Source organism: Streptococcus sp. oral taxon 071 str. 73H25AP (genome assembly GCF_000146755.1).
GTDB lineage: Bacteria > Bacillota > Bacilli > Lactobacillales > Streptococcaceae > Streptococcus > Streptococcus oralis_T.
In genome coordinates this window covers 1799415-1914757 of record NZ_GL397254.1, presented here as the reverse complement: position 1 = coordinate 1914757, position 115343 = coordinate 1799415, and the positions used below count along the sequence as shown (strand labels likewise).

108 protein-coding genes, 1 other RNA gene, 2 pseudogenes and 1 CRISPR repeat array (1 of these 112 only partly in view) are annotated in these 115343 nt (G+C 41.6%); of the genes and pseudogenes, 27 read left to right on the top strand and 84 right to left on the bottom strand.

The window, feature by feature from the left end; all coding sequences use genetic code 11:
* The 4 genes in view from cas9 to csn2 are tightly spaced (each overlapping or abutting the next) and all read left to right on the top strand, a layout consistent with a single transcriptional unit that may run on beyond the window.
* Nucleotides 1-3395: the 3' portion of a type II CRISPR RNA-guided endonuclease Cas9 gene (gene cas9, locus HMPREF9189_RS11450; RefSeq protein WP_001051464.1), read on the top strand. 868 nt of this gene lie to the left of the window's left edge; only the last 3395 of its 4263 coding nucleotides appear in the window; the start codon falls outside the window, past its left edge; it ends in the stop codon at nt 3393-3395.
* Complete coding sequence (cas1, locus tag HMPREF9189_RS11445; protein ID WP_000539862.1) at nt 3395-4261, top strand: type II CRISPR-associated endonuclease Cas1; 867 nt, start codon at nt 3395-3397, stop codon at nt 4259-4261. The genes cas9 and cas1 overlap by 1 nt, the downstream gene beginning before the upstream one ends.
* Nucleotides 4258-4602, top strand: coding sequence for a CRISPR-associated endonuclease Cas2 (gene cas2 / locus HMPREF9189_RS11440; protein WP_002876413.1), 345 nt, complete (start codon nt 4258-4260; stop codon nt 4600-4602). The genes cas1 and cas2 overlap by 4 nt, the downstream gene beginning before the upstream one ends.
* Nucleotides 4592-5254, top strand: coding sequence for a type II-A CRISPR-associated protein Csn2 (gene csn2 / locus HMPREF9189_RS11435; protein WP_000700137.1), 663 nt, complete (start codon nt 4592-4594; stop codon nt 5252-5254). Before cas2 ends, csn2 begins: the two co-directional genes overlap by 11 nt.
* A gap of 89 nt (nt 5255-5343) precedes the next feature.
* A CRISPR array of direct repeats spans nt 5344-7030; the repeat unit is 36 nt; unit sequence GTTTTAGAGCTGTGTTGTTTCGAATGGTTCCAAAAC.
* Between the two features lie 41 nt (nt 7031-7071).
* On the opposite strand, the gene HMPREF9189_RS11430 is transcribed toward csn2, so the two are convergent.
* The 6 genes from HMPREF9189_RS11430 to pbp1b form a co-directional block, all read right to left on the bottom strand.
* Nucleotides 7072-7752: a rhomboid family intramembrane serine protease gene (locus HMPREF9189_RS11430; RefSeq protein WP_000658472.1), complete on the bottom strand. Its 681-nt coding sequence runs from the start codon at nt 7750-7752 to the stop codon at nt 7072-7074.
* Complete coding sequence (locus HMPREF9189_RS11425; RefSeq protein WP_000834341.1) at nt 7736-8275, bottom strand: 5-formyltetrahydrofolate cyclo-ligase; 540 nt, start codon at nt 8273-8275, stop codon at nt 7736-7738. Before HMPREF9189_RS11425 ends, HMPREF9189_RS11430 begins: the two co-directional genes overlap by 17 nt.
* An 11-nt stretch (nt 8276-8286) precedes the next feature.
* Entirely contained in the window at nt 8287-9417 is a 1131-nt protein-coding gene (locus tag HMPREF9189_RS11420) for an N-acetyldiaminopimelate deacetylase (RefSeq protein WP_000886117.1), read from the bottom strand.
* 68 nt (nt 9418-9485) lie between these two features.
* A complete protein-coding gene (gene dapD, locus HMPREF9189_RS11415) occupies nt 9486-10184 on the bottom strand; it encodes a 2,3,4,5-tetrahydropyridine-2,6-dicarboxylate N-acetyltransferase (protein ID WP_000127446.1) in 699 nt (232 codons plus the stop codon).
* 84 nt (nt 10185-10268) lie between these two features.
* Nucleotides 10269-11180, bottom strand: coding sequence for a DMT family transporter (locus HMPREF9189_RS11410; RefSeq protein WP_009755499.1), 912 nt, complete (start codon nt 11178-11180; stop codon nt 10269-10271).
* An 80-nt stretch (nt 11181-11260) separates the two neighbouring features.
* Nucleotides 11261-13762, bottom strand: coding sequence for a penicillin-binding protein PBP1B (gene pbp1b / locus HMPREF9189_RS11405; protein WP_000664431.1), 2502 nt, complete (start codon nt 13760-13762; stop codon nt 11261-11263).
* A gap of 140 nt (nt 13763-13902) precedes the next feature.
* Between pbp1b and tyrS the strand changes: the two genes are divergently transcribed.
* Nucleotides 13903-15159: a tyrosine--tRNA ligase gene (gene tyrS, locus HMPREF9189_RS11400; RefSeq protein WP_000546905.1), complete on the top strand. Its 1257-nt coding sequence runs from the start codon at nt 13903-13905 to the stop codon at nt 15157-15159.
* Between the two features lie 77 nt (nt 15160-15236).
* Here the strand turns inward: tyrS and HMPREF9189_RS11395 are convergent, their stop codons facing one another.
* Entirely contained in the window at nt 15237-17297 is a 2061-nt protein-coding gene (locus HMPREF9189_RS11395) for a heavy metal translocating P-type ATPase (protein ID WP_000008763.1), read from the bottom strand.
* Between the two features lies 1 nt (nt 17298).
* The gene (locus tag HMPREF9189_RS11390; protein WP_000910912.1) at nt 17299-17577 is read right to left on the bottom strand and encodes a DUF6110 family protein; all 279 of its coding nucleotides are present in this window, start codon (nt 17575-17577) and stop codon (nt 17299-17301) included.
* Between the two features lie 151 nt (nt 17578-17728).
* On the opposite strand from HMPREF9189_RS11390, the gene HMPREF9189_RS11385 reads away from it, so the two are divergent.
* Entirely contained in the window at nt 17729-18577 is an 849-nt protein-coding gene (locus HMPREF9189_RS11385; RefSeq protein ID WP_001095502.1) for a putative RNA methyltransferase, read from the top strand.
* A gap of 111 nt (nt 18578-18688) precedes the next feature.
* Here the strand turns inward: HMPREF9189_RS11385 and HMPREF9189_RS12615 are convergent, their stop codons facing one another.
* The 3 genes from HMPREF9189_RS12615 to malQ all read right to left on the bottom strand — a co-directional run bounded on the left by HMPREF9189_RS12615 (nt 18689) and on the right by malQ (nt 22947).
* A complete protein-coding gene (locus tag HMPREF9189_RS12615) occupies nt 18689-18895 on the bottom strand; it encodes a hypothetical protein (protein WP_009013759.1) in 207 nt (68 codons plus the stop codon).
* 251 nt (nt 18896-19146) lie between these two features.
* A complete protein-coding gene (gene glgP, locus HMPREF9189_RS11375; RefSeq protein ID WP_000937155.1) occupies nt 19147-21405 on the bottom strand; it encodes a glycogen/starch/alpha-glucan family phosphorylase in 2259 nt (752 codons plus the stop codon).
* Between the two features lie 24 nt (nt 21406-21429).
* Complete coding sequence (gene malQ, locus HMPREF9189_RS11370; RefSeq protein WP_000747313.1) at nt 21430-22947, bottom strand: 4-alpha-glucanotransferase; 1518 nt, start codon at nt 22945-22947, stop codon at nt 21430-21432.
* 474 nt (nt 22948-23421) lie between these two features.
* On the opposite strand from malQ, the gene HMPREF9189_RS11365 reads away from it, so the two are divergent.
* The 5 genes from HMPREF9189_RS11365 (at nt 23422) to HMPREF9189_RS11345 (ending at nt 29007) form a co-directional block, all read left to right on the top strand.
* The gene (locus tag HMPREF9189_RS11365) at nt 23422-24690 is read left to right on the top strand and encodes an extracellular solute-binding protein (RefSeq protein WP_000095459.1); all 1269 of its coding nucleotides are present in this window, start codon (nt 23422-23424) and stop codon (nt 24688-24690) included.
* Between the two features lie 124 nt (nt 24691-24814).
* Nucleotides 24815-26107 (top strand): sugar ABC transporter permease, encoded by a 1293-nt coding sequence (locus HMPREF9189_RS11360; protein WP_000414947.1) that lies wholly within the window; start codon nt 24815-24817, stop codon nt 26105-26107.
* A gap of 1 nt (nt 26108) precedes the next feature.
* Complete coding sequence (locus tag HMPREF9189_RS11355; RefSeq protein ID WP_001065640.1) at nt 26109-26951, top strand: sugar ABC transporter permease; 843 nt, start codon at nt 26109-26111, stop codon at nt 26949-26951.
* Nucleotides 26952-27210: 259 nt separating this feature from the next.
* A complete protein-coding gene (locus tag HMPREF9189_RS11350; protein ID WP_000938234.1) occupies nt 27211-28011 on the top strand; it encodes a DUF1189 domain-containing protein in 801 nt (266 codons plus the stop codon).
* Between the two features lie 9 nt (nt 28012-28020).
* Nucleotides 28021-29007, top strand: a complete 987-nt coding sequence (locus tag HMPREF9189_RS11345) for a LacI family DNA-binding transcriptional regulator (protein ID WP_001145418.1) — start codon at nt 28021-28023, stop codon at nt 29005-29007.
* Between the two features lie 33 nt (nt 29008-29040).
* Here HMPREF9189_RS11345 and HMPREF9189_RS11340 read toward each other — a convergent pair whose 3' ends face one another.
* The 11 genes from HMPREF9189_RS11340 to hisS all read right to left on the bottom strand — a co-directional run bounded on the left by HMPREF9189_RS11340 (nt 29041) and on the right by hisS (nt 37213).
* Nucleotides 29041-29982, bottom strand: coding sequence for a YitT family protein (locus HMPREF9189_RS11340; protein ID WP_000806299.1), 942 nt, complete (start codon nt 29980-29982; stop codon nt 29041-29043).
* Entirely contained in the window at nt 29960-31723 is a 1764-nt protein-coding gene (aspS, locus tag HMPREF9189_RS11335; protein ID WP_000830918.1) for an aspartate--tRNA ligase, read from the bottom strand. The genes HMPREF9189_RS11340 and aspS overlap by 23 nt, the downstream gene beginning before the upstream one ends.
* A 151-nt stretch (nt 31724-31874) precedes the next feature.
* Entirely contained in the window at nt 31875-32093 is a 219-nt protein-coding gene (locus HMPREF9189_RS11330; protein ID WP_000832176.1) for a hypothetical protein, read from the bottom strand.
* 17 nt (nt 32094-32110) lie between these two features.
* Nucleotides 32111-32752, bottom strand: coding sequence for a CPBP family intramembrane glutamic endopeptidase (locus HMPREF9189_RS11325; RefSeq protein WP_001050638.1), 642 nt, complete (start codon nt 32750-32752; stop codon nt 32111-32113).
* Nucleotides 32753-32761: 9 nt separating this feature from the next.
* Nucleotides 32762-33460 (bottom strand): ABC transporter permease, encoded by a 699-nt coding sequence (locus HMPREF9189_RS11320; protein WP_000488849.1) that lies wholly within the window; start codon nt 33458-33460, stop codon nt 32762-32764.
* Complete coding sequence (locus tag HMPREF9189_RS11315; RefSeq protein ID WP_000621670.1) at nt 33453-34277, bottom strand: ABC transporter ATP-binding protein; 825 nt, start codon at nt 34275-34277, stop codon at nt 33453-33455. Before HMPREF9189_RS11315 ends, HMPREF9189_RS11320 begins: the two co-directional genes overlap by 8 nt.
* Before the next feature lie 10 nt (nt 34278-34287).
* Nucleotides 34288-35022 (bottom strand): DUF3169 family protein, encoded by a 735-nt coding sequence (locus HMPREF9189_RS11310; protein WP_000730200.1) that lies wholly within the window; start codon nt 35020-35022, stop codon nt 34288-34290.
* Between the two features lie 13 nt (nt 35023-35035).
* Nucleotides 35036-35386, bottom strand: a complete 351-nt coding sequence (locus HMPREF9189_RS11305; RefSeq protein WP_000713857.1) for a PspC domain-containing protein — start codon at nt 35384-35386, stop codon at nt 35036-35038.
* Nucleotides 35387-35388: 2 nt separating this feature from the next.
* Entirely contained in the window at nt 35389-35586 is a 198-nt protein-coding gene (locus HMPREF9189_RS11300; protein WP_001046135.1) for a hypothetical protein, read from the bottom strand.
* The gene (locus tag HMPREF9189_RS0102315) at nt 35583-35789 is read right to left on the bottom strand and encodes a helix-turn-helix transcriptional regulator (RefSeq protein ID WP_000916948.1); all 207 of its coding nucleotides are present in this window, start codon (nt 35787-35789) and stop codon (nt 35583-35585) included. Before HMPREF9189_RS0102315 ends, HMPREF9189_RS11300 begins: the two co-directional genes overlap by 4 nt.
* 143 nt (nt 35790-35932) lie before the next feature.
* Nucleotides 35933-37213, bottom strand: coding sequence for a histidine--tRNA ligase (gene hisS, locus HMPREF9189_RS11295; protein WP_000775896.1), 1281 nt, complete (start codon nt 37211-37213; stop codon nt 35933-35935).
* A 167-nt stretch (nt 37214-37380) separates the two neighbouring features.
* On the opposite strand from hisS, the gene HMPREF9189_RS11290 reads away from it, so the two are divergent.
* Entirely contained in the window at nt 37381-37722 is a 342-nt protein-coding gene (locus tag HMPREF9189_RS11290; RefSeq protein ID WP_001204052.1) for a metal-sulfur cluster assembly factor, read from the top strand.
* A gap of 211 nt (nt 37723-37933) precedes the next feature.
* Here HMPREF9189_RS11290 and ilvD read toward each other — a convergent pair whose 3' ends face one another.
* A complete protein-coding gene (ilvD, locus tag HMPREF9189_RS11285; RefSeq protein ID WP_000137345.1) occupies nt 37934-39637 on the bottom strand; it encodes a dihydroxy-acid dehydratase in 1704 nt (567 codons plus the stop codon).
* Between the two features lie 220 nt (nt 39638-39857).
* On the opposite strand from ilvD, the gene rpmF reads away from it, so the two are divergent.
* From rpmF to HMPREF9189_RS11270, 3 genes are all read left to right on the top strand, one after another.
* Nucleotides 39858-40040: a 50S ribosomal protein L32 gene (gene rpmF / locus HMPREF9189_RS11280; RefSeq protein WP_000290417.1), complete on the top strand. Its 183-nt coding sequence runs from the start codon at nt 39858-39860 to the stop codon at nt 40038-40040.
* Nucleotides 40041-40055: 15 nt separating this feature from the next.
* Nucleotides 40056-40205 carry a 50S ribosomal protein L33 gene (rpmG, locus tag HMPREF9189_RS11275; RefSeq protein ID WP_001265622.1) on the top strand — a complete coding sequence of 50 codons (150 nt, stop codon included), beginning with the start codon at nt 40056-40058 and terminating at the stop codon, nt 40203-40205.
* A 78-nt stretch (nt 40206-40283) separates the two neighbouring features.
* Entirely contained in the window at nt 40284-40802 is a 519-nt protein-coding gene (locus HMPREF9189_RS11270; RefSeq protein ID WP_000145157.1) for an HXXEE domain-containing protein, read from the top strand.
* A gap of 133 nt (nt 40803-40935) precedes the next feature.
* On the opposite strand, the gene rpsD is transcribed toward HMPREF9189_RS11270, so the two are convergent.
* The 7 genes from rpsD to HMPREF9189_RS11235 form a co-directional block, all read right to left on the bottom strand.
* Complete coding sequence (gene rpsD, locus HMPREF9189_RS11265) at nt 40936-41547, bottom strand: 30S ribosomal protein S4 (protein ID WP_000092756.1); 612 nt, start codon at nt 41545-41547, stop codon at nt 40936-40938.
* A gap of 202 nt (nt 41548-41749) precedes the next feature.
* Nucleotides 41750-42784, bottom strand: coding sequence for a cell wall metabolism sensor histidine kinase WalK (locus tag HMPREF9189_RS11260; protein WP_000769394.1), 1035 nt, complete (start codon nt 42782-42784; stop codon nt 41750-41752).
* Nucleotides 42781-43479, bottom strand: coding sequence for a response regulator transcription factor (locus HMPREF9189_RS11255; protein ID WP_000751230.1), 699 nt, complete (start codon nt 43477-43479; stop codon nt 42781-42783). Before HMPREF9189_RS11255 ends, HMPREF9189_RS11260 begins: the two co-directional genes overlap by 4 nt.
* 80 nt (nt 43480-43559) lie before the next feature.
* Nucleotides 43560-45647 (bottom strand): SSURE domain-containing protein, encoded by a 2088-nt coding sequence (locus HMPREF9189_RS11250; protein WP_000671343.1) that lies wholly within the window; start codon nt 45645-45647, stop codon nt 43560-43562.
* A 156-nt stretch (nt 45648-45803) separates the two neighbouring features.
* On the bottom strand, nt 45804-46469 hold the full coding sequence (locus HMPREF9189_RS11245; RefSeq protein ID WP_001283889.1) for a TrkA family potassium uptake protein: 666 nt from the start codon (nt 46467-46469) through the stop codon (nt 45804-45806).
* A 13-nt stretch (nt 46470-46482) separates the two neighbouring features.
* Nucleotides 46483-47862 (bottom strand): TrkH family potassium uptake protein, encoded by a 1380-nt coding sequence (locus tag HMPREF9189_RS11240; protein WP_000897937.1) that lies wholly within the window; start codon nt 47860-47862, stop codon nt 46483-46485.
* Nucleotides 47863-47895: 33 nt separating this feature from the next.
* Nucleotides 47896-48660, bottom strand: coding sequence for a nucleoside phosphorylase (locus tag HMPREF9189_RS11235; RefSeq protein WP_000615017.1), 765 nt, complete (start codon nt 48658-48660; stop codon nt 47896-47898).
* 260 nt (nt 48661-48920) lie between these two features.
* On the opposite strand from HMPREF9189_RS11235, the pseudogene HMPREF9189_RS12360 reads away from it, so the two are divergent.
* A pseudogene (locus HMPREF9189_RS12360) lies at nt 48921-49055 on the top strand (MerR family transcriptional regulator); the annotation flags it as partial.
* A 373-nt stretch (nt 49056-49428) separates the two neighbouring features.
* Here HMPREF9189_RS12360 and HMPREF9189_RS11230 read toward each other — a convergent pair.
* The 6 genes from HMPREF9189_RS11230 to HMPREF9189_RS11205 all read right to left on the bottom strand — a co-directional run bounded on the left by HMPREF9189_RS11230 (nt 49429) and on the right by HMPREF9189_RS11205 (nt 58077).
* Nucleotides 49429-52560 (bottom strand): type I restriction endonuclease subunit R, encoded by a 3132-nt coding sequence (locus tag HMPREF9189_RS11230; RefSeq protein WP_000004572.1) that lies wholly within the window; start codon nt 52558-52560, stop codon nt 49429-49431.
* Nucleotides 52561-52562: 2 nt separating this feature from the next.
* The gene (locus HMPREF9189_RS11225; RefSeq protein WP_001140623.1) at nt 52563-53669 is read right to left on the bottom strand and encodes an AAA family ATPase; all 1107 of its coding nucleotides are present in this window, start codon (nt 53667-53669) and stop codon (nt 52563-52565) included.
* A gap of 26 nt (nt 53670-53695) precedes the next feature.
* Complete coding sequence (locus HMPREF9189_RS11220; RefSeq protein WP_033587813.1) at nt 53696-54256, bottom strand: restriction endonuclease subunit S; 561 nt, start codon at nt 54254-54256, stop codon at nt 53696-53698.
* A gap of 74 nt (nt 54257-54330) precedes the next feature.
* A complete protein-coding gene (locus HMPREF9189_RS11215) occupies nt 54331-55527 on the bottom strand; it encodes a restriction endonuclease subunit S (RefSeq protein WP_009755491.1) in 1197 nt (398 codons plus the stop codon).
* A complete protein-coding gene (locus HMPREF9189_RS11210) occupies nt 55527-56531 on the bottom strand; it encodes a virulence RhuM family protein (RefSeq protein ID WP_001262594.1) in 1005 nt (334 codons plus the stop codon). The genes HMPREF9189_RS11215 and HMPREF9189_RS11210 overlap by 1 nt, the downstream gene beginning before the upstream one ends.
* Nucleotides 56521-58077, bottom strand: coding sequence for a type I restriction-modification system subunit M (locus HMPREF9189_RS11205; RefSeq protein ID WP_000003722.1), 1557 nt, complete (start codon nt 58075-58077; stop codon nt 56521-56523). Before HMPREF9189_RS11205 ends, HMPREF9189_RS11210 begins: the two co-directional genes overlap by 11 nt.
* A gap of 342 nt (nt 58078-58419) precedes the next feature.
* Between HMPREF9189_RS11205 and HMPREF9189_RS0102305 the strand changes: the two genes are divergently transcribed.
* Nucleotides 58420-58737 (top strand): hypothetical protein, encoded by a 318-nt coding sequence (locus HMPREF9189_RS0102305; protein ID WP_000502762.1) that lies wholly within the window; start codon nt 58420-58422, stop codon nt 58735-58737.
* Nucleotides 58738-58984: 247 nt separating this feature from the next.
* Here HMPREF9189_RS0102305 and HMPREF9189_RS11200 read toward each other — a convergent pair whose 3' ends face one another.
* Together HMPREF9189_RS11200 and HMPREF9189_RS11195 are read right to left on the bottom strand one after the other, a co-directional pair.
* Nucleotides 58985-60220, bottom strand: coding sequence for a carbohydrate-binding domain-containing protein (locus HMPREF9189_RS11200; protein ID WP_000837418.1), 1236 nt, complete (start codon nt 60218-60220; stop codon nt 58985-58987).
* Between the two features lie 273 nt (nt 60221-60493).
* Nucleotides 60494-61057 (bottom strand): sugar O-acetyltransferase, encoded by a 564-nt coding sequence (locus tag HMPREF9189_RS11195; protein WP_000200251.1) that lies wholly within the window; start codon nt 61055-61057, stop codon nt 60494-60496.
* A gap of 177 nt (nt 61058-61234) precedes the next feature.
* On the opposite strand from HMPREF9189_RS11195, the gene HMPREF9189_RS11190 reads away from it, so the two are divergent.
* Genes HMPREF9189_RS11190 through HMPREF9189_RS11180 form a run of 3 tightly spaced genes read left to right on the top strand, consistent with a single transcriptional unit; the run spans nt 61235 to nt 63502 of the window.
* The gene (locus HMPREF9189_RS11190; protein WP_000468865.1) at nt 61235-61540 is read left to right on the top strand and encodes a rhodanese-like domain-containing protein; all 306 of its coding nucleotides are present in this window, start codon (nt 61235-61237) and stop codon (nt 61538-61540) included.
* A gap of 20 nt (nt 61541-61560) precedes the next feature.
* Nucleotides 61561-63216: an FAD-dependent oxidoreductase gene (locus HMPREF9189_RS11185; protein ID WP_000691455.1), complete on the top strand. Its 1656-nt coding sequence runs from the start codon at nt 61561-61563 to the stop codon at nt 63214-63216.
* Nucleotides 63206-63502: a rhodanese-like domain-containing protein gene (locus HMPREF9189_RS11180; protein ID WP_000450174.1), complete on the top strand. Its 297-nt coding sequence runs from the start codon at nt 63206-63208 to the stop codon at nt 63500-63502. The genes HMPREF9189_RS11185 and HMPREF9189_RS11180 overlap by 11 nt, the downstream gene beginning before the upstream one ends.
* 305 nt (nt 63503-63807) lie before the next feature.
* On the opposite strand, the gene HMPREF9189_RS11175 is transcribed toward HMPREF9189_RS11180, so the two are convergent.
* The gene (locus HMPREF9189_RS11175; protein ID WP_000185161.1) at nt 63808-64065 is read right to left on the bottom strand and encodes a metal-sensitive transcriptional regulator; all 258 of its coding nucleotides are present in this window, start codon (nt 64063-64065) and stop codon (nt 63808-63810) included.
* Between the two features lie 147 nt (nt 64066-64212).
* Here HMPREF9189_RS11175 and HMPREF9189_RS11170 point away from each other — a divergent pair, with 147 nt between their 5' ends.
* The 3 genes from HMPREF9189_RS11170 to HMPREF9189_RS11160 are packed head-to-tail and all read left to right on the top strand — an operon-like array spanning nt 64213 to nt 66750.
* Entirely contained in the window at nt 64213-64833 is a 621-nt protein-coding gene (locus tag HMPREF9189_RS11170; protein ID WP_001084936.1) for a GTP pyrophosphokinase family protein, read from the top strand.
* Nucleotides 64834-64842: 9 nt separating this feature from the next.
* Complete coding sequence (locus HMPREF9189_RS11165) at nt 64843-65517, top strand: response regulator transcription factor (protein ID WP_000698156.1); 675 nt, start codon at nt 64843-64845, stop codon at nt 65515-65517.
* The gene (locus tag HMPREF9189_RS11160) at nt 65518-66750 is read left to right on the top strand and encodes a sensor histidine kinase KdpD (protein WP_000488862.1); all 1233 of its coding nucleotides are present in this window, start codon (nt 65518-65520) and stop codon (nt 66748-66750) included.
* A gap of 121 nt (nt 66751-66871) precedes the next feature.
* Here HMPREF9189_RS11160 and HMPREF9189_RS11155 read toward each other — a convergent pair whose 3' ends face one another.
* The 9 genes from HMPREF9189_RS11155 to HMPREF9189_RS11115 all read right to left on the bottom strand — a co-directional run bounded on the left by HMPREF9189_RS11155 (nt 66872) and on the right by HMPREF9189_RS11115 (nt 75719).
* Complete coding sequence (locus tag HMPREF9189_RS11155) at nt 66872-67726, bottom strand: VOC family protein (RefSeq protein ID WP_000220456.1); 855 nt, start codon at nt 67724-67726, stop codon at nt 66872-66874.
* A 110-nt stretch (nt 67727-67836) separates the two neighbouring features.
* The gene (locus HMPREF9189_RS11150; protein ID WP_000649413.1) at nt 67837-68874 is read right to left on the bottom strand and encodes an aldose epimerase family protein; all 1038 of its coding nucleotides are present in this window, start codon (nt 68872-68874) and stop codon (nt 67837-67839) included.
* A gap of 146 nt (nt 68875-69020) precedes the next feature.
* A complete protein-coding gene (gene lacD / locus HMPREF9189_RS11145) occupies nt 69021-70016 on the bottom strand; it encodes a tagatose-bisphosphate aldolase (RefSeq protein WP_025168542.1) in 996 nt (331 codons plus the stop codon).
* A gap of 10 nt (nt 70017-70026) precedes the next feature.
* Nucleotides 70027-71193 carry an SIS domain-containing protein gene (locus HMPREF9189_RS11140; RefSeq protein WP_000936013.1) on the bottom strand — a complete coding sequence of 389 codons (1167 nt, stop codon included), beginning with the start codon at nt 71191-71193 and terminating at the stop codon, nt 70027-70029.
* Nucleotides 71194-71310: 117 nt separating this feature from the next.
* Entirely contained in the window at nt 71311-71715 is a 405-nt protein-coding gene (locus HMPREF9189_RS11135) for a PTS sugar transporter subunit IIA (RefSeq protein WP_000045702.1), read from the bottom strand.
* A 3-nt stretch (nt 71716-71718) separates the two neighbouring features.
* Entirely contained in the window at nt 71719-72540 is an 822-nt protein-coding gene (locus tag HMPREF9189_RS11130) for a PTS system mannose/fructose/sorbose family transporter subunit IID (protein ID WP_000185284.1), read from the bottom strand.
* Nucleotides 72527-73432 (bottom strand): PTS mannose/fructose/sorbose/N-acetylgalactosamine transporter subunit IIC, encoded by a 906-nt coding sequence (locus HMPREF9189_RS11125; protein ID WP_000616992.1) that lies wholly within the window; start codon nt 73430-73432, stop codon nt 72527-72529. The genes HMPREF9189_RS11130 and HMPREF9189_RS11125 overlap by 14 nt, the downstream gene beginning before the upstream one ends.
* Before the next feature lie 26 nt (nt 73433-73458).
* Entirely contained in the window at nt 73459-73935 is a 477-nt protein-coding gene (locus tag HMPREF9189_RS11120) for a PTS system mannose/fructose/N-acetylgalactosamine-transporter subunit IIB (protein ID WP_000156968.1), read from the bottom strand.
* Nucleotides 73932-75719: a beta-galactosidase family protein gene (locus tag HMPREF9189_RS11115; protein WP_000196624.1), complete on the bottom strand. Its 1788-nt coding sequence runs from the start codon at nt 75717-75719 to the stop codon at nt 73932-73934. The genes HMPREF9189_RS11120 and HMPREF9189_RS11115 overlap by 4 nt, the downstream gene beginning before the upstream one ends.
* Nucleotides 75720-76041: 322 nt before the next feature.
* Between HMPREF9189_RS11115 and HMPREF9189_RS11110 the strand changes: the two genes are divergently transcribed.
* Together HMPREF9189_RS11110 and strH are read left to right on the top strand one after the other, a co-directional pair.
* Entirely contained in the window at nt 76042-76758 is a 717-nt protein-coding gene (locus tag HMPREF9189_RS11110) for a GntR family transcriptional regulator (RefSeq protein WP_001007185.1), read from the top strand.
* 294 nt (nt 76759-77052) lie between these two features.
* A complete protein-coding gene (gene strH / locus HMPREF9189_RS11105) occupies nt 77053-81084 on the top strand; it encodes an LPXTG-anchored beta-N-acetylhexosaminidase StrH (protein ID WP_000764176.1) in 4032 nt (1343 codons plus the stop codon).
* Between the two features lie 57 nt (nt 81085-81141).
* On the opposite strand, the gene purB is transcribed toward strH, so the two are convergent.
* The 26 genes and pseudogenes from purB to HMPREF9189_RS10985 form a co-directional block, all read right to left on the bottom strand.
* Nucleotides 81142-82440, bottom strand: coding sequence for an adenylosuccinate lyase (purB, locus tag HMPREF9189_RS11100; protein WP_000572899.1), 1299 nt, complete (start codon nt 82438-82440; stop codon nt 81142-81144).
* A 68-nt stretch (nt 82441-82508) separates the two neighbouring features.
* Nucleotides 82509-83084, bottom strand: a complete 576-nt coding sequence (locus HMPREF9189_RS11095; protein WP_001292086.1) for a hypothetical protein — start codon at nt 83082-83084, stop codon at nt 82509-82511.
* A gap of 1 nt (nt 83085) precedes the next feature.
* Nucleotides 83086-84015 carry a hypothetical protein gene (locus HMPREF9189_RS11090; RefSeq protein ID WP_000451751.1) on the bottom strand — a complete coding sequence of 310 codons (930 nt, stop codon included), beginning with the start codon at nt 84013-84015 and terminating at the stop codon, nt 83086-83088.
* 82 nt (nt 84016-84097) lie between these two features.
* Nucleotides 84098-84325, bottom strand: coding sequence for a hypothetical protein (locus HMPREF9189_RS11085; RefSeq protein ID WP_000590470.1), 228 nt, complete (start codon nt 84323-84325; stop codon nt 84098-84100).
* 9 nt (nt 84326-84334) lie between these two features.
* A complete protein-coding gene (gene purK / locus HMPREF9189_RS11080; RefSeq protein ID WP_000099049.1) occupies nt 84335-85426 on the bottom strand; it encodes a 5-(carboxyamino)imidazole ribonucleotide synthase in 1092 nt (363 codons plus the stop codon).
* Complete coding sequence (gene purE / locus HMPREF9189_RS11075) at nt 85413-85904, bottom strand: 5-(carboxyamino)imidazole ribonucleotide mutase (RefSeq protein WP_000165788.1); 492 nt, start codon at nt 85902-85904, stop codon at nt 85413-85415. The genes purK and purE overlap by 14 nt, the downstream gene beginning before the upstream one ends.
* A 34-nt stretch (nt 85905-85938) precedes the next feature.
* Nucleotides 85939-86052: pseudogene (locus HMPREF9189_RS12645) on the bottom strand (phosphoribosylaminoimidazole carboxylase); the annotation flags it as partial.
* A gap of 264 nt (nt 86053-86316) precedes the next feature.
* Nucleotides 86317-87582: a phosphoribosylamine--glycine ligase gene (purD, locus tag HMPREF9189_RS11070; RefSeq protein ID WP_000772233.1), complete on the bottom strand. Its 1266-nt coding sequence runs from the start codon at nt 87580-87582 to the stop codon at nt 86317-86319.
* A 121-nt stretch (nt 87583-87703) separates the two neighbouring features.
* Nucleotides 87704-89251 (bottom strand): bifunctional phosphoribosylaminoimidazolecarboxamide formyltransferase/IMP cyclohydrolase, encoded by a 1548-nt coding sequence (gene purH / locus HMPREF9189_RS11065; RefSeq protein WP_000166531.1) that lies wholly within the window; start codon nt 89249-89251, stop codon nt 87704-87706.
* A 15-nt stretch (nt 89252-89266) separates the two neighbouring features.
* Nucleotides 89267-89812 (bottom strand): phosphoribosylglycinamide formyltransferase, encoded by a 546-nt coding sequence (purN, locus tag HMPREF9189_RS11060; protein WP_000717477.1) that lies wholly within the window; start codon nt 89810-89812, stop codon nt 89267-89269.
* Nucleotides 89809-90831, bottom strand: coding sequence for a phosphoribosylformylglycinamidine cyclo-ligase (purM, locus tag HMPREF9189_RS11055; RefSeq protein ID WP_000182564.1), 1023 nt, complete (start codon nt 90829-90831; stop codon nt 89809-89811). Before purM ends, purN begins: the two co-directional genes overlap by 4 nt.
* Before the next feature lie 44 nt (nt 90832-90875).
* Nucleotides 90876-92318 (bottom strand): amidophosphoribosyltransferase, encoded by a 1443-nt coding sequence (gene purF / locus HMPREF9189_RS11050; protein ID WP_000220654.1) that lies wholly within the window; start codon nt 92316-92318, stop codon nt 90876-90878.
* Between the two features lie 12 nt (nt 92319-92330).
* On the bottom strand, nt 92331-96056 hold the full coding sequence (locus tag HMPREF9189_RS11045; RefSeq protein ID WP_000361221.1) for a phosphoribosylformylglycinamidine synthase: 3726 nt from the start codon (nt 96054-96056) through the stop codon (nt 92331-92333).
* Nucleotides 96057-96122: 66 nt separating this feature from the next.
* Complete coding sequence (purC, locus tag HMPREF9189_RS11040; RefSeq protein ID WP_000043308.1) at nt 96123-96830, bottom strand: phosphoribosylaminoimidazolesuccinocarboxamide synthase; 708 nt, start codon at nt 96828-96830, stop codon at nt 96123-96125.
* A 169-nt stretch (nt 96831-96999) separates the two neighbouring features.
* The gene (gene comB, locus HMPREF9189_RS11035) at nt 97000-98349 is read right to left on the bottom strand and encodes a competence pheromone export protein ComB (RefSeq protein WP_000801573.1); all 1350 of its coding nucleotides are present in this window, start codon (nt 98347-98349) and stop codon (nt 97000-97002) included.
* 12 nt (nt 98350-98361) lie between these two features.
* Entirely contained in the window at nt 98362-100515 is a 2154-nt protein-coding gene (gene comA / locus HMPREF9189_RS11030; protein WP_000668251.1) for a peptide cleavage/export ABC transporter ComA, read from the bottom strand.
* A gap of 164 nt (nt 100516-100679) precedes the next feature.
* Entirely contained in the window at nt 100680-100874 is a 195-nt protein-coding gene (locus HMPREF9189_RS12610; protein ID WP_001080064.1) for a hypothetical protein, read from the bottom strand.
* Between the two features lies 1 nt (nt 100875).
* Nucleotides 100876-101085, bottom strand: a complete 210-nt coding sequence (locus HMPREF9189_RS12605) for a bacteriocin immunity protein (RefSeq protein ID WP_083771810.1) — start codon at nt 101083-101085, stop codon at nt 100876-100878.
* 24 nt (nt 101086-101109) lie between these two features.
* Entirely contained in the window at nt 101110-101298 is a 189-nt protein-coding gene (locus tag HMPREF9189_RS11020; RefSeq protein WP_000714128.1) for a hypothetical protein, read from the bottom strand.
* Nucleotides 101299-101378: 80 nt separating this feature from the next.
* The gene (locus tag HMPREF9189_RS11015; protein WP_009755479.1) at nt 101379-101594 is read right to left on the bottom strand and encodes a hypothetical protein; all 216 of its coding nucleotides are present in this window, start codon (nt 101592-101594) and stop codon (nt 101379-101381) included.
* A gap of 3 nt (nt 101595-101597) precedes the next feature.
* Entirely contained in the window at nt 101598-101780 is a 183-nt protein-coding gene (locus tag HMPREF9189_RS11010; RefSeq protein WP_000808857.1) for a Blp family class II bacteriocin, read from the bottom strand.
* Between the two features lie 24 nt (nt 101781-101804).
* On the bottom strand, nt 101805-101996 hold the full coding sequence (locus tag HMPREF9189_RS11005) for a class IIb bacteriocin, lactobin A/cerein 7B family (RefSeq protein ID WP_000180821.1): 192 nt from the start codon (nt 101994-101996) through the stop codon (nt 101805-101807).
* Nucleotides 101997-102440: 444 nt separating this feature from the next.
* Complete coding sequence (locus HMPREF9189_RS11000; protein ID WP_000136450.1) at nt 102441-102677, bottom strand: acyl carrier protein; 237 nt, start codon at nt 102675-102677, stop codon at nt 102441-102443.
* A 3-nt stretch (nt 102678-102680) separates the two neighbouring features.
* Entirely contained in the window at nt 102681-103673 is a 993-nt protein-coding gene (gene plsX / locus HMPREF9189_RS10995) for a phosphate acyltransferase PlsX (RefSeq protein WP_000717421.1), read from the bottom strand.
* On the bottom strand, nt 103670-104440 hold the full coding sequence (gene recO, locus HMPREF9189_RS10990) for a DNA repair protein RecO (protein WP_000616133.1): 771 nt from the start codon (nt 104438-104440) through the stop codon (nt 103670-103672). Before recO ends, plsX begins: the two co-directional genes overlap by 4 nt.
* Nucleotides 104437-105606 carry a pyridoxal phosphate-dependent aminotransferase gene (locus HMPREF9189_RS10985; protein WP_001054633.1) on the bottom strand — a complete coding sequence of 390 codons (1170 nt, stop codon included), beginning with the start codon at nt 105604-105606 and terminating at the stop codon, nt 104437-104439. The genes recO and HMPREF9189_RS10985 overlap by 4 nt, the downstream gene beginning before the upstream one ends.
* 148 nt (nt 105607-105754) lie before the next feature.
* Here HMPREF9189_RS10985 and HMPREF9189_RS10980 point away from each other — a divergent pair, with 148 nt between their 5' ends.
* Nucleotides 105755-106765, top strand: coding sequence for a YeiH family protein (locus HMPREF9189_RS10980; RefSeq protein WP_000009130.1), 1011 nt, complete (start codon nt 105755-105757; stop codon nt 106763-106765).
* A 28-nt stretch (nt 106766-106793) separates the two neighbouring features.
* On the opposite strand, the gene HMPREF9189_RS10975 is transcribed toward HMPREF9189_RS10980, so the two are convergent.
* The 8 genes from HMPREF9189_RS10975 to tadA all read right to left on the bottom strand — a co-directional run bounded on the left by HMPREF9189_RS10975 (nt 106794) and on the right by tadA (nt 112113).
* Nucleotides 106794-107231: a CoA-binding protein gene (locus HMPREF9189_RS10975; RefSeq protein ID WP_000076476.1), complete on the bottom strand. Its 438-nt coding sequence runs from the start codon at nt 107229-107231 to the stop codon at nt 106794-106796.
* Nucleotides 107232-107350: 119 nt separating this feature from the next.
* Complete coding sequence (locus HMPREF9189_RS10970) at nt 107351-108319, bottom strand: ribose-phosphate diphosphokinase (protein ID WP_000010182.1); 969 nt, start codon at nt 108317-108319, stop codon at nt 107351-107353.
* Between the two features lie 214 nt (nt 108320-108533).
* A complete protein-coding gene (locus HMPREF9189_RS10965) occupies nt 108534-109028 on the bottom strand; it encodes a carbonic anhydrase (RefSeq protein WP_025168540.1) in 495 nt (164 codons plus the stop codon).
* A 72-nt stretch (nt 109029-109100) separates the two neighbouring features.
* The gene (gene radA, locus HMPREF9189_RS10960; RefSeq protein WP_176601965.1) at nt 109101-110465 is read right to left on the bottom strand and encodes a DNA repair protein RadA; all 1365 of its coding nucleotides are present in this window, start codon (nt 110463-110465) and stop codon (nt 109101-109103) included.
* Between the two features lie 10 nt (nt 110466-110475).
* On the bottom strand, nt 110476-111015 hold the full coding sequence (locus tag HMPREF9189_RS10955) for a histidine phosphatase family protein (protein ID WP_000691248.1): 540 nt from the start codon (nt 111013-111015) through the stop codon (nt 110476-110478).
* A 1-nt stretch (nt 111016) separates the two neighbouring features.
* A complete protein-coding gene (locus HMPREF9189_RS10950) occupies nt 111017-111460 on the bottom strand; it encodes a dUTP diphosphatase (RefSeq protein ID WP_000701988.1) in 444 nt (147 codons plus the stop codon).
* 58 nt (nt 111461-111518) lie between these two features.
* Nucleotides 111519-111613, bottom strand: an RNA gene (ffs, locus tag HMPREF9189_RS12165) — signal recognition particle sRNA small type.
* A 32-nt stretch (nt 111614-111645) separates the two neighbouring features.
* Complete coding sequence (gene tadA, locus HMPREF9189_RS10945) at nt 111646-112113, bottom strand: tRNA adenosine(34) deaminase TadA (RefSeq protein WP_000386761.1); 468 nt, start codon at nt 112111-112113, stop codon at nt 111646-111648.
* 265 nt (nt 112114-112378) lie between these two features.
* On the opposite strand from tadA, the gene HMPREF9189_RS10940 reads away from it, so the two are divergent.
* Entirely contained in the window at nt 112379-112924 is a 546-nt protein-coding gene (locus tag HMPREF9189_RS10940; protein WP_009755477.1) for a hypothetical protein, read from the top strand.
* Nucleotides 112925-113404: 480 nt separating this feature from the next.
* Here the strand turns inward: HMPREF9189_RS10940 and HMPREF9189_RS10935 are convergent, their stop codons facing one another.
* Together HMPREF9189_RS10935 and comW are read right to left on the bottom strand one after the other, a co-directional pair.
* A complete protein-coding gene (locus HMPREF9189_RS10935) occupies nt 113405-114691 on the bottom strand; it encodes an adenylosuccinate synthase (protein WP_000205046.1) in 1287 nt (428 codons plus the stop codon).
* 242 nt (nt 114692-114933) lie between these two features.
* On the bottom strand, nt 114934-115170 hold the full coding sequence (gene comW / locus HMPREF9189_RS12470) for a sigma(X)-activator ComW (RefSeq protein WP_000939506.1): 237 nt from the start codon (nt 115168-115170) through the stop codon (nt 114934-114936).
* Between the last annotated feature and the right edge of the window lie 173 nt (nt 115171-115343).

The following is a 115343-nucleotide window of genomic DNA, read 5'->3' as shown; positions in this document are numbered from 1 at the left end:
TTGGTGCATTAGAAGAAGACTTTTCCGATGTATTTGCTAAACTAAAAATTTTACGTGATACGATACTCCTATCTAGTATGCTAACCTACACTGGAGCAACTCATGCTCGCTTTTCTGCTACTATGGTCGAGCGATACGAGGAACACCGTAAAGATTTGCAACGTTTCAAATCTTTTGTCAAACAAAATCTATCTGAACAAGATTATTTAGATATTTTTGGCAGAAAAACACCAACTGGATTTGATGTAGATAAAGAAACAAAGGGATATGTTGGATATATATCTAATAAGATGGTATTAACTAATCCACAGAAACAAAAAACAATACAACAAAATTTTTATGACTATATCAGTGGGAAAATAACTGGTATTGAAGGGGCAGAATGTTTTCTTAATAAAATATCAGATGGAACATTTTTAAGAAAACTCCGTACAACTGATAATGGAGCAATTCCTAATCAAATTCACGCTTATGAACTAGAAAAGATTATAGAAAGACAAGGAAGAGATTATCCTTTTCTACTAGAAAACAAAGATAAATTACTATCTATCTTGACATTTAAAATCCCTTATTATGTTGGTCCTCTGGCAAAAGGAAATAATAGTAGATTTGCTTGGATTAAACGAACGACTAGCCAAGATGTTTTAGATGATAATGATGAAGATACTAGAAATGGTAAAATACGTCCTTGGAACTATCATAAACTGATAAATATGGATGAAACTAGAGATGCATTCATCATCAATCTAATAGGAAATGATATTATTCTCTTAAATGAAAAAGTTTTACCAAAACGTAGTTTAATCTATGAAGAAGTCATGCTCCAAAATGAATTAACTCGGGTCAAGTATAAAGACAAATATGGGAAAATTCACTTTTTCAATTCTGAGCTCCGACAAGAAATAATCAATAATTTATTTAAAACGAATAGTAAACGTGTTAGTTCTGCAATGCTCCTTTCTTACTTGGAGAATTTCACAAATTTACAAGCGGTTGAAATTGTTTCGGGTATTGAAAAAGGAAAATCTCTTAATTCTACTTTAAAAACATATAATGATTTAAAAACCATTTTTTCAGAAGAATTGCTAGATTCTGAAATCTATCAAAAAGAGTTAGAAGAGATTATCAAAGTTATTACCGTTTTTGATGATAAAAAATCTATTAAAAACTACCTTACAAAATATTTTGGGCATCTTGAATTTTTAAATGAAGAGAAAATTAATCAACTCTCGAAATTACGCTATACTGGCTGGGGACGTTATTCAGGTAAGTTATTATTAGGCATCCGAGACGAGGATACTGGTTTTAATTTAATGCAGTTCCTTCGAAATGATGATGAAAATCGTAATTTAACTCAGCTAATATCTGATACCACTTTATCCTTTGATTCTGCTATCAAAGCCATTCAATCTAAATCAACTGTTGAAGATGATGTATTTGAAGAAATTAAAAATTTGGCTGGTAGTCCAGCTATCAAACGAGGAATCTTGAATAGTATTAAAATTGTTGATGAGCTGGTTCAGATTATAGGATATCCACCCCAAAATATCATCATTGAAATGGCTCGTGAAAATATGACCACCGAAGAGGGGCAAAAAAAGGCAAAAACTCGTAAATCTAAATTAGAGTCTGCATTAAAAAATATTGAAGATAGTGTATTAGAAAGTGGAAAAGTTCCTCATTCAGATGAACAACTACAATCTGAAAAATTATATTTATATTATCTTCAAAATGGGAAGGACATGTATTCCTTAGATAAAACTGGAAGTCCTACTCCCTTATACCGAGACCAGCTAGATCAATACGAAGTCGACCATATTATCCCCTATAGTTTTTTACCAATTGATTCGATTGATAATAAAGTATTAACGCATAGGGAAAACAATCAAAGAAAGTTGAATAATATACCAGACAAAGAGACGGTTGCTAATATGAAACCTTTCTGGGAGAAATTATATAATGCCAAGCTAATTTCTCAAACGAAATATCAAAGATTAACTACTAGTGAACGAACTCCTGATGGTGTTCTGACCGAGAGCATGAAAGCTGGCTTTATTGAACGTCAATTAGTCGAAACACGACAAATTATAAAGCATGTTGCTCGCATACTAGACAATCGTTTTTCAGACACCAAAATCATTACTTTAAAATCTCAACTAGTTACCAATTTTAGAAACACCTTTCATATTGCCAAAATACGTGAATTGAATGATTATCACCATGCTCACGATGCTTATCTAGCTGTTGTTGTAGGACAAACTCTTCTTAAAGCCTATCCCAAATTAGCTCCTGAGTTAATATATGGCCACCATGCTCACTTTAATCGGCATGAGGAGAATAAAGCAACGTTAAGAAAGCATCTCTATTCTAACATCATGAGATTCTTTAATAATCCAGATTCCAAAGTTAGTAAAGATATTTGGGATTGTAATAGGGATTTGCCAATCGTAAAAGATGTCATCTACAACTCTCAAATCAACTTTGTCAAACGAACAATGATTAAAAAAGGAGCATTTTATAATCAAAATCCTGTTGGAAAATTGAATAAACAAATTGCTGCTAATAATCGCTATCCACTAAAAACAAAAGTTTCTTCTTTAGATACCTCCATATACGGAGGTTATGGACCAATGAATTCTGCCTTATCTATTATCATAATTGCAGAACGGTTTAATGAAAAGAAAGGTAAAATAGAAACTGTAAAAGAATTCCATGACATTTTTATAATTGATTATGAAAAATTTAATAATAATCCATTTCAATTCTTAAATAATGTTTCAGAAGAAGGTTTTCTTAAAAAGAATGATCTAAACCGTGTTCTAGCCTTCTATAGAATTTCAAAATATTCACTAATGCAGAAAATTGATGGAACAAGGATGCTATTTGAAAGCAAGTCAAACCTTCATAAAGTTACCCAATTTAAATTAACAAAAACTCAAAATGAATTATTTTTCCATATGAAGCGACTTTTGACTAAATCGAATTTGATGGATTTAAAATCTGAAAGCGCAATAAAGGAAAGCCAAAATTTTATACAGACTCATCAGAATGAGTTTGATAATATTGCGGATCGTTTATCAAATTATTCACAAAAAATGTTAGGTGAAACTAAGTCATTGCAAACTCTCATTAATGGATATAATGAAAGACCGATCAAACAAATTGACAATAACGAGGAGACAATTCGTTATTATTATGATAATTTTATAAAAATGTTTAGTTTTGTAAAGAGTGGTGCTCCAAAAGATATCATTAATTTCTTTAATGATAAATACACAGTACCAAGAATGCGTCCAAAGCCGGATAGAAAAATGCTTGATGCCACCCTCATCCACCAATCCATCACTGGTCTCTACGAGACTCGGATTGACTTGAGCAAACTAGGAGAAGACTAATGGGATGGAGAACCGTTGTTGTCAATACACACTCTAAGCTCTCCTACAAGAACAACCACTTGATTTTTAAAGATGCCTCTCGGACAGAGTTGATTCACCTGTCCGAGGTGGACATCCTACTTTTAGAGACGACGGATATCGTTCTCTCCACTATGCTGATTAAACGTTTGGTGGATGAAAATATTCTAGTCATCTTTTGTGATGATAAACGCTTGCCGACAGCATATTTAATGCCTTACTACGGTCGGCACGATTCCAGTTTACAACTCTCTCGCCAAATTACTTGGAGCGAGGAAGCTAAAGCACAAGTTTGGACCACCATTATTGCACAAAAAATTCTCAATCAAGCTTTTTATCTGGGGAGTTGTGGTTTTCTAGAAAAATCTCAGTCAGTCATCGATCTCTATCATGGGTTGGATTTATTTGATCCTAGCAACCGTGAGGGACACGCTGCTCGGATTTATTTTAACACCTTGTTTGGAAATGATTTTAGCCGTGAACAAGACAATGATGTCAATGCTGCCTTAGACTACGGCTACACCTTGATTTTGAGTATGTTTGCGCGTGAGATTGTCTTGTCTGGCTGTATGACCCAGTTTGGCTTGAAACATGCTAATCAGTTTAATCAATTCAACCTAGCCAGCGATATTATGGAGCCTTTCCGTCCGATTATTGACAGAATTGTCTATGAAAATCGAAACAGTTCTTTTATCAAAATCAAACGAGAGCTTTTTACTATTTTCTCAAATACCTTTCACTACAATGGTAAAGATATGTACCTGTCCAATATCGTCAGCGACTATACTAAGAAAGTCATCCAAGCTCTCAATCAACCCGAGAAAGGAGTTCCTGAGTTTAGGATATGAGTTATCGATATATGCGTATGATTTTAATGTTTGATATGCCAGTTGATACCGTAGAGGAACGCAAGGCCTATCGGAAATTTCGGAAGTTCCTCATAGATGAGGGTTTTATCATGCACCAATTCTCCATCTATAGCAAGCTCTTGCTCAACAACTCTGCTAATAACGCCATGATTGAGCGACTCAAGACTCATAACCCTAAGAAAGGAAACATTACTCTCTTAACCGTTACAGAAAAGCAGTTTTCTCGCATGATTTACTTAAATGGCGAGCGAAATACCAGCGTAGCAAACTCCGACGCACGCTTGGTCTTTCTAGGAGAGGAGCCTCGAGATGAAGATTAATTTCCCGCTATTAGATGAACCATTAACTATTGAAAATGCAACTTTTTTAGTGTTGGAAGACCAGTTTACCTTTTCAACTATCGTCAAGCAGTTCTACCAATATACTGATGATGGGGAGTTGAAGTTGTTTGATAGAAATCTAAAAGCACTGAAAGAGTCCGAGTTACTAGTGATAACGGATATCTTGGGCTATAATCTCAACTCGCCTGCCATGCTCAAGTTGATACATGCTGATTTAGAAAATCAACTCAATGACAAGCCCGAAGTCAAGTCCATGATTGAAAAGTTGGTTGCTACGATTACAGAATTACTGGCATTTGAGTGTTTGGAAAACGAGTTAGACCTAGAGTATGATGAAATTACCATTCTAGAGTTAATCGATGCACTTGGTGTCAAAGTCGAAACCCTGAGTGATACACCTTTTGAAAAGATGCTAGAAATTGTCCAGGTTTTTAAATATCTTTCTAAAAAGAAACTCCTTGTTTTCATCAATGCGATCGCCTATCTATCAAAGGATGAGTTGGTAAATCTGATAGAGTATATCCAACTCAATCAACTAAGGGTTTTATTTGTCGAACCTCGAAAAGTCTATGATTTTCCGCAGTATGTGATGGATCAAGACTATTTCTTGAACCCTGAAAATATGGTATAATAAGAGTAACAATTGGAACCTAACGAGCTGAAGTCTGGCTGGGACGAATGGCGCGATTACGAAATTTCGTGAGAAAAATTTTTCTACGAGGTTTTAGAGCTGTGTTGTTTCGAATGGTTCCAAAACACAGCTGAGACAGAGAGAACTGGTAAATCTGTTTTAGAGCTGTGTTGTTTCGAATGGTTCCAAAACTTCGGTTTTATACCAGTCATGACCATCGTTGTTTTAGAGCTGTGTTGTTTCGAATGGTTCCAAAACAAGGTCTTGCGTCTTAAACTTCATGCTCATGTTTTAGAGCTGTGTTGTTTCGAATGGTTCCAAAACTATAGTTGCAATCAAATAACCTTCCCTTATGTTTTAGAGCTGTGTTGTTTCGAATGGTTCCAAAACTGTAGGTTCAACAGTTGAACACCCTGCATTGTTTTAGAGCTGTGTTGTTTCGAATGGTTCCAAAACTACCCCAATGGTGATTATCCAAAAGAGGAGGTTTTAGAGCTGTGTTGTTTCGAATGGTTCCAAAACAGAATCTCTTTCAGTAATATTAATACCTGCGTTTTAGAGCTGTGTTGTTTCGAATGGTTCCAAAACTAACGAGATCAAATCACGTGCATTGGAAGAGTTTTAGAGCTGTGTTGTTTCGAATGGTTCCAAAACTCAGATACAAGAGGGGTTAAGGTCGTATATGTTTTAGAGCTGTGTTGTTTCGAATGGTTCCAAAACTTGAAAGTGTATCCTTCAGATGCTTGCATCGTTTTAGAGCTGTGTTGTTTCGAATGGTTCCAAAACGAAAAGTCAGTTGGTTAGAATGACCCGCATGTTTTAGAGCTGTGTTGTTTCGAATGGTTCCAAAACGTGAAAGGTACATATTAACAATCTGATTGAGTTTTAGAGCTGTGTTGTTTCGAATGGTTCCAAAACAGGGCAAGCGTGCAAGTAAGCAGATAAAAGGTTTTAGAGCTGTGTTGTTTCGAATGGTTCCAAAACTTGAACGAATACAATGTAGTCAGCTACTTTGTTTTAGAGCTGTGTTGTTTCGAATGGTTCCAAAACATCTTCTGATGTGGAGATTATGACTTATATGTTTTAGAGCTGTGTTGTTTCGAATGGTTCCAAAACCGAACTGAACATTAGCATTGACATCGGCTTGTTTTAGAGCTGTGTTGTTTCGAATGGTTCCAAAACCGAGGAACAGGGGTCGACATTGTCAAAGCAGTTTTAGAGCTGTGTTGTTTCGAATGGTTCCAAAACCAGCCAGATTGAGTCCTTCAAAACTCATTAGTTTTAGAGCTGTGTTGTTTCGAATGGTTCCAAAACACATTTCAAGTATGGTTTTAACGATGTAACGTTTTAGAGCTGTGTTGTTTCGAATGGTTCCAAAACACATTTCAAGTATGGTTTTAACGATGTAACGTTTTAGAGCTGTGTTGTTTCGAATGGTTCCAAAACAACAGAATATTGACGGGAACGCTGATTTCTGTTTTAGAGCTGTGTTGTTTCGAATGGTTCCAAAACGAAACTCTTCTTCGAGCAAACCTACCCAGAGTTTTAGAGCTGTGTTGTTTCGAATGGTTCCAAAACTCAGTCTGAGAAGAAAATGAGGGAGCTGGTGTTTTAGAGCTGTGTTGTTTCGAATGGTTCCAAAACAATAGAGATGATGTTCAGCTTATGATTGAAGTTTTAGAGCTGTGTTGTTTCGAATGGTTCCAAAACCAGAGAATGGAAATCTTCATCTTTACCATTGTTTTAGAGCTGTGTTGTTTCGAATGGTTCCAAAAAAAGCTACTCATTTTTTGAGTAGCTTTTTAACTATTCCATCCCTACACATAGCTCATTCCCTTATAGCAAAGGAAAATGGCTAGTGCGATAAAAAGTACAGTTGCTCCGATTCGCTGGCTGGTACTATACATCCTTTTTTCCCATTTGACTGGAAAGATGATCGCTAGAAAAGCCCCGCCTACTGCGCCACCAATATGCCCTGCTAGGCTGATTCCTGGGATCAGAACACTTCCAATGATATTTATCACGAAAAGTGTCAGATAGGATTGCCCCAACTGCTGAATATAGGGGTTGCGAGTTGCGTAACGCAAGACGATGATCGCAGCAAATAGTCCGTAAAGAGAAGTGGAGGCCCCTGCTGCTACAACTTTCGGTGTGAAAGCAAAAACAAAGAGATTGCCCATCATTCCTGATAAGAGATAAAGAAGGAAAAATTGCTTAGAGCCGAAAATCTCCTCCACCTGTTGTCCAAGAAAGTAGAGTGAAATCATATTGACAATGAAATGCTCCCATCCAATATGCACAAATATAGCCGAAAATAGGCGCCAAATCTGCTCTGGGAACAGGCGAATGATTGGTCCATACATAGCTCCAAACTGAAGCAAGGTATCTGCTCGTTCAAAATTTAAACCTGTAAGAACCAACATCAAAAGAAATACCAATGCCGTTACTAGGAGGAAGAAACTAGTCACAGGATAGCGTTTATCAAAGATTTCCTTCATAGATTAGCACCTCCTGGACGGGAATATCATGGTCTTCCAAGTTAAACTCCTGAACCTGACAAGGATAGATTGTACTCAGGCTCTGCCCAGCAAAATTTTCCAGATAGCGGTCGTAGTAGCCTCCACCATATCCAATCCGATAGCCCTTTGTTGTAAAAGCCAAGCCCGGAACATGAATCAAATCAATCCGAGATGTATCCACTACTTCCAAGTCCCCTTGGGGTTCCAGTAAACCAAAGGAAGTTTTTACCAACTGCTGCGGATCATATACCACAAACTCCATGCGCCCCTGGGGATAGGTTTTGGGTATCAAAACCTTCTTGCCGTCCTTCAGCGCCTGCTCGATCAATTCTTGCGTTTGAAATTCATGAGGGAAGGAGAGATAGGTTGCGATGACCTTAGCTTCTTGGTAAAAAGGGTGTTGTAAGAAATGCTCAGTTAAAACTTGGTCCATAGCCTGTTTTTGTTCCTGAGATAGAGTCTTCATTTCTTGCAAGACTTGCTTACGTAATTCCGATTTCATAGACAATTCCTCTACTCTGCCGCCTTCTTTTTCAAGAAACTAGAGACCGCCTCCACCCCAACGGCTAAGGCTTCTTCCTTAGGGCTCATCTGAGGGTGATGAAGGGCGTAGGGACTATCGATACCTAGCCAAAACATAACGCCATCTACCTTCGAAAGGAGATAACCAAAGTCCTCACCAGTCATAGCAGGCTCGATATCGATCAACTCGATTCCGTCTTTTTCTTCAAAGAAGTCCATCAGTTCACACGCCAAGGCTGGATTGTTCTCCACAGGTAGGTAGCCTCCTTGCTTGAGTTCCACTTCGACTTCCATATCAAAGGCTACTGCAACACCTTCTGCGACTGTCTTGACTCTCTTTTGTACCAAAAGGCTCATGTCCTGGGTCAAAGCCCGAATGGTTCCGTGTAAAAAGGCTGTGTCTGTAATGACATTGTTGGTTGTTCCAGCTTGAAAAACACCAAAGGTCACCACTGCTCCCTCGATTGGGTTGACATTACGGCTAACCACTGACTGCACCTGAGTGATAAAGTAGCTAGCAGCCACCAAGGCATCATTGGCCTCATGTGGAAAAGCAGCGTGTCCACCTTTTCCTTTGAAACGGATCTTAACTTCGCAAGTCCCCGCAAAGAGCGTATGGGTATTGGTCGCAATCTGTCCAACCTTCAGATCCGGACGAACATGGAGGCCATAAAATTGGTCTGGCAACCAGTCCCCAAAAGCACCATCCTCATACATGAGCATACCACCGGCTTCATTCTCCTCAGCAGGCTGAAATAGGAAGAGCAAATTATTCTTGGGTTGCTCCTCAAGAGCGCGTTCGAGACAGCCCAAGGCAATAGTCATATGAAAATCATGGCCACAGGCATGCATGCGACCTTGGTGCTGAGAGGCAAAAGGCAGTCCTGTTTGTTCGACGATAGGCAGGCCATCAATATCTGTTCGCCAACCAATGGTTCGTTCCGGCTGACTTCCCTGCAGGTAGACCAAAATCCCTGTCCGCCAAGTACGAACTTGAACAAAATCCTTGCCCGTTGTCAATTTCTCAATCACATCCAGCAAATAAGCCTGAGTCTTGAACTCTTCCAAGCCAATCTCTGGAATCTGGTGTAAATCTCGTCTAGTCTGAATCAAATCTAACATCTATCTATCCTCCGATATAGCAGAAAGAGGCTGGAAAAAGGATTCCGCCTCTTTTTTTACTTTTACAATTACAAGGTACGAAGCGCATCCTCTAACGCTGTTTTTTGTTGGGTTTGGGCATCAATTTCTTTGATGATACGAGCTGGAACACCTGCTACCACTACACTTTCTGGGACATCTTGGGTAACGATAGCTCCTGCGGCAACGACTGAACCACTACCGATTTGGACCCCTTCGATGACCACTGCATTAGCTCCGATGAGAACATTATCCCCGACACGGACTGGATCAGCACTAGCTGGCTCAATCACACCTGCCAAAACTGCACCTGCACCAACGTGGCTGTTCTTCCCAACGATGGCACGGCCACCAAGGATAGCCCCCATGTCAATCATAGTTCCTGCACCGATTTCTGCTCCGATATTGATAACTGCTCCCATCATGATAACAGCATTGTCACCAATTTCAACTTGGTCACGGATAATCGCACCTGGCTCGATACGAGCGTTGATAGCACGTTTATCTAGCAAAGGAACTGCAGAGTTACGAGCATCTTGCTCGACAACATAATCTTGATTTTCTACCAAACCTTCAAGAAGCGGAGCGACATCCTTCCAGTCTCCGAATAAAACATTTCCTAGTTTGACAACAGAGCTTGGTACAGCAGTTGCGAGTTCTCCCTCAAAGGTTACTTTGACACTGGTTTTCTTTTCAGCATTGGCGATAAATTGGATAATCTCTTGAGCGTTCATTTTTGTAGCAGTCATAGGCGCCTCCTGGTTCGTTATAATGATACCTATTCTACCAAAAAAGGCTTCAAATTTGAAGCCTTAACTATCAAATAATCATCTTTACTGGGCTTGTTTTGCTTCTTCTACAGATAAGAAAATCATCGGAACGATAATCAACACCATAGCCAAGGCCAAAAAACCATCCATGACCAATCCCAGAAAAAGAACACTTAATAAAGCTGAAGAAAGCGGTTCGCTAGCACTCACCACCGATACAACCAGCGGGGAAACGAGTGACACAGCCTTCATAGATAGGAAGAAGGCAAAAGCGGTGCCAAACACGGCAATCGTCAGACAAATCAGCACACTTACCAAATCCACTTGAAAACTTATCTGATAAATAGGGTATAGGAAATTACTAAAGAGTCCTGCCAGAATCATCCCCCAACCAACAGTGGGTACAAAACCATAGTGGCGGGCAAATCGTTGAGGCAAGATGACATTAAACATGACGCCTACTGCACTGAGCAAGCCTGTCACTAGAGCCAAAGGTGTCATGGACAACTGGGACAAGTCCCCTTTTGTAGCCATCAAAAAAACACCTAGCATGGCAATCAAAACATAGAACACCGCTGTAATCGAAGCCTTCTTCTGGTAAATGATTCGATTGTAAAACAGGATAAAAACTGGGCTGATAAATTGCAAAATGGTCGCCGTCGTCGCATTGGAATACTCAACGCAGAGATAGAAGAAAAACTGCACAGAAAAAATACCTAGAATAGCATAGGCTAAAAAAGGTAGATAATTTTTCTTATCACGCCAGATGTCCAATAATCGAGTGCGCAACTGAAGGGCCGATAAGCCTAAAACCAAACTCCCCGCTACCAGTAAACGCATAGAAGTAATCCATCCAGAAGACACTGGATAATGAGTGAAAAAATACTCTCCTAAAATCCCACAGATCCCCCAGATTAGGCCTGAGAGTAGCGAGTATAGTGTTCCCTTAACAATCTTTTTCTGATAATGATTCATATTATTATTGTAACACGAAACCAACAAAGAAAAAAGTAGCAACAAGGTCAAAATTAAGATAACCTTGCTGCTACTCTATCTTAACGATTAAATAGACGTGAACGTCCTGAAGAGCCACTCTGAGTATTTCCACTCGAACTTGTTGTTCCCGAACCGCTACTTGAGCTTGGAGGAGTTACTGCAGGAATGCTTCCTAGAATATTCTTCCAAGCATTCTGATAATCTGCATCGCTTCCTCCAATAGCGAAGCGGTAGGCGGTTACTGGCGCCCCTTCTTTCGTAGCCCAGTAACTTGTTACGGTAGAACCGGAAACGTTAACTTCTTTGCCATTAATTGAAACCTTGCCCGGCTTCTCCCCTGTCGACTTGAGAACTTGTGACTTGGTCACACTTGAGTCAAGATTAAAGCGCTCATTCCCCCAAATGCCAGGTTTTGCTTGTTGAATAGCATTAACCAAGTGGGCCATATAGTTGGCATTGCGGTAGTGGCCCGCCCCTTTGGCTAGTGGTCGGTTGTCATCGTGACCTAGCCAGCCACCCAAGGTCAAGCGAGGCGTAGAAAGCATAAGCCACATGTTTTCATCTTCATTGGTTGTACCAGTTTTTCCAATCCAGTCGGCGCTAGCGAGGCTTGGATTGATGGTAGCCAAGTCTGTCTGGAAACTTGAGGTAATCCGAGATGAAATGACATCGCGAAGCAAACTTTGCATGATGGTCGCTGTCGCTTTTGAGTAAACTTGGACAGGTTTATCTTTATGTTCATAAACCACTCGACCATCTGTTGACTCGATCTTCGCGATCATGTGTTTCTTATGGTAAACTCCGTTGTTGGCCAGAGTCTGATATCCGTTAGTATGCTGAGCAACTGTAACGTCAATTCCTCCGCCCATCGGTAAACTCTCAATACCATATTCTGGGATTTCGTAACCCATTTTTTCCATATAGCCTTTAACATCAACACCCTTCTCTCGAAGTGTACGATAAGTCCAGTAGGCTGGGATATTCCATGAGTAGTTAAGGGCCTCCCCTAACGTCATCATGCCCGTACCAGGACTATTGACATACATGATGGGATTGCCGTTTGAAAAGTTGGTTGGATAGTTTGATAAGATACTTGCACTTCCCATCAAACCTTGGTCAATAGCGATACCATAGGCCAATATAGGCTTCGTGGTTGAAGCTGGAGAACGCTTGGTGTCGATAGCGTGATTGTTCTGATTTTCTTGATAATTACGGCCACCAACAAAGCCAAGAATGGCTCCCGTTTGGTTGTCCATGAGGACATTCCCCACCTCAGGCTGGCCTGTTGAATCATCTAGCAGATAGCCGTAGGTCGCAACCGCATTTTGCATCGCAGCATGAACATTTTTATTAATAGTCGTCGTAATCTTATACCCACCATTTTCAATTTCCTTAGTCGCTAAATCACGATAAGCTTTCTGGATGGATTCATTCTTTTGCTCTTGTACAGAAACATTATCTCTCTGAATCAGGTAGTCATACATCCGGTCAGTAGCTTCTGCCAAGGTTGCAAAGTAAAGATAGTCGCGTGAGCTTCCGTTGACACTACCTGATGGTAGAAAGTCTTGCTTAAAGTCATAGTTCTTGTACTTGTCGTAATCTTCCTGACTTAGAGCCCCTGTCCGGTACATATTATAGAGAACATCTCTAGCCCGTTTGATCCCCAGAGCCAAATCTTCCTCGCTCTTCATACTACCGTCAGATTCATAAGGGGAGTAACTAATTGGGCTCTGTGGCAATCCTGCGATAAAGGCTGCTTGAGGGACCGTTAAATCCGAAGCCTTAACCCCAAAGATTCCCTCTGCGGCCTGCTGAGCACCTGCAATATTTTGGCCTTTATGATTGCGACCAAAAGGAGCAATGTTGAGGTAGGTTGTTAAAATCTCATCCTTACCCATAGCCCGTTCTAAAGCCAAGGCATCAATAATTTCTTTGGCCTTACGAGCTAGAGTGGGAGCGTCCCCCACTACTTGTTGCTTGATGACCTGCTGAGTCAAGGTCGAACCACCACTAGACGATCCCAAACCGACAAAGGTTCCCAGAGTCGCACGAATAACGGCCTTAGGCACAACTCCCTTATGCTCATTGAAATGCTCGTCCTCTGTCGCAATGATAGCCTTTTTGAGATTATCTGAGATAGCATCCGAAGCGACTGACGTGCGTAACAAATCTCCCTCGATGGAAGCAATGGAACTCCCATCAGCATAGGTAATTTCTGAGATGGAGGGAATGTCCTTCACTTGTTTGACCAATTCCTCTGTTTGAGGCACCTTGGCCTTGTCAAATAGAGCAACCCCATAACCCATAGCCATCCCAGCACCAAACAGTCCACCGATAAAACCTAGGATAAAGAGAGTATTAAAAACTATTTTAAACCCACTCAAAACCCTAGCAAAATTAGATCCTGCCTTTCCAACTTTGTCAGAAGAGGTCCCCTTTTTACCGGTTTTCTTATCAGCTAGTTTTTCTGCTAGTCTTTTCTTCCATTTTGCAATTCGTTGCATTAGTTGCTGGAAAAAATGCAGCATTTTTGTTTTTAATTCATTAATTCTTTCTTTCATGAATGTCCTCGCTTTCTCTATTATACCATAAAAGGGAAACTTTCAATAAAATAGCCACTTTCTTCCCTATTCCACTAGGCTATTAATCAAGTTTGTGATACAATAGGTAGAAACAATATTTTATAAAGGAGAAAAGACATATGCACATTTTTGATGAGCTAAAAGAGCGTGGTTTGATTTTTCAAACGACTGACGAAGAAGCTTTGCGTAAAGCCCTAGAAGAAGGTCAAGTTTCTTATTATACTGGCTACGATCCAACTGCTGACAGCCTTCACCTCGGCCACCTTGTCGCAATCTTGACAAGTCGTCGTTTGCAATTAGCAGGTCACAAACCTTATGCGCTCGTTGGCGGTGCTACAGGTCTCATCGGAGATCCGTCCTTCAAAGATGCTGAGCGTAGTCTCCAAACAAAAGACACAGTAGAGGGCTGGGTCAAGTCTATCCAAGGACAACTTTCTCGTTTTCTTGACTTTGAAAATGGGGAAAATAAAGCTGTCATGGTCAACAACTACGACTGGTTTGGCAGCATCAGCTTCATTGACTTCCTCCGTGATGTCGGAAAATACTTCACTGTCAACTATATGATGAGTAAGGAATCTGTTAAAAAACGGATCGAAACAGGGATTTCTTACACTGAGTTCGCTTACCAAATCATGCAAGGATATGACTTCTACGTCCTTAACCAAGAGCACAACGTAACACTACAAATCGGTGGTTCTGACCAGTGGGGAAATATGACAGCTGGTACCGAATTGCTTCGTCGTAAGGCTGACAAGACTGGTCATGTTATAACTGTTCCATTGATTACAGATGCGACTGGTAAGAAATTTGGTAAATCTGAAGGAAATGCAGTCTGGCTTAACCCTGAAAAGACTTCTCCATACGAAATGTACCAGTTCTGGATGAACGTGATGGATGCTGACGCTGTTCGCTTCTTGAAGATCTTTACCTTCTTGTCACTGGATGAAATTGAAGACATCCGAAAACAATTTGAAGCGGCGCCACACGAACGCTTGGCTCAGAAAGTCTTGGCTCGTGAAGTTGTGACTCTTGTTCACGGCGAAGAAGCCTACAAGGAAGCCCTCAACATCACCGAGCAACTCTTTGCTGGAAACATCAAAAACCTTTCTGTCAAAGAACTCAAACAAGGACTTCGTGGAGTGCCAAACTACCAAGTAAAAGCAGACGAAAACCACAATATCGTGGAACTCCTCGTGTCATCTGGTGTGGTGAATTCAAAACGCCAAGCCCGTGAAGACGTCCAAAACGGAGCTATCTACGTCAACGGCGACCGTATCCAAGACCTTGACTATGTCTTGAGTGACGCAGATAAGTTAGAAAACGAACTCACTGTTATCCGCCGCGGGAAGAAGAAATACTTTGTGTTGACTTACTAAATTGTTAAACATTTACCTATAAACAAAGGAGTTACCCTCGAGAAAGGTAACTCCTTTTTGCTGTGAATAGTCCCCACCTATCCCTTAATAGACAGGCTACGCAGGACTATGCGTAAGGTTGTTAGATTATGTAGGATAGAGAGGTTTGAAGGACTGAGCCAATTAAACAAGCCAAAGCCAATCAAACTACTATTTACGACAACGGTATCTTGAATATTCTTCTTAATGAGTGTTTGCAAAGATGATGATAGCGAATCCAACTCTTGGAAGAAATCCAAACGATTATCTAACAATAAGATATCACTCATCTGCTTAGAAATATCTGCACTCTCATTCATCACCACACCGATATCTGATAGGGTTAGAGCCGCTGAGTCATTCAATCCATCTCCAACCATCAAAATAGTGTGACCTGCTTTCTGCAGTTCCTCTACTAACTCAAATTTCCCATCAGGTTTCAAGTCTGTATATACCTGATCAAAGGGCAAATCTTTGACTAATTCCTCTGTCCTAACCAAGGTGTCCCCTGTTGCCAGAATCAATTTTTTCCCCTGTGCCTTAAGTTTATCCAAGGCTGTTTTTGCTTCTTTTCTCAAAGGAGTATGAATGCAGAACATTCCAATCAATTCATTCTGATAAGCCAAGAATAAGAGATTGTAGTGACTCTTGTACTCTTCAATTAAAGCATTTTGTTCTGAACTGATATGAATCTGCTCATCCTGCATCAAGACATAATTCCCAATAAGAACTGGTTGGCCATCTATATGAGATTTGATCCCCTTGCTTGCAATATATTGGAGTTTCCCATGCATTTCCTCATGTTCAATCCCCTCTATCTCAGCTTGCTTGACGATGGCATTAGCAATAGGATGATAAATGTGTTCCTCAAGACAGGCACTGATTCTGAGAATATCTTCCTCACTATAGTCTCCAAAAGGTAACACCTTTTCAACTATCGGATAGCTAGTTGTGATTGTTCCCGTCTTATCAAACAAGAAAGTATCAACTTCCAGATATTTCTCCAAAACATCTCCATCCTTAATCACCATTTCACGGTTCAACCCCTCCTTGATAGCTGTCAAATAAGCTACAGGAGTAGAGATTTTCAAAGCGCAGGAGAAATCGACCAATAGGAAAGAAATAGCCTTAGAAAAAGAACCTGTCAATAGGTAAGTCAGCCCAGCCCCCAAGAAATTATATTTGACGACCTTGTCCGCCATTTTGATGAAATAGCGTTGTTTCGTTTTCTTGTTTTCTTCAGATTTCTTCATCAACTCAATCAGTTGTAAAATCCGGCTGTTCATCTGATTATCGGTTACACGAATGCGTAACTCTCCAGTTTCTAATACTGTATTTGCACAAACCAAATCAGACTCTCTTTTTTCAACTGGAAAACTCTCTCCCGTCAAGGAACTTTCGTTGACCATACCTAAACCTGAAACTACTTGTCCATCAAACAGAATTTCATTTCCTTGAGATAAGACCAAAACATCTCCTATTTGAACATCGGAACTCTTGATACTAACAACCGTATCGCCCTGTACTAGGAATACATCGCTCTCTTTTGCAAGAAGACTCTGTTCTAAATCTGTTGCAGTTTTTTTCAAGGACCACTGATCTAAATGATTCCCCAAATCAAGCATAAACATGATGTTGCTAGCAGTCTTGGATTGATTCATGAACAAGGACAGTAAAATCGCCGAGCAGTCCAAGACTTCCATCGTTAGTTCCTTACGCGCTAGTGTTTGACAGGCTTCTCTAATATAGCCAAAAGCCTGATAACAAGTCCATATATAGCGAATAGGATACGGCACAAAACTACGAAAAAGCACACGCTTAATCGCTGCGCCTGAAACGATAGAATAAGCAGTCTCTTCTCTACGAATGGGAAGAGTCATCAACTCAGAAACTTTCCCCTTATCAATCTTTTTTAAAAAGGCTTCTGCATTTTCTAATACAGAGAAGCCTTCTTTCATACGTAGAGTAAAGTGCTGTTGATCCATATAAAACTGAATAGAGTCAATCCCTTTTTCATCTCTAGCCAAGGAACGAAGATAATCTTGAATATCCAAGGTCAGTGAAAACGAGGATGATAATCGGATATGTTGATATCCTCTGTGTAGCACTTTAAAAGACATATTATTCACCTGTCAGGCTATCTAATTGTTCTTCTTTCTTTTCCTGTTCGTATAAATATTTAGCGTCTTGTAAAACATCATCACCGTGTTGTTTTACAACAGAAACAGATGCATCCAGTCCATCTTTCAATTTGTAACCTTTAGCCAAGGCCTTAGAATAGGCTTTTTTAGCTTCTTTACTTGCCAAGACTTTCAAGCCAAGTGTCCCAAATGCTACCCCTCCTAAGAAGAGAGATGATTTTTTCGCAACTTTTGCGACGGTTAATACTTCTTTTAACATAGTCGTTTCCTCCTTATCATTATTATATAGCAATTTAGATATAAAAGCAATTCCATTCTATGGATTAAAGAATTGGATTTATTTCTATTGAATCTCATATCTACATACTCCTATACTTGCTTTCGCTTGCCTCTTTTGCTAGACTAAAACTATGAATACAAACCTCAAACCAAAACTCCAGCGCTTTGCTTCTGCTAGTGCCTTTGCCTGCCCTATCTGCCAAGAAAACCTAACCTTAGTAGAGAGCAGTCTCAAGTGTAGCAATCGCCATTCTTTTGACTTGGCAAAATTTGGCTATGTCAACTTGGCTCCGCAAATCAAGCAATCTGCCAACTACGACAAGGAAAACTTTCAAAACCGCCAACAAATTCTTGAAGCTGGTTTTTATCAGGCTATTTTAGAAGGTATCTCGGACTTACTAATAACTAATCCATCCGCAAAAACAGTCTTGGATATCGGTTGTGGCGAAGGTTTCTACTCTCGCAAGCTCCAAGAAAGTCACTCTGACAAAACCTTTTACGCCTTTGATATTTCAAAAGATTCCGTTCAAATCGCTGCCAAGAGCGAACCAAACTGGGCGGTCAACTGGTTTGTCGGCGACCTGGCTCGTCTTCCTATAAAAGACGCCAGCATGGATATCCTGCTTGATATCTTCTCGCCTGCCAACTATGGGGAATTCCGTCGCGTTTTATCCAAAGACGGTATTTTGATCAAGGTCATCCCAACTGAAAATCACCTCAAAGAAATCCGTCAAATGGTGCAGGACCAGCTGACAAAGAAGGATTATTCCAACCAAGATATCAAAGAACATTTCCAGGAACATTTCAGTATCCAATCTAGTCAGATTGCTTCCTTAACAAAACCTATCTCGGCTGAGCAACGCCAAGCCCTGCTTGCCATGACGCCCTTACTCTTTCACGTTGACCATACCAAGATTGACTGGAGCCAACTGACAGAGATTACCATTGAAGCAGAGATTCTAGTTGGGAAAGCACTGTAATTAAAACTTTCAGATAAGACAAAAACCCGCACCTCTTCTTGAGGTGTGGGTTTAAATCGCGATTTTTCAACTGTCTATCCGAAAAGTGGAAAAAAATTTTAACCTCTCCATTTATTTTCGATTCGAAATGACAAATTTATCAATGAATAATAAGTGAAATGAGGCAAGTGTAATCCCCAAATAGCACCCATGATAAGAGATTTCTTGATGGGTAAGTGGAAAAAGAGTACGATTCCCCATCGAGAGTGATGACAAAACCACAAATAGTATCCAAAATAAATCAGTCCATTTATATTTTGAAAAATATTTTTTCCACATAAAAACACCTTCTTTCTTCACCACAATGCTATTATAATACAAATTATAAGCGGATACAAGAAATACGAGGCCATCAACTACGAAGAATCATGAGACTGAAATACAGTAAAAAGCAGTATTTCTAAAACTTCAACGTATCTATGATTTATCTCTTTTTAGACCTGATTGGCTAAAATCCACATCATTCAAAAAAGCGAATTTCAATTGAAATTCGCTTTTTTTTACAAAGTGATTAGTATAAATTTTGTATCTTAGTTCAAGTGCCAGATATCTTCGTTGTACTGAGCGATTGTACGGTCAGATGAGAAGAATCCTGCTTTGGCAATGTTAACGATGACTTTATCCAACCATGCGTCGCGGTCTTCGTAATCAGCAAGCATTTGCTCTTTGACTTTAATGTAGTCTTCCAAGTCAAGGAGAGTCATGAACCAGTCTTTGTTGATCAACTCGTTGTAAAGACGTTCCAAGCGCTCTTTCTTACCTACTGCAAGAACAGCGTCGCTGACGATGAAGTCAACCAATGGTTTGATAGCTTCACGAGCGTAGAATTCGCTTGATTTGTAAGTTGCTTTTGCATAAAGGTCGATAACAGTTTCAGAATCTTCACCAAAGATGTAGATGTTTTCGTCGCCAACCAACTCAGCGATTTCCACGTTAGCACCGTCCATAGTACCAAGAGTCAAAGCTCCGTTCAACATGAATTTCATGTTACCAGTACCTGAAGCTTCTTTAGAAGCAAGTGAAATTTGTTCAGAGATATCACATGCTGGGATAAGGAAGCTTGCTGCAGTAACGTTGTAGTTTTCAACCATAACTACTTGCAAGTGTGGAGCTACTGCTGGGTCGTTCGCAATCACTTCTGACAAGCAAAGGATCAAGTGGATGATGTCTTGAGCGATTGTGTAGGCAGGAGCTGCTTTACCACCAAAGAATACTGTGATTGGACGAGCAGGGATGTTACCAGCCTTAATGTCAAGGTATTTGTGAATGACATACAAAGCGTTCATTTGTTGGCGTTTGTACTCGTGAAGACGTTTGATTTGGATATCAAAGATAGAGTTTGTATTGATTTCCACACCTTGGTGTTCTTTCAAGTGACGAGCCAATTTGCGCTTGTTGTGAGCTTTGATGCTTTCCAATTTTTCTTTGACAGCAGTCTTGTCTTCGTAAGACAAGAGTTTTTCAAGCTCATCCGCTTCATGGTGCCAACCCTCTCCAATAATCTCATCCAAGTAGTGAGACAGTCTTGGGTTGGCATGCATGAGCCAACGGCGGAATGTGATACCGTTTGTTTTGTTGTTGAATTTTTCTGGGTAGATGTCGTAGAATGCTTTCAACTCAGAGTTCTTCAAGATTTCAGTGTGGAGGGCTGCTACCCCGTTAACACTGTATCCGTAGTGGATATCCATGTGAGCCATGTGTACACGGTCGTTTTCATCAATGATTTGAACAGCTGGGTCTTTGTATTCTGCTTTCACACGACGGTCCAATTCTTTGATGATTGGTACCAAGTGAGGAACCACTTCTTCCAAGAATTCAAGAGGCCATTTTTCAAGGGCTTCAGCAAGGATTGTGTGGTTAGTGTAGGCAGTCATGCTACGAACGATAGAGATTGCTTCATCAAGCTCGATACCACGTGCAGTCAAAAGACGGATCAATTCAGGGATCACCATTGATGGGTGAGTATCGTTGATTTGTACAACTGCGTAGTCCGCAAGGTCATGCAAGTTGCTTCCTTTTTCGATTGCTTCGTCAATAATCAATTGCGCACCGTTTGAAACCATGAAGTATTGTTGGAAGATACGGAGCAATTCACCTTGCTTGTCGCTGTCGTCTGGGTAAAGGAAAAGAGTCAAGTTGCGAGCGATATCCGTCTTGTCAAAGCTGATACCATCTTCGATGATAGAAGAATCAACTGAATCCAAGTCAAACAAACGCAAGCGGTTTTTAGTAGTTGTTTTGTAACCAGGTACGTCGATATCGTAAAGAGTAGATGTCAATGTGAAGTGTGCGAATGGCACTTGGTAGCTACGGCTTGAGCGAACCAACCAATTCTGCTCTGTCAACCAAGCGTTAGGAATCGTTTCTTGTTGGTTGTTTTTAAGAACTTGTTGGAAAAGACCGAAGTGGTAGTTCAAACCAACACCGTCACCATTCAAACCAAGTGTAGCGATTGAGTCGATAAAACAGGCTGCCAAACGTCCCAAACCACCATTACCAAGAGAAGGCTCCAACTCAACTTCTTCGACTTCGATTAAGTCTTTACCTGCAGCTGCAAGTTCTTTTTTCACATCGTCGTAAAGGCCAAGGTTAATCAAGTTATTTGACAAGAGTTTACCGATCAAGAACTCAGCTGAGATGTAGTAAACTTTTTTCTTACCAGTGTTGACTGGTTTTTGACTGCTTGCAAGTTTGCTGTAGTTGAGAAGAGCAAGGTAAAGCTCTTCATTGCTACATTCTGCAATAGTTTTATTGTAACGTTTTTGTACAAATTCGTTTAATGGTAACATGTTTATGTGTCTCCTGATATTGTCTTATTTCTTTAATTCTACCAAATTTTCATTGATTCGGCGATAAATTGTAGTCAAGTCAAGCAAAGTTTCTTCAACCGCTGGTGTGAGTTGGTCTGCTGTCATACGCCATGACCAGTTTCCACCAAGAGTAGATGGGAAGTTCATACGAGCTGACTCATCTAGTTCTAGCAAGTCTTGCATAGTGGCAATAGCCATGAAGCTAACGGATGAAAAGATTGTGCGAAGCATTGCGTGTGGCACTGTCTCGTACTCTTTACGGTTGGTGTAACGCGCCATATACTCACGAGTTGGATCGTCGATCTCATTACGGTACCAACCAAGGACTGTATTGTTATCGTGTGTTCCTGTATACATAACAGAGTTGGCAGGTGCCAAGTGTGGGCTATCAATACTTTCGTCTTCTGGATTGAAGGCGAATTGAAGAATCTTCATTCCTGGGAAGCCAGTGCGTTCACGCAACTCGATGACTTCATCTGTCATGAAACCAAGGTCTTCTGCGATGATGTTTAGCTCACCAAGCTCTTCTTTAACAGCTGCGAAGAGTTTGTAGCCAGGACCTTTCACCCATTTACCAGGTGCTGCTGTATCGGAACCAGCAGGAATTTCCCAGTAAGATTCGAAACCGCGGAAATGGTCGATACGAACGATATCGTAAATCTTGAAGCTTTCACGCAAGCGTTCAATCCACCATTTGTAACCGTCTTTGTCCATTGCTTCCCAGTCATAGATTGGGTTTCCCCAAAGCTGACCAGTGGCAGAAAACTCATCTGGTGGGCATCCTGCGATGCAAGTTGCTTTACCAGTGGCATCTGTCTTGAAGAGATGTGGATTTGCCCACATGTCGCTTGAATCTTCCGCAACATAGATTGGCATATCTCCAACGATTTCGATGTGGTTGTCGTTAGCGTAGGCTTTCAATTTCAACCATTGTTGGAAGAAGAAGTATTGAGTCACACGGTGGTAAACCAACTTGTCTGCCAATTTCTCACGGTAGCTTTCAAGTGCTGAAGCTTTACGCGCACGAGCGTCTGCATCTGGCCATTCTGTCCAAGCAAGATTGTCAAAATGCTCTTTAATCGCCATATATTCTGCGAAGAGTTCGAGCCATGATTGGTTGTCTTGAGCAAACTTCTCAAAATCTTTGACATCACCCACTTCCAAGAAGCGTTTCACAGCTTTTTCTAAAAGTGGACGACGTGCGTAATAAATCTTCGCATAGTCAACTTCAGATGCATCGCTACCAAAGTCAACACCTTCAAGGTCACTAGCTTCCAACAAGCCTTGCTCTACCAAGATATCAAGGTCGATAAAATGCGTATTTCCAGCAAAGGCTGAGAATGATTGGTATGGAGAATCTCCATAGCTTGTTGTCCCAAGAGGGAGGATTTGCCAGTAACGTTGCTTCGTACGAACCAAGAAATCGACGAAATCATAGGCAGTCTGACCAAATGATCCAATCCCGTATGCTCCTGGTAGAGAAGAGATGTGCATCAACACACCACTTTGACGTTTTTTCATAATAGCACCTCATATGTTTGTTATAAAACGTTGCGCAATCAAGGCGCAAACGTTTGCGTTAATTTAAGTATAACGCATTTCAAAAACAAATGCAAGCGTTTTTAAAAATTTTTTTGAATTATTTTTATCTAACTAAAACTTATTCCCACTGATATTTTATGAAATAAGCGAAAAAATTTTAAAGATTTTCTGATTTAAGATAATTCATTCCCAATATCTGCTCTATTTTCTGAAAAACTGAGCCGAATTTACGCAATCGTTTTCCTAATATATTTTCAATTCAAGAGAAAGAAAGATTTAAAGTTTTTTTCCTATATAAGGGCATTGACAAATGTTTGAAACCTTAAAATTTTTTTAAAAAACTTTTTAAAAACGCTTGCAACCGTTTTCTATTTGTGCTATACTAAGCTCATAAAAGAAAACGTTTGCGTTTTCTAAATAAATTATACTGTTATTCTTTAGGAGGAATACACTATGTCATCTAAATTCATGAAGAGCGCTGCTGTGCTCGGAACTGCTACTCTCGCTAGCTTGCTCTTGGTGGCTTGCGGAAGCAAAACTGCTGACAAAGCAGCTGATACTAGCTCTTCAGAAGCGAAAGAAATCACTTTCTACGTTGAAGACCAATATAAAGCCTTTGCTGAATCAGCTGCAAAAGCTTATGAAAAAGAATCTGGCGTAAAAGTTACCATCAAAACAGGAGACCAAATGGGTGGTCTTGATAACCTTTCTCTAGACAACCAATCTGGTAAAGCTCCTGATGTTATGATGGCTCCATACGACCGTGTAGGTAGCCTTGGTACTGACGGACAACTTTCAGAAGTAACTCTTAGTGATGGTGCGAAGACAGACGATAAAACAAAATCACTTGTAACTGTTGGTGGTAAAGTCTATGGTGCTCCAGCTGTCATCGAATCACTCGTTTTGTACTATAACAAAGATTTGCTTAAAGAAGCTCCTAAAACATTTGCTGATTTGGAAAACCTTGCTAAAGACAGCAAATACGCTTTCGCTGGTGAAGATGGCAAAACAACTGCCTTCCTAGCTGACTGGACAAACTTCTACTACGCATACGGACTTCTTGCTGGTAATGGCGGTTATGTATTTGGCCAAAACGGTAAAGATCCTAAAGATATCGGACTTGCAAACGACGGAGCAATCAAAGGTATCGAATACGCTAAATCTTGGTACGAAAAATGGCCTAAAGGTATGCAAGATACTGAAGGAGCTCCAAACTTAATCCAAACTCAATTCCAAGAAGGTAAAACTGCTGCTATCATCGATGGTCCTTGGAAAGCTCAAGCATTCAAAGATGCTAAAGTAAACTACGGTGTTGCGACTATCCCAACTCTTCCAAACGGTAAAAACTATGAAACATTTGGTGGTGGTAAAGCTTGGGTTATCCCAGCAAGCACTAAGAACCTTGAAGGAGCTCAAAAATTTGTAGACTTCCTAGTTTCAACTGAACAACAAAAAGCATTCTACGATGTAACAAACGAAATCCCAGCTAATACTGAAGCTCGTACTTATGCTGAAGGCAAAAAAGATGAGTTGACAACAGCCGTGATTGAACAGTTCAAGAACGCTCAACCAATGCCAAACATCTCTCAAATGTCAGCTGTTTGGGACCCAGCTAAAACAATGCTCTTTGAAGCTGTAAGTGGTACGAAAGATGCGAAAACAGCTGCTAATGATGCTGTAACATTGATTAAGGACACAATCAAACAAAAATTTGGTGAATAATTGATTTGTTCAAGGGGGGTGGAAGCAAAATCCCCCTTTGAATTTATAGATACGCCTATTATTATACGTACGTATCTTACGATTGAATCCGAGTTTTATCTCGCATCCTATGAAAGGAGTAATCATGGAAAAACAACAGCCTCGCAAAGCAGCCTTGCTGTCAATCATTCCTGGTTTAGGACAAATTTATAACAAACAAAAAGCGAAAGGTTTTATTTTCCTTGGTGTTACCGTTTTATTTGTTCTGTATTTTCTAACACTTGCAACCCCTGAATTGAGCAATTTGGTCACTCTTGGTGACAAACCTGGTCGTGACAATTCACTTTTCATGCTGATTCGCGGTGCTTTCCATTCTATCTTTGTTGTCGTTTACTTGCTCTTTTATATCTTTAATATCAAGGACGCACATACAACTGCTAAACGTATCAACAACGGTATTCCTGTAGCTCGTACCTTTAAGGATATGATTAAAGGTATTTATGAGAATGGATTCCCATACCTTTTGATCATCCCATCGTATGTAGCGATGACATTTGCGATTATCTTTCCAGTTATCGTAACCTTGATGATTGCCTTTACCAACTATGACTTCCAACATTTACCACCAAATAAATTGTTGGACTGGGTTGGTTTGACGAACTTCACAAACATCTGGAGCTTGAGTACCTTCCGTTCAGCCTTTGGTTCCGTTCTTTCTTGGACCATTATCTGGGCTTTAGCTGCTTCTACTTTGCAGATTGTTATTGGTATCTTTACAGCAATCATTGCTAACCAACCATTTATCAAAGGAAAACGTATCTTCGGTGTTATTTTCCTTCTTCCTTGGGCAGTTCCAGCCTTCATCACTATCTTGACATTCTCAAATATGTTTAATGATAGTGTCGGTGCTATCAACACCCAGGTCTTGCCTCTTTTGTCTAAGGTTCTTCCTTTCCTAGATGGAGCTCTTATCCCTTGGAAAACAGACCCAACTTGGACTAAGATTGCCTTGATTATGATGCAAGGTTGGCTAGGATTCCCATACATTTACGTTTTGACCTTGGGTATCTTGCAGTCTATTCCTAACGACCTCTACGAAGCGGCTTACATCGATGGTGCTAATGCTTGGCAAAAATTCCGCAACATCACTTTCCCAATGATTTTGGCTGTTGCAGCTCCAACATTGATCAGCCAATACACCTTCAACTTTAACAACTTCTCTATCATGTATCTCTTTAATGGTGGAGGTCCTGGTACTGTCGGAGGCGGAGCCGGTTCAACTGATATCTTGATTTCATGGATTTACCGTTTGACAACAGGTACATCTCCTCAATACTCTATGGCGGCAGCTGTTACCTTGATTATCTCAATTATTGTCATCTCTATCTCTATGATCGCATTCAAGAAACTACACGCATTTGATATGGAGGACGTCTAAGATGAATAACTCAATCAAACTCAAACGTAGACTGACTCAAACCCTCACTTACCTCTACTTGATTGGCCTATCAATCGTGATCATCTACCCACTTTTGATTACCATTATGTCAGCCTTCAAGGCAGGTAACGTCGCAGCCTTTAAACTAGATACTAACATCGACTTCAATTTTGATAACTTTAAAGGACTCTTTACTGAAACCTTGTATGGCACTTGGTACCTTAATACTTTGATTATTGCCTTTATCACAATGGCTGTTCAAACAAGTATCATCGTACTTGCTGGTTATGCCTACAGCCGTTACAACTTCTTGGCTCGTAAACAAAGTTTGGTCTTCTTCTTGATTATCCAAATGGTGCCAACCATGGCCGCATTGACCGCCTTCTTCGTTATGGCGCTTATGTTGAACGCCCTTAACCATAGCTGGTTCCTCATCTTCCTCTACGTCGGTGGAGGTATTCCGATGAATGCTTGGCTCATGAAAGGCTACTTTGATACCGTGCCAATGTCTCTTGACGAATCTGCAAAACTAGATGGTGCAGGACACTTCCGTCGCTTCTGGCAAATCGTTCTCCCTCTTGTTCGTCCAATGGTGGCTGTACAAGCCCTCTGGGCCTTCATGGGACCTTTCGGGGATTATATCCTCTCTAGTTTCTTACTTCGTGAGAAAGAATACTTTACTGTTGCCGTTGGTCTCCAAACCTTCGTTAGCAATGTGAAAAACATGAAGATCGCCTACTTCTCAGCAGGTGCTATCCTCATCGCTCTTCCAATCTGTATTCTCTTCTTCTTCCTACAAAAGAACTTTGTTTCAGGACTTACAAGTGGTGGCGACAAGGGATAATCTATCCCCGCCACCCTTTTTCATTTTATACTCTTCGAAAATCTCTTCAAACCACGTCAGCTTTATCTCCAACCTCAAAGCTGTGCTTTGAGCAACCTGCGACTAGCTTCCTAGTTTGCTCTTTGATTTTCATTGAGTATTAGCGATTGTTACTGTAAATAATATTCTTGCAACAAGCAATTTATCTCCTAGACTTGAAATAAAGCACATTTCTCTATATAATAATACTCATATAGAAAACACTTTTAGAAAGATGCCTATGCTTCCATATCCATTCTCGTATTTCTCTAGTATCTGGGGATTTCGTAAGCCCCTGTCAAAACGTTTCGGACTCAACTGGTTTCAATTGATTTTTACCAGTATTTTCTTGATTAGCTTGTCTATGGTTCCGATCGCCATTCAAAACAGCTCGCAGGAAACGTATCCGCTGGATACGTTTATCGATAATGTTTATACACCGCTGACAGATGAAGCCATCATGGACTTGTCAGAGAATACACAAATCGTTGATGGAAAGATGAACTACTCAGGTACGAAGAATCATCAGCCTTCTCTTTTGATTGGTTCAAGCCAAATCAAAGAATTGCCAGAGGACCTACAACTTCATTTTGATACGGAAGAACTCGTCATCAGTAAGGAAAGTAAGGAACTGACTCGCATTCGCTACCACGTGATTCAAACGGAGAGTTTCCAGAGTAAGGAAGATCTTACCCAGGCCATTTCTAAAGATTGGTATCAACAAAACCGGGTCTATATCAGTCTCTTTCTCGTTCTTGGTGCAAGCTTCCTCTTTGGATTGAATTTCTTCATTGTCTCTCTTGGGGCTAGCTTTCTTCTTTATATCACCAAAAAATCACGCCTCTTTTCATTTAGGACCTTTAAAGAGTGCTACCATTTTATCTTGAACTGTTTAGGATTACCAACTCTGATTACGCTTATTTGGGGACTTTTTGGTCAAAATATGACAACCCTTATCACTGTACAAAACATTCTTTTTGTTCTTTATCTGGTCACTATTTTTTACAAGACACATTTCCGTGATCCAGATTATCATAAATAGGAGATTTTTATGCCCGTGACGATTAAAGATGTGGCTAAAGCAGCAGGTGTCTCACCTTCAACTGTTACCCGCGTCATTCAAAATAAATCAACGATTAGTGATGAAACCAAAAAACGAGTTCGCAAGGCGATGAAGGAGCTCAACTACCATCCCAACCTCAATGCTCGTAGCTTGGTAAGTAGCTATACTCAGGTAATCGGTCTGGTGCTCCCTGACGACTCGGATGCCTTTTACCAAAATCCTTTCTTCCCATCTGTTCTACGAGGGATCGCCCAAGTGGCATCTGAGAACCACTATGCTATTCAGATTGCAACTGGGAAAGATGCAAAAGAGCGACTCAAAGCTATTTCCCAGATGGTCTATGGTAAGCGTGTAGATGGTTTGATTTTCCTCTATGCCCAAGAAGAGGATCCTTTGGTTAAACTAGTAGCCGATGAGCAATTTCCTTTCCTTATCTTAGGTAAATCTCTATCTCCCTTCATTCCGCTTGTCGATAATGACAATGTCCAGGCAGGTTTTGATGCGACAGAATATTTCATCAAAAAAGGATGCAAGCGAATTGCCTTCATCGGAGGAACCAAAAAACTTTTCGTAACACAAGATCGTCTAATGGGTTATGAGTTAGCTCTTAAACAATACCAACTTCCTATTGATCCCAATCTGACCTACTTTGCGACCGAATTTCTTGAAGATAATGGTTATCGCTTTAGTAAACTTCTCTTCGAACATGATCCAAATATTGATGCTATTATTACTATTGATAGCCTTCTTGCTGCAGGGGTCTGTGATTACATCGCAAAACACCAACTGGATGTCCCTGTCCTCAGCTTTGACTCGGTCAACCCTAAACTGAACTTGGCAGCCTATGTGGATATCAATAGTTTAGAACTCGGGCGCGTTTCCTTTGAAACCATTCTCCAGATCATCAACGATGCTAAAAACAATAAACAGATTTGTTACCGCCAGTTGATTGGACACAAAATTATCGAAAAATAAAGACCAGCCCCAAGGCTGGTCTTTTGAGTATTATTAATTGTCTGTTTCTACGAATCGTCCTAGGATGTGGACATTTTCGGATACAGAGACAAAGGCTGTCGGATCGACCTGTTTCATGATGTGTTTAAAATCATTAAACTCTGCTCGTGTGATAACTGTAATCAAGACTGCTTTTCTCTCATGATTATAGGTTCCTTCTGCATCGTGGATCATGGTTGCTCCGCGGTGCAATTTTTTATGGATTTTTGCAATTACCTTGTCAGGATTATTGGTCACAATCATGGCCTGCATGCGTTTTTGCTTGGTAAAGACCGCGTCTGTCACACGACTGGAGACAAAGATAGTAATCATGGAGTAGAGGGCGTATTTCCAACCAAAGGTCAATCCTGCTATCAGCATGATGGTTCCATTTACTAGGAAAGAAATACTACCGACATTCTTACCCGTTTTCTTTCGAATGGTCAGACTGACGATATCTGTACCTCCGCTAGAAATATTGTTACGGAGCGCAAAACCAATCCCCAAGCCCATGACAACACCCCCAAAAAGAGCATTGATAATAGGATCCTCTGTCAAGGTCACAACTGGTACAAGCTGGATAAAGAGGGAACTCATGGATACTGTGATAAAGGTAAAGATTGTAAACTTATGCCCAATCTGATACCAAGCCAAAATCATCAACGGAAAATTGATAGCATAAAAGGTTAGCGATATCGGAATGTAAAAACCAAACCAGTGATTACTCAAGGCAGAGATAATCTGTGCCAGACCTGTCGCACCACTGGAGTAAACGTGTCCTGGTTGAAAAAAGAAATTGACTGCTACCGCTGACAGAAAGCCATAAACCAGAGAAGCCGATACTTTCTCATCATATTTTTCCCGAGAGATACTTTGTAAAACTCGTAAGATTTTTATCTGATAAGCAAAGCGGCGCAGATAATAGCGCCACCGCTTAATTCGTTTTGCTTGTTTCATCTTCTTCTACTTGTAAGCTGAGTTCCTCTAGTTGTTTGAGAGCGACTGTTGATGGAGCTTGAGTCATTGGGTCGGTTGCCTTATTGTTCTTAGGAAAGGCAATGACTTCACGGATATTTTCTTCTCCTGCTAAGAGCATCACAAAACGATCAAGTCCAATAGCCAAGCCACCATGTGGTGGGAAACCATAGTCCATGGCTTCAAGAAGGAAGCCAAACTGGTCATTGGCTTCTTCAGCTGAGAAACCAAGAGCCTTGAACATGCGTTCTTGAAGGTCTTTTTGGTTGATACGAAGACTACCACCACCAAGCTCATAACCGTTCAAGACGATATCGTAAGCAATGGCACGAACCTTAGCCAAATCACCTTCTAATTCGTGGACTGTTTCTTCCTGTGGAAGGGTAAATGGATGGTGGGCGCTCATGTAGCGACCTTCTTCTTCAGACCATTCAAACATTGGCCAATCAACCACCCAAAGGAAATTGAATTTATCGTTATCAATCAAGTCAAGCTCTTTGGCAATACGTCCACGAAGGGCACCAAGGGTTGCATTGGCTACTTCAAGCGTATCCGCCACAAAGAGAACCAAGTCCTTCTCTTCAAGACCAAGCGCTGTTGTCAAGTCTGCTTGGATGCCAGTCAAGAATTTGGCAACTGGTCCGTTTAATTCTCCATCCACAACCTTGACCCAAGCAAGACCTTTGGCACCGTACTGTTTGGCTACTTCGGTCATCTTGTCGATGCCTTTACGTGAGTAGTTGTCTGCAGCTCCTTTGACCACAATGGCCTTAACGGCAGGTGCTTCTGAGAAAACTTTGAAATCAACACCCTTGACCACTTCTGTCAAGTCCTGAAGCAACATGTCAAAACGGGTATCTGGCTTATCAGAACCGTAAAGAGCCATCGCATCATCATACTTCATACGAGGGAATGGAAGCGTCACTTCGATTCCTTTTGTTTCTTTCATCACGCGCGCAATCAATCCTTCTGTAATATCTTGGATTTCTTGCTCACTAAGGAAAGACGTTTCTAAGTCGACCTGAGTGAACTCAGGCTGACGATCACCACGCAAGTCCTCGTCACGGAAACATTTGACGATTTGGTAATAACGGTCAAAACCAGCATTCATCAAGAGTTGCTTAGTGATTTGTGGACTTTGAGGAAGAGCGTAGAAATGTCCTTTATTGACACGAGATGGCACCAAATAGTCACGCGCACCTTCTGGTGTTGACTTAGAAAGGAATGGCGTCTCCACATCGATAAACTCCAACTCATCCAAGTAGTTACGGATTGAGTGGGTCACCTTGGCACGAAGCTTAAGGTTTTTCAACATTTCTGGACGACGAAGGTCAAGGTAACGGTAACGCAAACGTGTATCGTCATTGGCCTCAATCCCATCTTTAATCTCAAAAGGTGTTGTTTTGGCTGTATTCAACACTGTCAGAGCTGTCACATTTAACTCAACCGCACCAGTCGGCAACTTATCATTGGCTTGCTCACGCGCAGCGACTTGTCCAGTCACCTCAATGACAAACTCGCTACGAAGGCTTTCAGCTGTTGCCATAACTTCTGCTGAAACTTTTTCAGGGTTGATAACCAACTGCATGATCCCTTCACGGTCACGAAGGTCGATAAAAATCAAACCACCAAGGTCACGACGACGCCCAACCCATCCTTTCAAGGTCATTTCTTGTCCGATATGTTCCTCACGAACACGACCAGCATACATACTACGTTTCATTGTTTCTCTCCTCTTTTATTCTGTTACTATTTTACCATAAAAGCGCAGGCACTTCATGAAAATCAGCAGAAAAGTTTGATTGCCTTTAGAAATCAAAACGAACAGACAAAAAATCCGATGAAAACGTCATCGAATTCTCTGATTATGATTCTTAACCTTTTTTACGCTTTTCAGCAATCTCCGCTGCCTTTTTAGGTAGAACAATCTCCGTCGCATACGCCGAAGCAAAACGCAAGACACCTGCAATAGGCGCAAAGACAACTGCTAGATAGTTGTAAAAGAAATCGCCTTTAAAGGCATAGGCAAGTGCCCCGATGATAAAGAAGAGAACGACCGCCTGTATCACTGCTAATAAAATTACTCGTTTCATGTGACCTCCTGACTCTATTATAGCATGAGTATCATCAAAAAGCCGATTAAATTATTCAAAGCGTGGAGAGAAATGCTGTAAAGAAGACCTTTTCGGTTCACATAAGCTAGACCCAAACTCAATCCCAGACTGGCATAAACTAAAAACTGTTGCAAAGTCCCTGGAAAATGAATCAAGGCAAAAAGAACACTCGATACGAGTAGAAACAGAGCTGTCTGTTTGCTGTTGTTCTGCTTAGGAAAGAAATAGCGCGCCAGCATCCCTCTAAAGATGAGTTCTTCTGTCAGAGGAGCAAAGACTACCACCATAAAGAAACCAAATACAGGCTGAGCCACTGTCAGTTGAGATACGATTTGTTGATTGACTGACGGATCTTCTGGCAGAAAGAACTGGGCTGTAATCGCTACTAGCAAAACCAGAGTTGGCAACCAGATATAACGATTAAAAGCTGTTGTCTGGATGCTAACCTTTTCTGTCTGATACCATCTGTAAACTCCATAAACATAGGCCCCTGACAGAGCGATATAGAGTGGCAAGACTCCAAAGATCGAAGCCCCTAGGTCAAGCGCTGATAAAGCCATACTCTGAACCAGACCATAGCCAAAGAAAAAAGATAGGACAGCTAGAAGAAACCAGCCAAGATTTTTAAGTAAGTTCATATGGGCCTCCTATTTCCCTTTATAACTATTTTTCAATACTAAGAGACTAGCTAATCCTAGCAAAAGGACCCATGCTAGCAAAAGACCAAGACTTCTCAAAGATAACTCTCCACCACCTGCTTTTAACAGACTTACCAATGGACCAATGAAAGAATAGTCCAACAATTTTTGCGCAGTTTCATTTTGAACAGCAAGAGTGGGCAAGAAAGAGAAGGTTAGCATAGGAAAAATACTATACACTTGCGCCTTAGACTGAGTATCTGATACTGCACCGATAAGAATGTTAAGAAAGATAATGCTGATAGTTGCCAGAAGCAGATAGAGACCATAGGTAAGAAAGTAGTTTGTCAAATCAACTTTAAGATATAGAGGGAGAACAACCATCGAAAAAAGCACCACTAGAAGAGGAAGAGCCATCATGCTCAGAGTATACTCCGTTGCTGTCACACCACTTAGTATGAGGGATTTAAGATTACGTTTTTCCTTGTCCTCAGCCATCATAATCGATACCATATAACCACTTCCCATACTCAAGACCATCGTCAGACTCATAGAGAGGAGAAACATAGTCAATTCTCCACTCTTGTTTAAGAACTCATTATATAGGATAGCAATACCAAAGGGCATCAATAATGTCGCTAACAAGGTTGAATTACTAATAAGAACTTGTAACCTTAACCAAAGAAGGGCATTTAATTTTCTAAACATCTAACTTTTCTCCTGTCAATCTAATAAAGATTTCCTCTAAAGTCGGTTCACAAGAATGAACAGCAATCAGATCTGTTGTATCCAGATGAGGCAATTCTTCAAAAGGAACCACTTGTTCGCGTCCATCTTGGTAGCGTAAACGAACCTTTTTATCCTCATGGTATTTCTGGATAATCTCTTGTGGACTGCCATACTCAATCAAGTTTCCCTTATTTAAAAGAGAGAGTCGATCACAAAGCAAGGTTGCTTCATTCATATCGTGGGTTGTTAAGAAAATCGTTGTCCCAGCCTGCTTCAGTTCCTGCAAGAGAGCATGAATCGATTTTGAGGTGGTAGGATCAAGACCACTTGTTGGCTCATCTAGAAAGAGGATTTTGGGAGCATTTAGAAGAGCACGAGCCAAGAACATCCGTTGTTTCATACCTGTGGATAGTTTTTCCGCGATAAGGTTTTTGGCATCTGATAACCCAACTTGATCAAGCACTGTATCTACTCTAGAAGTTTTAAGACCATATAATTTTGCATAAATGAGCAGATTTTTATAGAGGCTCATCTTTTCATAAAAACCACTGCTATCACTAACAATCCCGATTTGTTCCAAATCATTTGAAGTCAAATTTCGAGAGGACTTTCCTAGAAGAACGGTCTCACCCTGATCTGCAGCTAACTGCCCCGTCAGAACATTGATCATAGTTGTTTTACCTGAACCTGAAGGCCCTAGGAAGCCAAAAATTTCACCCTCTTGAATCTCAAAAGAAATCTGATTCAGAGCTTTCTTGCCTCCAAAACTTTTGCTTACATTTTCAACACGAATCATAGGAACTCCTTTATTTGAAATAACGTTTTACCATAGGTAATTGCATCACATTGATATAAATATGGATCGCTCCTACAAGCAAGAAGGCTAGTAACTGAATCTCTCCTGTCAATAAAGAAAAGATAGCAATCAAAAAATAGAGACCTGGCAAGACATACTGATTTAATTGGAATAAAATTCGAAAACTTTGTTCCAAATTAGCCTGACGCTCCCCTTCATCATAGGAATTTATGTAGTCCAAGACATCCTTTGGTGTAGAGAAGAATTCCAAATCAAACTGACGAACGATCGCAATGGTCTTATAGAGATATTTTTGAGCACTGAAAATCATCACTAATGCCAAAAAAGAAAGAGATAAGGTTATATAGCTGATATTTAGTACAATGACTTCACTACCTGAGATGAAAAGAGCCAAAAAAATCGCTACACCTGCACTATTAAAAGCAATAGTTCCAAACTCGAGATTACGATACATTTGTACATAATAGGTTTCATTCAGATCATCATCCATTTCCTCGTGATACAAGGAGTGAAATGTTCTGCTTTTCTTTAAGAAATCGAAAGTCAAAAACATACTAATGAAACCTAACAGTAAACAAATAGATGATATCCATGGAGTCACGGTTTTGACATCTAAAATGGTTCCGTAGTTTTCGGTATAGGCCTTAAACATCTCTGCAAACATGCCCAAGAAGCCTCCCAAGATAACAGCCATTAAAAACAACAATCCACGTTTCTTTTTCATATTCATCCTCTTTCTAAACTAATCCAACCAACCACTGACCAAAGTCCTTACCTGACTCAAAGATAGCGACCAAACCTTCTGTTCCAAGTGACACCAAAATCAAACAAACAGCAAACAAGAGAATAGCTTGGTTTCTAGCTTTTTTTGCTCCATCTCCCAAGGGTTCATTGCCAAGCCAACCTGCTAGATAGGCATAGAGAGTTACTGTTATAATCCCAATCTCTGTCGAAGAGAGAAACAGCAAGACTGTCACCAAACGAACGATATTGGCTTGAATGTTAAAATAATTTCCTAAACCTGCACAAACACCCGCAAGTTCTTTGTGCTCAGTATCGACTTGAAAACCTGCTAAAAACTTTTTCATATTCATTCTCCTTTTTCACTTGCTAGATTTTTGAATTTCTTTTCAATCCAGTCAACTACTGGGATGAGAGCAAAGTAGGCCCAAATAAATTGGTCACTTTGATAGGAACTAAACCAGCCTAGGTCCATCCCAATCAATAGAAATACACTGACTAATAAAGCTATGGCAACTACATAATAAATTACTTTATACTTGTTCATTCCTCATCCTCCTCTATACGAAATACCGACTCGACTGGTTCATTGAATATCTGTGAAATCTTCAGGGCGATCACAACTGACGGGGTGTATTCGTCCCGTTCTAGTAGGCTAATGGTCTGTCTGGAAACTCCTGCTAGCTTGGCCAGTTCGGTCTGATTGAGACCATCACGAGCCCGAAGCTCTTTTAAACGATTTTTTAGCATTCCCTTCTCCTTTATTCTTAACTTGCTTACATTGTAACACATCTTTTTCTTTTTGACAAGTATAATTGTCAAAAAGTTTATGATTTTTGTCATTTTGTAAAAGAAACTGGTCGGGAGTAAGATCCCGACCAGTTTATCTGTCATTAAAATCCTAGTTTTTCAAATACTTCTGAAAAGTTTTGGCTGATAACATCAAGCGTAACTTCCACTTCTTCTCGAGTTTGGTTGTTCTTAACTGTCACTTGTCCGCTTTCGACTTCACTCTCGCCTAGCGTGATGAGGGTCTTAGCCGCAAAGACATCGGCTGACTTGAACTGAGCTTTGAGCTTCCGATTAAGGTAATCACGCTCTGCTTTGAAGCCTTGTTGGCGAAGGGCTTGTACCAATTCCAAGGCCTTAACATTTGCTTCTTCGCCCAAGACTGCGATATAGACATCTAAAGCATTTTCAATAGGGAGGGCCACACCTTGCTTTTCAAGGATGAGGAGCAGACGCTCTACACCAAGTCCAAAACCAAATCCAGCAGTTTCAGGACCACCAAAGTAAGCAACCAAACCATCGTAACGACCACCTGCACAGACAGTCAAGTCATTGCCCTCGATTTCAGTGATAAACTCGAAAATCGTGTGGTTGTAGTAGTCCAGACCACGCACCATATTGGTATCGATGATATAGTCTACACCCAGATTTTCCAACATCTGACGCACAGCATCAAAGTGAGCCTGGCTTTCTGCATCAAGGAAGTCCAAGATAGACGGCGCATTCTCCACAGCCACCTTGTCTTCTTTTTCCTTAGAGTCCAAGACACGGAGAGGATTTTCCTCCAAACGACGTTGGCTATCCTTAGACAAGGTCTCCTTGAGTGGTGTCAAATAGTCGATCAAAGCCTGACGGTAGGCAGCACGACTCTCAGGATTTCCAAGAGTGTTGAGGTGCAATTTGACACCTTGAATGCCGATTTCTTTCAAGAAATGGGCTGCCATAGCGATGGTTTCCACATCGGTAGCTGGATTGCTAGAGCCAAAGCACTCGACACCAATCTGGTGGAACTGGCGCAAACGACCTGCCTGTGGACGCTCATAACGGAACATAGGGCCCATGTAATAGAACTTACTTGGCTTTTGCACTTCTGGAGCGAAGAGTTTATTTTCCACATAGGAACGAACAACGGGCGCAGTTCCTTCTGGACGAAGGGTGATATGGCGGTCACCCTTGTCATAAAAATCGTACATTTCCTTGGTTACGATATCCGTCGTATCTCCGACAGAGCGACTGACGACCTCGTAATGCTCAAAAATAGGCGTGCGCACTTCCGCATAGTTATAGCGCTTGAAAATTTCACGGGCAAAGCCCTCAACGTACTGCCACTTGGCAGACTCAGCAGGTAAAATATCCTGCGTTCCTTTTGGTTTTTGTAATTTCATAGGGAATCCTCTTTAAACTTAATAGTCTTATTTTACCATAAATAGAGGGATTAAAACAGTGAGAGTAGAAAATCTCAAGAGAGTCTTTTCAGAAAATTCATCAAAAACTTGCCAAATTGTCAGAATTATGAGAAAATAGAGGATATTTATCACGTGGAGGGACTGTTATGAGAGACGATATCAAAATCAATGACCGCGCTTTGGCCTTACAAGACCAAATTATCGAAAAACTAGAGAAGGTTTTTGATACAGATGTGGAATTGGATGTGTATAATCTAGGGCTGATTTATGAAATCAATCTGGACGAAACAGGTCTCTGCAAGATTGTCATGACTTTCACTGATACTGCCTGCGATTGTGCAGAAAGTTTGCCTATCGAAATCGTAGCAGGTCTGAAACAAATCGAAGGTATCGAAGATGTCAAGGTTGAAGTCACCTGGTCACCTGCTTGGAAGATCACACGAATCAGTCGCTACGGCCGTATTGCCCTTGGACTGCCACCTCGTTAATACTCTTCAAAAATCAAATTCAAACCACGTCAGCGTCGGCTTGTCGTAGTACGGTTACTGACTTCGTCAGTTCTATCCACAACCTCAAAACAGTGTTTTGAGCAACCTGCACCTAGCTTTCTAGTTTGCTCTTTGATTTTTATTGAGTATAAGCAGGCAAATCACTTTTGAAGATGAAAAGAAGCAAGCCGAAATGGCTTGCTTTTTGAGTTTATTTTTTACCTGACTTGTCCGTATTCCAGAAGTCTGTCACGGCCCCGCGTGAAGCAGATGATACGATATGGGCATATTTACCGAGGACACCACGGCTGTAAAGTGGTGGCAAGGTTGTTTCTGCCTTGCGTTTTTCAAGTTCTTCTTCGGATACGGCCATAGAAATTTCTTTGGTATCTTGGTCAACCGTAACGATATCACCTGTACGAAGGTAAGCAATCGGTCCACCATCCTGAGCTTCAGGGGCGATATGTCCAACAACCAGACCATAAGTACCACCTGAGAAACGGCCATCCGTCAAGAGGGCAACCTTGTCTCCTTGACCTTTACCAACGATCATGGATGAAAGTGACAGCATCTCAGGCATACCAGGACCACCCTTAGGTCCAACGAAACGGACAACGACAACATCGCCATCAACGATTTCATCTGTCAGAACAGCCTGGATAGCATCTTCTTCTGAGTCAAAGACCTTAGCTGGTCCAACGTGACGACGCACTTTAACACCTGATACTTTAGCAACCGCGCCATCAGGGGCAAGGTTCCCGTTCAAGATAATAAGTGGTCCGTCTGCACGTTTTGGATTTTCCAGTGGCATGATGACTTTTTGACCTGGTGTGAGGTCTGCAAAGTCGGTCAAGTTTTCAGCGACAGTCTTACCAGTACATGTAATGCGGTCTCCGTGAAGGAAACCATTTGCCAACAGGTACTTCATAACAGCAGGCACACCACCGACTTCGTAGAGATCTTGGAAGACATACTGACCAGAAGGTTTCAAGTCGGCCAAGTGAGGTACACGCTCTTGGATTGTATTGAAGTCCTCAAGTGACAAGTCAACATTAGCCGCATGGGCAATGGCAAGCAAGTGAAGAGTGGCATTGGTTGACCCACCGAGAGCCATGGTTACTGTAATGGCATCTTCAAAAGCTTCACGAGTCAAGATATCTGATGGTTTGAGACCAAGCTCCAGCATCTTGACAACAGCTCGTCCTGCTGCTTCGATATCTTCTTTCTTGTCAGCTGATTCAGCTGGGTGAGATGAAGATCCTGGCAAACTCATACCGAGAACTTCGATAGCAGTCGCCATGGTATTAGCTGTATACATACCACCACAGCCACCAGGGCCAGGGCAGGCATTACATTCAAGACGCTTCACGTCCTCAGCTGTCATGTCACCATGGTTCCACTTACCGATTCCTTCAAATACAGAAACCAAGTCGATGTCTTTGCCATCAAGATTTCCAGGGGCGATAGTACCACCGTAAGCGAAAATAGCTGGGATATCCATATTGGCAATGGCAATCATAGAACCAGGCATGTTCTTGTCACAGCCACCGATAGCGACAAAGGCATCGACGTTGTGACCACCCATAGCCGCCTCGATGGAGTCCGCGATGATGTCACGAGATGTTAGAGAGAAACGCATACCAGGCGTTCCCATGGCGATCCCGTCTGCTACGGTAATGGTTCCAAATTGTACAGGCCAGGCGCCAGCAGATTTGACACCTTCTTTAGCCAGTTTCCCGAAATCATGCAAGTGAATGTTACATGGTGTATTTTCCGCCCAAGTTGAAATCACTCCCACAATCGGTGTTTCAAAGTCCTTATCTGTCATACCAGTCGCACGAAGCATAGCACGGTTAGGTGATTTCACCATGCTGTCATAAATGCTACTGCGGTGACGTTTATCTAATTCAGTCATCTTATCCCTCCCGTTTCAGTTTTTACTATTATAGCACAATTTCCGCATGAAGAACAGAATAAAATTCTTGAATTTTCAGAAAATTCCGATTAACAACTTCTAATTTTTTCATCTTTTTTTGTCAAGTAACTTTACTTTACAAAAAAAATGTGTTATCCTAGTATGGTTGATGAAAATCAGTAGATTGAATCGAATTTAAATACCTAAAGGAGAAATCAAAATGGCAGTACCTGCACGTCGCACTTCAAAAGCGAAGAAAAACAAACGTCGTACACACTACAAAGTAACAGCTCCATCTGTAAACTTTGACGAAACTACTGGAGATTACTCACGTTCTCACCGTGTATCACTTAAAGGATACTACAAAGGACGTAAAATCGCTAAAGCTGCATCAGCTGAATAATAGAAGGGAGATACCATGCGCGTAAATATTACACTTGAACACAAAGAATCTGGTGAACGCTTGTACCTTACTTCTAAAAACAAACGTAACACTCCAGACCGCCTTCAATTGAAGAAATACTCACCAAAACTTCGCAAACACGTTGTGTTCACCGAGGTGAAATAAGCATACCTAACTCAAAACGCCTTACTGGGCGTTTTTTGCTTTATTTGCTAGCAGTCTATAGCTTTTCAGGAGAGATTTATGACATTTTATCTTTGGATGTTTCCTCTACTATTTATCTTTCACGATATGGAAGAAATTATAGGTCTTGTCCCTTGGATCCGTCTCAACGAAACCTTGCTGGCCCAGAAGGCTCCAGCTATTCTCAAGATCCACAAAGGAATTACAACAGAGGAATTTGCCCTCGCTGTTTTTGAGGAATTCATCCTTGTCTTATCCATCACTTTCTTAGCATATGTTACTCAATCTAGAGCGCTCAAATTAGTTTGGTTAGGGGGATTTGCAGCATTTGCGCTTCATCTCTTGCTCCATATCGGACAATCAATCCTTCTTCGCAAGTATATCCCTGCTCTGATTACTTCTATCCTCTGTTTTCCTGTCAGTGCTTATTTGATTACAGACATCGTACATTTGTGGCAGGTTTCGACTAGCGAATTTTTCCTATTTTCACTGGTCGGTTCAGGTATTGTCGTTATCAATCTCCTCTTTGCTCTCTGGCTTGGGAGAAAGTATTCCACCTGGCTTGTTCATTACCATTAACAAAAGTTCCTTGCAATTTCAATTTGCAGGGAATTTTTTTATCTTCCTTCACAGTTAGGAAGTGTTCTATAGTTTTTTTAAGACAAAGCAAAAAGCCCACTGTTGTAGGCTTCTTGCAATATAAAGTCTTATCTTAAAGCATTTTGTTGTAGAATTCAACGACAAGTGCTTCGTTGATTTCTGGGTTGATTTCGTCGCGTTCTGGCAAGCGAGTCAATGAACCTTCCAATTTTTCAGCGTCGAATGATACGAATGCTGGACGTCCAAGAGTTGCTTCAACAGCTTCAAGGATTGCTGGAACTTTCAATGATTTTTCACGAACTGAGATCACTTGACCTGGAGTTACGCGGTATGATGGGATATCAACGCGTTTTCCGTCAACAAGGATGTGACCATGGTTTACGAATTGACGAGCTTGACGACGAGTAGTCGCAAGACCAAGACGGTAAACAACGTTATCCAAACGACGTTCCAAAAGAAGCATGAAGTTGAAACCTAGGATTCCGCCTTTGATTTTTGTAGCTTGTACGAACAAGTTACGGAATTGTTTTTCACCTACACCGTAAGTGAAACGAAGTTTTTGTTTTTCAGCCAATTGCAAACCGTATTCTGACAATTTAGAACGGTTGTTTGGTCCGTGTTGTCCTGGTACGTAGTTACGACGTGCCAATTCTTTACCTGTACCTGTAAGTGAAAGGCCGAGGCGACGAGCTTGTTTCCAAGATGGTCCTGTATAACGTGACATATGTATGTCCTCCTGATATAAATAATATTTCGGTGGAAATAGTCACTTAGAAAGCCCTGATTCGTGCAGATGCCCTTCGCCTAAACAGCCAAGGTTACTTGTCATAAGACACCTGTTGACGAGCTTCATGCTTTCCTGCTGCTATTTCACACAAAGGCTATTGTATCATGAAAAGCTCGATTTGTAAAGGGATTTTAGAGTTTTATTTCAAATTGAGGCTGAATGTAAACTTGCTACCTAAGCCATACTGGCTTTCTGCTGTGATTTCGCCACCAAGCTGATGGGCTAGTTCTCGTGCAATCGCAAGTCCTAATCCATGCCCACCTGTCTTCATATTGCGCGAAGTTTCTACACGATAAAGTCGTTTAAAGATCTTTTCCAAATCCTCAGGATGAATCCCCTGCCCCTCGTCTTTCACACTGATTGTCAGCTCTTGTTCTGTTAATTGGGCAAGAACTTCGATTCTGGTTCCTGGTTCTGAATATTTAAAGGCATTGTTTAACAAATTGACCAGAATGCGAGAAAGTTTGTCAGAATGGCTCTTGATTTTCGCTGACTCAGGTGATACTTGAATGTAAACATCCCGCTCCTCTTGTTCAATCTGGAGTTGAAATTCACTCATTGACTCAATCAACAACTGATCTAAAAAGACCTCTTCGACTTCTTCATCAGCAGTATCTTGAGGTTGTGTGTTAAGAGTCAAAACATCCAATTCCTCTACTAGCTTGTTTAGACGCTCGGTTTGCCGACCAATCGTGGTTAAATAGTGGAGCCGCTCCTCTTCCTTAATCACTCCATCTAGAATTCCCTCCACAGTAACCTGAATGGAGGTAATGGGAGTTTTAATATCGTGAGAGAGCTGCGCAATCATCATTCTCTTTTCTTGCTCGCTCTCATCAAGTGATTGAAAGGTAGCTTGTAAATTGTGGGACATGTCATTAAAAGCTTGGCCCAGCTCTTGAAATTCTAATGGGCCTTTGGTTTCGATTTCTGTGCTGAAATCCTTGCTTGCTATATCCTGAGCTTGTTTTTTCAAATGTTTCAGAGAAGAGAACACTGGCGACAAAAGAAAGATGCTCACTGCAGCGCCAATGAAACTAGCAATCAAGGTCATTCCAACTAGAAAGTAAACTTCACTTTTCTCAATCAACATTCGTTGGACTGCCCAGAAAACGACCAAAATCGTTAGTAGAGTCGACACTAGATACCCCACTAAAATATAGTTTTTTAATTTCATTTTCTACCTCTTGGTTTTTCCATCTTATAGCCCAAACCCCAGACAGTTTTGATAGCAGGAGCATTTGAATTTGTATACTTGGTCAACTCTTGCCTCAAAGCATGGATATGAACATTGAGTGTATTGGTATCATCCACATAGTCCTCTTGCCATACCTTCTCGTAAAGTTCCGTCTTTGAAAAGACTCTCTCAGGATTGCTGGCTAATACCCATAGAAGTTCAAAGGATTTCACGGTCAATTCCAAAGGTTGATCCCCAATGCGAACCTCATGAGTCACATGGTTGATTACCAAGTCACCAAACTCAATCTGTTCTGTCTCTCTTCCACGGCTAAGGCGACGCAAGATATTATTTACTCTTAAAACCAATTCGCGTGGGCTAAAGGGTTTGACTATAAAATCATCTGCCCCCAAACTTAATCCATAAATCTTATCCTGTTCGCTTGTCTTAGCAGTTGTAAAGAGGAAGGGTTGAGCCGGAGCGATATACTGAACTTCACTGATAAAATCATAACCGTCCATATTGGGCATCATGATATCTGTGATGATGAGGTCGATAGATTTTTTTCTGAAAAGTTCTAATCCCTCCTTGCCATCATGGGCGACTAAAACATCGTATCCTGCCTGTAAAAGATAGCGATTTTGAATATCTAGAATATCTATCTCATCATCAACCAGCAAAATTGTCTTTTTCATCTGACACTCCTTCGATAAAAACAGTGTTATACTTGCTTTAGTATAACACTATTTTCTCTAATGTTTAAATGATTTGAATCTTAATCTTCTCGTTTGGTTGTCAAACCCAAAAGTCCAACAAGACCTGCCAAGGCTAGACCAAAGATACCAAGGCCAGCTGTAGCCGTTTTAGCTTCCCCAGTATTTGGTAACATCGCTTTATCATCTTTTTTCATCATATTAGCCATTGGGCTAGAAGCTGGTTGATCTACTTTCATATCTGACATATGGTGATTTGTACCCATCATACCCTCAGTCGTACCTGTAGAGCCTGTTTCAGAAGGCTTCGTATTCATCTGACCTTGTTGAGATGGTGTTGACGCCATTTCTTTTCCACGAAGCTGAATCGTTACTTGACGAGTTGCGATAAGATTGGTCAAATCAGGTTTACCATCTTTAGAACCATACACTTTGACAGTAGCTTGGTAAGTGTGAGTGCCATTGGCACGAAGTTGGTCTAGAAGGGCTTGTCCTTCTTTGCCTGTCGTGTTGCCATTCAAATCCACTTCGTAGAAATATTGGCCTTTAGCCAAGCCTTCAAGTGGCAATAACGCTGGGTTATTCGCTGTTCCATTGTCTGACCATGGAGCTTTGTCTGATGCTTTTAACAAGAGGCGAGTCAACATACCATCTCCACCAAAAGCTTCGTATGGAATAACTTGGTTGACACCGGCCAAGAAAGGTCCAGGAACCTTAGCCTTATCAAGGTAGCTAGCTGGAACATCAATCATGTCTTTGATATTGTTAACAACAGACTCTTTAACCTGACTTGGTGTGGTTAAACCATTCAAATTAACAGTCAAATCTTTAGTTGCTACCAGATTAGTTAAGTCAGGCTTGCCGTCTTTTGAACCGTACACCTTGATGGTAGCCTTATAGCTTTGCGTACCATTTTGTTTCAAGAGGTCAAGCAACTCTTTATCTGATTTTCCTTGGGTGCCTGCCAAGTCTACTTCGTAGAAGTAAAGACCTTTGCCCAATTTCTCTACTGGTGGGAGAGCAGAATTTTTAGCTGAGCCGTTGTCTGACCATGGGGCTTTATCTGAGGCTTTTAACAAGAGGCGAGTCAACATACCATCTCCACCAAAAGCTTCGTATGGAATGACTTGGTTGACACCAGCTGTAAATGGTCCTGGGAAATTGGCTTTGTCAAGATAGCTAGCTGGGACATCTACTGTATCTTTGGTGTTGTCGGCCACACCTTTTTGCACTTCAGCTGGTGTGGTCAAGCCGTTCAAATTAACAGTCAAATCTTTAGTCGCTACCAGATTAGTTAAGTCAGGCTTGCCATCTTTCGCACCGTACACCTTGATGGTTGCCTTATAACTTTGAGTTCCATTTTGTTTCAAGAGGTCAAGCAGCTCTTTGTCAGATTTGCCTTGGGTGCCTGCCAAATCCACTTCGTAGAAGTAAAGGCCTTTGCCCAATTTCTCTACTGGTGAGAGAGCTGGATTTTTAGCCGTTCCGTTGTCTGACCATGGAGCCTTATCAGAGGCTTTCAAGATAAGGCGAGTCAACATACCATCTCCACCAAAGGCTTCGTATGGAATAACTTGGTTGACACCGGCTGTGAAGGGACCAGGGAAGTTAGCCTTGTCCAAGTAAGTGGCTGGGACATCTACTGTATCTTTGGTGTTGTCAGCCACACCTTTTTGCACTTCAGCTGGGGTGGTTGCTGCTTGCGCTTCACTGGCTTCACGGTCTTGTACAGAAACTGTAGACGCAGGACTTTCCACAGGTTTAACTGCATCTTCTGTTTGTTTCTTAGAGTCAGGTTGTGCTTGCACTTCTTCTTTTGGTGCTACTACTAGCTCTTTAGCAGTTGCGTCCGCTTTTTCTGAAGAGCTTGTCGTATCCACACTTACTTTAGGTGTTGGAACAGACTGCTCTGAAGGAAGAGCTACATCGACTGCTTTTTTGAGAGCCTCTGCTGGTAAGTCGCTCTTTTCACTCACCGAAGTTGCGTCTGGCACGACTTGGGCAGGAGTCGGATTGACGACATCAGCACGTGCAGAACTTGGTTGTCCAACTAGGACAAAGAAGCCACTGGCCACAACAACTGAGGCAACACCGACACTAAGACGGCGAATAGACCAACGAGTATATCTTTGATTTGGATTGAATTTCATAGGATTCTCCTTAGAGTTTTTCTTTTTTTTAATGACTCTAGTATAATCTCCTAAAATTAAAAAGGATTAAGAAAAAGTTAAAATTTTTCTTAAATCCCTCTTATAAAATACTTATATTGACTCAATAGTTATTGGAAAAAAGCAGCCCTTCCTCTCCTACTCACTCAGCTCTGTTAGAGTATCCAAATGTTGGTTATTAATCACCGCCATGATATAGGCGCCTGACCGTAAAAGGTCATCAGGACCGAATTGAACATCTAGAGGAGCATTTTCATAGTCACGAAATCCAAGTACATTGAGGTTGTATCGTCCACGTAAATCTAGCTGGCTAAGGCTTTTCCCTGCCCAAGATTGGGGGATTCTCATCTCGACAATTGAAACATTCTTGTCCAACTGAAAGACATCTACGCTGTTATGAAAGAGAATTCTCTGCGCTAACGAACGTCCCATTTCAAATTCCGGTGAGATGACCGAGTCCGCACCAATTTTCTCCAGTACCTTTTTGGCCATGTGACTTTTTACCTTGGCAATGACGGTCGGCACCCCTAGACTTTTACAGTGCATGACTGCAAGAACACTGGATTCTAGATTTTCCCCCGTTGCGACAACCACGGTATCGCAGGTGTCAATTCCAGCTGATAGAAGGAGTTCTTCATCCGTGATATCCCCAACTACCCCACGCGCCAGCACGGGTTCAAATTGATTAATGCGCTCCTCGTGGTCATCAATAGCAATGATATTCATATGATGCTTGGCAAGAGCAGCCAAAACACTGCTCCCAAAAATTCCCAAGCCTAAAATTCCAATCGTCCGATCTGACATCGTTCTTCCTTTCTTATCCAATGGTGATATCTGCTTTCATATAGTGAATCGTATCTTTCTTGTCTGGCTTATATTCTGCTAAGCTGACCAGTAGTGTCAAGGGGCCAATACGGCCAATAAACATCAGCAACATAACGATACTAAGGGCTAACTTACCTAACTCTGGTGTTAAATTTGCCGTTACCCCAACAGTAGCAAGTGCTGAAATGGTCTCAAACATGAGATAGATAAAGCGCGGATTTCCTTCTGCTGTTATCCCTAGTAAAATCAAGCCCAGTAAGAAAGTCAGCAAGAAGATAATAAAGACACTGAAAGATTTTTGTACGGTTCGAGGTTCAATGGTCCTCCGAGCTACATTGGCATGAGGCAAGCCCAATAATTCACTGCGAGCAAAGACCAACAAGACAAAGAAGGTCGTAATCTTGAGTCCCCCTGCTGTCCCTCCAGGTGCCCCGCCCAGAAACATCTGCAAAATGTAGATCAGTAAGGTAACTGGTCGAGCCTGGGTGTAGTCAATAGAGGCAAAGCCTGCTGTCCTCATACTGACAGTCTGGAAGAAACTAACCAATAGTTTCTCTGGGACGCTGAGATTCCCAATCGTCCCTGGATTGTTCCACTCGATTAAGAGAGTCGATACTGTTCCAAAGAGCAAAATTCCCGCCGTTAAAAAGAGAACCAACTTGGTATGGAAACGCAGGCGGCGTTTTTTCTTTTTCCCAAACTGGATCGCTAGGTCAAACCAGACCATAAATCCTAGGCCACCCGTTATAATCAATCCTGCAATCACTAGATTGATCAAAGGGTCCGTCTGAAAGACTGCTAAACTCGTACTTCCAAAATTATCAAATCCAGCATTGCAGAAAGCTGAAATAGCCAAAAAGATAGAGGTTAGAATCCCTCGCCCCCATCCAAATTCAGGAATGAAGCGGAAACTCAGGAGAAAGGCACCGAGCCCTTCTACCAGAAAAGTCGTCAAAAAGATCGAGCGGATGAAGTCCCTTAAGGACTGGGTTTCCCCATAACTAAAACTTTCTTGAATAGTCTCACGGCTACGAAGACTGAGCTTTTGTTTCCCTTGGATATAAAAGATTCCGATAAAGGTCATAAGCCCCAAACCACCGATCTGGATTAACAGCATGCAAATCAACTGGCCCCAGATATTGTAAGTAGAGGCCACCGGCTGGGTGAAGAGCCCTGTCACACAGACCATGGACACAGTCGTAAAGAGATGGTCAAAGTAGGTCGCTTGTGACGTTGTTGCTTGAGCAAAGGGGAGGCTTAAAAGGAGCGAGCCCAAGAAGATAACTAAGGCAAAACTTAAAAAGATGCGACGGGCTGGTGATAATCGAACCAGCGTCGTCTTGATTTTTTCCAAAAAAGATTTGAATAACATAGCTACATTGTACCATAAAAACAGTAAGAGCACTCACATGTGGTGCACAATAGCAAAACAGAGTTCGAGCGCCTTATCAAAAGCTTCCGAACCCCAGTCACGACTGTCGTAGTTATCTAGATCCACCAGGGAATCTGCAGTAAAGAGCAGTTCTCCCCAGACAACCCTACGTAACTGAGCTACTGCCGCAAGAGCAGAGCACTCCATCTCCACAACAGCACAACCTTCTTCCTTACGATAAGCAACCTTTTCAGCTGTCTCTCGGTAAAAACCATCTGTCGTCCAGGTCATAACTTCCTCATAAGGAATGCCTCTTTGTTCCAAGACTTGCTCAATGGCAGAGATAACCTCAATCTGCATCTCCATATAACGAGAAGGTGCTGCATAATGGTAGCTGGTTCCCTCATCTCGCAGAGCCCGAACAGGGACGAGAAAGGCATTTTCCTCTATATCGGCTAGGACGCCACAGGTTCCAGTGGAAATGATTTGCTCCACACCATAGCCAATCAACCAATCCATAAACTGGGCTGCTGGAGCTGAACCAACAGGAGCCTGAGCCAGACAGACCTCCTTGCCCTTGTAGTTCACGACATAGATTGGATAAGTCTTGGTGGCAGAAACAAATTCGCCGACACAGTCCGCTCCTGCTTCCTGAGCGTAGCGGTCAATCTCTTCCTCCAAAAAAGCATAGATACACTTCTTTGGCAACTTTAAGTCCAATCCCTCATGTGTTGGCATAAGGACCGCCTGGGGATTGTCATCAAACTCCAAAATGGGAATCGCATGTTTCTGAATCATAGCCCGCCTCCTCTAATTTTGTACTATTGTATCAAAAGCTGACGGAGTGTCAAGGAGGAAGCTAATGCACTGAGAGTAAAAACAATACAATCGCAACTTTTTGACAGATACTCTTCTTAATGGTACCATGGACTTGCTTAAAAGTTCGATGAAATAAGCATATAAGAGAATACCACCTGTTGTGTACCGCACCCCAAAAGTTAGATTTTCTCTGTCTAACTTTTGGGGTGCAGTACATTGATGCGGGAGGTCTATTTTAGTTATAAGCTCTGCTACATTTTCACCAAGCTCTAATCCAAGCTGAATATACTCCTGTGGATGATTATATCTGCGAGGTCATCCAAGAGCAGCACCGCGATATGTTCATCCGGATGCAAGTTCAGATAGAGGGATAAAAACGTCTAGACGTAATCAATCTCAGAAATTTTCAGAAAAATTCTTTATTCTAATATATTCTAGCAAGCTACTATCATAAGGATTAACTGGATTAAGAAGCATCCTTCTAATAAGGTCAACAAGATAGCCACCGTCTTAACTTTAAGTATATTCCGTACAATGAATACTTATCAGACCCAGCTAGATATGACTGATTCACTTGAAAAATATAGAATCCGCCACCTTCCAAGTATACTTTGAGATTCTCAAAAATGATAGAAACAGTTTCCTAAAAGCAGAAAATAGAATAATAAAAAAGTAGCCCTTAAGCACATTTGATAGCTACTTTTTATTGTTTAGGCAGATTTATTTCGTTACTCAATCAAATAATTCTTAAATATCTCCACCAATTCCCTTGAATTTTTCAACAAAACGACTGATCTTTTGAAAAACGGTTTGTTTTTTTGTACGATATTGTGGATTTAGTGGGCTCATTTTCGGCAGAGCTTCATTCAAATCATTTCCATTTTCACTAGCATACTCATGCTTCAACGAAGCTTGTATGTAGCGCTTAGCACTTTGTTCATTTAATCCCTCAGTCTGTATCAACTCATCTGCTTCCCTTTTCTGCTCACCTTGCGCAAAAATAAAGAACTGTTCAATGATATCTGATTTATCAGCAAAACTATCTAAATCACTGTCATGGATGAAAGCGACTATCAAATCTTCCTTAGCTCGATTGCCAAGACTCGCTCGAATCGTCCGAGTAATTTCCGAAACAAGTTCATCCTTATCTGAAACCTTTTTATTAGTCTCAAAAATTAGCTCTAAGATATAATCCAGATTGATTTCTTGGGATTTTAGTAATTCAACTTCAAAAACAATCGAATCCCAATCAACTTTAGATTCGCTATCTTCCTGATTACGGCGTTCATTCTCATACCACGACTTAATGTCATTATAGGTTGAACGGTAGTCTTGAATTTCCCTAGTACTTGGGATGTCTAACCTAGATAACTCCTCTAAAGTTTCATCATCCACATGGAAACGTTTCTTGAAAGCCTCTACAGCCTTATCATCTAAGATATCAAGTTCTTGTAAAGCTCGTAGACTCATGAAATCATCGTAGTTTTGTAAGATATTATCTAAACGAAGAAATTGACCAAACAACGAGACAAATTCTTTCTTATCAGTCTCTTTAATGATAGCTTGCGGGTCCGGAAATTTTTCTTGTAACTCTTGAACAACGTCCATATAACCCTTTTGCTCTTCACCGGCCTCCGTAAAGCCTGTCATATACTCTTGATAAGAACGTTCGAGCAAGACTTCTGCTGTCTCAGTCTTTCCAAATAGCTTAATAGCATCAGTTGTAGCCTTCTCTAAATCCCGGAAGGTTACAATATTCCCAAATGACTTGGTAGCATCATAAATTCGATTGGTGCGTGAAAAAGCTTGGATTAGACCATGATATCTCAGATTTTTATCCACAAATAAAGTATTTAAAGTCGGTGCATCAAAGCCAGTCAAGAACATCCCAACTACAATTAAGAGATCCACCTCCCGATTTTTGACGCGTTTAGCCAAATCACGATAGTAATTCTGAAAATCATTGCCATTAATAGTAAAATTAGTGCCAAATAACTGATTATAATCAGCTATACAGCTACTCAAAAATTCTTTACTACTAATATCCGCTAAATCTGTCGGTGAAAAGCTCTCATCATCAATTTCACCAATAGCCACCTGAGACTCATTCGCAGCATAGGAAAAGATAGTCGCAATCTTCAATGGTTTATCAGAATCTTTTTGCTGATTTTGCAACTCTTGATAGTAGGCTTTTGCTGCATCAACACTTGAAACAGCAAACATAGCATTGAAACCTTTACCAGTTAATCGATGCGTTTTTTGATCAAAATGATCTAAGACATACCTAGATATTTCAGCGATTCGAGTCGGATGAAGCAGCGCTTTTTTATTTTCAGCTGCAGACAATTTGGTCAAGTCCTGCTCGCTTTCAATTGACTTAAACTTCGGACGAACGTCGTTATAATCAACCATGAACTTCAAGACTTTTTGATCTCGAATCGCATCAGTAAGCACATAGGCATGTAACTCACGACCGAAAACAGATACGGTCGTGTCTGTCCCTAATGCATTTCCCTTTCGAATTAGTTTACCTGAGGCATCATACTTGTCTGGTAAAATCGGTGTACCCGTAAAACCAAACTGGCAATATTTCTTAAATTTCTGTCTGAGGCGCTTTTGCGCTTCACCAAACTGAGAACGATGACATTCATCAAAAATGAAAACCACTTGCTTTTGATAAATTTCATGATGACTCTCACTGCTCATAAAATTGTTAAGCTTCTGAATGGTCGTCACGACAATTTTATTATCATCCTTCTCGATATTGCGTTTGAGTCCTGCAGTGCTATTTGAACCGTTGACTGAGTCAGGTGAAAATCGCTGGTACTCTTTCATCGTCTGATAATCCAAGTCCTTGCGATCCACCACAAAGAAAACCTTATCCACTTCTTCCATCTCAGTAGCAAGTCTAGCAGCTTTAAAACTTGTCAGGGTCTTCCCTGAACCGGTAGTATGCCAAATATAGCCACCTGTATCAGGACCGCTTTTGATTTTTGAAGCAATAGCTGAACGTATCTTCCAGATGATTCTCTCAGTTGCCGCAATCTGATAAGGACGCATGATAAGAAGAGTATCATTAGTATCAAAGACAGAATAATTTATCAAGACATTTAACAAAGTCTGTTGACTCAAGAAAGTTGCTGTAAAGTCCTTCAAGTCCTTAATAGGATTATTATTTTTCAAAGCCCAGTTCATGGTGAACTCATAAGAATTCTTATCTCGCTTGGTCGTATTAGCAAAATACCGAGTATCCGTTCCGTTTGAGATGATAAAAATCTGAAGGTACTTAAAGAGAGAATTCTCCTCATTGAAACTCTCTTTACTATATCTATGCACCTGATTAAAGGCCTCTCGAATCGCAACTCCGCGCTTTTTGAGCTCAATTTGTACCAGAGGCAATCCGTTTACCAGCAAGGTCACATCGTATCGATTGCTACTGGTGCCAACTTGCTTCATTTGATTAATGACTTGCAGTTTGTTTCGACTAATATTTTTCTTATCCCATAGATAGATATTCTGGATATGCCCATCATCAAAGATAAAATCATAAATATAGTTATCATGAAGTTTTCTGGTACGATCAATCAAACTGTCACTGGGTTTATTGAGGTATTCATCCAAGAAGCGCAACCACTCAGCATCTGTAAAAACCACATTATTCAGAACTTCCATCTGGGTCTTGAGATTAGCCAAAAGCGCCTCTGGGGTCGTCAAATAAGTAAGATACTCGTATCCTTGCTGGCGCAAGTCAGCAATCAGCTCCTTCTCCAAGTCCGCCTCGGCCTGATACTGACTAGGCTGTTCTAACTTGGTATACTTTTCTAAAATGATAAAATTATCTGACTCAACAATAGCTGTAGTGAATGTACTTTCAGACATAATTACTCCTTTTTATAAAAATGGTATCGCTCTATAAAATCATTAAAAAGATAAGTCAACATTTCCTTGTGCACAGGATTTAATTCAGCAACTTCATCAGCTGAATGTTTAGAATGACCTGCAAAATCTAAAATCCTTTTTTTGTAAGCATTCTTCACACCATCATCAGCATCTTGCGGAAGCAACTCTTTCCAGTCTTCGTATCCTAAAAAAGTCGATGTTTTTTCATACAAATTCCGTAGAAAATTAAAATGAAATTTTTGAATATTACCATTTTCTATCGCCTGAGTAATTTGTTCACATAGAAATAAATGATAGGCAAAGGGGGAGTCCTTCCTTTGATTTGGCATTAGATATGTTCCATCCTCTAATTTTTCAAGTCTATATTTATCCGCGTTACCAAGTTCATTGTGCAAAACATTGTAAAACAGAGGACTATGAGTAGTAATAATAAATTTTAAATCTAATTTTTCTTGATTACTTTCTTTTATCAAACCAGCTAAGTTTGAAGCCACTTCTATCAAATGATTTTCATCCAGGGAAGAAACAGGATCGTCAATAAAAATATATTCTAAATCATCAAAATCATGGGTGCTCCGCTCTTCTGACTCAATTATCTTTCGCTCACTTATCACAAATTCTAGCAAAGTATAAAATACTGACCAGATAAAGTTGCTTTCCTCACCCTTAGAGAGCTTAACATACTCACGCTCTTCCCCATTTCCTCTCTGAAAACTGAAAAAAACTTGATTATTGGTTAAATCAAAGATTGGATTCAATTTATCGTCTGTATAATGTTGAAAATTTGATATAATATTCAGATCCTGACCTTGCTCTTCAATAATCCATGATATAAAAGAATTTGGCTGAATTTTCAACTTAAAATCTTGATTGTTATCAAGATCATTATCCCAAAAGAACAAATCCTCAGTAAAAGCATTATAATAAAGAATCTTATCTCTCGTAAGACCGCCTTCTTCAGCTCGAACCAACTTAGCAAACTCTTTAGAGAGTCTGGTCTTGCCTGTCCCATTAAAAGCGTATATTAGCTGAACATTCTTATTTGAATCTTTTAACTTCTGCGCAATATCTCTTAGCGTTTTTGCCATATCCCTTTCCTATTCTTTTCTGTCAGTCAAAATTTAAACAATTGTTCCCGCCAGTATTCATACTGTTTCTGTCTCAATTCGATTTCTTTTGGAAGGCCTTCAGAAAGTGAGTTGGTTAGAGTGTCAAAATTATCTAAAACTGACACTGCCTGGGACTGTTGAGATAATGGCGGTAACACAATGATTAATTGTCTAACAATTTCCGCATTCAAATTTTGAACTGTTCCATTAGATGCATTCTTCCTCATCATATGTTGCATAGTATCTGTTAATAGATAATGATATAAATAATCAGGTGAACATAAATCCTCAAAACTACTTATTGATAGCCAACCATCATGAATACAACCATCAATATCTAAGATATATGGACGTCCAAAACTCATAGAATTTGACATTATAAAATCACCTTTATATACCAAACGAGACTTCTCACTTCCAGCTTGAGTAATTCTCTCTTTTGTTTTTGAAACATATTTTGAGTCTTTTTCAACATCACCAATCTTTATCCAAGGTATACCTTTCTCAGATTCAGTAATAAATTTTGAAATTGGTCTTGGAGAAGCACCACGAACAATCTTAGCCATAGCTCCAAACTCCACTCGAATTGGGCCAAATACCCACTGTAAAAGCTTGATAATAGCGGAGTTGTCCCACTCCTCTACTCTACTCTACTCTCAGTGTACTCGCCTTCGGCGACGAATGTCAAGAGTTTTTCTCTAAAATATTCGTACTGTTTTTGACGTAGTTCATTCTCCCTGGGCAGTCCGATGTTTAGGTCATTACAAACCTTGTCAAAGTTGTCTAGAACTTGAACAATACGAGATTGGATTTCGAGTGAAGGAACTGGGATTCTAATTTTATCAAGAATAGCTTGGGTTAAACTAGGTCTTGTTGGATTAGTTGCCATTTCTTCTAATTTGACAGTTGTTAAATAATAATAAAAATATTTTGGAATAATCTGTTCATCATCAATTTCTGTATAGTAAACTGTATCGACATTCCAAAAAGCTTTTTCTAAATAGAATAAATTAGAAATAGAACCTTTCCTAGGAATCAAAACAGTTGGTTTGTCATAAGAATGATCTGCAACAAACTCTCCCATTTCTCCACCACTGCCATATACTGGTATTTCGCCACTTGGAAGAGTCTTCCAATCCTTTCCATTCTTCAATGTAGCAACATCTTTAAGTACTTTCCACTCAACCTGATAAACCTCGTCTTCAAATGACAAGAGTTTATCTCTATAAAAAGAATATTGCTTTTTACGTGAGGTCAATTCTGAGGTCAATTCTGTAACATAATCGGTGAATTTGTCAAGTATTTGCACGATTTTTTCTTGAATTTCTTGAGGAGGGATTGGAATTCTAATTTTTTTCAAATTTGTCTTATTATACTTGGTCTGTCCAGTATTAGAAGTTATTTTCGCCAACTCATTCTGAAATTGTCCAGATTGAAAAAGATGAAATAGGTAGCGATTATTTTCTTTAGAACTTCTAACCAACAAAGCATTTGGTCCTAAAACATTATTTTCGTATGGTAAATTTTCAGGTTCTATGTAATAAATCTCTCCACAATTACCAACATTAGGCATAACCAAACTTTCTTGATCTAGATTTACTCTATATAAATAGTTAAAGGCATGTTCATCAACATAAACAAAATTATTTCCTTTAAATCCACTTTTTAAATCTGTTGTTCTGACAAGTTGAGCAAAAGAAGCTTCTTGAATATACTTGACGTTTTTTGCGTTTGAAGCAAACGAGCCTGCTGCCGTAAAATCTGTTACCGTATCACACACTTCCCACAACTCTTTCCATTCAACAGGACAGTTTTGGATTTCTTCTAGGATGTTCATTAGTTACCTCCTTCCTTAGCTAGATTTTCAATGCTTTTGATTTCCTTGAGGTAATCTTTTTCAACTTGACTGAGGGTCTTGGCTTGGTAGTTCTTATATTCCTTATCTACCTTCTGCTTCATCTGTTCACGAGAAATAGAACCACTGTTATCTAGTAAATCTTCGCCAGTAGCCTGAAGGATACGGTCCACATGTGTCACCCAGTCCGCCATAGTCATCACTTCTTCACGTTCTGCCTGTCTTTCCGCAAAGTCTAGATATCCTGATACAAGCTGATTGAGTCCACGGAGTTCCTTTTCTGTCAGATAGTTCTTGGCAACTTTTGCTTCAGATAGAGTAGGGAGGTCTCCCTTAAAAGTGGTCAAGCCCATAAACTCCTTTTCACTATCAACACGATTGTAGATGAGTTCACTGGCAGTATTGTGGTGAATGGCGTAATGCATCTTGTTCTGCACTGTCGCAAAAAATTTCTTTGCCTCTGATGAGTTTGCATTGTAGTCACTTGATGTAGCAAAGAGATCCAAGACCTGACGGTAAAAGACTTTTTCACTAGAGCGGATGTCTCGGATTCTTTCAAGGAGTTCTTTAAAGTAAGAGCTTCCACCCAAGTTTTTCAGACGATCATCATCCATAGCAAAGCCTTTAATCAGATACTCTTTCAAGACTGTCGAAGCATAGTGTCTAAACTGGACTCCACGAGGGGAGCGCACACGATAGCCAATCGCCAAAATCATGTCGAGATTGTAGTAGGCGACTTTTTTTGACTGAGTTTTACCAGCTATTGCACCGTGACGAGTGGTTGTCAACTGATAGTTGACAACCACTGTTTCATCTAATTCACCATCCTCAAATATTGCCTTGATATGTTTACTAATGTTTTGCTTGGAAGTTTGAAAGAGCTCAGCTAGTTCTTGTTGGGTCAGCCAGACCGTTCCATTATCCAAGTAAAGCTCAATAGCGGACTTGCCATCATCTGTTCTATAGAGAATCACATCATTTGCCATGGCTCAATTCCTCTACAATCTTGTCTATCTCTGCACGCAAGTGGTCAATCTTGGAAACAGTCTCAGCGATTTCTTTATTGAGAACATCTATATCAATCTTCTCACGTGTATCTTCTTTTTCTACATAAGTGGACACTGAAAGATTATAATCTGCTTCTGCTACTTTTTCTTGTACCACCATACAAGAAAAGTAATCTTCGTTTTCTTTCTTTTCAACACTGTCTAAGATTTTTTCGATATTCTCTTCTGTTAAGACGTTATTATTAGTTTCTTTCTTAAACTGCTTACTTGCATCAACAAAGAGGATATCCGTCGTTGGCTTATTCTTCGCTAAAATAAGAATACAGGTCGCAATGGAGGTCCCAAAAAAGAGATTGTCTGGTAGCTGAATAACCGCTTCAACAAAGTTATTGTCTACTAGATATTGACGGATCTTTTGCTCAGCACCTCCACGATAGAAAATACCTGGGAAAGTTACGATTGCAGCTCGTCCCTTATTTGACAAGTATGACAAGCTATGCATAATAAAAGCAAAATCAGCCTTAGATTTAGGCGCCAATACACCCGCAGGTGCAAAGCGGTCATCGTTGATGAGCGTCGGATCATCACTTCCTATCCATTTGATAGAGTAGGGTGGATTTGACACAATAGCATCAAAAGGCTTATCGTTTACATGCTTAGGATCAAGTAAGGTATTGCCACGCTCAATGCTAAACTTATCATAATTGATATTGTGTAAAAACATATTCATCCGAGCTAGATTATAGGTGGTCATATTAATTTCCTGACCATAAAATCCGTCTTCAATTATGTGCTCATTAAACTGCTTTTTAGCTTGCAGAAGTAACGAACCCGAACCACAGGCAGGATCGTAAATTTTATTGATTTTATTTTTTTCATTCTTACCCAGCATAACAATCCGCGCCAAGAGTTTCGATACACTTTGCGGTGTAAAAAATTCTCCACCAGATTTCCCAGCGTTAGAAGCATAATTAGAGATTAGATACTCATAAGCATCCCCAAAGAGATCAATATGATTATCTTCAAAGTTTCCAAAATCAAGACTTGCAATTCCTTCAAGAATCAGGGTCAAGCGCTGATTCCTCTCCGGAACCGTACTACCTAACTTGTTACTTCTGGTATCTACATCATCAAAAAGACCTTTAATGTCATGTTCACTCGCATAACCAATCGCACTAGACTCAATATCATCAAAGATATCTTTTAAATCTGTATTTAAGTGCTCATTTTGACGAGCAGCTTTGACAACACTGGAAAACAACTGCGAAGGCATAATAAAATAACCCTTGGTTTTAATGGCATCATCTCGAACTTCAGGCGTAATTAAATCTTCAGAAATCTCTTCATAGTTAATTGATTCATCGCCACCTTCGATATAGGTTTTGAAATTTTCACTAATAAAGCGATAAAATAGAATTCCCAAAATATACTGCTTGAAGTCCCAACCATCTACTGCACCACGAACTTCATCAGCAATTTTCCATATCTTTCTATGTAGCTCTTGCCTTTGTACCTGTTCTGACATCATATTTCCTCATTAACTTTTTATTCTTCTTATTATATCATTTTTCTCATTATTTAATTCCGTTAGAGTAAATTTATCAAGAGTTTTTATCAAGCTAACTATCATCTTATTGATTACCAATCAAAAATCTACTTAGGCCTCAACAATAAAATTGAAACGACTAATCATTAGATAAACTATCTTAAATCGATTTACAAGCATAAAAAAGAACATCCCGAAGGATGTTCCATGTAAATATAGCAACTCTCTCGAATTAAAATTTACTAAATTGTGATGCTTTACGAACTTTCTTGAGACCTGATTTTGGGAGATTTCTTCGCTTTCAACCAAGGACTAAATAAAATGGGCGACCAAGCACTTCCTTTTAAAATTCACCCTGAACATTTTGTATTTGCTGGAGTGCACGGTGGACAGGAAGTGATGGAGTTGATTGGAGAGTACGGACAACCAACTTATCAAAAAATCTTTATCAGTCTAGATGCTGAAAAACCAGTCATTCCTGATGCTGATACAAAAATTTCTATGGCAGGTGATACTGCTACTCTCATGCCCGATCCAAGCCTTGATATCAAGATGTATGGTATGCATCAGTTCAAGATGAAAAAAGGTGGACTCCGCATCAAATTAGGCGTCTTTTCCCCAGAAGCAACCTCAAGCTAGATGGAGTTCGGTCACCAGGAACACCTAGCAGTTGAATTTTTCAATTCCCTCACAATCGCCTATCAAAACAAAACATTTAGGGGAAAACTACTCAATACTCTCTTAAAATTCAAGAAATTTAAGTAAACACAAATGAGTGACTTAACAATTTATCCTTGAAAGCTACAACTATAAAACCACTCGTAACATATCAATCTATCACCCATATAAAAAGATAGCCATTCTAATTGAATGCTATCTTTTTTGTTTATCCTTGTCCGCCAGAGGCTGGACCGCCCCCTTGAGGAACTCCATTCGGTCCACCGCCTCCAGGCATAGAATTGACGATTTCCGTTTGTTTTTCACCGTTGAGATAGATATCTCCACCTGTGTAGATCGCTGTTCCATCAAAGTCAAAACCTGTTTGACCAATCATTTTAATGGTTCCACCTGTAACTGTGATATTGCCGTTTGAATCGATTGGGTCTGTATCCCCTTGACCAACTTCTACTATCAGGTTACCACCGTTCATAGTAAAGAAAATCTCACTTTGTTGGGCATTTTTGTTGGCTGCATTAACTCCATCATCTGTCGCATAGATGGTAATGTCCCCACCGTTGATAGTGATGGACTTCCCTTCAAGTCCTTCTGTCGAATTCTTGACGGTGTAGGTACCACTATCGATAACCAAATCACCTGATGCGTGGATGCCATCATCTCCTGCTGTAACGGTGATGTTGTTGTTGGATAGGTACATGGTTCCGACTGAAGTATCCTCGTCATTGTCCACCTTTACGCCATCTTCTTTGGCATCGATAGTCATGGTCGTACCAGTGATGTTGAGTTCATCATTGACATTAAAGGCATCGCCAACTGCTGTGATGTTATAGGTTCCACCCGTGATGTGGAGGGTGTCGTTGGCCTTGATCCCGTTGTTCTTCTTGCCATCTACATTGAGAGTTCCTTTCCCGTTGATGGTCAAATCCACCTTAGAAAAGAGAGCTGCGTCTGCTTTTTCGTCGCTGTTAGAGCTTGAGTCAGAGAAACTGTTGGTGGTTCCCTCTGCTAGAGTCAAGTAGACATGGCCAGCTGATGTCGCAGATATCGCTGCATTGGTATTGGTCATGGTCGCACCTTTTAGGACTAGATGAACATCTGCCGACTTATCTGCCTCGATCTTGATCTGCACTCCGTCAGACTGACCTGAAATTACATAGGTTCCAGATTTTGTGATGGTCACTGTTGATTCAGAGACTGTCACCCCATCTCCAGAGACGTTTGCAGATGAGCCAGATAACTCAATCTTAGAAGCTGTGCTTTCGTCATAAGAAGTATCATTGTCCTTCTCTGTAAAATAGGATGATTGGTTTGTCTTTGTTGCAGTTGTTGTGGCACTATTTGTCGTTGCATTGGTATTGGATGTAGTTGTTGACTGGGCACATGCTGCCAGCAGCACCATTGCCGTTAAACTCGTTGCGAGTAGGGTCCATTTTTTTGATTTCATACCTTTTTCCTCTCCTTCATAGGATATAGCTAGACAGTCTATAGAAGATTCCTGAAACAAAACTAAAACTTTTCTGAAAGTTTCCTTAAATTTAGTTTCGCCTAGTAATTTTTTAGAAAGGGCTGCTAAAACAATTTTTGAACTCTAGACTACCTTTAATAGATTTTTAAAACCAACATCCCTCAGTGCGATGTTTCCTTGACCAAGAAAGCAAAAAAGAAGAAAAATTTATAAGATTAGAGTTCATAAAAAGAACAGCCCAGGCTGTTCTTTTTAGTTTTCTTTTACTGGTATTTCCTTGATAACACGCGCAGGATTCCCACCTAGGACAACATTGTCTCCAAAGGACTTGGTAATCACGGCCCCTGCTCCCGCCACTACGTTATTTCCTAGTGTCACTCCAGGAAGGACGATGACGCCTCCTCCAGCCCAGAAATTATCTCCGATGGTGATGGGCTTGCCGTATTCGACACCTGAATTACGTTCATCCGGATCTAGTGGATGGAGGGGGGTTAAAAACTGACAGTTGGGACCAATCATGGCGTTGTTCCCGATGCGAATCGGACAAACATCCAGCATGGTCAAGTTCCAATTAGAATAAAAATTTTCCCCTAGATGGATATTGACTCCATAATCGACCACCAGATGTGGATTGACATAGAGATTTTGCCCAGTTGAGCCAAACCAAGTCTTGATAATATCCGCTCCCTTCAAGGGATCTTCTTCCCGGTTAAAGGCAGCCTGTTTTTGGCGAGAAGCCTGAGCCAAGGCCCGTAGCTCGGAATCAAACGGATGATAGGGTTCTCCTGCTATCATTTTCTGGTATTCACTGGTCATAGTATCACCTCATACTTACTTTGGAGCCCATCACATCAAAAAGCCTTTGAAAGGTCAAGAATAGCCTGCTTTCTAAACTCTCAAAACCAAGCCCTCTCCCAAGTCAAAACAACTTGCTTGACAAAAGCTTGACTTCATGGTTTAATATACCCCATAAGGGTATGTTTGGAGGTGCCTATGTTTCACTTATTTACAAAAATTGACAGTATTTCTACCAGCGAGTTAGAAGTTAAACTCAAGGAACCGATTCAACTACTGGATGTTCGGACGCCTACAGAATTCCGTAGAGGTCATATCAAAAACGCCAAGAATGTTCCTTTAACAGAAATCGGTTCTTACACACCTGCAACAAAAGAAACACTTTATGTCATTTGTCATTCTGGTGTGCGAAGCAAACTAGCTGCGAAGAAGCTAAAGAAAAAAGGCTACGATGTCATCAATGTCCGAGGCGGTATGAGCGCTTGGACAGGTAAGGTCATCTAGAAGCATAAAGGAGAAAATCAATGAAAATTATCATTGTCGGGGGAGTTGCAGGCGGTATGTCAGCAGCAACCCGCCTCAGACGTCTCATGGAAGACGCTGAAATCACTATTTTTGAGAAAGGTCCCTTTGTTTCCTTTGCAAACTGCGGACTTCCTTACTATGTTTCAGGAGAAATTTCAAACCGTGATAGTTTATTAGTACAAACTCCTGAAAGTCTCAAAGCACGCTTTAATCTCGATGTGCGACCATTTCACGAGGTCATCAGCATTTCGCCAGCAGATCACACTGTGACCGTACGCTATGATGGACAGGAATTCACAGAAAGCTACGACAAGCTAATCCTCTCCCCAGGAGCTAAACCATTTGTTCCTACCATTGAAGGTTTGGCAGAAGCTAAGAATGCCTACACGCTCCGCAATGTTCCCGATCTTGACGAGATTATGGTGGCCTTGGACAATCATCCAAAAGAAGCTGTCGTTATCGGTGCAGGCTTTATCGGGCTTGAAATGGCTGAAAACCTGGCGAAACGAGGATTGCAAGTCACCATCGTGGAGAAAGCACCTCATGTCTTGCCACCATTAGATCAGGAAATGGCGGCCTTTGTCCAAGCAGAATTGCTGGCAAATGGTGTCCGCGTTATCACTTCCCAGTCTGCGACTCGATTTGAAGACCAAGGAAAAATCATCGTTCTCGAAAACGGTCAAAAGATCACTTCTGACCTCACCATCCTTTCTGTCGGTGTTGAACCTGAAAACGGACTAGCAAAAGCTGCGGGGATTGAACTGGGACTTCGTGGTGGGATCTTGGTCGATGAACATTACGAAACCAGTCAAAAAGATATTTTTGCAGTTGGGGATGCCATCGTCGTCAAGCAAGAGATTACAGGCCAAGACGCTCTCATCTCTCTCGCTTCTCCTGCCAATCGTCAAGGACGCCAAGTGGCGGATGTCATTGCAGGACTAGGTCGTACAAACAAGGGCAGTATCGGCACTGCTATCGTTCGTGCCTTTGATATGACAGCTGCTTCGACTGGTCTCGGCGAACGTATCCTTCGCATGAATCAACTTCCTTACAAGGCACTTCATGTCAGTGGAAAAGATCACGCTGGTTATTATCCTGGCGCTACTGATATGACCTTGAAACTCCTCTTTGACCCAACCACTGGAAAAATCTATGGTGCCCAAGGAGTTGGGAAGAAAGGTGTTGACAAGCGAATTGATATCCTAGCAACTGCTATCAAGGGAAATCTCACCGTCTTTGACTTACCAGAATTGGAGTTCACCTATGCGCCACCATTTGGCTCTGCTAAGGATCCCGTCAATATGCTGGGCTATGCAGCCTTGAACCTAATCGAAGGTTTAAGCGACAATATTCAATGGTACCAACTAGAAGACGAACTAGCCGCCGGTAAGAAATTCCTAGATGTACGGACAAGTGGCGAATTCCAGAGTGGCCGACTCAAAGTCGATACCATCCACATCCCCCTAAACGAACTACGGGAACGCTTGGACGAACTGGACAAGAATCAAGCCTACATCGTTAGCTGCCACAGCGGTTTACGTAGCTATATCGCAGAGCGTATCCTCAAGCAAGCAGGATTTACCGTCCAAAACCTTGACGGCGCTTATTCACTATACAAAATGGCTAAACCAGAAGGAGTCGAATATGGAAACTAGTATCAGCATGGCTGACTTTTATGAAAAATACCAACATGAAAATCCAAATCTTATTGATGTACGTGAAATACATGAATTCCAAGCAGGACATGCGCCAGGTGCAAAAAATCTTCCGTTAAGTAGCTTGGAGCAAGGCTACAAAGAACTCAATCCTGACCATGCATACCATGTTATCTGTCAAGGTGGAGTACGTTCTGCATCTGCCTGTCAATTTCTTAGAGCTCAAGGTCTCACCGTTATCAACGTAGAAGGTGGTATGAATGCTTGGCCTGGGCAAGTAGAATAAGCAAAAGAAGCTGAGCAACAACTCAATTTCAGGAGAAAATGAAGTAATACTCAATGAAAATCAAAGTGCAAACTAGGAAGCTAGCTGCAGGCTGTACTTGAGTACGGCAAGGTGAAGCTGATGTGGTTTGAATTTGATTTTCGAAGAGTATAAATCTCCCCACAATAAAACGCATACTATCAAGGCTTTTCAACACCTGATAGTATGCGTTTTTTAATTTTAAAGACTTTTTCCAGCCTCGCTTGATTCACATTAAACTATCCTAATAGTAGAGATCTTTGCAACTTTCATCTCAAAACATTAATTTATTTCCGTTTAATCAAGTATCGGATGGCCTTTTCTAGGCGTTCCTTTTGAGCCTCGGGATCATCTAGTGGTTGGTTGATGCAGGCGGTGAGATTTTCCGTAATCATCATCTCAATCACGCGCTCAACACTCGATTTCACTGCTGTCAATTGCGTCACAATATCAGCGCAGTCACGATCTTCTTCTATCATCTTTTGAATCCCACGCAACTGGCCCTCTGAACGTTTCAAGCGTGTTATATACTTTGAGTTTGTCATTTCTTTTTCCTTGCTCGATTTTTCTTCATTATATCTCGAATAAGGGGCTTTGTCAAAATTCTCATCCCATCTGTCTTTGTAGGAACTTATCTCATATCGGTGCTTTCATGATATAATAGTAAAAAACTGTTCAGAATGGACGTGCTTATGAATTCTATCTATGGTAGCTGTGAGGCCTATTTACCCACCATCTTGCAAACCTTTATTCAAGACATAGAAGAGGCCGCAACCAATTACAAAAAAGAAACCGACCTCAAACTATATGAGCATTTGCATGCGCGCATCAAAACGGAAAAAAGTATGCGTGAAAAATGCCAACGCAAGGGCCTTCCTCAGACAAGTCAATCCGCTCTTAAAGAAATACGAGATGCTATTGGCGTTCGAATTATCACAGGCTTTACAGATGATATCTACCGCATCGTAGAGTATATTCGCCAGATGCCAAGCATCCATATTTTCAAAGAGAAAGACTATATCCGTCAGGTCAAACCCAACGGCTACCGTTCCTATCATCTGATTCTAGAGGTGACCACTCCCTACCCAGACTGTCTGGGAAATGACCAGGGTACCTATTTTATCGAGATTCAACTGCGCACAATTGCCATGGATTCCTGGGCTAGCCTCGAACACCAGATGAAATACAAGAAAAACATCCAAAATCCTGAGCGAATCACGCGCGAGCTCAAACGTTGTGCCGATGAGCTTGCTTCTTGTGACTTGACCATGCAGACCATCCGTGATTTGATTCAGCGCTCTGATCAAGACTAAGGAGAACCTATGAAAATCCTACTTGCCGAAGATGAAACCCAACTAAACCGTGTTATCACTGTTGCGTTAGAACGCGAAGGCTACAGCGTTGATTCTGTTTTTAACGGACAAGACGCTGTCGAAAAGGCTAAATCTAACCACTATCACCTCATGATTTTTGACATCATGATGCCAATTAAAACTGGAATCGAAGCCCTCAAAGAAATTCGCCAGGCAGGCAATACGACTCACGTCATCATGTTGACAGCCATGGCCGAAGTGAATGACCGCGTAACTGGACTTGATGCAGGTGCTGACGACTACTTGACCAAACCTTTCTCGCTCAAGGAACTCTTAGCTAGACTCCGTTCTACTGCACGCCGCCTGGAAGACTACACCCCGGATACAGTCCAATTAGGAAATACTCGCTTGGATATTGAGGAACAAGAATTGGCTGCTACAAACAGCATTCGTTTAGGGAAAAAGGAAACCCAACTCTTGACTCTCCTCATCCAGCACGCTAACCAACCCCTCAGTTGTCAACAACTACTAGAGCAGGTCTGGCCAGATGAGCTGGAAGAACCGGATCACGAGCTCGTCTTTCTCTATATCTCCTACCTACGCCAAAAACTCCAAAGTGTCCAGTCTAGCTTACAAATACTTGGGGCTGCAGAAGGACCCTTCCAATTGACAGGAGGTGACTAGATGTTTCGAAAACTTCGCATCAAATTTATCGCAACGGCCACTCTTGCCATTGCTCTGATTCTAACCTTCTTTCTAGTCTTGATGAATAGTATCGTCTACACTCAGACGGAGGGTAACATCCACACCGTCCTCTCTATCTTAACCAAGAATGAGGGTGAACTTCCTATTACAGACGAAACCAAGGAAAGTCTGACTGAGAAAAATATCCAAGAAGGAATTGTCTATAATTTTCAATACTTCTCCGTCAGAGAAAAGGAAAATGACTACGCCATCTCCCTCACAAATGTCCAGTCCTTAACTGAGGCTGAAGTCAAAAGTTTTCTCCCAAACATCCTCAAAAAGCAAGAAACTTATGGTTCTATTACTCATAAGGGGCGCTATTTTACCTACCAAGTGAGCCAATCTACGACTGGGAAACTACTGGTTTTCTTTGAGACGACTAACTACATCCGGGAACGAGATACCTTACTTCAGGTCTCTATCTGGCTAGCCTTGGCTAGCTTACTCCTCCTCATACTGCTCTTCACCTTGATTTCAGGGATTGTCATTCGTCCTTTTATCAAAAACTATGAAAAACAACGGATGTTTATCACCAATGCAGGACATGAACTCAAAACGCCTCTAGCCATCATTTCGGCCAATACCGAGCTACAGGAGTTAATGGAGGGAGAGACTGAGTGGAGTATCAGTACTAAAGAACAGACGGAACGACTCAACCACCTGATTGGAAGGCTCATCCGACTTGCTCGGCTCGAGGAGCAAGAGGATATCAAATTAGCTCCTCAAAATATCTCCGTCATCGCTGAAAAGGTTGCCTCAGATTTTGCTCCTCTCTTTACCAAAGAAGATAAAAAATTTAAAAGTTCTATTGAAGCAGACGTTGTAGAAAAAGTGGCCCAAGAAGAATTTTATGAGCTTCTTAGCATCCTTCTTGACAATGCCCGAAAATACTGTGATCCCGCTGGAACGATTTGCTTGACGCTCCAACGCAAAAATTACCTACTACGCAAACGAACCTGCATCACTATTTCTAATGATTACAAGGATGGACAAGCAGCTAATATTAAGCGTTTCTTTGATCGCTTTTATCGTGCGGAGACCTCTCACAACAACCAAACCATATCTGGACACGGCATTGGTCTCTCTATGGCTCAGCATCTCGTTAGCCTATTTAGAGGTAAAATATTTGTCACCTACAAAAAACAGGTGATTACCTTTACAGTCTGGTTATAGCTATAGCTCTTTTACTCTTTATCATTTCATAAAAAGCGAACAAGTTCGCATTCTAAAAACAGAATACGAGCTTGTCCGCCTTTTTCTATGTCTCTAAAATAAATAATGTGTTTTCCTCGTCTCATCGTGCCAAGCGAATGCGGGTCACAATCCCATCTGGATCTACCAAATCCAACTCACTCGAATTTAGCCACTTAATCGGATCTTCTAGCTCTTGTGCTTGCTTAACGATGTCCAAGAGTTCTTCCTTGCTTTCGACCTCAAGGACATAGTAGGCCAAGCCTGGCAAGCCTTGCTCACGCGGAGCTAGCCCTTTTCCAGCCCATTCGTTGACAGCCAGGTGGTGATGGTACTGACCAGCCGCTATCCAACTAGCACTAGGAATGCTAAATTTATCTTCTAGCCCTAACACCTTTTGATAAAACTGGCTCGCCGCGTGGCTATCCTTCACCGATAGATGGATATGCCCCATTCTCGTCCCTTCAGCTAGGATAAAGGGATCCACCTTTTCTCCCAACTCATAGATATCCTGTGCCGCAAGGGCTTCGGTCACACCGATAATGCGACCGTCTTCTCGAATATCCCATGAAGACACTGGCTTATCACGGTAGAATTCAATGCCATTTCCTTCCAAATCCTCCAGATAAAGGGCTTCACTGTATCCATGATCCGCACCTCCGACCAGAGGAATGCGTAAATCACTTAGGTGTCTCAAGACATCTGCCAAGGCTTTTCGTGTCGGCAACAAAATCGCCAGATGGTAGAGCCCATAATGCTCCCTTACTTCACCATCCTTTTCGGCCTGAATCAAGTGAACCAAGGCTTTTTTACCAAGTCCCAAAATCGCTTCTGTCTCCGTTTGCGATAAAATCTCCAAGCCAATAATCTGGTGATAAAAAGCCGTTTGACTCGTCACATCCTTGACATTTAAAACCGCCTCTGCTAGGTAAATGTGGCTTTGGTATGCATAAGTCATCGGGTGTCTCCTTTCGTTTGTTGTAACTTAATTAATTACATCAATTATACACTATTGAGATAGAATGTCAACGAAGACAACTCAAAAGAGCTGGAAACCAGCTCTTCTTTTTATTTTACAACAAGCTCGTAACGAGTTTTGCTGGTGAAGGTTTCCCCTGCTTTGAGAATGACTTGGTCTTTGAGGTCGCTGTGAATGGCATCTGGTAAAGCTTGCGCTTCAAGGGCAATCCCATTGTGTTGCACCATTGGCTGACCAGCTATGATGACACTCTCATCCACAAAGTTTGCTGTGTAGACCACAAAGCAAGGGGCCTCTGTCTTGAAAAGTAGGAAGCGACCTGAGTTTTGGTCATAAAGAAAACCAGCATTGTCATGACCTGCAGGAAGGGCAAATGGGTGATCCAAACCAGATACCAACTGGATTTGCTCATCGTCCTCTGCAAAGATGTCCTTCAACAAGGCTCCATTATAGATGTGTTTCACCACATCACGAGTAGCATCTGGAGTCTTAGCCGGAACACCGTCCGGAGCGATTGGGTAAATGCCCTCCGTATTTAGCTGGAAGACATGGCGGTCAATTGTCTGCGTAAAATCACCAGACAAGTTGAAGTAGCTGTGGTTGGTTGGATTGACCAGCGTATCCTGATCAGTCGTTACCTTGTAGCTGACTTCGTAAGCACCAGTCTCTTCCAAGTGATAGCTGATCCAGATCTTGAGATTACCAGGAAATCCTCCTGTCCCGTCTGTACGCTCTGTGTAGAGAGTCAAGCCATGGTCGCTCACCTCTACCAATTCAAACAAGCTCGAATCCCAACCTGTTGAACCACTGTGGTTACAGTTGCTGGCATTGTTGACTTCAAGATTATAGGTCTGACCATTGAGCTCAAATATCGCACCTGCAATACGGCCTGCTACAGGACCTACACTTGCTCCATGCTTGGGACTATTACCTACATAGCTATCAAAATCATCAAAGCCCAAAATCACATTGGCAAAATTTCCAGCCTTGTCAGGTGTGACATAGCGCAAGATGGTCCCACCATAAGTCATAATTTCTAGTTGGTAGCCACTGTCAGTCTCAAAGCGATAGGCCAAGACATCCTTGCCCTCATGATTTCCAAATACACGTTCTGTGTATGCTTTCATTCTTCTCTCCTTTGGTCCATTTCTCTTAAGTAAACAAACCATAGAGAGTGTATTCACCATCTATGGTTGTAGTTTCTATTTTCAGAATCCTTTGTCAGAAAACCTTAAGCAGCTTCTTAACAAAAGGGGATTCTTCTATACTTGTTTTATGCTTCTACACGTTCAGTCCATGAAGTCGCTGTTGTTTGAAGAACCTTGTTGAGTTCGTCAATGTTTTCAAAACCAGTTGTGCGAAGCCATTCGCGAGCTGCTGCTTCACCGTCTTTGATGTAGGCTTCAACTGATCCAGCCCAAGTTGCACGGCCACAAAGAACACCGTTGAAGTTTGCGCCTGATTCGTGGGCAAAGACAAGTGTTTCTTGGAAAAGTTTGGCTGATACACCTGCACTCAAGTAGATATATGGCAAGTTAGTCGCTTCATCTTGTGCTTTGAAGAAGGCTGCTGCTTCTTCACGTGTATGAACGATTTCTCCATCACCAAAGCCTTCAACGTATTTGACGTTGACTGGAACTTCTACTTTCAAGACATCGATGTTGAAGCGTGGGTCTGAGAAGACCTTCATGGCACCGATAACTTTATGTGGTTTTACTTTGGCGTATTCTGCAGAGCCAGCATCAGCGATTTTTTCATCGTAAGCCAAGATTTCAAGGAAGAATGGAATGTCTTCTGCCACACACTCAGAACCAATGCGTTCGATGTAGGCTTGTTTTTCTTGGTTGAGTTCGTCAGCGCTGTCTACGTCATAGTAAAGCAAGAACTTAACAGCGTCTGCACCTTGTTCCTTGATACGTTTTGCAGACCAAACATCCAAGCAGTCAGGCAAGCGTTTGGTGCTTGTTGTGTCGTAGCCAGTTTTCTCATAAGCAAGGAGAAGACCAGCATTTGGATCAAGCGCTTTTGTAGCTGGAAGACCATATTCAGGGTCGAGAAGCATAGATGATGCGTATTTTGTCAATTCATCTGCAACCAATACTTTAAGTTCTTCCATTTGAGCAACTGTTGGTTCTTCCGTTTGGTATTGAGTCATGAGGCGTTTCAAAGCGCCACGTTGGTCAAAGGCAAGAGCTGAGATGATACCATTTTCATCTGAGAGTTTTTGCAGGCAGGCTACTTTATTGGGACTTAATTGTAATTTACTCATAGACACTTCCTTACTTTTGATAGTCATGAATGATAACACCTTGTACCACACGGTTTACTGTACCTGTAGGAGACGGTGTATCTGGTTTGTTTTCCACTTTGAGCGAAGTCAAAAGGGCAAAGAGTTGGGCATAAACGATGTAAGGGAAGACACGGTAAATATCGTTCAAGACACCACCACAGCCAAGGGCTACTTCTTTGACATTTTCAAGACCAAAGGCTTGATCACTCAAAAGCACAACACGACGAGCAATCTGGTCACCAGCAACTTCACGAACCAAGTCCAAGTCGTACTTGCGAGTGTATTCTGACGTTGTGCCAAAGATCAAAACAACTGTATCTTCGTTGATCAATGATTTTGGACCGTGACGGAAGCCGACTGGGCTTTCATACATAGTCGCCACTTGACCAGCTGTTAATTCCAAAATCTTCAACTGAGCTTCATGAGCAAGTCCAAAGAAAGGACCAGCGCCTAGATAGATGATACGGTTAAAGTCGAGGTCAACAAGCTCTTTGACATCTTCTGCCTTGTCTAGAACTTTACGCGCAAGGCTAGTCACAACTTTAAAACGTTCAGCTTTCACAGCAAATTCTGTAGGATCAAAGACCAAGAGAGCTGTCAACATCATAGACGTAAAGCTGGAAGTCATGGCAAATCCAGCATCATTGGAAGCAGCTGGTTGCAAGAGCAAGAGATTGCGGTCATCGCCATGAGCTTGAAGAGCTAATTTACCGTCCGCTGCACAAGTAATAGTCACTTGGTAAAGCTCATCCACCAAGGCTTTGGCCAAATCAACCGTCGCCACACTTTCAGGTGAGTTCCCACTACGAGCAAAAGAAACAAGAACAGTCGCCACATCTTTTTTCAGATAGGTTTCTGGATTGGATACAATATCTGTTGTCGCAATAGAATTGAAGTTCCATTTGCGCTCATCATAGACTTCCTTAAAGTATGGGACCAAGGTATCTCCCACATAAGCAGAAGTACCAGCACCCGTCAAGATGACCTTAATATAGTCATGTTTATCAGCAATTCCTTGCAGGAAGGCTGCAATTTCTTCTCGTTTTGCTTGATAGGCTTCAAAAGCTTCTTTCCATACATCAGGCTGTTGGTAGATCTCACGAGTTGTGATTTCTGCACCCAGTTCAAGTAATTCTTCTTTTGTGTAATTTAGCATAAAGTTCCTCTAATCTATTATTGTTTCATTCCTATTGAAAATATGGGAATGGGATTGACTCCCATTCCCATGTATATTCTATATAAAATGCTCTAACGATTCTTACGTTGTCACATCTTATTCACCTTCGTCATCATCGAAGCCAGCTAACAAATCATTGACTTTCACAATGCTTTCTGCAGCACGGCTCTTGTAGTCCGCATCTGCACCTGTAAGGCTGGCATTGATAAATTCAATCACCATTGGAAGATTCATCCCTGCGTAGAGTTCAATGTCGCGACCTTCCATAATCAAACGGCTTACCACATTACATGGTGTTCCACCGAGAAGATCCGCAAAGACTAGGAAATCATCCAATCCTTCGATAGCAGCTTCAAATTTTGCAGTAAATTCTTCTGGGCCATCTTCTGGAAGAAGAGCCACTGTATGAATGTTGTCCTGTGGACCCATGATCATTTCTGTGCTACCTTTCAGTTCTTCACAGAAGCGACCATGACTCACCAAAATTAATGATTTGCTCATAAATTATGCGCCCATTCCAAGCAAGAATTTACCGATGAATGAAAGACCTACGGCAAGAACGATAATGATACCGATCGCTTTAGTAGAGTTCATACCTTTCTTACCAAGCAACCAGAAGATAAAGGCAGTAAAGATTGCTGGAAGCAAGCGTGGGAAGATTGAGTTCAAGATGTCTTGGAAGTCAATCATCTTTTCACCGATTGGCAATTTGTAAGAAATGTCAAAGTTGATCATTGTTGCTACAAGAGCACCCATCATGAAGACACCAAGTACAGATGCAGCATCAATCAAAGCTGTCAAGGTACTTTGCATGTTGTTGATAAGGTTAACCCCTTCTTTGTAGGCAAATTCCAATTGTTTCCAACGGAAGATGTCGTAAGCAACTGCAACTGCGATCCAAAGGAAGATACCCCATGGTTGGCCAGCGATAGCCATAGTTGCTGCGATAGATCCCATGATAGCAGGTACAAGTGAACCAAAGATTGTGTCTCCAAGAGGAGCGAATGGTCCCATCAAACCTGTCTTGATACCGTTAACGGCATCTTTTGAACCTACACCATCTTTTTCTTCCATGGCAAGGTCAAAACCAGCGATAATTGTGTGGAAGAATGGAGAAGTATTGAAGAATTGAGTATGAACTTTCATCATTTCTTTCAATTCAGGAGTTCCATCCCCATACATTTTACGCAATTGAGGCAAGATCATGTAAAGGTAACCAGAAGCTTGCATACGTTCGTAGTTCCAACCTAATTGGAAAGTAAACAAGCTACGTTTGTTGATTTGATTAAAATCTTCTTTTGTAAGTTTGTAATTAGAATTCGTCATCTTCGATTTCCCCACTTTCTGATGGTGTAGAAGGTGCTGCTACAGCTACTTTTTGGCTGTTCTTAAAGTGAACAACTGCAAGGAAGATACCTACGATAGAAACACCGATCATAGATAAACCTTTGAAGTTATTAGCAAAGCCAATCTTTTCAGCAACATCAGCAGGAAGAGTACCAAGGATACCCGCAACAGCTCCACCAAGACCTGTTACATATGAGTAAAGAACAGTCAACATAGCTGTCAAACCAAATCCCATTGCAAGGTAGTGAAGGTTACGTTTAACTGGAAGGTAACGAAGCAAGATAGCGAATCCAAGACCTGGAAGCATACGACCTGCAAGTGTCAAACCATCTGCAATCCATTGATATTCTTTAACAAGGTCTACTACTGATTGTACGAAAGCACCACCAAAAGCAAGAGCGAAGAATACTGGAAGGGCACGAGAAAGAGCCCAAGGCACTGCACCAAGTAGGTAGTTGCGTTCGATACCTTTGTAGTCAAAGCGTTCGATCGCAGCATCAATACGGTGTGCAAAGAAAGTAGTTGTCATACGTCCCAGAACGTCGAAGTATGTCAAAAGTGCTGCTACTGGTACAGCGATTGTTGTGATCGCAAGGTCTGTATCAATACCTTGAGAGATAGAGAATGCTGTTGCAAGAACCGCACCAGAAGTTGCGTCGATACGAGAAGCACCACCGAAGGTACCAACCCCGAGAACGAACAACTGCAAGCTACCACCGATAAACAAACCAGTTGTCACATCTCCCATGATCAAACCAGTAATGAAACCAGCGAATACAGGGGAACCTGCAGATGAAACGATTGTCAACTCATCACAGATTTGATAAGCTGAGTACAAAGTGAGAAGTAAAATTTGCCACCATTGTATCATAACAATGACCTCCTAAAAATTTTTTCCTATTTTAATAAACTCAAAAAGTCTGATACGGGATCGTTTGGAACCATTTGAGCAGTGAGTTTAACACCTTTTTCTGCCAGTTTGTGGAAATCTTCCACATCCTTGTCTACCACGTTAATAGAACGTGTGATAGAGCGAGTTTCTGGTGTTTGAGACATATTGCCGACGTTGAGTGTTTCAAGCGGAACACCTGCTTCGACCAAACCAAGGAAACGGTCTGGTTTACGTGCAACGATAAAGAGACGTTGGCTATCGTATTTACCAGCAAGGATATTTGCTGCTGCTTTCTCAACTGGCAAGATACTAAGTTTCACACCTGGTGGTGTCGCAAGTTTCAAACCACTCTTTTCAATATCGTTGTTAACAACTTCGTCGTCTACAACCATAATGCGTGAAACATTTAGTTTTCCAGCCCAAAGATTGGCTACTTGACCGTGGATCAAACGTCCATCGATACGGCATCCTACAATTGTCATAAGTTTTCCCCCTTTATGTGTTTTAGTGTAGGTTTACGAGTTAAATGAATCTCTTCTTTATATTCGCCCTCAGTTTCAAAGATGATGATGCGGTTAGCACCTTCCTTGAGATAGCTATGAGGGATATAAAGTGAGAGGGTCGGGCCGACGTTCCAGAAACGCCCTAGGTGACGCCCATTGACAAAGGCAACTCCCTTACCAAACTCAGACAAGTCTAAGTAGGTATCCTTCGGCTCTTCGACCGTAAAGTCGAAAGCGTAAAAGGCTGGTTGTCCTTCTGTCCATCCTTTTGAAAAATCAATTTTCTCAGGATTATCCAGTGGAAGTGGATATTGTTTCCAATTCAGTAAGAAATGTAGATCCTTGCAGACACCTGTACGAATTCCTTTATGTTGCGTATCTGCTAAGAACTTGTGTCCATAGTTAACACGCCCCATATTTTCGATCAGGATATCAATCTCTGAACAGCCTTCTCGGTTTCCCTGACAGTAGATGTCTTCACCAATCTCTGTCTGGTATTGAGTAGCAATCCATTGACCATCTACAAAGAGTTGAGCTCGGTCACGTCCATCGATGATACGGAGACGTTCCTCTTCTGCATCCCAACTTGCCTCCGTGCGGTAGAGAAGGTAGCCATAACTTTGACCAAGTTCTTCCATCGCTTTTGGATAGAGGCTTTCAGTAGGACTAGAGAGACTATCTAGGGTTTCAAACAAGGAAACTTTTTCGACCAATGGAACGGCCTCTATCTCCATGCTTTCCTTATAGAGTGGCTCTAACTGTGGATACTCTGGGAAATGTGTCGCCATCATCTTCTTGACTGCTAGGTATTTAGCAGTTGGATTTCCTTCTTCATCGAGAAGGGCATCATAGTCGTAAGATGTGACTTGTGGTAAATCCAGAGTTCCTCGAGCCGAGCAACCGTTCATGAAACCAAAGTTTGTCCCTCCATGGAACATGTAAAGGTTGATAGAGCCTTGTTCCAATACCTCTCGAACAGCTTCTGCCAATTCTTTAGGATCCCGTGTGATGATGGGTTCTTTCCAACGATTAAACCAACCATCCCAGAATTCCATACACATGAGAGGCCATTTCTTGCCATGCTCATCAAAGAATTCCTGCATCTGTGAAAAGTTGTACGGAGCTTTAGAACCGAAGTTTCCTGTCACAAAGAGGTCATCTTCGATCAAGGTTCCGGCTTTCAGAGTAGCCCTCCATGGACCATCTGAAGTAAAGAGTGGGCAATCAATCCCTCGTTCTTCCATCAATTTTCGAATTGCTCGTAGATAAGACTTATCTTCTCCATAAGAGCCATATTCATTTTCGACTTGCATCATGAGAATATTCCCGCCATTATCCAACAAACGAGGCACAAGCCTTGGCAATAATTGGTCATAATAGCGAGCAACCGCCTCGATGTAGGCCGGGTCGGACGAGCGGATTCGCATGTCCTTGGTCAAGAGCCAAGCCGGCAAGCCACCAAATTCCCATTCCGCACAGATAAATGGAGACGGGCGTACAATGGCATAGAGACCCAAATCTTGTGCTATTTGAAGAAACCTCTCCAAATTTCTGGCACCTTCAAAATCAAATTCCCCTTCAACGGGTTCATGTAAATTCCAAGCTACATAGGTCTCGACCGTATTAAAGCCAAGCGCCTTTAAGTTATAGAGAGAATGATACCAATCCTCTGCTGGAATCCTAAAATAATGAATGGCGCCAGACAAAATCTTGAACGGCTTCCCATCTAAATAGAAATCGTCCTCAATTTTAAATCTTGTCATGTTACCACCTCTGACGATTAAGTTTGCGCTTTCATTTATTATAATATTAAATATAATCAAATATTTTGCATTTGTCAATAGGTTTTAGAAAATTCTTTAAAATTTTTCTATTTTTTTACTTACTATTTACCAAAATTATCTAAAAATAGCATGAAAGCGATATTTTAATGTATGATAATTCACAAGGTTATAAAATGGAATTTTTTACATGTAACATAACATTTTTAGTCTATTATTTTAATTTTTTTTTACCTAAATACTACTATTTTGTCTGTATTTGTGGTAAAATCAAGGTTGGAGAAAGAGAATCGAGGTGAAATTTATGGCTATTCCTAAATACCAATATATTAAAGATGAATTAAAAAACAAAATCATCTCTGGTCAATTTGCAAGTGGAGATAAATTTTATACAGAAGCAGAATTGATCGCGATGTATGATGTTAGTTCAATCACTGTTGTGCGTGCTTTGAATGACCTTGCAAAAGACGGCTATATTGTCCGCCAACAAGGGAAAGGGACTTTCGTTTCACGTGCCCGCAAGCACAAACTCGTTGAATTTTCAGATGTCGAAATCTTTGAAACAAAAGATGATAAAGTTACTGTCCTTTCTATCGAGCGCGGAAACAAGCTTGAGTACCTAGAGAAACTTGGATTACGTGGAGATCAGTTCTACTACAAAATTGAACGTACCCGTCAAACAAATGGCGTAACTTACATCTACCACACATCTTATATTCCTGAACAATACATCAATGCCAACTATCCAAATCTTGACTATTATAGTTCTATCTATAAACGCTTCAAATTGGATTACCGCATTCACATGAACGATGAACATTTTGAGGAAATCAACGAAATCGCATTCCCAACACCAGAGCATGCTGCTTCTGTACTCGGAATCGATACACAATTTCCAACTGTCTTCCAAACGAAGACTACTAAACTTGAGGCTACTGGCCAAGTCCTCGCCTATAGTGAAACGTATAAGCGAGCAGACTACTACAAAATTAAATTCCTCTCATGTAATCGAGGTCATTAAGAGAAAGCTTGAGCCCAGCTCAGGCTTTTTCTATATTCATTATAGCACGAGAAAGAGGTTGTGAGAACGCTATGAAGGGTTCTTATTTAATTAGTAGCGTTTTTACTAAAAACAAGTTAAATATTCGCTTTCTCTTTCTTATTTCTGGAAATAATTTTCTTCTAAATCTTATGATTTCCTCTATTTATTATAGTTCTTATATAAACCCACTTGACATTTTACTCCTTAGATAATAAAATAAAATCGGTTTTATGTAAACGCTATCATACATAATAATAACAAGGAGGTTTTGTCATGAAACTAGAAAAGAAACAGCGCTTCTCCATCCGTAAATACGCGGTTGGGGCAGCTTCTGTACTTATAGGATTTGCTTTTAGCGCACAAGTCGTATCTGCCGACGGGATTACTCCAGCTCCAACAGCTGAAGAAACTGTCCAAACGATTCAGGAGAGTCCTCAAGCAGTCAAAGAAGCTGTAGACTCCAAGGTTCCAGAAAAACTGGAAGAAAAGGCTGGCAAGCCTGTAAAAGAGGAGGTCAAAGAAGACAAGGAGGCTCCTCGAACAGTTGCTCCAAAAACAGAAGAGTCAAGCGCACCAGTTGTGACAGAAAATGCTAGTCCAACTCCTACTGCCGAGAAAGAAAGCCCTGCCCCAGCTGAGACTCCTGCCGAAAGTACTCCTTCAGAAAAGAAAAATGAAGCCGTCACACCTGCAGTAGCCACTCCTAGCATGGAACGAGCAACTCAGGTAAATGAAAAACTGGCAAAACGAAAAATGATCTCAATCGACGCTGGACGCAAGTACTTCTCTCCAGACCAACTCAAAGAAATCATCGACAAAGCCAAACACTACGGTTATACTGATCTTCATCTACTAGTTGGAAATGACGGCATGCGTTTCATGCTGGACGACATGACGATCAAAGCCAATGGCAAAACCTATGCAAGTGACGATGTCAAACGTGCACTTGAAAACGGAACCGATGCCTACTACAAGGATCCAAACGGCAACTATTTGACAGAAAGTCAGATGACGGACTTGATCAACTATGCTAAAAACAAAGGCATTGGTCTCATCCCAACTGTAAACAGCCCTGGTCACATGGATGCGATTTTGCATGCCATGAAAGAACTAGGCATCCAAAAACCGAACTTCAACTACTTTGGTAAGGAATCTGCTCGTACCGTTGACCTTGATAACAAGGAGGCTGTTGCATTTACCAAAGCTCTGATCGACAAGTATGCTGCTTACTTCGCTGGCAAATCTGACATCTTCAACATCGGGCTAGACGAGTACGCCAATGATGCTACAGATGCTAAAGGCTGGAGCGTTCTTCAAGCCTATAAATGGTATCCAGAAGATGGATTCCCAGACAAGGGTTATGAGAAATTTATCGCCTACGCCAATGACCTTGCTCGCATCGTCAAATCTCACGGTCTCAAACCAATGGCCTTTAACGATGGTATCTACTACAATAGCGACACTAGCTTTGGAACCTTTGACAAAGACATCATCGTTTCTATGTGGACTGGTGGATGGGGCGGATACGACGTCGCTTCTTCTAAACTTCTAGTTGAAAAAGGCCACCAAATCCTTAATACCAACGATGCTTGGTACTACGTCCTCGGACGAAATGCCGATGGCCAAGGCTGGTACAACCTCGACCAAGGACTCAATGGTATCAAGAACACTCCAATCACTTCTGTACCAAAATCTGATGGGGCTACTATCCCGTTCATCGGGGGTATGGTAGCTGCTTGGGCGGATACCCCATCTGCACGCTATTCACCATCACGCCTCTTCAAACTCATGCGTAGCTTCGCAAATGCCAATGCTGAATACTTCGCAGCTGACTATGAGTCTGCTGAGCAAGCTCTGAAAGAAGTCCCAACAGACCTTAACCGCTATACTGCAGAAAGTGTCGCAGCTGTCAAAGAAGCTGAAAAAGCCATTCGCTCACTCGATAGCAACCTCAGTCGCGCCCAACAAGACACCATTGATCAAGCAATCGCGAAACTCCAAGAAGCTGTCAGCAATTTGACCTTCACACCAGAAGCTCAAAAAGAAGAAGACGCAAAACGTGAAGTTGAAAAACTTGCCAAGAACAAGGTAATCTCCATCGATGCCGGACGTAAGTACTTCACGCTCGACCAACTCAAACGCATCGTAGACAAGGCGAGCGAGCTCGGCTACTCTGATGTGCACCTTCTCCTAGGAAATGACGGACTTCGCTTCCTCCTTGATGACATGACCATCACGGCTAACGGAAAAATTTATGCAAGTGATGATGTCAAGAAGGCCATCATCGAAGGAACAAAAGCTTACTACGATGATCCAAACGGAATCACTCTTAGTCAAGCTGAAATCACTGAATTGATCGAGTACGCAAAATCAAAAGGCCTCGGACTCATCCCAGCGATCAACAGCCCAGGTCACATGGATGCCATGCTCGTTGCTATGGAAAAATTAGGCATCGCAAACCCTCAAGCTAATTTTGATAAAGTCTCCAAAACAACCATGGATCTCGAAAACGAAGAGGCGATGAACTTTGTTAAAGCCCTCATCGGTAAGTACATGGACTTCTTTGCAGGCAAGACTAAGATCTTTAACTACGGTACAGACGAATACGCTAATGACGCTACCAATGCTCAAGGCTGGTACTACCTCAAATGGTATGGACTCTATGGCAAGTTTGCTGAGTACTCTAACACCCTTGCTGCCATGGCCAAAGAAAGAGGCCTTCAACCAATGGCCTTCAACGATGGTTTCTACTATGAAGACAAAGATGATGTTGAGTTTGACAAGGATGTCATCATCTCTTACTGGTCTAAGGGATGGTGGGGTTACAACCTTGCAACGCCTCAGTACCTAGCAAGCAAAGGCTACAAATTCCTCAACACCAACGGAGACTGGTACTACATTCTCGGCCAAAAACCAGAAGATGGTGGTGGCTTCCTCAAAAAAGCTCTCGAAAATACCGAGAAAACTCCATTCAATCAACTAGCATCAACTAAATACCCTGAAGTTGACCTTCCTACTATTGGTAGTATGCTTGCTATCTGGGCAGATAGACCAAGTGCTGAGTACAAGGAAGAAGAAATCTTTGAACTCATGACTGCCTTCGCGGATCACAACAAAGACTACTTCCGCGCTGACTACAATGCTCTCCGTGAGGAGCTTGCTCAAATCCCTACTAACTTGGAAGGATACAGCAAAGAAAGTCTCGATGCTCTAAATGCAGCTAAAGAGGCTCTCAACTACAACCTCAATCGCAGCAAACAAGCCGAGTTAGACGCTCTCGTAGCCAAACTCAAGGCAGCCCGCCTAGGCCTCAAACCAGCGGCAACTCACTCAGGAAGCCTCGATGAAAATGAACTAGCTGCCAATGTTGAAACCAAACCTGAACTCATCACAAGAGCAGAAAAGATTCCATTTGAGGTCATCAAGAAGGAAAATCCGAATCTCCCAGCTGGTCAGGGAAAGATCATTACACCAGGTGTAGAGGGCGAACGCACTCATTACATATCTGTCCTTACTGAAAATGGAAAACAAACAGAAACTGTTCTAGATAGCCAAGTGACCAAAGAACCTGTGACACAAGTGGTTGAAATCGGTGCCCCTATTACTCACAAAGGAGATGAACACGGTCTTGCTCCAGCCGCAGAAGCAAAACCTAGACTGGACATCCAAGAGGAAGAGATTCCGTTCACTACCGTGACACGTGAAAATCCACTCTTGCTCAAAGGGAAGACTCAAGTCCTTACCAAAGGTGTTAACGGTCGTCGCAGTCATTACTACTCTGTAAGCACTACTGCTGATGGCAAAGAAGTGAAGACTCTTGTCGATAGCCTTGTAACGCAAGAAGCAGTGACACAAGTCATTGAAGTCGGAACCCTTGTTACCCATGTAGGGGATGAACACGGTCTTGCCCCAGCCGCAGAAGCAAAACCTAGACTAGACATCCAAGAAGAAGAGATTCCTTTCACTACCGTGACACGTGAAAATCCGCAATTGCCAAAAGGACAAAGTCAAGTCGTCGTTACTGGTGTAAATGGTCGTCGTACGATTTTCTACTCTGTCAGCACTACTGCTGACGGCAAGGAAGAAAGAACTCTTGTCAATAGTGCGGTATCGCAGGAAGCGGTCGCTCAGGTTGTCGAAGTCGGAACTGCCGTTGAGAAAGCTGAGCAAGCTGAAGCAACTACTAGCAAAGCAGATGAAAAACAACTCCCTGCAACAGGAAGTCAAGACTCTGTAGGCTTGGTCGCAGCAGGACTCATGGCCACACTAGCAGCTTACGGACTCACTAAGAAAAAAGAAGATTAACACCCTTCGATAAGCATATAAAAAAGCGAGATTGAATCTCGCTTTTTATTGTTAGGATTAATCACCCAGTCCGATACGTTCAAAGATATCATCCACTCGTTTGGTGTAGTATGCAGGGTTGAAGATTTCATCAATTTCATCTTGAGTGAGGCGTGATGTCACTTCTGGATCTGCTTCGAGAAGCGGTTTGAAGTCTACTTGGTTGTCCCAAGAGTAGGCCGTTTTTGGTTGCACCAAGTCATAGGCTTGCTCACGTGTCATACCTTTTTCGATCAAGGTCAACATAGCACGTTGGCTAAAGATAAGACCAAACGTAGAGTTCATGTTGCGAATCATGTTTTCTGGGAATACCGTCAAGTTCTTGACGATATTTCCAAAGCGGTTGAGCATGTAGTCGATCAAAATGGTTGTATCTGGTGTGATGATACGTTCAGCTGATGAGTGGGAAATATCACGTTCGTGCCAGAGAGCGACGTTCTCATAGGCTGTCACCATATGACCACGGATAACACGCGCCAAACCTGTCATGTTCTCAGAACCGATAGGATTGCGTTTGTGAGGCATTGCTGAAGAGCCTTTTTGACCTTTGGCAAAGAACTCTTCTACTTCACGTTGTTCAGACTTTTGCAGACCACGGATTTCCGTTGCCATACGTTCGATTGAAGTCGCGATGCTAGCAAGAACCGCAAAATACTCAGCGTGAAGGTCACGAGGAAGCACCTGTGTAGAGATTTCTTGGGCACGGATACCCAGTTTGTCGCAGACATATTGCTCAACAAATGGTGGGATGTTAGCGAAATTCCCAACCGCACCCGAAATCTTACCGGCTTCCACACCAGCAGCTGCATGCTCGAAACGCTCGATATTGCGCTTCATTTCGCTGTACCAAGTCGCCAATTTAAGACCAAAAGTTGTAGGTTCAGCGTGCACACCGTGGGTACGCCCCATCATGATGGTGAACTTGTGCTCCTTAGCCTTATCAGCGATGATATTGGTAAAGTTTTCAAGGTCACGACGGATGATATCGTTGGCCTGCTTGTAAAGATAACCGTAGGCCGTATCCACCACGTCGGTAGAAGTCAACCCATAGTGAACCCACTTGCGCTCTTCACCAAGAGTCTCAGAAACCGCACGCGTGAAAGCCACCACATCGTGGCGAGTTTGCTGCTCAATCTCCAAAATACGGTCGATGTCAAAGTCAGCCTTTTCACGAATCAAAGCCACATCTTCCTTAGGGATTTCCCCCAACTCAGCCCATGCCTCGTCAGCCAAGATTTCCACCTCAAGCCAAGCACGGTATTTATTTTCTTCACTCCAAATATTCGCCATCTCAGGGCGAGAGTAACGTTCGATCATGTTTATCTTATCCTTTTTCTATTTTCTTGAAAATCTAGTATAGATTATCATACTCTTTAATAATGTTTTCATTCTTCAAGTTTATCTAGCTCATCATTAACTTTTATTGAAATATCATCCAAATGTACAGTTACTAAAAACCATAAATTTAATAAGCCTGCAATAACTAAGCTATAAAAAAATAAATTTAGTATTTCTTTAACTATAAAGGGGAAAGTTATATCAATTAAACTACTTATCAAAGCGAAAATTGATATAATCAACCAAAGAAATGAGGCTGTTATATATGGAGTAATTGTTCTATAAAATAAATCCCCCCTTTGTAGAGTGTCTTTATCTTTTGAATCACAATAATTAAACATTGCAACTAAATCTTCTGTGCTAAAAAGATTTCTTGTGGCATTAAGCATGGTTACTGCAAAAGAAAGTCCTGTCACTCCTGGAAATATGAAACTAGAAAAACTTATCCATTGAATTTGAATACAACTGAAAATCTGAGACAATAATCTAAGAATAAATATCGATATAGAAATTAATACCCAGCTACAAATTAACCACTTTGGAAAAATTTGTTTTTTCCAAACACGAGACACAATTTTAAATTTATTTATCTCTACTCTATTAAATTTTTCTAGTTCAGACATATTAATCCTCCCTAATACTTTTTCTTAAAATTGTATTTTCAATAATATTTTTACCTCTAGCAAAAATAGAAGACAAATAGCCTTTTTCTGCATCTACTTTTGTCTCATCCTCAATTTCTAATTCGTTAAACGTTTCCCCCTGAGCCGCTTTATATTTTGTCTCAATTCTAGCAGCTCTTAAAGCTTTCCCTCTATCCAGTGCAGGGTGTCCATTAGGGTATACTTTCGTAACTATAATTTCTCTATACTTTCCTGGTTTAATTTTGAAATCGTCATAAACTAAATTTACAGAAACACTACCGATATCTGTTATATTTTTAAAATTATTAATTTTATCTTCAATTTCACTAACAATAGAATTTAGTTCATTCACAATATCATCAGTAATTAGCATCGATACAGGAATATAAATCCATTCACATGAAGTATCATAGTAAAAATTAATCACCCTTATATCTTCAGAATTATAAAATAAAAATTTTTCAATCCTATTAACTCTATCAATATAAGTTATTCCCATTTGTATTTCCGAAATTTTACCCTTAGAAAATGATGATACCTTGATTTCTTCTGAATTTTTTAAAAATGGAAAAGTTATAAATAGTTCATCTATTTTTGCTTTAAGCATTGACCTTAAGTACATATAGGTTTTACTATAGACAATCTCACCACTATCTTCAAAAATAGCCACAACATTGTAATATTCAGAAATCAACTTTTCTCTATATCGCAGTATTTCTTGATACAATTTAGATTTTTTTATTGATTCAATATCATTAGTTATTCTGTAACCTATAATCCCTTTGTCTTCATCTAACCTATCAAAAATCATGTTTAAAGAATTTGGAATGACGGTCTCTAATAAATTTGTTTCTTCATACAAATCTAGCACTGTAGGTTCTACATTTAACTTTGCAACAAAAACTTCCATTATTTTAAACTCTCTATTTTCTATCTACAACGTTAATTTCTCTATCATTTATACTAACTTACCCACTATAAAATCGTAAAGATTACTCAAACTCCTCTTTCCCAATAAGCACGGATGGGTAGTGAGGTAATTCGTTGAGATTTGTATCCATAGGCAAATCATAAATTGCTAAATAGTTTTCGGGGTATTGAGCAACTAGCTCTTCATACTTGGCTTTCACTTTTTCGTGATTGTTACTAGCAAACAAGACTTCTACAACAGCTCCAGTCTTATCCTTTTCAACAAATGCATTTACGATTATTTTAATCATAGACTTTACCTAAAAATCAATCCCTTCCCCAAATTCAACCACACTATCCGGCACATCACTAAACAAAGTCACATGTCCCATCTTGCGGTTGTGCTTCGCTTCTATTTTACCATACATGTGGAGGTGGGCGCTTGGATTTTCTGTGACATATTTTTCAGCGACCTCGACGTGTTGGCCGAGTACGTTGAGCATGACAGCAGGCGCATGCAGTTTAATAGCTGGCAATGGTGCTCCCAGAACACCGAGAATATGGGTATCAAACTGAGAGAAGTCACAGGCTTCGATAGAGTAGTGCCCTGAGTTATGCGGACGTGGAGCAATTTCGTTGACAATGATATCATCAGCTGTCGCAAACATTTCCACACAAAGGGTTCCAGACAGATTCAGTTGTTCTGCGATTCGTACTGCCATCGCTTTGGCTTTTTCGGCTAGACTTTCTGAAATGCGAGCTGGAACAATGGTCTTAGAGAGGATGTTGTTGCGGTGGATATTTTCCTGAACCGGGAAGACTGTCACATCCTTGCCATTTCCTGATACGATGACAGAAATCTCAAGGTCGAAATTGACAAATTCTTCCAAGACACAGTCTGCTGAATCAGCTAGAGCGTAGGCTTCTTCCAAATCTTCTGCTGAGCGAATGACCTTTTGCCCATGCCCATCGTAGCCACCAGTCGCAGTCTTTAGGACATAATTTTTAGAAAGGTCCATATCTGCCAAATCTTGGCTTGAGGCCACAACCTTGTAAGGTGCAACAGTGACTTTGGCCTTGTTTGAAAGGAAGTCTTTCTCAAAGATCCGGTTTTGGGAGATGCGAAGCAGGTCGGTCCCTTGAGGGAGTTGTCCATCCTTGATGACAGCATCCAGACCGTCAGCATCGACATTTTCAAACTCATAGGTAAGGACATCGCATCGCTCAGCTAACTGACGGAGGGCTTCCACATCGTTATAAGGAGCCACGATGATTTCCGCCACGCGAGAGGCTGGGCAATCCGCCGCAGGATCCAGCGCGATAACCTTGTGCCCCATGTAGATAGCAGAAATGGCCATCATCTGACCCAGCTGACCACCACCGATAATTCCGATTGTTTTAGATGAGCTCATTGGTAGACTCCTCTGCGATTTTTCCTTGCTCTTCTGCGAAATCAGCCAATGCTGTCGCGATAGCCTGATCCTCTACTGACAGGAGACGGAGGGCAAAGAGGGCTGCGTTAGTCGCTCCAGCTTCCCCGATAGCCATAGTCGCAACAGGCACGCCACCCGGCATCTGTACGATAGAGTAGAGCGAATCCACGCCACTAAGAGCGCGCGACTTGACCGGTACCCCGATGACAGGAAGGGTTGTTTTCGCTGCGACCATACCTGGCAAATGGGCTGCGCCACCTGCACCCGCGATGATGACCTTGATGCCACGGCTACGAGCTTCTTCAGCATGTCTGAACATGAGGTCTGGTGTACGGTGGGCAGAGACAACTTTCTTTTCGTAAGCTACACCGAAGCGGTCAAGGACTTCTGCTGTTTTTTGCATGGTTGCCCAGTCGGATTTTGAGCCCATGATGATGGAAATTACTGGTTTAGTCATAATATTCCTTTTCTTTCCTTTCTTTTTTCAATCTCCTTAAGTTGTGAGGGACGGCAGCAGCCACCAAAGGTGTCTCATGCCTAAATCGGAAGCCCAAGGTCTTCCGATTTCCCTGAACGATTGGCTTATAAGCCAATCGTTCTTTCACAACGGCGGTGATTGCTCTATACTAGCTTGCTAACGCTCGCAAACCATACGACCATTAACGTATTTTGTGAATTTTTATTTTTCTTTTTAATAATCGTCTAATGTAATGCGGACGTAAGCGAACGCTTGTGGCGTTCCATTACTAAAACTGGAGCCTGAGTCTCTAGTTTTCCGCTCCTAGTAGCTTTGCTACTCGGAGTTCCACTACTGCGACCATTATCTTACTTTGGCTCGCTTTCGCTCGCCACGATAAATTTAGTAGCTGTTAATCTTTTATGGCCTTGCTTCCGATATCGGTTCGGTAGAAGAGGCCTTCTGTTTTTTGTTGGGCGAGTTCTTGGTAGATGGTTTCTTGGGCTTCTTTAACGGTGTCTGCTGTGGTGACAAGCATATAGACACGTCCGCCATTTGATAGCAATGCTCTGCTATTTTCCGCAAACTTAGCCCCTGCATAGTAGGTGATGATATTGCCTTCTGTCTTAGTTGGCAACTCGACACCCTTTGCATAATCTAGCGGATAGCCCTTGGATGCAACAACCACACCCAGAGTCACACCCTTGTTCGTCCACGTGATCTTCGGCTCCTTGCCATTGAGAATATCCGTGATATTTTGTGCAAAGTCAGATGTCAAACGAGGCAAGATGATTTGCGTTTCTGGATCTCCAAAACGAGCGTTGAACTCGATGACTTTAGGACCATCAGCTGTCAGGATAAGCCCCGCGTAAAGGACACCAAGATACGGACGACCTTCTTTGATCATCCCTTCAAGAACTGGCTTGACAATAGTCTCAACCGCCGTATCAACCACGCTCTGTGGCAAGTGAGGAACTGGCGCATAAGCTCCCATACCACCCGTGTTAGGGCCCTTGTCGCCGTCATAGGCACGTTTATGGTCCTGAGCCGTTGGCATGATGTAGAACTTGTCCCCATTGACAAAGGCAAAGAGAGAGAACTCTTCTCCGTCAAGGAATTCCTCGATGACCACTCGCGCCCCCGAGTCACCGAACTTATTGTCTAAAAGCATCTCGTGAGTGGCTTCGACCGCTTGCTCAACTGTCTCAGCAACGACAACACCTTTCCCGAGCGCCAAGCCATCCGCCTTGACAACGATAGGAGCGCCTTTCTCCTCGATATAAGCCTTGGCCTCCTCGAAATCTGAAAATGTGCCATAGGCTGCTGTCGGAACGTCATATTTGACCATGATTTCCTTAGCAAAATCCTTGGACCACTCCAGCTCCGCTGCAGCCCTAGTCGGACCAAAAGCCTTGAGCCCAGCTTTGTTAAAATCATCCACGATACCAGCAGCAAGGGCATCATCTGGCCCGATGAAGGTCCAAGCAATATCGTTGGCCTTTGCAAACTCAATTAACTTAGAATGTTCGGAAATAGAGATATTTACCAATTCCAGACCATCCAGAGTCATTCCGTCATTTCCAGGAGCTACAAAGACATTTTCAACGTCTTTTGATTCAAGCAACTTCTTAGCAATCGCATGTTCACGACCACCCGAACCGACAACTAACAGCTTCATCTCTCAACCTCTTTTGCGAATTATTTACTAACATTATATCATAAACGTTCGCTTTAATCTCGTTTCACTTAGTGTTTTAAACTAAAAAAGGAAAGAAACTGTTTTCTTCCCTTTTGTCTTCTTAATGTCTAAAATGTCTTACTCCTGTGAAGACCATAGTCAAGCCGTATTTGTCAGCAGCTTCAATAGACTCTTGGTCACGCACAGACCCACCTGGTTGGATGATGGCCTTGATTCCTGCTTTGGCGATTTCTTCCACGTTATCCGCAAATGGGAAGAAGGCATCTGAAGCAAGAACTGCGCCGTCAAGACGGTCTTTGGCTTGATCGATGGCGATGCGAACAGAGGCCACACGGTTAGTTTGACCTGGGCCAACGCCAAGTGTCATGTGGTCGTTGGTTACGATGATACCGTTTGATTTGACATACTTGATAGCCTTCCAAGCGAACTCGAGGGCGGTTGCTTCTGTCTCTGTTGGTTGTCGTTTGGTCACCACTTGCCAGTCAGCTGGGCTTTCCTTGACCACGTCTTGATTTTGCACCAGAAGTCCACCTACTACGCCTGTGTACTCAGCCTCTACTTCACTCGCTTCTTGAGCATCAAATGGCAAGGCAAGGATACGCAAGTCTTTCTTTTTATTGGTCAAAATAGCTAGCGCTTCATCTGTATAGCTTGGCGCAATGATGATTTCAAGGAAAACGCCGTGCATCTTCTCAGCTGTCGCAGCATCCACCTCACGGTTGAGAACGACAATCCCACCGAAGATAGAGACTGGGTCTGACTCATAAGCGTAGTCCCAAGCAGTCTCGATGTCATCAGCCTGACCGATTCCACATGGGTTCATGTGTTTGAGAGCCACAACGGTTGGACGGTCTTTGAAGTCACGGATAATACGAATGGCAGCATCCGCATCACGGATATTGTTGAAGGACAATTCCTTACCGTTAAGCTGTTTGGCTGAAGCAATGGAGTAATCTGTCGGCAAGGCTTTTTGGTAAAAGTCTGCATCCTGTTGAGGATTTTCCCCATAGCGCATTGGTTGCTTGAGGTCGTAGGTCAAAGTGAGTTTTTCAGGTTTTTCTTCACCCACTTGAGCTGTGAAGTATTCTGCAATCAAGGCATCATAAGCCGCTGTGTGACGGAAAACTTTAGCCGCCAAACGTTGCCGTGTTTCGTAAGTCGTTTCGCCATTGGCTGACAACTCGTCCAAAACCACAGCATAGTCCGCAGGATCCACCACAACTGTTACGCTAGCATGGTTCTTCGCTGCTGAACGAAGCATAGATGGCCCACCGATGTCAATATTTTCCACTGCATCAGCGTAAGTTACGTCTGGTTTGAGAATCGTTTCCTTGAAGGGATAGAGATTGACCACCACAAGGTCAATCAATTCGATATTATTGCTCTTTGCAGCTTCCAAGTGACTATCCAAGTCCCGACGAGCCAAGAGCCCACCGTGGATATTTGGGTGAAGGGTCTTGACACGACCGTCCATCATTTCTGGAAAACCAGTCACATCATCGATCGCAATGGTCTCCACCCCAGCATTATCAAGGGCAACCTTGGTACCACCTGTCGAGATAATATCCCAACCAATTTTTTTGAGTTCTTGGGCAAATTCAACAATGCCCGCTTTGTCTGAGACGCTGATTAAGGCGCGTTTAGTCATGTTATTTCCTTTCATTTACTTATCCAACAATTCTCTAATAACCTCTGGATACAACTTGTACTCAGCCTCATGAATGCGAGCTTCAAAGCTTTCGATGTCATCATCAGCGAGCCTTGGCACACGAACTTGTTTGATGACCTTGCCTGTATCCACACCGGAGTCCACCCAGTGAATGGTCACGCCACTCTCAGCGACACCAGCATCCCAAGCATCCTCAATCCCATGAGCTCCTGGAAATTCTGGCAGGTAGGCCGGATGAATGTTGATAATTCGACCTTCATAAGCCGCCAATAAGGTTGGGCCGACGATTTTCATATAACCCGCCAAACAAACCAAGTCAATCTGGTGTTCTTCCAAGAGCTCGACAAGAGCTGCTTCGTAGTCCGCCTTGTTCTCAAACTCCTTGAGTTCAAAAGCATAGGACAGGACGCCGAGCTTGTCTGCACGTTCCAGCACATAGGCGTCACGATGGTCTGAAAAAACAAACTCCACCGGAAATTCTTCGGCAATCACCTGAAAATTTGAGCCATTACCAGAGGCAAAAACCGCTATTTTTTTCATTTGATGATGACACTTTCGTTTTCTTTCTTGACGATGCGACCAATTTCATAGACTGGTTCATCCAGCAATTCCTTGACTCGACCTACATTTTCAGGGCTAACTGCCAACATGAGGCCCACACCCATATTGAAGATTTCAAACATTTCTTCGTGCTTGATCTGACCGTATTTTTCAAGAGCTTTGAAAATCGGAAGCACTGGAACTTTGCTTTCCTCAATCTCTGCAGCCAAGTCATCAGCAAACATACGAGGGACATTTTCGATAAAGCCACCACCTGTGATGTGAGCAATACCGTTGACCAACTCTTCCTTGATGAGCGGCAAAACAGCCTTGACATAGATACGAGTCGGCTCAAGAAGAACCTCCTTGAGTTTCTTGCCTTCCAATTCTGGCAAGACTTCCTCACCTGTATAGTCGGCAAAAACACGACGCACGAGTGAGTAACCATTGGAGTGAATCCCACTTGAAGCAAGTCCGAGAAGAACATCGCCTTCTGCCACCTTTGAGCCGTCAATAATTTGAGATTTTTCAGCCACACCGACCGCAAAACCAGCCAAGTCGTAGTCATCTGCGCCATACATACCAGGCATTTCAGCTGTTTCCCCACCGATGAGGGCAGCGCCTGCCTGCACACAACCTTCTGCCACACCAGCAACGACTTGTTCTAGTTTAGCTGGTTCATTCTTCCCTGTCGCCACATAGTCGAGGAAATAGAGGGGCTCCGCACCTGCAGCGATAATGTCATTAACACACATGGCAACACAGTCCTGCCCAATCGTGTCATGCTTGTCGTACTTGATAGCCAGCATGAGCTTGGTTCCGACACCGTCAGTTCCTGAGATCAAGACGGGCTCTTTGACACCTGTTTTTGAAAGGTCAAACATGCCACCGAAACCACCTAGAGCTCCCATGACACCTGCACGCTCCGTACGAGCCACGTGCTTTTTGATCCGCTCAACAACTTCATAACCCGCTTCAACATCCACACCAGACTGAGCGTATGCATTCTTATTTGTCATCTTTGTCTCCTCTTCCTTTCCTTTAATGGAGAGTCTTTATCCGTCTATTTGTAAAAACTGGTCTTTTCTTCCAAACTTCTTTGATAGTCTTCTTCATAGTCGTAGAGAGGCGTTGGGTAGTCACCGTCAAAGTAAGCGACACAGAGACCACCGTTCGGCGCATCTGTTTCGATGCCGATAGAATCAATCAAGCCATCAATCGAAAGATAAGTCAGGCTATCCGCACCAATGATTTGGCAGGTTTCTTCTACCGTATGATTGGCTGCAATCAGCTCCTGACGCGTCTGGATATCAATCCCGTAGAAGCATGGATAAGCTAGCGCTGGACTGCCAATAGCAACGTGAACCTCGGACGCACCTGCTTCTTTCAAGAGCTGAACGATACGGCGAGAGGTTGTCCCACGAACAATGGAATCATCAATCATAACCACACGTTTGCCTTTGACAACACCCGAAACGGCAGACAGTTTCATCCGTACCCCTTGCTCCCGCAATTCTTGAGTCGGTTGGATAAAGGTGCGTTGCGTGTATTGGTTCTTGATGAGACCCATTTCATTTGGCAGACCAGACTCCTCCGCAAAGCCCATAGCTGCGCTGAGTGAGGAATTGGGTACACCAACTACGATATCCGCATCATGCTTGAATTCACGCGCCAATTGAGCACCCATACGTTTACGAGCCGTATGGACATTGACTCCATGGATATTGGAGTCAGGGCGGGCAAAGTAGATATACTCCATAGAGCAAATCGCGAGCTGAGTATCATTTGTGTAGCTATCATACTGGATACCATTATCATCGATAATGACAATTTCCCCTGGCTTCACATCGCGAATCCACTCTGCACCAATAACTTCAAAAGCACAAGTTTCAGAGGAAACGACAACTGCTCCATTAGCCATTTTTCCGATAGAAAGAGGACGGAAGCCGTTTGGGTCAAGGGCTGCAATTAACTTATCCTCAAACATCAAGATGTAGGCGAAACCACCTTTGACCAGGCTGAGTGCTTCTTTGATTTTCCCCATCAAACTAGGATTATGACTACGGCGAATCAAGTGAGCCAAGATTTCTGAATCTGAGGTAGAGCTGAAAATCGCTCCTCTTTGCTCTAGTTCTTTCTTGAGGGATGCTGCATTGGTTAGGTTCCCATTATGAGCCAAGCCAAACTGCATATCGTGAAAACGGAAGAGGAAGGGCTGGATGTTATCCACAGAAGCCTCGCCAGCAGTCGCATAACGCACATGCCCAATCGCACCAGTTCCCGTCAATTTATCCAAATTAGCTGGATTTCTGAAGACTTCTGAAAGAAGGCCCATATCACGATGGCGCTTCAATTGCCCCTGATCATTGGAGAGGATCCCTGCCCCCTCCTGACCACGGTGCTGAAGACTGTGGAGCCCAAAATAGGTCAATTTGGCAGCATCTGGATGGCCCCAGATACCAAAAACACCACATTCTTCATTAAGAGATTTTACTTCGTATGTCATTTTTTATACCTTTTATTTCCCTGTGAAATAACGCACCGCCGACGCGAACAGGTGCTGATCTTTATTCCCTGGGATGTTTTGGAAAAGACCGTCTTCATAACGTTCTGAGTGGCCCATCTTACCAATGATTTGACCGTTCTTGCTGATAATTCCTTCGATGGCGTTGACTGAACCATTTGGATTGTACTTAGAGTCCATACTTGGTTTGCCGTCAAAGTCCACGTATTGGCTAAAGATTTGACCATTGTCGCGGAGCTCTGCTAATTCCTCAGCTGTCACGACAAACTTCCCTTCACCGTGCGATACTGGAATGGCATGGATATCGCCCACTTGTACTCCAGCCAACCATGGTGAGTTGGTATTGGCAATGCGGGTTTCCACCATCTTGGCCACGTGTTGGTTGGCATCATTGTAGAAGAGGGTTGGGCTAGTACTAGTGGCATCTTCAAAGTTCCCGTATGGAAGAAGACCTGATTTGACGAGGGCTTGGAATCCATTACAGATACCGATAATCAAGCCACCACGAGCGATAAAGTTATCAATGGCTGCACGCACTTTTTCATTGAGAAGGATGTTGACGATAAACTTAGCTGAACCATCTGGCTCGTCCGCAGCTGAGAATCCACCTGCAAAGAAGAGAATGTTTGCCTTGCCGATATTGTCAACCATGGTTTCAACCGACTTGACAATAGCCTCTTCATTCAAGGTCACAAATGGCACCAAGTTGACCTCTGCACCTTCTTTTTCGAAGGCCTTTGCTGAATCATATTCTGAGTTGGTTCCTGGGAAGACTGGGATGTAAACGACCGGTTTTTCAATAGTTTCTTTGGCTTTTACAACTACTTTAGAATCGACAGCTGGAACTTCTTCCAGTTCTTTAGCTTGGGCAAATTCTGTTGGGTAAACTTCTTCCAGTTTTCCTTGGAAGGCACTGTCAAGTTTCTGTCCATCTAGCTTCACACCGTTGACAATCAGTGTAAAGTCTGCTTTCGTTTGACCAATCTTCTCGACTCCAACAATTTCTTCAGGGGAGGTGAAGATAAATCCGCCTAGCTGAGCTGTCAAAGCCGTTTCGAGTTCAGGCAAGAGCACCTCTGCACCGATATGATTTCCAAAAGTAGCAAGAGCCAAGCTTTCAAGGACACCACCATATTTAACAGCTGATGCGGATGTTACTTTGTGTTCAGCTTGTATGGCTTCAAAGTGAGCAAAGTTAGACTTAATCAAGTCAAAATCAATCTCTTGTGCCAAGGATTGACCTGGGATGTAGTAGATGTTTTCACCAGCAGTCTTGAACTCAGGAGAAAGCACCTTACGGCTATCTGCTGTTGTCACCCCAAAGGCAACCAAGGTTGGCGGTACAGTCAATTCTTCAAAAGTACCAGACATGGAGTCCTTACCACCGATAGATGGCAAACCAAGTTGGATTTGTGCTTCGATAGAACCTAGAAGAGTGGCTACTGGCTGACCAAAACGTTCTGCTTGTTTGTCCATACGCTCGAAGTACTCTTGGTAAGAGAATCGAGCCTTGGACCAGTTTGCACCAGTAGCAACCAAACGAGCGGTTGCTTCGATGACTGCATAGGCTGCTCCGTGGTATGGAGACCATTCTGCTATATAAGGGTTAAAGCCTTGGGCCATAACAGACGCAGTATGAGTCACACCGTGTTGAACTGGCAATTTCTGCACAGAAGCCTCAGTCGGTGTCAATTGGTAACGACCGCCAAGTGGGTGATTGACCGTAGAACGACCGACCGAGCAGTCAAAGATGGTCTGCAAGCCTTTTTGACTGGCATGGTTCAAATCAGACAGAACCGCAAGGGTATCCGCTTCAAGTGTCTCTGAATTTGTTGTACGTTCTTCTGGGAGTTTGGCATCCTTGTCCACAACCTTGGCATCAACGACTACACGCACACCATTGGTATCAAGGAAACGGCGTTCTAAGTCCACAATTGTCTCACCATTCCAGTGCATGACTAGATTTGGTTTTTCAGTCACTGTCGCGACCACAACAGCATCAATATTTTCTTTATTACATTCTGCAACGAAGGCATCTACATCCTCAGGACGAACCACCACAGCCATCCGTTCTTGTGATTCAGAGATGGCAATTTCTGTACCGTTCAAACCTTGGTATTTAAGAGGAACCTTGTTGAGGTCAATTTCAAGACCGTCTGCCAATTCACCGATAGCTACACAGACACCACCTGCACCAAAGTCGTTAGATTTCTTGATAAGACGAGTGACAGCGCCATTACGGAAAAGACGTTGAATCTTGCGTTCTTCGATAGCATTCCCTTTTTGAACCTCAGCTCCAGCTGTCTCTACAGACTCAACTGTTTGAACCTTAGAAGAACCTGTCGCACCACCGACACCATCACGTCCAGTCTTACCACCGAGAAGGATAATAACATCGCCCGCTTCCGGTTTTTCACGAACGACATTGCCCTTAGGTGCCGCACCGACAACGGCACCAAGTTCCATACGTTTGGCCACAAAGCCTGGGTGGAAGTATTCACGAACGTAGGTCGTCGCAAGCCCAATCTGATTCCCGTAAGAAGAATAACCATGAGCAGCGGTTTTAGAAATAACTTGTTGTGGCAATTTACCAGTGCGAGTTTCTGAAATCGGAGCTGTAATATCACCTGCACCTGAGATACGCATGGCTTGGTAAACGTAGGAACGGCCTGACAACGGGTCACGAATGGCACCACCGATACAGGTAGCAGCACCACCAAATGGCTCAATTTCCGTTGGGTGGTTGTGAGTTTCGTTTTTAAACATGAGGAGCCAAGGTTCCTTGACACCATCAACGTCCACTTCTATTTCGACCGAGCAGGCATTGATTTCGTCAGACACCTCCATATCGTCCAAACGTCCATTAGCACGCTCATAACGACCGAAAATAGTCGCCATATCCATCAAGGTTTGTGGTTTCTCCGAACGCCCCAACTCATCACGCATGGCAATATACTTGTCATAAGTCGCTTGCAATTGCTTTTGGAATTTAGAAGCTGAGAAATCAATGTGTTTCAACTCGGTCTCAAAAGTCGTGTGACGGCAGTGGTCAGACCAGTAAGTGTCCAAAACCTTGAGCTCCGTCTCAGTTGGCACGCGCCCGATTGACTTGAAGTAGTCTTGGATAAAGAGCAAATCGTCCACTTCCATGGCCATCCCTTGCTCTGCCTTGTAGCGGGCAAAGTCTTCTGCTGTATAGCTTTCAAAGAAAGTCAATTTTGGAATGGTCTTGTCTGACTCTGAAAATTCCTGTTTGGCAATCCCTGTCGCGATGTCCTTAAAACGAGAATCCACTGGATTGAGCAGGTAGTTCTTGACCGCTTCTAACTCAGCAGCATCAATATCTTTATTAACCAAGTAAAGTTGGGCTGTATTGACCATAACATCACTCGAACTTCCCAGCAAAAGCAAGGCTTCCTGTGAAGAAGCTGCACGCTGGTCAAACTGACCAGGCAGGCTTTCAATGGCAAAGAAAGCATAGTTAGCAAGATCTGCTTGCACAGCCGCTTCATCCAAGACATGGTCTGTCACCTGCTCAGAGAAGATGTGCTTCTCTGCAGGTGCAAACAAGTCCTCTGCTAAATCAAAGACATCATAAACTTGCACAATGCGAATACTTTTTAAGGTTGAAAGCCCCAAGTTGTGCTGGAGTTCTCTTACCAAACTCTCTGACTTGACCTGAAAATCAGCCTTTTTCTCAACAAAAATACGTTTATCCATCAATTCTTATTCCTTTATTTCAGCTCTTGCAATGTTCCCAACGACCTTGAGAGTATTGCAAACAGATTATTTCAAACCCTGCAATTTCTCCCAGACAATCTCGTAAACGTCTGTTAGTTCTCCCAATCCCCGACGGAAAACATCCTTGTCCATGTGATTGCCATCTGCATCCCACAAACGGCAGTTATCTGGTGAAAATTCGTCTGCCAAGATAATCTTGCCATCCTTGTCAAAACCGAATTCTAGCTTAAAGTCAATCAATTTAAGACCAATCTCAGCAAACCAAGCCTTCAAAAGTTTATTGATACGACGGGTTTCTTCCTTCAAGTAAGCAATCTGCTGGTCATCCGCAATTTTAAGGAATTTCACATGCTCGTCATTGATAAAGGGATCATCCAAATCATCATTTTTATAGTAAAATTCGACAATCGGAGTCTCAAATGCGATACCTTCTTCTACGCCAAAACGTTTTGAAAAGGAACCAGCTGTGTAGTTGCGGAGCACGACTTCCAAAGGAATGATTTCCACCTTTTTATTGAGTTGTTCTGTATCTGAAAGCTTCTCCACAAAGTGAGTTGCTACACCAGCCACATTTAATTTCTCAAAAATAAAAGATGAAATCTGATTATTTAACACTCCCTTGCCCGCAATCTGCTCCTTCTTGACACCGTTGAAGGCAGTCGCCTGGTCCTTGTAAGTTGAAATAATGAGATTTTCATCCTCAGTTGTATAGATATCCTTGGCTTTTCCCGAATAGATTAGTTGTTTTGACATTTTAAAGTTCGCCTTTCGTTTTACTTGAGCACATTCTAACATAAAAGCATGAAAAATTCAAGATTTTTACGAATAAATAACGTTTTTCCTATTTTAAGCGTAAAGAAAAACTGCAAGATAAGCTCCTCTTACAGTTTTAAAATCATTTATCCTCTGAAAAACACGAATATTACCCTTTATTCAAAAACTGATCCCAAAAATAACGGAGATAGCTTTTCTTTCCTGTAATCATCTGCAGGCGACCTTCTAAGCCATAGCGAAGTGTTGAAGCTTGCTCAGAAGTCAGATGGGTCTCCACCTCAATTTTAAAGAAATTACCCTTTTCAGTCTTTGTAGCTGTCGCATCAATACTTGTAATCGTGGAATCCAGGAAAATTTGATTCTTGGCATCATTAGTCGTAGTATAACGGACAGAGTCCCCAATCTTGACTCTAGCAACATCTTTTGAACTGAGATAGGCTGTGAGTTTGGTTTTTCCTTCTTTTTCCAAAGATGGGTAGAGTTGGGCTAGCAAGGTTCCTTCTGCGACCATCGTAGATTCACTGGTCTCAGGATTAAGGTGAAGCACCCCATCCTCACTCGCCGTAATTTTCCCCTTGTCTAGAAGATTTCCCTGTACCTTCTTGCCTGACTCTGCCTCCAAGATTTTCTGGTCTAGAAGGGTCAATTCCTGACCAACCTTAGCCAAGTGTTGTGATTTGAGGGATTCCAATTGACTGCTTAAACCAGACGCATAGGCTTGCTGGGTTCCGGAACCTGCATACTGGACACGGTAAGTAGCAAGACTGGATTCTAACTGAGAAAGCTGTGCTTCAACCTGTGCAACAGCCTGAGCCTTAGCTTGCGGATTTTCCTCCCTCTGAGACTTGTAGGACTGGTAGAGAGAGTAGGCTAGATTCTGACTGGTCAAGGAAGCACCTGTTTCAATAGCTGACTTAGCTGTCTGGTAATCGCGAATTTTAGCCTCTGTTTGACTGATGAGGTTCCCGATTTCAGCTTGGGTTTGACTTGCTGCTGCATTCTGGGACGCGATGGTCTCATTTTGCTGAGAAACATTGCTCCTAAGACCATTCGCTTGGCTGAGATAGTCTCGAAACATCTCCTGATATCCAAACTTATCCGCCTCTGGAAATTGATCACTCCCCTCTTTCAAACTGGATTGCAAATAACCCAACTGCTTTTTTTGATCCTTTAACATCTCCAATTGACTGGCATATGCTTCGACCTGGACAGCCTCCGCCCCTTGCTGGTACTCAACGAGTAGTTCGCCTTGCTTGACCAACTTGTTTTCTTCCAGATAGTTGGCCACAATCCGTTGATTGCTAGTTGACTGGATGTTGGCAATGATCCGACTAGGTTCGACAGTCGCTCTGGTAGACAAACTAATCTCTTTCTCTGCAAAAACTGCAAATCCTAGTAAAAACACGAACAGAAGTGACATAGGTAAAATCACGCGACTGGAAAAATTATGGTAACGGCGATGGTAAAACTCCGCACTTTCTAAAAATTCTGGTTTCATCTTCTCCTCTTTCTAGCTATTGACCAAATGGGCGTAAAAGCCATCCTGTGCAAGCAAGTCTGCATGGGTGCCTTCTTCGACAATCTTGCCCTGATCCAGGACAACAACCTTTTCTGTCCGCTCAGCAATGGTCAAGCGGTGAGCGATGAAAATCAAGGTCTTGTCTAAAGCCATAAGATTATCCACAATCCGCTTCTCTGTCAAAATATCCAAACTGCTAGTCGCCTCGTCCAAGATCAAGACAGGCGCATCTGTCAAGAGAGCACGCGCCAAAGCGATTCGTTGTCGTTGCCCCCCAGAAATACCTGCCCCATCCGAAGTCAATTCTGTCTGATAATTCAGTGGCATGCGCTCGATATCCTCCCGAATCTCTGCCAATTCAACTGCCCGTAAGATATCCTCCTGAGTCGTCCCCTCCTTGGCTCCAAGGAGCAGATTCTCCAAAATCGTTCCGTTAAAGACATAGGGCTGTTGAGGCAGGTAGTTGATGTACTGGCGCAGGGCTTTTTTATCAATCTGATTGAGATTGACACCACCCAGACTAATCTCTCCCTGACTAGGATCGTAGAAATGAACCATCATCTTTGCCAAGGTGGTCTTACCCGAACCTGAAATCCCCACGAAAGCCATCTTAGACCCTTGGGGAATCGTCAAATTGATATCTGACAAGACGTCACGACCATAGCCATACTTATAGTGAACCTGCTTAAAGGTCATATCTCCCTTCATCATGCTCAAATCCTCAACTGTTTTCTTCTCCTCAAACTCCGAAGCGACCAGATAGACCTCGTTCAGACGATTATTGGCAACCTGCGCTGTCTGAAGTTTGGTTTGCAGGTTGATGATATTTTCCAAAGGATTGGTAAAGTAAACAAGCAAAGTATTATAGGTAATCAGCTGGCCCAAACTCATTTTCCCATCCATGACCAGAACTGCTCCCATCCAGAGAACGGCAACATTGAGCAGGAGCTGAGCAACTTTTTTCAGTGCCTTTTGCTGGCTTTCTGCCCGACTATAGGTAAAGGATTTTTTCAGATAAGCCACAAATTCCTTGTCAATCTTTTGATAGCGTGAACTTTCACTGGTCAAAGACTTAATAGTCTCGATACCGTTGATGTCCTCGATGATAGAAGAAGACAGAACCGCATTAGCTTCCATGGTATCACGATTCATCTTTTCAAAAGGCTTCATAAAGGCAAAGATAATCACTGTATAGATGGGAAGCGCAAGTAGACTAATGAAAAAGAGTATCATATTTTGTGAAAACAAGACAAGCGAGATAATCAAAATCGTCGACACATCCAAAAAGATCGATAGAATGGTCGACGCCAGCGCATCAATGATACTATTAGCATCTGTAAAACGAGAAACGATTTCCCCTGTCCTGCGTGTCGCGAAAAAGGACATTGGCAGGTGAAAAACATGCTTGATATAAGACAAAATCACGTCAATTGACAACCGTTGCCCCAGAACAAGTAAAAGATATTCCTGCGCATAGGACAAGATTTGCTGGAGGATATAGACGATGACCAGCCCAATAGAAATAATCCCCAGCGTCGAACGCATCTGATCTGGCACATAGGTATCAATGATCGACTGCAGATAATAAGAACCCACAATGTTAATCAAGGTTACCAAGAGTGTCGCTAGAACGATATTGGTAATTAAGCCACGCTGTTTGAGTAAGATTGGCAAGAAGGATAGGAGCCCTTGTTTTTTCTCCCTGTGAGGTTTGTAGTCTGGAGACGGTGCCATAAAGAGACTGACCCCTGTCCATTCTTGCGCAAATCGCTCACGGCAAATCTTCGTCAGCTTAACACTAGGATCTGGATCAGCGATGTGGATCGTCTTCTTGTCCTGACCAATCACCACATAGTAGTGAAGCAATTTCCCTTCCTTAAGCACATGAGCCACAAACGGAAAGGTCAAATCGGGCAAATCAAAGAGCGTCATATCCGCCTTGATAGCCCGTGTTTCAAAACCAATCTCCTCTGCTACCTTTACAAGACCCAAAGCCGTCGTCCCATCCATAGTCGTCTTAGCTAACTCTCGTAGATGGGCCAAGGAGTAATAACTACCGTAGTAGCCAAATACCATGGCCAAGGAAGCCACGCCACAATCCATCTGATCCACCTGAGGACGATAGTGTTTTTTCCCAAATTTCATATCCATCTCCTTTTTTCTAACAATCTCTTAAAAACTTTGTAAGATTATTTTAACCAAACAAGAAAGAAATAAGGGAATTATTTCTGAAAAAACAATATCCTCACCTGAACAGCACTTTTGCCAAAGAAAATAGGCAGAACAAGGGTCCTGCCTAGAATATTCAATTACACAGATTTCTTACCTTTCCCACTTCTTTTGTGAATAGCGTATAAAACGATAAACGCAAACACAGGTGGCACCATATAACTACTTTCACTCATTGTTAGCCGAAATCCAAGAGTTGCTAGAATCCCAAAGATGAAAATATTCATTAAAAATAGGAAAGTGAATAGTAGAACATATTTTACAATCCTATTCATTCTATTCTCCTTTTCTTTCTCCTTGATCCCGATACAGTAAAATAAAAACCACTAAGAACAAGGAAATCGTAGGCACATCAAAATATTCAAACCATGTAGGTAGATGTATCTTGTTTATATCAGCCATGATTCTAATAATTAGATAAGCCATCGAGCTAAACAATACAGTGGTCTCTGACCAAGATTTTCGTAGTAATTGAACAACTTTTATCCCATACTCCAATCTGACGGTCCATCAATTTCCAATCGTATTTTCTTTTGTTTTGTACTTGTATCCTACATAAAACAGACCAAGCAGAATTGGATAGGTTTCTGGATAAAACAAAGTATTGAGCGGTTTTTTCAAAATCAAATACGTGGCGATGTAGATAATGAGTGATACGATAAAATATCCCTCAGCAAATCCTAATAAGAATTTTTTCATGGTAGACTCCTATTTACCTGACAAGAAAAGCGGAAAAACTCCGCCATTTACATGCACAAAATCCTTTTCATTCAGATTTATCATTTATAGTTTTGATTATCTTTTGCCAAATCTTTGCAAAAAATACCAAAATAGCCCGAAGCAAGCAAACCGACTAAAGTCCATTGCCAATCAAAGGATACTAATGAACCTGTACGAATCACATGAAGCGCGAGATGCAGGCCTATTGCCAACAAAGGAACTATAGTGGCTAATTTAGGCAAGAGTGTATTGAGATTAAGGTTGTGATTGTTCATAATCTAACGCCCTCTGTACCCATTATAGACTCCCAATCCAAGTGTGCCTCCTGCTAAAGTAGCCGCTGCACCATAAGCTGCTACTGCTTTCCAGCCTACAAGTACTACCGTACCTATCGTTAATGTAATAACACCACCTTGAACCTCTTCAAGTTCTTGAAAAGATAATTCTTGAAATTGTTTCATTACTAAGCCTCCTTTCTAATCATATTAAGGTCGCAATGCTTTTCCAATAGCATATCCTGCTCCATAAAGAGCTCCTCCAATTGTAACCACAGCACCTGCTACTTTTCCTGCTAAAATAATTCCAGCTGCTGTAATAATCAAGCCCCCATCCACATCCATCAACTCTTCTTCTGTAAGAGCTACAAAGTTCTGTTCCATTTTGTCAAAGTTTGTCATCTTTTTTCTCCTTCATTTTTATTTTTTTAGTTTATGGTTTCTAGGCTTTAAACCATTTTAAAAACCAGATTGGAAAAATAACTGAAATCATTTTTTCTCTCCTTTCTTTTCTTCTCTTCTCACTTATCTATTCGAGAAGTGATTTAAAATAAACAGGTAAATTTCATTTATTTCAAATACCATTTGATCAACCATGGCAATAAGATTGGTAAATACATCACATAGTCTCCTTTCTTCTCACTTATCCATTCGAAAAACAATTCGAAAATAAACAACTTATTCATTTTTATTTTAAAAACCACTTAATGAGCCAGGGATAAAAACCGATCACGTACATAAATGTTCCTCCTTTTTTCTTTCTCATCTCTTTATTCGCAATTTCTACTAAAAATTTTTCTTTTTTCTGCAAACAAAAAGGCAACATGATTTGCATGTTGCTTTTTGCTATTCTTTACTTTTGACAACTGCTACCACATCTCCTACACTTTGCAGTTGGTCAATTTCCTCATCACTGATTTCAATTCCGAATTCATCTTCTAGTGTCAAGACGAACTCCATCAAGTCAACTGAGTCCGCATCGAGATCGTCTTTCAAACTCAAAGATTCTGTCACGACAAAGTCCTCTCCCTGTCGCTCTTGAATAATGGTCACAATACGGTCAAAAATTTCTTTTTCTGTCATTTGTTATTCTCCTGAAAATTCACGCGCAGTCTGGGCAACTACGTCTGTTTCTAGCATAGTACGAATCTGGCGAATCGTACTATACACAGCCTTGGCATCACTTGAGCCATGAGTCTTGACAACCGGTGCCTTAACACCAAACAAGACTGCTCCACCAACATCTGAATAGTTGAGTTGCTTTTTCAAACCTCTAAAGCTATCCTTGAGAAGAAGAGCACCTAGTTTCGCTCGAAGACCACCACCTGTGATAGCTGTCTTAAGCAAGCCCATGATACCCATGGCTGTCCCTTCAATAGATTTGAGAACAGCGTTTCCCGTGAAACCATCTGCCACAACAACATCCGCAACGCCATTCATCAAATCACGCGCTTCCACGTTTCCGACAAAATTCAAGCTTTCATCCGCTGCTAGCAGGGCGTAGGTTTCCTTACGAAGAGGATCACCCTTGCTACTTTCTGTTCCATTATTGAGCAAACCAACACGTGGTTTCGAAATCCCACGAACATTTTTCGCGTAAAAGGAACCCAAAACAGCGTATTGGTGCAGATGATGAGCTGTATTTTCTGCATTGGCTCCAAGATCTAGCATGTCAAAGCCCTTGCCATCAATGGTCGGTAAGGTCGACATGAGTCCAGGACGGTCGATATTCTTGATACGACCTACAATGAAGAATCCTGCAGCCAACAAGGCACCTGTATTCCCAGCCGAGAGAATAGCGTCTGCCTCTCCTTCTTTGACTGCCTTGGCTGCTAATACCATGCTGGCATTTTTCTTTTTACGGATTGCTTTTGTCGGCTCATCATCTGAGTCAATTTTCTCATCCGTATGGATAATGCTGACGCGCTCTCTCGCTGTTAGATATTGCTTGATCTTACTTTCATCTCCATAGAGTTGAATCTCAATATCTGAAAAGTCAGCAAGGGCTTGATTGACACCCTCAACGATGGCTTGAGGTGCGTAATCGCCCCCCATAGCATCTACTGCGATTTTTTTCATTTGTCTTCCTCTTTTAGTAATTGTCCCCAGTCTGCTAGGGAATCAATAAATTTCTTTGATTTTAGGTGAATTCCAACGTACTCTTCGTAGATTTGGTCTATAAACTTGCGCAAGTCTTGCTTAATTTCTGGCCTAAGCGAGATGGTTTTAAGTGTATCAAAGTCAATGGCTTGAAATTGATTGAGCAGATAAGGGATATTGGGATTTAGATGACAACGTCTCTCATCCTCGTGATAATGCTCTGGACAGAGGCAGGCTCCATATTTAAAAGAAAAGTCAAAAGCCTGACCGACCCGATGGCAAAAGACACACTCATTAAAATTAAGACTAATCCCAAATCGAGTCAAGATTTGGATTTCAAAAATATTGGTCAAAACCTGATAATCCAAACCCGCTTCCATCAACTCCAAAGTCTTTTGCAAAAAAGCAAACAAGGGAGCATCCTGCTGATTGTCCTGCAAACTAGCATCTGCAAGAGCCGCTACATAGGTCGCATAGGCCATGACAAAGAGATCACTATTAATCTTGGGAAAGGTCATCACCTCATGGTAGTCCTCGATGTAGCTAAGCCCGTCATCATTGATTCGCAAGAGAAATCGTGCCAACACCAAGGGCTGAATAACCGGAGCTAGTTTGGACTGGCCAGCGTGTTTGACGAAAAACATGCGCTTGCCTGCCTGCTCGGTAAAAATTTTGACTAGCTTGTCATCCTCACGAAAGTTACGATTGTAGAGCACCAAGCCTTGACTCGTGATAGACTGAATCATGCTTCTCTCATGTACTCCTCAAGTCGTTTCATGGCTTCTCTGATCGTTTCCATGCTGGCTGCATAAGACAGACGCACATAGCCTTCTCCATACTGACCAAAAGCAGCACCCGGAATAAAGGCAACAGCCTTCTTCTGGGCAAAATCCTTCAGAAAAGCAAAGGAGTCTTGATTGTAACCTGCTGGAATCTTAGCAAAGATATAGAAGGCACCGTCTGGTTTGATAATCTCAAAACCAAGATTAGTCATCTTCTCAATAATATAATCACGACGCTGGATGTATTCCTTCTTCATAGGCTCCGCATCGTTTTTACCCGCCGTCAAAGCTTCTACCGCAGCATGTTGCGCCATAGTATTTGCGGCAGTTACCAAGTACTGGTGACTCTTGATTAACTGAGCTGTAAAGGCTGCAGGAGCAAAGATAAAGCCTAAACGCCAACCTGTCATAGCATGAGACTTAGATAAACCATTGATAATAATAGCCTGATCTCTCAGCATAGTTCCCAAAGATACATGGGCTTCGCCTGTATAGGTTAATTCTGAGTAAACCTCATCACAGACAACGAAAATCTCATACTTGCGTAAAACGTCCGCCAAGGCTTCCAACTGCTCCCGACTATAGGTAATTCCTGTCGGATTGGCTGGATAGTTGAGAATGACCGCCTTGAGCTTGTCGCCTTGCTCCAAAATGGCCTTTCCCAACATCTCAGGAGTCAAGACAAAACCATTTTCAGTCGTATCAATCTCGACAACCTCTGCCCCAACTAGATTGACAATCGGCTCATAACCTGGATAGGCAGGAGCTGGCAAGAGCACCTTATCTCCCTCTTCCAAAATAGCTGTCAAAGTAGCCGATAAAGCCTCTGTCGCCCCAATTGTAACCAAAATTTCATTTTCAGGATTGTAATCTAGCTGGTATTTTTCTTTTACAAAATCACTGGCTGCCTGACGTAACGTTAACAGACCACTCATCCCTGTGTAGTAGGATTGGTTCTGGTCAATGGCCCGCTTAGCCGCCTCCTTGACATGATCTGGCGTTGTAAAATCAGGTTCTCCCAAGGTCAAACGCAGGACCCCAGGAATCTCCGAAATAGCCTGGTCAAACTGGCGAATCAACGAAACTTGAATCTTATCTAATTGTTTATTAAAGCGCTTAGTTAAGTTCATAGATACCTCCTACTCTCAAAACGTATCTCTATTATACTACAAAAGCCCCCTGACCGCAAAAATACATTATATAATAGCTTTCCACTTTCTATTTTACTTTTCCTGTTTACAGGTCTATAATGGTAACAGATTATGATTGGAGGTTTTTATGTCATTTCTATCAAAAAATGGAGCAGGCATCTTGGCCTGCCTTCTCATTTCTATCATTTCTTGGTTTCTAGGAGGACTTTTCCCCGTCGTGGGTGCACCCGTTTTTGCAATCTTTATAGGAATGCTCCTACACCCCTGGCTCTCCCCCTACAAACAACTAGATGCAGGTTTGACCTTTAGTTCCAAAAAATTACTCCAGTATGCTGTTATCTTACTTGGTTTTGGTCTCAATATCTCGCAAGTCTTTGCAGTCGGACAAACTTCACTCCCTGTCATCCTATCAACGATTTCAATTTCCTTGATTGTCGCCTACCTCTTCCAGCGTTTCTTTGCACTAGACACAAAACTGGCTACCTTGATTGGAGTGGGTTCTTCTATCTGTGGTGGTTCTGCCATTGCTGCGACAGCGCCCGTTATCCATGCCAAGGAAAAAGAAGTTGCCCAAGCCATTTCCGTTATCTTTTTCTTCAATATCTTGGCTGCGCTCATCTTTCCAACTCTAGGAACCTGGCTTCACCTATCTAATGACGGCTTTGCTCTCTTTGCAGGAACTGCGGTCAATGATACTTCTTCTGTAACGGCCACAGCTAGTGCTTGGGACAGTCTTTACCAGACCAATACCCTCGAATCGGCAACCATTGTTAAACTCACGCGCACCTTAGCGATCATTCCCATCACTCTCTTCCTCTCCTACTGGCAAAGTCGCCAACAAGAAAATAAACAAGGCCTACAACTGAAAAAAGTTTTCCCACTTTTTATCCTTTATTTTATCCTGGCCTCTCTCTTAACGACTCTTCTCACCTCTCTCGGTGTGTCTAGTAGCTTCTTTACCCCTCTCAAACAACTCTCTAAATTCTTTATCATCATGGCCATGAGTGCCATCGGTCTCAAAACCAATCTGATTGCCATGGTTAGATCCAGTGGCAAATCTATTGTCCTCGGAGCCCTTTGCTGGATTGCTATCATCCTCACCAGTCTTGGCATGCAAGCATTGATTGGTACTTTATAATACAAAAAGGTAGCCCATGGCTACCTTTTTATTTCTCAAGAATTAAGCGAGTATGTTCTCTCTTGATACAGCGATTCATCACGATGTCATCGCATCCTCCAGCACGCAAGATTTCTTCCGCTTCTAGATTTTCAAGTCCTAATTGCGCCCAAAAAATCTTGGCATCAGCCTTGAGAAAATCACGCGCCACATCTGGTAAAAACTCGCTACGTCGGTATACATTGACAATGTCCACAGGAAAAGGAATCTCAGCTAGACTCGCATAAGCCTTTTCTCCCAAGATTTCCCCACCTGCAGCCTTGGGATTAACTGGAATGATTTTATAGCCCCGAGCTTGCATTTCCTTGGTTACTCGATTACTAGTTGTTTCCTCACGGTCAGACAAACCCACTACCGCTAACGTTTTACTGGTCGCCAGATACTGACGGATTACACCATCACTTGGATTGATAAATTCTTGACTCATAGAGATCCTCCTTTTTTCTCAGTATAGCATATTTTGAAAAGGCTTGCAGATTTTGACTATAAAAATCTCCTAGCAAGAAAAGAAACTTGCTAGGAGAACGATCTATTTCAAGTGAAAGATTAAATCTTTTTCTCAATACAAAATAGAGGAGAAAGAGGACGTTTTTCGTGGATACGAACGATGGCATCTCCTAAGAGGTGGGCAATAGAGATCTGTTCAATCTTATCAATCAAACGCTCTTCTGGCAGGTAGATGGTATCCAAAACAACCAATTTTTTAATAGCTGATTTTTGGATATTATCCATAGCAGGACCAGAAAGTACTGGGTGCGTACAGCTTGCATATACTTCAACAGCACCTGCTTCAGCAAGAGCATCCGCCGCATGACAAATAGTTCCAGCTGTATCGATCATATCGTCAATCAAGATACAAGTCTTACCTTCTACTTTACCAATGATGTTCATCACTTCACTGGTATTCATCTTGTCTACACTACGGCGTTTGTCAATAATCGCAATCGGAGTTTTCAAAAACTCCGCCAATTTACGAGCACGAGTCACCCCACCATGGTCTGGACTGACAACCACGTAGTCAGAGCCAACCATGCCACGACGTTCAAAATAGTCCGCAATCAATGGAGCACCCATCAAGTGATCTACAGGAATATCAAAGAATCCCTGAATCTGCGCAGCGTGCAAATCAATCGTTAACAAACGATCCACTCCAGCTACTTCAAGCATATTTGCAACAAGTTTTGAAGTGATCGGCTCACGCGCACGCGCCTTTCTATCCTGACGTGCATATCCGTAGTAAGGCATGACAACGTTGACAGATTCTGCACTGGCACGCTTCAAGGCATCTACCATAATCAAAATTTCGAGTAGATTGTCATTTACAGGTGAACTCGTTGATTGTAGGATAAAGACGTGTTTTCCACGGATTGATTCTTCGATGTTGACCTGAATCTCCCCATCTGAAAATTGGCGAACAGTCGATTTCCCCAACTCTATCCCAATTTCTTGCGCCACACGCTCTGCCAATTCTCTATTAGAAGAAAGGGCAAACAGCTTTAAATCAGAAAAAGACATGATTTCCTCCGGTATTTATGTATCACTTGTTTTTTACACAACATTTTCCATTTACCATTGTAGCGCTTTTTCCTTTATTTTTCAATCAAAAATAAAACAAGGGCAAACATTTATACCCTCGTTTTTTGCTATTTTATATTAGCTATATTAAAACTAAAAATCCTACATTTAAACCATCGATTTTATGCTAGAATGATATCTCTTAGAGACAAAGTTAGTATACTTCTCTCATACTTCCTGTATCCACATCATAAACAGCACCTGATATAACCACATCATCAGGAATCAGTGGAGATTTTCGAAGCAACTGCATATCCTCTCTCACACTCTCTTCAACATCCTGGAATGGTAAAAAATCTTGATCAGATACATCAACTCCGAGCTCGTGTTTCAAATGTTCATGAAAACTTTCATTTTGAAAGGTTTGAGCTCCACAGTCTGTATGGTGAAGCACCACGATTTCTCTTGTCCCCATTTGTTGCTGGGAAATCACCAGTGAACGAATCATGTCCTCAGTCACTCGACCACCCGCATTCCGCAAGATATGGGCATCCCCAAGTGCCAAACCTAGAGCTTGCGCAACGTGTAGACGCGAGTCCATGCAGGTCACGATAGCTACTCTGGTTTTGGGTTTAAGTGGCAAATTTAACTGCCCATGTAGGGCAACATAAGCCTGATTGGCTTTCATAAACTGTTCAAAATACGACACGATTCCCTCCTCAAAAATTTGATAATCAAATATTTCTCCTATCTTATCATTTTTAAGAGGATTTGTCACGGATTATGCAAAGACCTTTTTCAAAACTTCCTGAATGGTCGTCACACCAATGACTTCAATTTCCTTGGGTGGAGTGATTCCTGTCAAGGAATTCTTGGGTACATAAATCTTGGTAAAGCCCAATTTTGCTGCTTCATTGATACGTTGTTCGATACGATTCACGCGCCGAATTTCTCCGGTCAAGCCCAGTTCACCCACAAAACATTCCTGAGGATTGGTAGGCTTGTCCTTGTAGCTTGAAGCAATGGCAACCGCAACAGCCAAGTCAATGGCAGGCTCATCCAATTTCACGCCGCCAGCAGATTTGAGATAGGCATCTTGATTTTGCAAGAGAAGCCCTGCTCGTTTTTCCAAAACAGCCATAATCAGACTTGCACGATTGAAATCAAGTCCTGTCGTTGTGCGCTTAGCATTTCCAAACATGGTCGGTGTCACTAAAGCCTGAACCTCCGCTAAAATCGGACGGGTCCCTTCCATGGTCACAACGATTGACGAGCCAGTAGCTCCATCCAAACGCTCCTCTAGGAAAACTTGACTCGGATTGAGCACCTCAACCAATCCGCCCGACTGCATCTCAAAGATGCCAATCTCATTAGTGGAACCAAAACGGTTTTTGACTGCTCTCAAGATACGAAAGGTATGGTGACGTTCCCCTTCAAAGTAAAGCACCGTATCCACCATATGTTCCAACATACGTGGACCAGCCAAGGTTCCTTCCTTGGTCACATGCCCTACGATAAAAATAGCAATGTTATTAGTCTTCGCCAACTGCATGAGTTCAGCTGTCACCTCACGCACCTGAGAAACAGACCCCTGCACCCCTGAAATTTCAGGAGACATAATGGTCTGGATAGAGTCGATGATGAGAAAATCTGGTTGGATGCGCTCCACCTCAGCTCGAACGCTCTGCATATTGGTTTCTGCATAGAGATAAAACTCGCTATCAATATCTCCCAAGCGCTCTGCTCGTAGCTTAATCTGCTGAGCAGACTCCTCCCCACTGACATAGAGAACCGTACCCACTTGGGACAACTGGGTTGAAACTTGTAGGAGAAGGGTTGATTTCCCGATTCCTGGATCCCCACCGATAAGGACGAGACTCCCTGGTACCACTCCACCTCCAAGCACACGGTTGAATTCCTCCATCTCCGTCTTGGCTCGATTGACGTTGATTGAAGTCACCTCAGCCAGTTTCATAGGCTTGGTTTTCTCACCTGTCAAGGACACACGCGCATTCTTGACCTCTGCAACCTCAACCTCTTCTACAAAAGAAGACCAAGACCCACAGTTAGGACAACGTCCCAGATATTTAGGGGAATTATACCCACAATTTTGACATACAAATGTCGCTTTTTTCTTTGCGATGATAAACCTCTTTCTATATCTCTAACTCACACTCAATCACTTGGCAAAAATCAATCTTCTCATTTGGCACAAACTGGCGCATGAGCATTCCGTGAGTTACAATGATAATAGTTTTATAATTTTTATATTTTTCCAAAGTTCTTAAAAAACGATGACGCATCTCTAGATCAGTTTCATAGCGATAAGGAGAATCTTCAGATAAACCTCCTTGATGTTTTAGATAATATTCATGAGCTACCAATACACTAGTTAAATCAGAGTTAGTGCCATCTAAGTCTGGACGCCACTCATGAAAAAACGGCTCCACAAATAAGTCCAATCCTGTTTCAACTGCTATATAATGGGCTGTTTCTAAAACCCTCGTCACAGACGATGAAATAATAATCTCTGCCTTTCCAAAACATGCAGTTTTAGCAACATCTTTTGCCAGACTGCGACCTTTTCCTGTCAATGGTGCTAAATCACGACCAAAACCACTATAGAGTTGCGGATTTTCAAGTTTATCAAGCATACTATAATCTGGCTCTCCATGACGTACAAAGATAATCTTCATCTTAGTGCCCTGTTGATCCAAATCCACCTGTCCGAACCCCGTCTGCCTCATCTCCGTCTGCAATTAAGAAAGGCGCAAAGACAGCCTGAACCACACGTTCCCCAACTTCGAGAACCACTTCCTGGTCCGTAATATTTTTCATCTGAGCAAAGATATGTCCCTCATTCCCGGGATTGCCATAATAATCCCCATCAATAACTCCAACTGAGTTAATTAAAACCAAGCCCTTTTTACGAGGGTTTGAAGAGCGATCATAAAGGTAGAGGACCTCAGTTGGTTGCATATAAGCCTTAACCCCTGTCGGAACTAAGACAATCTCTCCTGGTGCGATCACCGTACGCACGGCAACCTTTAAGTCATAGCCAGCCGCATGAGCTGTCTCACGCTTGGGCAATAAATTTTCATCTGTAAAACTCGAAACCAATTCAAAACCACGAATTTTCATATTTTTCTCTTTTCTATTATCATTATTCTAGGCTATTTTATCTTATTTATTCGAAAAAAGCACGAAAAAAGAGCACACAATTCACACTCGCTTAGGGCTGCTGGATTCCTCCCCTGACCCGCTTCACGCAGAACTGTTGCTCCACTATTTATTATACCACATTCCCCTCGGTTTTTAAAGAGAAATTATTTTTTCCGTCTATTTCTAAAAAAGTCCTGCATAATCGCTGCACAGTCATCTTCCAAAATTCCCGTTTCTACCTCTACACGATGATTGAGACGCTCATCTGTCAAAATATCGTACAAACTTCCAGCTGCACCAAATTTCTGGTTTTTAGCCCCGTAAACTACGTTTGGAATACGGGCAAGCCCGATTGCCCCACTACACATCACACAGGGCTCAATAGTCACAAAAAGGGTACAATCCAGCAGACGCCAACTTTCTTCACTCACGTTCGCATTCTCTATGGCCATGATTTCTGCATGCATAACCGCCCGTTGCAACTCCTCGCGCGCATTATGCCCCCTACCAATGATTTCTCTATCCTTGACAATCACACAACCAATTGGAATTTCATCGTGTTCCAGAGCAATTTCTGCCTCTCTCAAAGCCTCTCTCATAAAAGCTTCTTTTTCTTCAACTGTATAATCCATAGTTTCTCTCTTTTCCTGCTTATCAATTCTATCATTATAGCATGTTTTCCTAGACAAAAAAAGAGCTCTATGATATTTACACTGACTAACTTTAGATAGTATCAAATCGCTGGATTGTAGAAATAATGTTTTAAAAAGAGTATAATATTAACAAAATTGATAGAAAATCAGAAATCATGAACTTAAAATAATGGAGATAACTGACATAGAAAATTCAAGAGATGAATATACTGAAATTTATACAATAAACAATATGAAAGAGTAAATGATGAAATTAGAGTTATTACTGGATAAACCAAAATTTACCTTAATGTTTCCATATAAAAATCAATTTAATAGAGCAGGGGGACCATTCATGATATCTTTATCTGTTATGATTCTCTGGATTCTAAAGCATCTGATAGCTTATAATACCGATTTTACAGACAAGATTATTATAGCAATCATACTGATTTATGCTCCACTTCTTCTATGGTTTATGGGGTATTATCTCTTCATAAATGGAGTAAAATTAGAAGTTCATAAAAACAATACTGTTCAATATTATACCTATAGTAGCATAGGCCTCAGCGTATTACATTATCAATTTAAACTTCAAGATATCGAACAAATAACCGTTAAAAAGCGTCCCTTTAATTGTGCTAAGTTAACCATGAAAATTAGAAATCCTATTTTTTTAGAAGGATATGAGAAAAATCTAAATAAGCTAATAAGTGTCAGTATCATCACAGATAAACTGAAAGCAGATGTTTTTATGCACGAAATGAACCAAATTCAAAATGACAAATCAGGAAACCAAGTTATCAAATAAGCTAATTTACAAAAAATTTAATTTTATCTAACTTATAAATTCTAAAGAAAATAGTTCACTGAAGAGGCTGGGATCAAAAATCCCAACCTCATTTTTGCTTAGTTGTACATCTATAATTTATTAGTAGATTAAACTGTTTGTTGGCATTTTAAAATTCAAAAGCTCCTTTGAACAAAACTTCCTTTCTCTATCCACAACCTTAACCAATCTACCGAATTGTTGAAACCATAAAGTTCTAGGTCTATCAAATTAAGACTTGGTCTACAGATTTCTGTCCCACTGTTTTTTTCTTTATCTTAAAAAGTCAAGTAGAAGCCTGTATAGGACTTATGAACTAAAAAAGCCACCCAATGGGGTGACTTAATAGGGAGATTATTATGAAAAAGAAAAGTTTAGGATACTTGTTACAACAAGTTAGGAGGTCTTCTTGTAACTGTCTATAGTATACCCGACCTATCTTAAACAAATCTTAAAAATCTCTTAAGACCAAACACTTTCTAAAATATTGGTTTGTTCACGATCAGGACCTACTGAGAACGTCGAAATACGAACCCCAACCAACTCGCTCACACGACGAACATAGTTACGTGCATTCTCAGGAAGATCTTCCAAATTACGGACTCCGGTGATATCTTCTGACCAGCCTGGTAACTCTTCGTAGATAGGTTTGCAACGTTTCAACTGTTCAAGACTAGCTGGATAGTAGTCAATACGTTGACCATCGAGATCATAAGCCACACAAATTTTCACCGTATCCAAACCGCTCAAAACATCGATAGAATTCAATGAAAGATTAGTAATACCAGATACACGACGGCTATGACGCATCACAACTGAGTCAAACCAACCCACACGACGTGGACGGCCAGTTGTTGTACCGTATTCATGACCTACTTCACGGATGCGATCTCCCACTTCATCAAACAATTCAGTTGGGAAAGGTCCATCTCCTACACGACTTGTGTAGGCTTTACAAACACCTACAACCTTGTCAATCTTACTTGGACCAACTCCAGACCCAATTGTCACACCACCAGCGACAGGATTTGACGACGTAACAAATGGATAAGTACCTTGGTCAATGTCCAACATGACACCTTGTGCACCTTCAAAAAGCACACGTTTGCCATTATCAAGCGCATCGTTCAAGATAACAGAAGTATCTGTCACATATTGTTTAATTTGTTGCCCATATTCATAATATTCTTCAAAAATATCATCGAATGAAATAGGTTCACTATCATATAATTTTTCAAATAAACGATTCTTTTCCGCAAGATTGCGTTCTAAACGCTCACGAAAAATCTCTTTATCCAAAAGATCCGCAATACGAATTCCAACACGAGCAGCTTTGTCCATATATGCTGGACCGATTCCCTTTATTGTAGTACCAATCTTATTGTCACCCTTAGCCTCTTCTTGCAAGCGATCCAACTCGATGTGGTAAGGCAAAATAACATGCGCACGATCAGAGATACGTAGATTATCTGTTGTAACACCTTCTTCATGCAGATAAGACAATTCTTTCACAAGAGATTTAGGGTTTACAACCATACCGTTTCCAATAACTGAAATTTTTTCAGGGAAGAAAATTCCAGATGGAATCAAGTGCAACTTAAACTTTTTACCATCAATAACAATGGTGTGACCTGCATTATCACCACCTTGGTAACGAGCAATCACTTCCGCATTGGCTGAAAGAAAATCTGTAATTTTTCCTTTACCTTCATCGCCCCATTGGGTACCTACAACAACAACTGAAGTCATAATAAAATTCGTCTGAGCTACTAGGAGCTCGTCCTTTCTCATATACATGGCAGGAATTTCACCCGCAATTATATCTTACAATTTATTATAAGAAAAAAACACTATTTTATCAAGAAGAAACAGTAGAAAAGATTTGGAATTTCTGTAAATAACAAAATTCAAAACCTTAAAAATTAAACAAAATCCTAAAAAATATAAAATCAATACAGATTATTGTTCGTGATATATGATTTATGAGTTTCTTATTGGATAAGAGTTGTACCACCTTGCAGTAATTTATCTAGATATAGACGATAAGCTGTTTTAAAGTGATATAGTGAAAAGTCCCTATCACTTTTTATTTTAAATCGGATTAAATAATATAGTAAAAACCGAAGATGAAGTGATTCCCACTCAGCACAACTCTGGCCTAAAGAGGCATATTCTTGTTCAACTAGTTTCAAAAAAACAAATGCTCGATCATAAAATTTCTGAAGCATATAAAAATTCCCTTTCTTATTAGTAACACTAGTCTAACAAAAAAAGGAACTAAAAAAGCTTCAAATCCTATAAAAGAAGAATTTAAAGCTAAACGAACTAAAAATAAAATAAAAAGGTAATTATAGACTTAAAAAATAAAATTTGAAATTTCAACAGTCCACTATATTTATAA

Excerpts from the sequence above, each read along its gene's own strand:
- cas1 (WP_000539862.1), top strand. The coding sequence starts at position 3,395 with ATGGGATGGAGAACCGTTGTTGTCAATACACACTCTAAGCTCTCCTAC.
- cas2 (WP_002876413.1), top strand. The coding sequence starts at position 4,258 with ATGAGTTATCGATATATGCGTATGATTTTAATGTTTGATATGCCAGTT.
- csn2 (WP_000700137.1), top strand. The coding sequence starts at position 4,592 with ATGAAGATTAATTTCCCGCTATTAGATGAACCATTAACTATTGAAAAT.
- HMPREF9189_RS11430 (WP_000658472.1), bottom strand. The coding sequence starts at position 7,752 with ATGAAGGAAATCTTTGATAAACGCTATCCTGTGACTAGTTTCTTCCTC.
- HMPREF9189_RS11425 (WP_000834341.1), bottom strand. The coding sequence starts at position 8,275 with ATGAAATCGGAATTACGTAAGCAAGTCTTGCAAGAAATGAAGACTCTA.
- HMPREF9189_RS11420 (WP_000886117.1), bottom strand. The coding sequence starts at position 9,417 with ATGTTAGATTTGATTCAGACTAGACGAGATTTACACCAGATTCCAGAG.
- dapD (WP_000127446.1), bottom strand. The coding sequence starts at position 10,184 with ATGACTGCTACAAAAATGAACGCTCAAGAGATTATCCAATTTATCGCC.
- HMPREF9189_RS11410 (WP_009755499.1), bottom strand. The coding sequence starts at position 11,180 with ATGAATCATTATCAGAAAAAGATTGTTAAGGGAACACTATACTCGCTA.
- pbp1b (WP_000664431.1), bottom strand. The coding sequence starts at position 13,762 with ATGAAAGAAAGAATTAATGAATTAAAAACAAAAATGCTGCATTTTTTC.
- tyrS (WP_000546905.1), top strand. The coding sequence starts at position 13,903 with ATGCACATTTTTGATGAGCTAAAAGAGCGTGGTTTGATTTTTCAAACG.
- HMPREF9189_RS11395 (WP_000008763.1), bottom strand. The coding sequence starts at position 17,297 with ATGTCTTTTAAAGTGCTACACAGAGGATATCAACATATCCGATTATCA.
- HMPREF9189_RS11390 (WP_000910912.1), bottom strand. The coding sequence starts at position 17,577 with ATGTTAAAAGAAGTATTAACCGTCGCAAAAGTTGCGAAAAAATCATCT.
- HMPREF9189_RS11385 (WP_001095502.1), top strand. The coding sequence starts at position 17,729 with ATGAATACAAACCTCAAACCAAAACTCCAGCGCTTTGCTTCTGCTAGT.
- HMPREF9189_RS12615 (WP_009013759.1), bottom strand. The coding sequence starts at position 18,895 with ATGTGGAAAAAATATTTTTCAAAATATAAATGGACTGATTTATTTTGG.
- glgP (WP_000937155.1), bottom strand. The coding sequence starts at position 21,405 with ATGTTACCATTAAACGAATTTGTACAAAAACGTTACAATAAAACTATT.
- malQ (WP_000747313.1), bottom strand. The coding sequence starts at position 22,947 with ATGAAAAAACGTCAAAGTGGTGTGTTGATGCACATCTCTTCTCTACCA.
- HMPREF9189_RS11365 (WP_000095459.1), top strand. The coding sequence starts at position 23,422 with ATGTCATCTAAATTCATGAAGAGCGCTGCTGTGCTCGGAACTGCTACT.
- HMPREF9189_RS11360 (WP_000414947.1), top strand. The coding sequence starts at position 24,815 with ATGGAAAAACAACAGCCTCGCAAAGCAGCCTTGCTGTCAATCATTCCT.
- HMPREF9189_RS11355 (WP_001065640.1), top strand. The coding sequence starts at position 26,109 with ATGAATAACTCAATCAAACTCAAACGTAGACTGACTCAAACCCTCACT.
- HMPREF9189_RS11350 (WP_000938234.1), top strand. The coding sequence starts at position 27,211 with ATGCTTCCATATCCATTCTCGTATTTCTCTAGTATCTGGGGATTTCGT.
- HMPREF9189_RS11345 (WP_001145418.1), top strand. The coding sequence starts at position 28,021 with ATGCCCGTGACGATTAAAGATGTGGCTAAAGCAGCAGGTGTCTCACCT.
- HMPREF9189_RS11340 (WP_000806299.1), bottom strand. The coding sequence starts at position 29,982 with ATGAAACAAGCAAAACGAATTAAGCGGTGGCGCTATTATCTGCGCCGC.
- aspS (WP_000830918.1), bottom strand. The coding sequence starts at position 31,723 with ATGAAACGTAGTATGTATGCTGGTCGTGTTCGTGAGGAACATATCGGA.
- HMPREF9189_RS11330 (WP_000832176.1), bottom strand. The coding sequence starts at position 32,093 with ATGAAACGAGTAATTTTATTAGCAGTGATACAGGCGGTCGTTCTCTTC.
- HMPREF9189_RS11325 (WP_001050638.1), bottom strand. The coding sequence starts at position 32,752 with ATGAACTTACTTAAAAATCTTGGCTGGTTTCTTCTAGCTGTCCTATCT.
- HMPREF9189_RS11320 (WP_000488849.1), bottom strand. The coding sequence starts at position 33,460 with ATGTTTAGAAAATTAAATGCCCTTCTTTGGTTAAGGTTACAAGTTCTT.
- HMPREF9189_RS11315 (WP_000621670.1), bottom strand. The coding sequence starts at position 34,277 with ATGATTCGTGTTGAAAATGTAAGCAAAAGTTTTGGAGGCAAGAAAGCT.
- HMPREF9189_RS11310 (WP_000730200.1), bottom strand. The coding sequence starts at position 35,022 with ATGAAAAAGAAACGTGGATTGTTGTTTTTAATGGCTGTTATCTTGGGA.
- HMPREF9189_RS11305 (WP_000713857.1), bottom strand. The coding sequence starts at position 35,386 with ATGAAAAAGTTTTTAGCAGGTTTTCAAGTCGATACTGAGCACAAAGAA.
- HMPREF9189_RS11300 (WP_001046135.1), bottom strand. The coding sequence starts at position 35,586 with ATGAACAAGTATAAAGTAATTTATTATGTAGTTGCCATAGCTTTATTA.
- HMPREF9189_RS0102315 (WP_000916948.1), bottom strand. The coding sequence starts at position 35,789 with ATGCTAAAAAATCGTTTAAAAGAGCTTCGGGCTCGTGATGGTCTCAAT.
- hisS (WP_000775896.1), bottom strand. The coding sequence starts at position 37,213 with ATGAAATTACAAAAACCAAAAGGAACGCAGGATATTTTACCTGCTGAG.
- HMPREF9189_RS11290 (WP_001204052.1), top strand. The coding sequence starts at position 37,381 with ATGAGAGACGATATCAAAATCAATGACCGCGCTTTGGCCTTACAAGAC.
- ilvD (WP_000137345.1), bottom strand. The coding sequence starts at position 39,637 with ATGACTGAATTAGATAAACGTCACCGCAGTAGCATTTATGACAGCATG.
- rpmF (WP_000290417.1), top strand. The coding sequence starts at position 39,858 with ATGGCAGTACCTGCACGTCGCACTTCAAAAGCGAAGAAAAACAAACGT.
- rpmG (WP_001265622.1), top strand. The coding sequence starts at position 40,056 with ATGCGCGTAAATATTACACTTGAACACAAAGAATCTGGTGAACGCTTG.
- HMPREF9189_RS11270 (WP_000145157.1), top strand. The coding sequence starts at position 40,284 with ATGACATTTTATCTTTGGATGTTTCCTCTACTATTTATCTTTCACGAT.
- rpsD (WP_000092756.1), bottom strand. The coding sequence starts at position 41,547 with ATGTCACGTTATACAGGACCATCTTGGAAACAAGCTCGTCGCCTCGGC.
- HMPREF9189_RS11260 (WP_000769394.1), bottom strand. The coding sequence starts at position 42,784 with ATGAAATTAAAAAACTATATTTTAGTGGGGTATCTAGTGTCGACTCTA.
- HMPREF9189_RS11255 (WP_000751230.1), bottom strand. The coding sequence starts at position 43,479 with ATGAAAAAGACAATTTTGCTGGTTGATGATGAGATAGATATTCTAGAT.
- HMPREF9189_RS11250 (WP_000671343.1), bottom strand. The coding sequence starts at position 45,647 with ATGAAATTCAATCCAAATCAAAGATATACTCGTTGGTCTATTCGCCGT.
- HMPREF9189_RS11245 (WP_001283889.1), bottom strand. The coding sequence starts at position 46,469 with ATGTCAGATCGGACGATTGGAATTTTAGGCTTGGGAATTTTTGGGAGC.
- HMPREF9189_RS11240 (WP_000897937.1), bottom strand. The coding sequence starts at position 47,862 with ATGTTATTCAAATCTTTTTTGGAAAAAATCAAGACGACGCTGGTTCGA.
- HMPREF9189_RS11235 (WP_000615017.1), bottom strand. The coding sequence starts at position 48,660 with ATGATTCAGAAACATGCGATTCCCATTTTGGAGTTTGATGACAATCCC.
- HMPREF9189_RS11230 (WP_000004572.1), bottom strand. The coding sequence starts at position 52,560 with ATGTCTGAAAGTACATTCACTACAGCTATTGTTGAGTCAGATAATTTT.
- HMPREF9189_RS11225 (WP_001140623.1), bottom strand. The coding sequence starts at position 53,669 with ATGGCAAAAACGCTAAGAGATATTGCGCAGAAGTTAAAAGATTCAAAT.
- HMPREF9189_RS11220 (WP_033587813.1), bottom strand. The coding sequence starts at position 54,256 with ATGGCTAAGATTGTTCGTGGTGCTTCTCCAAGACCAATTTCAAAATTT.
- HMPREF9189_RS11215 (WP_009755491.1), bottom strand. The coding sequence starts at position 55,527 with ATGAACATCCTAGAAGAAATCCAAAACTGTCCTGTTGAATGGAAAGAG.
- HMPREF9189_RS11210 (WP_001262594.1), bottom strand. The coding sequence starts at position 56,531 with ATGGCAAATGATGTGATTCTCTATAGAACAGATGATGGCAAGTCCGCT.
- HMPREF9189_RS11205 (WP_000003722.1), bottom strand. The coding sequence starts at position 58,077 with ATGTCAGAACAGGTACAAAGGCAAGAGCTACATAGAAAGATATGGAAA.
- HMPREF9189_RS0102305 (WP_000502762.1), top strand. The coding sequence starts at position 58,420 with ATGGGCGACCAAGCACTTCCTTTTAAAATTCACCCTGAACATTTTGTA.
- HMPREF9189_RS11200 (WP_000837418.1), bottom strand. The coding sequence starts at position 60,220 with ATGAAATCAAAAAAATGGACCCTACTCGCAACGAGTTTAACGGCAATG.
- HMPREF9189_RS11195 (WP_000200251.1), bottom strand. The coding sequence starts at position 61,057 with ATGACCAGTGAATACCAGAAAATGATAGCAGGAGAACCCTATCATCCG.
- HMPREF9189_RS11190 (WP_000468865.1), top strand. The coding sequence starts at position 61,235 with ATGTTTCACTTATTTACAAAAATTGACAGTATTTCTACCAGCGAGTTA.
- HMPREF9189_RS11185 (WP_000691455.1), top strand. The coding sequence starts at position 61,561 with ATGAAAATTATCATTGTCGGGGGAGTTGCAGGCGGTATGTCAGCAGCA.
- HMPREF9189_RS11180 (WP_000450174.1), top strand. The coding sequence starts at position 63,206 with ATGGAAACTAGTATCAGCATGGCTGACTTTTATGAAAAATACCAACAT.
- HMPREF9189_RS11175 (WP_000185161.1), bottom strand. The coding sequence starts at position 64,065 with ATGACAAACTCAAAGTATATAACACGCTTGAAACGTTCAGAGGGCCAG.
- HMPREF9189_RS11170 (WP_001084936.1), top strand. The coding sequence starts at position 64,213 with ATGAATTCTATCTATGGTAGCTGTGAGGCCTATTTACCCACCATCTTG.
- HMPREF9189_RS11165 (WP_000698156.1), top strand. The coding sequence starts at position 64,843 with ATGAAAATCCTACTTGCCGAAGATGAAACCCAACTAAACCGTGTTATC.
- HMPREF9189_RS11160 (WP_000488862.1), top strand. The coding sequence starts at position 65,518 with ATGTTTCGAAAACTTCGCATCAAATTTATCGCAACGGCCACTCTTGCC.
- HMPREF9189_RS11155 (WP_000220456.1), bottom strand. The coding sequence starts at position 67,726 with ATGACTTATGCATACCAAAGCCACATTTACCTAGCAGAGGCGGTTTTA.
- HMPREF9189_RS11150 (WP_000649413.1), bottom strand. The coding sequence starts at position 68,874 with ATGAAAGCATACACAGAACGTGTATTTGGAAATCATGAGGGCAAGGAT.
- lacD (WP_025168542.1), bottom strand. The coding sequence starts at position 70,016 with ATGAGTAAATTACAATTAAGTCCCAATAAAGTAGCCTGCCTGCAAAAA.
- HMPREF9189_RS11140 (WP_000936013.1), bottom strand. The coding sequence starts at position 71,193 with ATGCTAAATTACACAAAAGAAGAATTACTTGAACTGGGTGCAGAAATC.
- HMPREF9189_RS11135 (WP_000045702.1), bottom strand. The coding sequence starts at position 71,715 with ATGAGCAAATCATTAATTTTGGTGAGTCATGGTCGCTTCTGTGAAGAA.
- HMPREF9189_RS11130 (WP_000185284.1), bottom strand. The coding sequence starts at position 72,540 with ATGACGAATTCTAATTACAAACTTACAAAAGAAGATTTTAATCAAATC.
- HMPREF9189_RS11125 (WP_000616992.1), bottom strand. The coding sequence starts at position 73,432 with ATGATACAATGGTGGCAAATTTTACTTCTCACTTTGTACTCAGCTTAT.
- HMPREF9189_RS11120 (WP_000156968.1), bottom strand. The coding sequence starts at position 73,935 with ATGACAATTGTAGGATGCCGTATCGATGGACGTTTGATCCACGGTCAA.
- HMPREF9189_RS11115 (WP_000196624.1), bottom strand. The coding sequence starts at position 75,719 with ATGACAAGATTTAAAATTGAGGACGATTTCTATTTAGATGGGAAGCCG.
- HMPREF9189_RS11110 (WP_001007185.1), top strand. The coding sequence starts at position 76,042 with ATGGCTATTCCTAAATACCAATATATTAAAGATGAATTAAAAAACAAA.
- strH (WP_000764176.1), top strand. The coding sequence starts at position 77,053 with ATGAAACTAGAAAAGAAACAGCGCTTCTCCATCCGTAAATACGCGGTT.
- purB (WP_000572899.1), bottom strand. The coding sequence starts at position 82,440 with ATGATCGAACGTTACTCTCGCCCTGAGATGGCGAATATTTGGAGTGAA.
- HMPREF9189_RS11095 (WP_001292086.1), bottom strand. The coding sequence starts at position 83,084 with ATGTCTGAACTAGAAAAATTTAATAGAGTAGAGATAAATAAATTTAAA.
- HMPREF9189_RS11090 (WP_000451751.1), bottom strand. The coding sequence starts at position 84,015 with ATGGAAGTTTTTGTTGCAAAGTTAAATGTAGAACCTACAGTGCTAGAT.
- HMPREF9189_RS11085 (WP_000590470.1), bottom strand. The coding sequence starts at position 84,325 with ATGATTAAAATAATCGTAAATGCATTTGTTGAAAAGGATAAGACTGGA.
- purK (WP_000099049.1), bottom strand. The coding sequence starts at position 85,426 with ATGAGCTCATCTAAAACAATCGGAATTATCGGTGGTGGTCAGCTGGGT.
- purE (WP_000165788.1), bottom strand. The coding sequence starts at position 85,904 with ATGACTAAACCAGTAATTTCCATCATCATGGGCTCAAAATCCGACTGG.
- purD (WP_000772233.1), bottom strand. The coding sequence starts at position 87,582 with ATGAAGCTGTTAGTTGTCGGTTCGGGTGGTCGTGAACATGCGATTGCT.
- purH (WP_000166531.1), bottom strand. The coding sequence starts at position 89,251 with ATGACTAAACGCGCCTTAATCAGCGTCTCAGACAAAGCGGGCATTGTT.
- purN (WP_000717477.1), bottom strand. The coding sequence starts at position 89,812 with ATGAAAAAAATAGCGGTTTTTGCCTCTGGTAATGGCTCAAATTTTCAG.
- purM (WP_000182564.1), bottom strand. The coding sequence starts at position 90,831 with ATGACAAATAAGAATGCATACGCTCAGTCTGGTGTGGATGTTGAAGCG.
- purF (WP_000220654.1), bottom strand. The coding sequence starts at position 92,318 with ATGACATACGAAGTAAAATCTCTTAATGAAGAATGTGGTGTTTTTGGT.
- HMPREF9189_RS11045 (WP_000361221.1), bottom strand. The coding sequence starts at position 96,056 with ATGGATAAACGTATTTTTGTTGAGAAAAAGGCTGATTTTCAGGTCAAG.
- purC (WP_000043308.1), bottom strand. The coding sequence starts at position 96,830 with ATGTCAAAACAACTAATCTATTCGGGAAAAGCCAAGGATATCTATACA.
- comB (WP_000801573.1), bottom strand. The coding sequence starts at position 98,349 with ATGAAACCAGAATTTTTAGAAAGTGCGGAGTTTTACCATCGCCGTTAC.
- comA (WP_000668251.1), bottom strand. The coding sequence starts at position 100,515 with ATGAAATTTGGGAAAAAACACTATCGTCCTCAGGTGGATCAGATGGAT.
- HMPREF9189_RS12610 (WP_001080064.1), bottom strand. The coding sequence starts at position 100,874 with ATGAATAGGATTGTAAAATATGTTCTACTATTCACTTTCCTATTTTTA.
- HMPREF9189_RS11020 (WP_000714128.1), bottom strand. The coding sequence starts at position 101,298 with ATGAAAAAATTCTTATTAGGATTTGCTGAGGGATATTTTATCGTATCA.
- HMPREF9189_RS11015 (WP_009755479.1), bottom strand. The coding sequence starts at position 101,594 with ATGAACAATCACAACCTTAATCTCAATACACTCTTGCCTAAATTAGCC.
- HMPREF9189_RS11010 (WP_000808857.1), bottom strand. The coding sequence starts at position 101,780 with ATGAAACAATTTCAAGAATTATCTTTTCAAGAACTTGAAGAGGTTCAA.
- HMPREF9189_RS11005 (WP_000180821.1), bottom strand. The coding sequence starts at position 101,996 with ATGACAAACTTTGACAAAATGGAACAGAACTTTGTAGCTCTTACAGAA.
- HMPREF9189_RS11000 (WP_000136450.1), bottom strand. The coding sequence starts at position 102,677 with ATGACAGAAAAAGAAATTTTTGACCGTATTGTGACCATTATTCAAGAG.
- plsX (WP_000717421.1), bottom strand. The coding sequence starts at position 103,673 with ATGAAAAAAATCGCAGTAGATGCTATGGGGGGCGATTACGCACCTCAA.
- recO (WP_000616133.1), bottom strand. The coding sequence starts at position 104,440 with ATGATTCAGTCTATCACGAGTCAAGGCTTGGTGCTCTACAATCGTAAC.
- HMPREF9189_RS10985 (WP_001054633.1), bottom strand. The coding sequence starts at position 105,606 with ATGAACTTAACTAAGCGCTTTAATAAACAATTAGATAAGATTCAAGTT.
- HMPREF9189_RS10980 (WP_000009130.1), top strand. The coding sequence starts at position 105,755 with ATGTCATTTCTATCAAAAAATGGAGCAGGCATCTTGGCCTGCCTTCTC.
- HMPREF9189_RS10975 (WP_000076476.1), bottom strand. The coding sequence starts at position 107,231 with ATGAGTCAAGAATTTATCAATCCAAGTGATGGTGTAATCCGTCAGTAT.
- HMPREF9189_RS10970 (WP_000010182.1), bottom strand. The coding sequence starts at position 108,319 with ATGTCTTTTTCTGATTTAAAGCTGTTTGCCCTTTCTTCTAATAGAGAA.
- HMPREF9189_RS10955 (WP_000691248.1), bottom strand. The coding sequence starts at position 111,015 with ATGAAGATTATCTTTGTACGTCATGGAGAGCCAGATTATAGTATGCTT.
- HMPREF9189_RS10950 (WP_000701988.1), bottom strand. The coding sequence starts at position 111,460 with ATGAAAATTCGTGGTTTTGAATTGGTTTCGAGTTTTACAGATGAAAAT.
- tadA (WP_000386761.1), bottom strand. The coding sequence starts at position 112,113 with ATGGATTATACAGTTGAAGAAAAAGAAGCTTTTATGAGAGAGGCTTTG.
- HMPREF9189_RS10940 (WP_009755477.1), top strand. The coding sequence starts at position 112,379 with ATGATGAAATTAGAGTTATTACTGGATAAACCAAAATTTACCTTAATG.
- HMPREF9189_RS10935 (WP_000205046.1), bottom strand. The coding sequence starts at position 114,691 with ATGACTTCAGTTGTTGTTGTAGGTACCCAATGGGGCGATGAAGGTAAA.
- comW (WP_000939506.1), bottom strand. The coding sequence starts at position 115,170 with ATGCTTCAGAAATTTTATGATCGAGCATTTGTTTTTTTGAAACTAGTT.